Origin of the sequence: Blastomonas ursincola (assembly GCF_013607875.1) — a bacterium.
GTDB lineage: Bacteria > Pseudomonadota > Alphaproteobacteria > Sphingomonadales > Sphingomonadaceae > Blastomonas > Blastomonas ursincola.
In genome coordinates this window covers 1-111,780 of the sequence record NZ_VDES01000001.1, presented here as the reverse complement: position 1 = coordinate 111,780, position 111,780 = coordinate 1, and the positions used below count along the sequence as shown (strand labels likewise).

The window sequence follows — 111,780 nt, the reverse complement described above, 5'->3', positions numbered from 1 at the left end:
TGAAGATGAGGAGCGTGCTGACCAGCGAGTCCGGAAATAGGGCGAGATGGTGGTGGAATATGGTCAGCCAGCCGCTGCGATAGATGTCCAGGCTCTCGGCGATCTGCTCGGTGCCGGGCTTGCCGAAGCTTGCCAGCATCTCTTGCGAGGCCTTGACCAGTTCGGCATCCGCACCCGGTGCGGCTGCCCGCATCGCCTGCGCCCAGCCGCCGCCAGCCATCACCAAGCTCAGCAGAAAATAGAGCACGTAGAGGACGATGGCCCAGCGCAGCAGCTGCTTCACGTCCTTGTTGACGAAGAACAGCGCGAGCGTGCCGCAAATCGCATAGGGCACCAGGATGTCGCCCCACCAGAGCAGGATGAAATGCGCGGTGCCGATCACGAACAGCCAGGCCATGCGGTTGAGGTGGACGCTGCGTGGGTTCTGCCCTGCAGCCTCGGCGCGCTGCATCACCAGCAGCATGCTCGCGCCGAACAGGACGCTGAACAATCCGCGCATCTTGCCGTCGAACAGCACGAAATTGACCGCCCAGACCCCCGCATTGAGCGGATCGGTGCCACCCCAGGCTGCCGGGTTCACGTAGGCCGCGTCGGGCATCGAGAAGCCGACGATGTTGAGCAGCAGGATGCCCATCACCGCAAAACCGCGAATGGCATCGAGCGTTATGTGGCGATCGGATTGCGTCATGCTGTGCCCCCCTGGTGATGGACCCTGTCGGTGCCCCGGGTCCTGCTCTCGGGTGTATCATGCTGACAGCCCGCTGCAATGGCCGAACGGGTGGGGGCGGCTGGCTGCGACGTCGGGCCGATTGGCGGTGGCGTCCGAGAGAAACGGCCGGTGGACCAGCCGGTCCAATTGTGACGCTCTCCGGAGACCGTCCGGTCGGGCGGCAAACCGGACGGTCCAGCCCGACCTGCCGAAATGGACGTTTCAACGACCGATTCCGGTCTCGTGAAGGGGGTGTCGGGTGTCAGCAGAGCCCATTTTGGACCCGGAAAGCGGGCAAATGGACCATCCGGTCGATTGACAAAAGGTTAATGGACCAGGCGGACCAGAAAATCCGGTTTGCGACCCGCTGTCGCCGGCACGCTCGGTCCAGCCAAACGCGTCAAGGATCTGGAAACCTAGGTTAACAGATGGAATGGCTGGGTTTATCTTTTGTTAACTCTTCGGCAGCCTGAAAAATATGTATGCAAAAGCAGAGTCTTGCATCCAATCCATGAGATTTGTTCTAGATCAGTCATTGGAAGTGTCCCTGACTGCCCATTCCGGCGGTCATGGACCGGTCGCCCCATTATTCTGATTTTAACCTGGGCTTACCGGTTCGTAACCACAGGTCGCCAACAGATTATCGAAAGGTTAACGCGGCAGGAGCAAAGGTTAACGGAATATGCACGCGTTTCGGGAGGTTTTGGGTGCTCGAACCGGGCCTTTCGACTGCTAAATGAGCGCCAAAACGGCCTCCGCTTGACAGCGGACGGGTCGCCGCTAGACTGGTCGGTCTATGCTGGCCTTTCTGCTCGATCCCGCCGCCCTTTCCGGCCCTGCCGACGGGGCATCCGACATGCATCCCACCCGTCAGCGGCTGATCAGCGTCGCGACCCGTCTTTTCCAGCAGCGCGGCTATCATGCGATCGGTCTCGCGGAGATCCTGGCGCTGTCGGAAACGCCCAAGGGGTCGCTCTACCATCATTTCCCGGGCGGAAAGCCCGAATTGGCCGAGGCGTGCGTCACCCGGATAGCGGAATCCTCGCTTGCCGCGATCGACCGGCTGTCGGGCAGCGGCCTTGATATGATTGGTTTTTTGCGTCGGCTGGCCGAGGTAACGGCAGCCTGGCTGCAGCGGACCGACTGGCTCGATGGCTCGCTGCTCGCGGTGATCGGTCAGGAACAGGGCGGGGTCAATGGCCCGCTCAGCGAGGCGGTGCGCATCGCCTATCAGCGGATCGAGATGCGGCTGGCGCGCTGGTTGATGGCCGAAGGCGTCGCGGTGGCGCGGGCGCGCGACATGGCCGCGACGATCATCGCTGCGCAGGAAGGGGCGCTGGTGCTCGCGCGCAGCCGTCACGATGCGGCGCCCGTCACACTGGTCACGGATATGCTCTGCACCATGGTCGATCGCGGATAGCCCTGTTTTCCGGGCTTTTTCGTGGATGGACCGATCGGTCTGGGCGGGATTCCCCTCGGTCTAGCGGTGTCGGCCTACCTCCGTAACGCCGCGATGTTGGGGAACGAAACATGGCGTAAAGCCAGGCAGAAGGAGAGGCGATCATGACCATCGAGGCATTGCGTACCCCGGACGAGGCCTTCACCGCCGTGCCGGACTTCGACTATCCCGTGCATTATGCCGATGATCTGCCCGGCTATGAGGGGCTGCGCGCCGCTTGGATCGACGCCGGGCCTGCCGATGCCAACCGCGTTTTCCTCTGCCTGCATGGCGAACCGAGCTGGTCGTTCCTCTACCGCCGGATGATTCCGGTGTTTCTCGAAAGCGGGGCGAGGGTGGTCGCGCCCGATCTGTTCGGCTTCGGACGGTCGGACAAGCCGGTGAGGCAGCAGGATTACAGTTTCGACTTTCATCGTAACCATCTGCTGCGGCTGGTCGAACGGCTGGACCTGCGGAACATCACGCTGGTGGTGCAGGATTGGGGCGGGCTGCTGGGGTTGACGCTGCCGGCGGACGCCGGTTTTGCCGCGCGCCTTTCGCGGCTGATCGTGATGAACACGGGGATCGGCCAGGGGACAAGCCCCGGTCCGGGTTTCGATGCCTGGAAGAATTATGCGCTGTCCACGCCTGATCTTCCAGTGGGGCGGATCATCGCGCGCGGCACGCCGCATCTGACCGAGCAGGAAATCGCTGCCTATGACGCGCCCTATCCGGGGCCGCAATACAAGGCCGGGGCGCAGGTCTTTCCCGCGCTGGTACCCGTGTCGCCCGATATGCCCGGGGTCGAACATGGCAAAGCGGCGGCGCGCTTCTGGTCCGAGCGATGGTCGGGCGAGAGCTTCATGGCGGTCGGCGCCGCGGACCCGGTGCTGGGAGTGGAGCCGATGGCGCGGCTGCGCGCGATCATTCGCGGCTGCCCGGAACCGATGATCATTCCCGATGGCGGCCATTTCGTGCAGGAATGGGGGGAACAAATCGCCCGGGCCGCGCTTGCAGCTTTTGGCGACCTGCCGACCGCCTGATCAAGAGAGGATCATCGATGACCGAGACCATCACCCCCCGCCGGATGCGCGCCAGCGATTTCGACCCGCATATCCTCGAGATTTTCGACGGCTATGTGCACGGCAAGCTGAGCAAGCGCGAATTCATTCGCCAGGCCGGGCGCTATGCGGCAGCGGGCGTGACGGGTGCGATGATCCTGAGCCAGCTCAGCCCCGATTATGCACTGGCGCAGCAGGTATCGCCCGACGATCCGGCGATCCGCACCGAGCGTGTGGAGTACAAGAGCCCCGAAGGCCATGGCACGGTCAAGGGGCTGATGGCCTGGCCTGCGAAGGCCAAGGGTAAGCTGCCTGCGGTGCTCGTGGTGCACGAAAATCGTGGTCTCAACCCCTATATCGAGGATGTCGTGCGCCGCCTTGCCAAGGCGGGCTATCTGGCGCTTGGTCCCGACGGCTTGACGTCACTCGGCGGCTATCCCGGCACCGACGACCAGGGCCGCACGATGCAGGCCTCGCTCGATCCCGCCAAGCTGATGGAGGATTTCTTCGCCGGGTTCGAGTTCCTGCGCGATCACAAGCAGAGCACCGGCAAGGTCGGCGTCACCGGCTTCTGCTATGGCGGCGGCGTCTGCCATGCGCTGGCGGTCGCCTATCCCGATCTTGCCGCCGCCGCGCCGTTCTACGGACGCCAGGCCAAGCCCGAGGAGGTGCCCGCGATCAAGGCGCCGCTGCTTATCCATTTTGCCGAGAATGACGAGCGGGTGAATGCGACATGGCCCGCCTGCGAAGCGGCGCTCAAGGCCAACGGCAAGACCTATGAGGCGCATTTCTATCCCGGCACCAGCCATGGCTTCCACAACGACACTACCCCGCGTTACGACGAGGCGGCGGCGAAGCTTGCCTGGGAGCGGACGCTCGCGCATTTCAGCAAATATCTGAAAGCCTGAGCCGGCGCGCCGGCGCGCGCTTGGACAATCTGTCGCATTGTGGCATCCTGCCCCCTGTCATAGGCATGTGACAGGGACCGGCCAGTCTTTGGTCGGCTAGCCCCGCCACAGGTTCGGCGGCGGAGCGAGACGGGAGATCGCGCCGATGTTCGACGGTTTTGACGCGCTGTTGCTGGCGCGGATCCAGTTCGCCTTCACGGTGAGCTTTCACTTCATCTTTCCGGCCTTCTCGATCGGGCTGGCCAGCTATCTCGCGGTGCTCGAGGGGCTGTGGCTGAAGACGAACGACAGCACCTATCTCGACCTGTTCAAATACTGGCGCAAGATCTTCGCGATCGCCTTTGCCATGGGCGTCGTCTCGGGCATCGTCATGTCTTACCAGTTCGGCACCAACTGGTCGGTATTCTCGGACAAGACCGGCCCGGTCATCGGGCCGCTGATGGCCTATGAGGTGCTCACCGCCTTCTTCCTCGAGGCCGGGTTCCTCGGCGTCATGCTGTTCGGCATGGACAAGGTGGGCCGCAAGCTGCATTTTACCGCGACGCTGATGGTCGCGGTTGGCACCTTCATCTCCGCCTTCTGGATATTGAGCGTCAACAGCTGGATGCAGACCCCGACCGGCTACGAAATCGCGGCCAATGGCCAGTTCGTGCCGGGTGACAGCTGGCTGGCGATCATCTTCAACCCCAGCTTCCCCTATCGGCTCGTCCATACGGTGATGGCGGCGTACCTGACCACCGCGTTCGTCGTCGGCGCGGTCGGGGCCTATCACCTGCTCAAGAACAAGGCCGATCATCGCGCGCGGCGGATGTTCTCGATGGCGATGTGGATGGCCGCTTTGGTCGCCCCCTTGCAGATCTTCGCGGGCGACATGCACGGGCTCAACACGCTCGAGCATCAGCCGGCCAAGGTCATGGCAATGGAGGGCCATTATCAGAGCCATCCCGATGGCGCGCCGCTGATCCTGTTCGGCATCCCCAACAGTGCGGAAAAGCGCGTCGATTATGCTATCGAAATTCCCAAGGCCTCGTCGCTGATCCTCAAGCATGACCTGAATGCGCCGCTCAATGGGCTCGATACCGTGCCCGAAGCCGAGCGGCCCCCGGTCGGCATGGTCTTCTGGTCGTTTCGCGTGATGGTCGGCATCGGCTTTGCGATGCTCGGCATCGGATTGTTCAGCCTGCTCGCGCGGGTGCGCGGAAGGCTTTATGACTGGCCGTGGCTGCACCGCGCCGCGATCGTCATGGGACCATCGGGCTTCGTCGCGGTCATCGCAGGATGGATCACGACCGAAGTCGGCCGTCAGCCCTATACCGTGTACGGCCTGCTCACCACGGCAGACAGCGTCTCGCCGCTCGCGGCCCCGGCGGTCGGGGCCTCGCTGGTCGCGTTCATCCTGACCTATTTCGTCATGTTCGGCGCCGGGACCGCCTATATCCTGAAGCTCATGAGCAAGCCCGCCACCGGGCATGAGGAGGCGGCAGCATCGGGCCCGCTGCGCAGCGCAGGCATCACGCCTGCAGCGGCCGACAGCACACAGCGCGGCCGCAGCGGCACGATGATGGAGGAGGGGGCATGACCATCGACCTCACCATCATCTGGGCGTTCATCATCGCCTTTGCCGTATTCGCCTATGTGGTGATGGACGGGTTCGACCTCGGCATCGGCATCATCTTTCCGGCGCTCGGGCGCGGGGCGGAGCGCGACAAGGCGATGAATTCGGTCGCGCCCGTGTGGGACGGCAACGAAACATGGCTGGTGCTGGGTGGGGGAGGGCTGCTCGCCGCGTTCCCGCTCGCCTATGCGATCATCCTGCCCGCGATCTATCCGCCGATCATCGCGATGCTGCTCGGCCTGGTGCTGCGCGGCGTGGCGTTCGAGGGCCGCTGGCGCGACCCCAATCACCAGCCTTTCTGGGATTTCGCCTTTACCGCCGGTTCGTTCGTAGCCGCCTTTGCGCAAGGGGTGACGCTGGGCGCGCTGCTCCAGGGGGTCGAGGTCGATAGGCGCGCCTATGCGGGCGGCTGGCTCGACTGGCTGAGCGCCTATTCGGTGCTGACCGGCATCGGCACGGTAATCGGCTATGGCCTGCTTGGCTCGACCTGGCTGATCATGAAGACCGAGGGCCCGGTGCAGGACCATGCCTTTCGGATGAGCTGGAAGCTGTTCCCCGCGACCCTCATCGCACTCGGCGCGGTCAGCCTCTACACGCCGTTTCTCGAAGCCGAATATTTCGCGCGCTGGTTCACCTTCCCCAGCGTGCTGTTCTCGGCGCAGGTGCCCCTGCTCGTCGCGGTCATCGCTTTCCTGCTGTTCCGGTCGCTGCGGCTGCGGCACGACTACGCGCCGTTCCTGCTGACTTTGGGGCTGTTCCTGCTCGGCATGATCGGGCTGGGCATCAGCATGTTCCCCTATGTCGTGCCCGACGAGGTGACGATCTGGGATGCGGCGACGCATCCCAGCAGCCAGGCGTTCATGCTGGTGGGCACGCTGTTCATCGTGCCGCTGATCATCGGTTACACCGCCTGGGCCTATTGGGTGTTCCGCGGCAAGGTGGGGGACGAGGGCTATCATTGATGCTTGGCGACAGCGACGATCCCGATCGCGGCGATGCCCGCCCGCTCAGCCAGAAGCTTGGTTGGATGGCGGCGCTATGGCTGATCTCGGTGGGGGTGGTCGGGACGGTCGCCTATGCGATCCGCTGGTGGATTAACGCCTGACGCCTGGCCGCGCGCATGTTATGCTGCGGCATGACGGAACCGGCCGACCCTTCTGGCCCCGACGCTCCCAGCCCGCGCCTCGGCGACGATACGATGGCGGTGCGCGGCTTCCACCTGATCGAGCATCTGCTGCTGGTGCTGATCGCGCTGATGACCATGGCGGCGGCAGGGATCGAGGTCGGTGGCATCATCGCGGCCCGTACGATATCGCTCGCCGACATCCTTTTGATGTTCCTCTACACCGAGGTGATCGGCATGATCGCGGTCTTCTATACCGGGCGCGGATCGCCCTTCGTCTATCCGATCTTCATCGCCATCACCGCGCTCGCGCGGCTGATCGTTCTCCAGGGCAAGGACATGTCGCCCGACAAGATCCTGTTTGAGGCCGGAGCCATTCTGCTGCTGGCCATTTCCGCGGTGGTCATCACCCGCGCCGGCAGGGCTTGACCCGCGCCGATCGGCTGGCATGAAGGCGGGACGCATCTCGCGACCGGGGCCCGCATTCATGACCACCCAGAAACACTATATCAGCGCGAATTCCCTGCTCGAGGACAGCTATCGGCTGGCGATGCAGGTCATCGAGAGCGGTTATCAGCCCACGCATATCGTCGGTATCTGGCGCGGTGGAGCTCCGGTGGGCATAGCGGTGCAGGAGCTGCTCGAATATCATGGCGTCGATGCCGACCATATCGCGATCCGAACCGCGAGCTATTACGGCATCGACCAGCAGAGCAAGGACGTGCGCGTTTACGCGCTCGGCTATCTGGTCGACACGCTGAGCCCCGAGGACCGGCTGCTGGTGGTCGATGACGTGTTCGACAGCGGCAAGTCGATCCAGGCCTTCATCCACGAGCTCGCCGCCAAGTGCCGCTACAACATGCCGCACGACTGGCGGATCGCGACCGTCTATTACAAGCCCTCGCGCAACCAGACCGACATGACCCCCGATTATTACGTGCACGAGACCGAGCAGTGGCTGGTTTTTCCGCATGAGATCGTGGGGCTGAGCGTGGACGAGATCCGTGCGCACAAGCCGGGGGCGGGGATCATCCTGGGCGAATAGAACGGCACACATCCAATCGTCATTCCCGCGAACGCGGGAATCCCGCTTCCTTGCTGGTGAGAAAAGCGGGAACCCCGCGTGCGCGGGGGTGACGAAAAGCGGTGACGGGAATTGCGTCCTCCGGCCGCCCTTGGCATAACCTCATCCCATGACACCCGATCAGCGCGACGCCTATATCGCTGGCCTCCCCAAGGCCGAACTCCACCTGCATATCGAAGGCTCGCTCGAGCCCGAGATGCTGTTCGATCTGGCGCAGCGCAACGGCGTCGCTATTCCCTTCGCAAGCGTCGAGGAGATCCGACAGGCCTATAATTTCAGTAACTTGCAGGATTTTCTGGACATCTATTATCAAGGGATGGGCGTGCTGCTCAAGCAGCAGGATTTCTACGACCTGACCTGGGCCTATCTCGAGCGCGCGCATGCCGACCATGTCCGCCATGTCGAGATCTTCTTCGACCCGCAGGGCCACACCGAGCGCGGCGTGCCGTTCGCTGACGTTATCACCGGCATTTCTGACGCTCTGGCCGATGGAGAGAAGCAATGGGGGATTAGCTCGCGCCTCATCCTATGCTTCCTGCGCCATCTCGATGAGGCGGCGGCCGAAGCGACGCTGGACGAGGCGATCCCCTATCTCGACAAGATCGCCGGCGTCGGGCTCGATTCCTCCGAGGTCGGGCATCCGCCTTCGAAGTTCCGCAACGTTTTCGCGCGCGCCCGGTCGCTGGGGCTCAAGCTGGTCGCGCATGCTGGCGAGGAGGGACCGCCCGAATATGTCCACGAGGCGCTCGACATCCTGGGCGTCGACCGGATCGACCATGGCAACCGCGCGCTGGAGGACGCAGGCCTGGTCTCGCGGATCGCGGGCGAGGGCATCACGCTCACCGTCTGCCCGCTCTCCAACCTGAAGCTGTGCGTGATCGACGAGATCGGTCAGAGCCCGGTCGCCAGGATGCTCGATGCCGGCATCCGGGCCACGGTCAATTCGGACGATCCCGCCTATTTCGGCGGTTATGTGAACGCGAATTACCGCGCGATCGCCTCAGCGCTGGACCTCAGCCGCGCTCAGCTGAAAACGCTGGCGGCGAACAGCTTTACCGGTTCGTTCCTGCCCGAAGAGGCGGTCGCGCATCTGCTGGCCGAGATCGACCATCACGATGCGCATTTCGCCTGATCGCGCCGATCAGCGCTCGCTGAGATAATAGCGCTCGACCTCGGCCAGATTGTCGTCGAGCTGATAGACAATCGGCTGGCCGGTCGGGATTTCAAGACCCGTGATCGCATCATCGGCAATGCCCGACAGGTGCTTGACCAGCGCGCGCAGCGAATTGCCGTGCGCCGAGATGATCACGCGCTTGCCCGCCATGAGTTCGGGCGCGATGCGGCTTTCCCAATAGGGCAGCACGCGCGCGATGGTGTCCTTCAGGCTCTCGGTATTGGGGATGGCGATCCCGGCATAGCGGCGGTCCTTCGACAGGTCGAATTCCGATCCGGCGTCGAGCGGCGGCGGCGGAATGTCGAAGCTGCGGCGCCAGATATGCACCTGCTCGTCGCCATGCTTGGCCGCCGTCTCGGCCTTGTCGAGCCCGGTCAGGCCGCCATAATGGCGCTCGTTGAGCCGCCAGTCCTTCTCGACCGGCAGCCAAAGCCGCTGCATTTCTTCGAGCGCCAGGTTGAGCGTCTTGATCGCGCGGGTCTGCAGCGAGGTGAAGGCGATGTCGAAATCGAGCCCCTTGTCGCGCATCAGCCGTCCGGCCGCCCGCGCTTCCTCCGCGCCCTTTTCGGTCACGTCGACATCCCACCAGCCGGTGAAGCGGTTTTCCAGATTCCATTGCGACTGGCCGTGACGGATAAGGACAAGCTGCGGCATTTCGGGCGTCTCCTGTTGCGATTGCGTGCGCGTTTAGCGCAGGCGCTGCCCCGCGCAACCCCCGTTCTCTATCGTCATTCCCGCGAACGCGGGAATCCCGCTTTGGCAAAGCAGCCGTGCAGCAAGCGGGACCCCCGCCTTCGCGGGGGTGACGAGCAACTTTGTCTGCTGGGGCCGTCAGATCCGCTCGAAACGGACCTTAAGGCCATCGCGCGGCTGCGGGATCGGCCAGGCCTGCCATTCGGGAGCATAGCCGGGCTCGGTGACGATGCGGTGCTGGCTGAGCACGTGGTGCAGCAGCACCTTGATCTGCATATAGGCAAAGTGCAGCCCCAGGCACATATGCGCGCCGCCGCCGAACGGCACCCAGGCATATTTGTGCCGATTGCGCGTCGCTTCTGCCGTGAATCGCATCGGATCGAACCGGTGCGGTTCGGGCCAGTGCTCTTCCTGCTTGTGGGTAAAGGCCGCGCTGATGCTGACCGGGGTTCCGGCCGGGATGCGATAACCGCCGAATTCGAAATCGCGAAGCGCGCGGCGCGGGGTCGAGGGCACTGGCGGGATCATCCGCAGCGCTTCCTTGAACGCCATTTCGGTGAGCTCGAGATTGGGCAGCGAATCATAGGGCATCGGCGTGCCCGCAGGCGCGTGTTCGAGCAGCTCGGCACGGATGCGATCCTGCCATTCGGGGTGGCGCGCGAGCAACCAGATCAGCGAGCTGGCCGACGAGGTGATGGTGTCGTGCGCCGCCATCATCAGGAAGTTCATGTGATCGACCACCTCATCGGTGGTGAGCAGGCTGCCATCGTCGCGGGTGGCGCGGCAAAACTGGCTGAACATGTCCGGACCCTGCTGCTCGCGGCGCTTCTGCACCTCGGGGGTGAAATAATCGACCAGGAACTTCCGGCCCGCTACGCCGCGCCCCATCTTGGTGAAGGGCAGGGGACGGCGCACGACGCCGATCGACGCCTGGACCATATCGACAAAGGCCTTGTTGATCCGGTCCGCCTCGGGCCCCCAGGGAATGCCGAGGAAAGAGGTCGCCGCAAGATCGAGCGTCAACTTCTTGATTTCACTGTAGAACAGAATGTCGCGGTTTGCCCATTCAGCAACGCGCGCGGCAATGCCCTCGTTCAGCTTTTCCGAATAGTGCCGCATCGGGCCGGGCTTGAACGCGATCGACAATGCGCGGCGATCGGCGCGGTGATGGTCGAAATCCATCAGCATCAGTCCGCGCGGGAACAGCAGGTTCAGCACCGGTCCCCAGCCCTGTTCGGACGAGAACAGCTTATCGCGGTCGAACAGCACCAGCTCATTGGCATCGGCGCCGAACAGCGCCACCTGGCGGCGGCCAAACGCATTGGTGCGATAGACCGGACCATATTTCTCGCGCATTTCGTTGCCGAACTTCTCGGGGTCGGCCAGCATCTTGAAGGTGACACCGACGATCGGCAGGCCATCCTCGCCCGGAATATGATCGAGCGATCCGGGGCCCGGCATCCGCGTCCAGTGCGGATTGCCGCTGTCACGCTGGATGGTGTGGTCGGGAAACATCTCGCGCGGCGGAGCGATCACGGTGGCCATGGGGGAATCCTCTGCTCTGGTTTAATCGATCCATTAAATACCAACTGACACCTATGTTAGCAAGCGATCCGTCGCATCCGAAATGCCATTCATCGTTAATTCAACTGGCGGTTTGTATGAACGGAAAATCGGAGCCCCGCTCCGGCGGCCCGCCGCGCCTGGCTTGCGGCTTAGGGGATGATGCGTTGAACCCTGTTTCCTACTTGCAGAAAACCCGTGCCCGCGCGGCGCGGATGATTGCGCTGGCGCTCGGAGCGGCCTCGCTTTCGGGCTGTGTCTATGGGCTGGACGGCTATGATGGCTATGGCGGCGTCTCGGTGGGCGTCGGCAGCGGCTATGCTGGCGGCTTCAATCCCTATTGCGATGGCTTCTCCGCTTGGGACAGCTGGTATGGCTGCGACTATGGCTATGGCTTCGGCCAGATCGGCTTTGGCGGGGGATATTGGGACAATTTCTATTATCCCGGCTATGGCACCTGGATCTACGATCGCCCAGGCGGCCGCCGTTTCGCGATGCAGGACAGGCATCGCCGCTACTGGGGGCAGCAGCGCTGGCAATATTACCAGCAGCGCCGGGCCGATCGGCGCGAGTTCCGCGATGATCGGCGCGGTGACCGGTGGGATGACCGGCGCGATTGGCGCCGCGACCGCCGCGAGACGCTTGACGACCGCCGCGACTGGCGGCGCGAACAGCAGGCCGACAATCCCGAATTCCCCCGCACGCGGCGCGGCGAGCGCGAACGGATGGGCGGGCTGACCCCCGAAGACCGCCAGCGGCGCCTGGGGCGCTGGCAGCAGCGCCAGCAGGATCAGCTGGGGCAGCCCCAGGGAGCGGGGCGCGACTGGCGGGGGCGTGGTGACCGCCAGGGCAGGGGCAATTGGCAGGGCAGGGGCGAAGGTCGCGCGCGGCCCGAGATGCGCCAGCCGCAACCGGGCGCTCAGCCGGGCTTCACTCCGCCAGCGCGCGCCGAACGTCCGCCCCGGGCAGAGCGGCCGCAGCGTCAGGAACGCCCGCCCCAGATCATCGAACGCTCTCGCCCGCGGGGTCCCGGCGGAGTGTCCGATAGCGGCGGGGTTCGACCCCAGGACGTGCGCGAGGATTGATCGTTTTCGCAGGGGCGGGTGACAGCCGGGCTTGTGACCCGCCCGGAAAGCCTTATTCTTGAAGGCATGACGCTTTTCTCGCTTCTCGATCAGTCGGTGCGCTTTGCCAACGTCCCTGCCAGCGATGCCCTGGAGGCGACGCTCGAGGCGGCGCGGCTGGCCGACCGGCTGGGCTATCACCGCCTGTGGGTGTCCGAACATCATGCCAGCCGCTTTCTGTGCGGCAGCGCGCCCGAGATCCTGATCGCGGCGATGGGCGCGCATACCCGGCGCATCCGCTTGGGATCGGGCGGCGTCATGCTGCCGCATTACAGTGCCTATAAGGTCGCCGAACAGTTTGCGGTGCTGAGCAATCTCTATCCTGGCCGGATCGATCTCGGCGTCGGCCGCGCGCCGGGCGGCGAGATGCGCGTTGCCGCAGCCCTGTCCGCCCCGCACCCTCCATCCTTTCGCGAGTTTCCGAGCCAAGTCGCTGATCTAGTTAGCTATATGTACGGGAGCCTGACCGAACCAAGGTTGAGCCCCGAGCCGGCGGGCGATGTCCCGGTCTGGATTCTCGGCACCAGCCCGGACAGCGCGATGCTGGCGGGTGCCCTGGGCCTGCCCTATGCGCTGGCGCTGTTCATCAACCCGCAGGCCAGCCCTGAGCTTACCGATCTGTATCGGCGCAATTTCCGGCCCAGCGCGCAGTTGGCAGAGCCCTATGTGATGCTCGCGACCACCGCCTTTGCCTGCGACGATGCCGAGCGCGCCGAGTTGCTGCGCAAGAACTATTTTCTCAATATCGCGCGCCTTCTCGGCGGCGGGACGCAGCCGGCAGTATCGCCCGAGGAAAGCCGCGACATGGGCTTTACCGAGCGCGAGGCGATGATCATCGGTGCGCAGGCGCGGATCGCCGCATTCGGTACGCCTGATGCGGTGCGGAGCAAGGTGCTGGCGCTGGCCCAGGCCTTTGGCGCAGATGAGGTCATGATCTCGTGCAACGCCTACCACCAGCAAGACCGGCTGCGCGCGATCGAACTGTTCGCGCAGAGCATGGCGCTGGTCGAAGCGGCCTGAACCCATGCCGCCAGCCTTTCCCGATTTCTGTGCCCAAGCTACGTTGCCCTTCAGCGATGGCGAAGCGCTGGTGATCGACAAGCCCGCCGGCCTGCCGGTCAGTCGCCCGAGAAAGGGCGGGCGCAGCCTTGAGGATTTCCTTCCCGCGCTGCGGTTCGGGTTTCAGCGCGAACCGCAACCTGTGCACCGGCTCGACCAGGACACCTCGGGCTGTCTGTTGCTGGCGCGGCATGCCAAGGCGCTGAAGCGCTTTGGTGCCGCGTTCGAGAGCGGGCTGGTGAGCAAACTCTATTGGGGGGTGATCGCAGGGGCACTGACGCAGGAGCACGGAACGATCGAGCTTGCCCTGACCAAGACAAGCAGCGCTATGGATGGATGGCGGATCGTCCCTTCTCCCCAAGGCAAGCGCGCCGTGACGCACTGGCGGCAAGTGGCGGTGGTGGGTGGAAAGACCCTGGTCGAATTCCGGCCCGAGACAGGCCGTACCCATCAGATCCGTGTGCATGCACTGCATGGGCTGGGTCATGCGCTCGTCGGAGATCCGGTCTATGGTCGCGCCGATCCCGCCGGCTTGATGCTCCACGCGGCCCATCTGACGGTTCCGCGCGATGGCAAGCCGCCGATTGTCGCGCGCGCTCCCATGCCGGACCGTTTTCGCAAGCTGGGTTTTGCCGAACCGGCGAATGCTGATGGCTGATATCAATATTCCGGATCATGCCATTGTTTCGGAGCGATTTATCACTGCTTCCGGACCTGGTGGACAGAATGTCAACAAGGTGGCGACGGCGGTGCAGTTGCACGTCAACATCTTCGCGCTCAGGCTGCCGCCGCTGGTGTACAGCCGGTTGCGCGCGCTGGCGGGCAGCCGGATCAACCAGGATGGCGAACTCGTCATCCAGGCGCGCAGCCACAGGACGCAGGAAGCGAACCGCCGCGAGGCGCGCGAACGGCTTGCCGCCTTGCTCGCCGAAGCGCATGACCTCCCCGCCGTTCGCGCCAAGTCACGCCTCAACCGGGTCGGCAAGACCGAGCGGTTGGCAGGAAAGAAGAACCGCTCCACCATCAAGAAGAACCGGGGCAGGGTTTCCTTCGATTGAATCTCACAAACTGGACCTAAGAACATGTACGCATTCGATATTGATCCCAACGCTCCCAAGGCGCAGCTTTATGACGACCTGCATTCTGCCGCCATGGCACTGGTCGATGGCGAGCCCGACGGGGTGGCGAATATGGCCAATGTCGCGGCGCTGATCTGGCAATTCCTGCCCGATCTCAACTGGGCCGGGTTCTATCGCATGGTCGAAGGCGAGCTGGTGCTGGGCCCGTTCGTCGGCAAGCCTGCGTGCATCCGCATCGCTCTGGGCAGCGGGGTGTGCGGCACCGCCGCGGCCAGCGGCGCAACCCAGCTCGTCGAGGATGTGCACGCCTTTCCCGGGCATATCGCCTGCGACGCGGCGAGCCAGTCCGAGCTGGTCGTGCCCGTGATCCATGAGGGCAAGGTCACCCATGTCATCGATCTCGACAGCCCCCGAATTGGGCGGTTTGACGCCGACGATCAGGCCGGGATCGAGCGGCTGGCCCGCAGTCTGGCAGGGCGCATCTGATCCGCGCTTAACCCCGGCATCCCGGTCTGCCCCATATTGAAACAGCGGCCTGGCGGCGCGCCGGTTTTACATTCGCGCGATGGTACGCTCGCTGCGCAAATGCTAACAAAGGCTTAACAAATCCGGGCGGCCGCGCGACCAGGATCGCGCTGCTGCTGCGGACTGCCTGGTGTTTGCCCAAGGGGAGTTAACCATGAAGAGCCGCGCCTTTGCTTCGATGCGCCACGCCGTCCTTGCCGCCAGCCTGATGACCGCAACTGCGATGGCGAGTTCCACCCAAGCCGCCGAATCGCCCCTGAAAAAGGCTGGTGCAGGCCCGGTCGATCTCCACCTGTCGAGCGCGCTCAACGGTACCCCGGTGGTCCGTCCTGGCTATGGCGTGCGCTTTCCAGCAGGCGCGCCCGCCTATGTCCGTCCGTTCCGTGGCTTCATCCTTCCGCGCGTCTGGATCGCGCCGACCTATTATATCGCCAACTGGCAGGGCTACCGGCTGCCGCGTCCAGCCCAGGGTTTCGGCTGGTCGCGCTATTACGACGATGCGGTGCTGACCGATCGCAACGGCCGGGTCTATGACAGCGTGCAGGGCGTCAACTGGCAGGCGGGGCCGGGCGCTACCACCACCGTGGTTCAGCAGACCTATTCGCCCGATTACGACCCCTATAATTATGACAAGAGCCTGTTGCTGGGCAATGATGACGTCGTTCAGGGTACGCACTGGAGCCGCCAGGCCGATGATGATGCGGGAGTCGACTTCGATCCCGATCTGCCGCCGCCCCCGCCACCTGCCTATGCTCCGGTGGACGAGCGCGCGTTTCTGGAGGCATGCCGCCGTGACAATGGCCTGGGCGGGGCAGCGGCCGGGGCTGCCGTGGGCGGCCTGGCAGGCAACCGCATCGCCGGTCGAGGCAATCGCACGGGCGGCACGCTGATCGGCGCGGGCGTCGGCGCGATAGCCGGAATGGTAATTGACAAGGCGGAAGATCGCGAGCGCTGCAAGCGGCTTCTCGCGGCCGAACGCGCGGAAGGGTATGACACGCGCTATGCGCCGCCGCCGCCGGTGGCCGGCCCTGCTTACGCGCCGCCGCTGCCGGGCTCGGGCTATGCACAGCTTGATGATCGGACGTTCCTGGAAATCTGCAGGCGTGACAACGGACTCGGCGGTGCGGCGATCGGTGCCGGCATCGGCGGTCTGGCGGGCAACCGCATTGCTGGCCGCGGCAATCGTACCGGCGGTACGCTGATCGGTGCAGGCGTGGGCGCGCTGGCAGGCATGCTGATCGACAAGGCCGAGGATCGCGAGCGCTGCAAGCGGCTGCTGGCGCAGCAGCCGGTCGCACCCGGCCAGCCGGGTGGCTATCCGCCGCCGCCTCCGGGCTATTATTACTATTATCCGCCGCCGATCGTCACCACGATTACGATCACGCCAGGTAGCTGCAACTGCAACGAGACCGTCGTGGTGACCGAAGGCGCACCCGCGCACCATGCTCCGGTGGTGCATCACCGCAGCAAGAACGTGCGCGTTTATCGCAAGTGATGTTCAACCGCTGACCGGCGTGTCGACGTAGCCGGTCAGCCCCCAGGGATCATAGGGGCCGAGCACCAGCTGCTCGAACGTTCCCATGCCGCTCTCGCCGTCGCTGGTGGTGACGCGGCAGAGGATCTGCACGTGCAGATTGCCCATGTCGGGGGCGAGCGGATCGAGCGCGGCGAGATCGAAATCCTCGCGCTCGACCGCCAGCGTGCCATGGTGGAGGCCATGGCCCCAGCGCGGGCAGGTATAGCCAAGTCCGCGCATCTGGAAGCGCTGCACCGGCTCGAACGTCACCATGAGCGGCCCGCTATCGGTTTCGATGCTGAGCTCGCCGCCCGCCGGCCAGCGGGTGCCGGGATGATGACGGGTCGTCATGCGTGCGGCGGGGGTCTCGACAAAGCCGTCATGTCCCGCGCCATCGGGGGCGATCGCGGCACGAGTGTTCCATGGCGTGCCACTGCGATGCGCGTTCAAATGGAAGAACAGGCTGCGCCGCTCCAGATTGACCGGGGTCCATTGCCAGAAGAAGCACGGCTGGCGGCTGGCCGAATGCGGCTGCATGTCGGCGGCGCCTATTGGTCGCACCCCCCAGCTTCGATCGCGGGTACCGCTGCACCCCTGTGCGAGCGCGATCCGCTCGCCATCGACCTCGATCCAGCCGGCATAATGGCCATTCTGCGTCATCCGCGTATAGTCCATGAAGGTGCGCGGGCCGTTGCGAAAGGTGAAGCGCGGTTCCTCGATCGGGAAGGCGCGACCGGTAAAGGTCAGTTCCGCCCTGATGCCTTCGCCATCGATATGCACGCGCAGCACACGGAGCGGTTCGATCACCTCGATCCGGATCGGGCCGACCTCCAGGTCCATCCGCTCCATCCCAAGTTCTCGCGATGCATGAAGATTGTGCTGCACACCATTGCGAATGCAGGAAAAACTGGCGTCGGCTATGTCAAGGTGCGGGTAGACACCGAAGGCCAGCGCGAAAAAGCCGCTGCCATCGGGGTTATAGCCGTTGAAAAAATAGCGGTCGTAGAAGTTGCGGTCGGTTCCTGAATAGGCAATCGGCTCGGCCGTCTGGTGCAGAGGAAAGTCATCACCTTTGGTCAGCATGTGCTTGTCTCCGCTTGTTTCTCTGCATGGTCGAGCAACGCCTGAATGCTGCCATGGTCGAGCGCGAGGCTGCAGGCGCCTCGGGCCATCGACAGGAAATTGGCATCGCCGCGTTCGGTGCGCTCGACAAAGGCGGCGCTGAACACGGCGGTGGACAGGCCGGTCAGCGCGCCGATGCGATACTCGTTCCAGATGACGGCGCGGTGGCGCGGCACGCCCAGCCGGGTCATCTCGGCGCAGTACAGGTCGATCAGGTCCATTTCGTGCGTACGCCGCAGTTCGGTGCCGATCCCCGTCCCCAGGAAATAGCCGAGATCACTGGTCCCGCCGCCGGTTACGCACGTCTGCCAATCGACCACCGCCAGCGGCTCGGCACCCCCGCGGATGTCGAACAGCATGTTGTCGAGCCGGTAGTCGCCATGGGTGATGCAGCGCGTCGATGGGGTGAAATGGAACCACGCGGCGCAATGCGTGGCCAGCTGTTCGCAGATATCGAGATATTCGGGCTCGATCTGTCCGGCATAGCGCTCGCGAAAAATGGCCTGGGCCCCGGGATAGGCGGAGATGATCCAGTCGCGCGCCGCAAGGTCAGGCAACAGCCAGTCTTCGTCGAGCAACGGGAGGCCATCGGTGGACGCGTGGAGCAAGGCCGCCTCGCGCACCGCTGCCTCGGCCTCCGCCAGCGTGCACGAATGGAGCTGGTTGCCCACTCTGGCGGGGCCGAGATCCTCGAACATCAGGATGAAATCGCATCCCGCCTCGTCGATCAGCGCGGCATAGACCTTTGGCACCCGCATTGGGATGTGCGGGGCGACGCGCGCGTAGAAATTGACCTCGCGCAGATAGAGCCGGAAATGCGCTGCCGTTGCACGGCTGGTTGCGTCGCGCGAGGGCAGTTTCGCGGCAATGGATGTCGGCGCGTGCGGGGCAGGGCGATCATAGCCGAGAGTGATCCGCACGGTATCGCCGACCTGACCGGTGCCGATCGGCGCGATATCGAGCGAGGTGACCTGCGCGCCGTGCAGCGCGTCGCTGGCATCGAGCGTGGCCTGCAGCCACTCGCGGCTGATCTCTTCCGCTCGCGTGGGAAATCCCGGCATCGCTCTCCTTTCCACCGGATCGCGCCCGGTGACTGTTTAATCGTACGATTAAACAAGCGAGGGCGAATTGCAATCCGTCAAATACGGGGGAGCGTGCAGGGGTTTATCAGGCGAGTTCGCTCGCCAGCCGGGCCTGCATCTGGTGCACCATCGGGTGCATCGCCTGGATCTCTGCAAACCCGAGCCGATCGGCTTCGAGCGATCGTTCCAGTCGCACCAGGCGATCGAGAAGGTGCTGGGTCTCATAAACCAGCCGCTGCGCTTCGGCAGGCAGCCGGGCGACGACGAACGGGTCGCTGCTGCTGCATTTGCCCAGCGAGCGGCTGCGGCTGCGCAGCTGGTGCTCGGAAAGCTCTCCCGCAAAAAACGCCTTCTGGTTGAGCAGCCACGCGATCGAATGCATCAGCCGCGTGGTCACGCGCAGCGACTCGCACGACATGTCGATGCGGATTTCGTCCTGATCGGCGACGCCCTGCTGCTCGACGGTGAGCTCGAAATAGGAGCGGGCCTCGTCGGCGAGCACCATCGCTTCGACGTAGAGCGACTCGACCAGCTTGGCCGTGAAGGGGGATTGGATGCTTTCCATTTGGCTTGTCTGCCAAATCTGCGAGGACCTGCACAGATCAAAGACTTGGTTAACGCACGGTTACACGTCCGTGTGTCAACTCGGAACAGTCACTTCGCCGCGCGCGAACCGGTTCAGGCGATGATGTCGGGGATGAGATAGTCTTCGAGAATGGCGATCTGGTCGCGCAGCATCAGCTTGCGCTTCTTCAGCCGGGCAAGCTGCAGCATGTCGGGAGTGCCGCCGTTGCTGAGCGCAACGATGGCATGATCGAGATCGCGATGTTCAATGCGCAATGAGGCCAGCTTCTGCCGGACTTCTTCCTCTGTCACGCGCGCGCCCTTTCCCCACCACAGCCCGCCGCCGAAAACGGTGCGGAATCGCCATAGCGCAGGCGCGAGGCCTGCCGGTTATCGCGGTTATGGAATGTTTCGCCGCAATGCAAGCGCGCCTGTGCATAACCGCAAAGACAGGCCGGAAATTTTATGTTTAGATTGTGCCCCCACGATGAGAAGGCAACGAGTCGAAGGAGACATACATGCTGAACGACAGCCATACCGAAGCCCTCAAGGCCAAGCATGCTGGTATCGAACGGATGATCCACGACGAAGAGCGCAGGCCGGCACCCGACACTGCGCTGATCGCCAAACTCAAGAAGCAGAAACTGCGTATCAAGGAGGAAATCAGCCTGCATTGATCAGGCTGATCTGATCACCGCGGATGTCGGCCGGGGGGCCTGACGTCCGCAAAACCGCCCGGCGCGCCTGCAAGGCCTGATATAGGCCGGGGGCAGAGCGCGCGTCGGGCGACGGTGGCTCCCGCCAGCGGCGCTAGCGCAGCACGCTCAGCGGGTCGACCAGTCGGACATCGTGCATCTGGTCGAGATAGGCTTCGTAATAGCCCTTGTGGGACAATCCCACCACGGTGAGCATCCGGGTTCCCGGATAGCGGCCCAGCACATCGCGCATGTTCGCCACCATGCGCAGGTTGCGCGTTTCCCAATAGCCCAGATACTGACGGCCGAAGCCCTGCGGCGAGGGTTCGGCCAGCGCTGCCCCAAAATCCGACCGATAGACCAGCATCGGGCCGTCGGGAGCATTATAGGTGCGGTAGAGATTCAGCAGGCCGTCGGGCTGATCCAACCTGGCTTCGAGCGCGGCGCTCATGTCCTGGCGAGCCTTGGAAGCAGGATTGTCCCAGGCTGTGGTAATCGCCTGTTCGAAGGCCTTGTTTTCCGCCGGGTCGCTGGGACTTGGGGTATCGGCTGAATGGTCATCCACGCTCCACAGCCGCTCCAGTCCTAGCCTTGCCGCCAGCGCAGCAGCGATCTGGCAGGTTTCGTCTTTTCGCATAAGCCGGCCCTCGAGCCATTGCACCAGCGGCTCGGTCAGACCGTCGCCCGCCCTGCGTTCTTCGGGAGGCAGGCGCAGCCATTGGACGATCGCCGAACCCGGCTCTCCCGCCGCGAGAAAGACCGCCGCAAGATGGCGCCGCTGGCCCGGTGTTGGCGCGGCCGGCCAGTCCGCCAGCAGCCGCTCAGCCTCGGCATTGGCGGCTGGCACATCCAGCCCGGTCGCTGCGGCCGCTGCAGCCGGGTCGAAGCAATAGGTCTTCACCGTCTCGGCATAGCGCTGCGGATAGCGGCGCAGGCTGTCGCATTGCAGGCCTGACAGGTTTTCGGTCGCGATCGCCGTGGGGTGCCACGCTGCGAGCCGATCAAGCAAGGGAGTGAGCAACGCGTTGAGTGCCGCGGTTGTGTAGCGGTCGGGCAGGCCGGCAAGATGCGGCGTGCCGAGCACGAGAACCTCGTTAGGTGCGCCCTTTGGCGGCCCTTTCAGCGCGTCGGGACGGAAGTTCGGGCGATATTCCTGCGCTGCAAGCGGCGCCGCTGCCAGGCCCAGCGCGGCGACGATGGGCATGGCCCGTGTCAGGCCTGCAACGAATGACGATGGAAAAGGCACGATGACCCCCGGAATTGTTGTGTATTGCTGTGTTGCTACACTGCGTCAACAAGGCTGTCTATCGTCCAATCATCCCCCAAATCGGATGGAAGCCCGGATGGCGTGCCGTCTCGCTGCGTGCTAGACCCCCTTGCATGTCCGAAGCCCAGATCAACGCCACGCTCGCCGCCCGCAACATTCTCACCCGGCTTCACGATGTCATGGCCGCGCGCACCAACGCGCAGGCCAAGCTCAATCAGGTAGTCGACATCATCGGGGATTCGCTCAACAGCGAGGTGTGCTCGATCTATCTGCTGCGCGAGGGCGTGCTCGAGCTGTTCGCGACGCGCGGCCTCAATCAGGAAGCGGTGCACGTCACCAAGCTGGCGCTGGGCCAGGGCCTGACTGGCACGATTGCCAAGAATGTCGAGACGCTGAACCTCGCCGAGGCGACCGCGCACCCCGACTTCCAATATCGTCCCGAAACCGGCGAGGAAAAGTTCCACAGCTTTGCCGGCGTGCCGATCGTGCGGATGGAGCGCGCGGTGGGCGTGCTGTGCATCCAGCATGTCGAGCCGCGCCGCTATCTCGAGGTCGAGATCGAGGCGATGCAGACCGTGGCGATGGTCCTGTCCGAGCTGATCGCCAATGCCGGGCTGGTCGATGCACAGGCAGCGCTCGATGGTGGCGCCGAACGCACCCATTCGCAGCGTGAAATGGGTTTCCCGCTCGTCGCGGGGCTTGCCAGCGGCAAGGCGGTCTTCCACCAGCCGCGCATCACCATCGAGCATGTCGTCGCCGAGGATGTCGAGGCCGAGCGCCAGCGCGTCTATTCCGCCTTCATCAAGATGCGCGAGCAGATCGACAAGATGGCGAGCCAGGCCGAGTTCGGCAAAGGCGGCGAGCATGACGAGGTGCTCGAGACCTACAAGATGTTCGCCTATGACGAAGGCTGGTCGCGGCGGATCAACGAGGCGATCGACAGCGGCCTGACCGCCGAGGCCGCGATCGAGCGCGTTCAGCAGCGCACCCGGATGCGGATGCGGCAGATCGACGACCCGCTGCTTGCCGATCGGATGCACGATCTGGAGGACCTTTCGAACCGGCTGCTGCGGATCGTCTCGGGCCAGATCGGCACGGCGGCGCAGATGGGCCTGCGCCAGGACACCATCCTGATTGCGCGCAATCTGGGCCCGGCCGAACTGCTCGAATATGACCGGCGGCGGTTGAAGGGCGTGATCCTGGAAGAAGGATCGCTGACCGCGCATGTCACCATCGTCGCACGCGCGATGGGCATTCCGGTGATGGGCCGGATGCGCAACATCCTCCACCAGGTACGGCAGGACGACCATCTGCTGATCGACACCAACGAAAATTCGGTGCTGATCCGCCCCGCTCCGCAGGTGATCGAGGCGTTCGAGGCCAAGTTCCTGCGCAGCCGCGAGAAACAGGCCGCCTATGCCGCGCTGCGCGATGTCGAGCCGCGCACCACCGACGGAACGCGGATCGACGTGCTGATCAACGCAGGTCTGCGCGACGACATCGCGCATCTCGCGGTCACCGGGGCCGATGGCGTGGGGCTGTTCCGCACAGAGTTCCAGTTCCTCGTGTCCGCGACGCTGCCGCAGCGGGAGCGCCAGCTGCGGCTCTACCGCGACGTGCTCGATGCGGCGGGCGAAAAGCCGGTCGTGTTCCGCACCGTCGATATCGGCGGCGACAAGTCGCTGCCCTATCTGCGCGAAGACGGGCCGGGCGAGGAAAATCCTGCCATGGGCTGGCGCGCGGTGCGTGTGGCTCTGGAGCGCGACGGATTGCTCAAGGTCCAGGCACGCGCGTTGATCGAGGCGGCGGCGGGCAAGACGCTCAATGTCATGTTCCCCATGATCGCCGAACCCTGGGAGTTCGACGCGGCGCGCCAGGTGTTCGACGATCAGCTCGCCTTTCTCAAGGGGCGCAAGAAGCTGCTGCCTGATCGCATCCGCTTCGGGGCGATGCTGGAAGTGCCTGCGCTGGCCGAGACGCTCGACATATTGGGGCCAAAGATCGATTTCCTCTCGATCGGCACCAACGATCTTACGCAGTTCCTGCTCGCGGCGGACCGTGCGCATCCCAAGCTGGCGCAGCGCTATGACTGGATTTCGCCGGCCATCCTGCGCTTCATCCGCAGGGTCGTCAAAGCGGTCGAGCCCTATAATATCGACCTGACCGTCTGTGGTGAGATGGGCGGGCGGCAGCTTGAAGCGCTTGCGCTGCTCGCGGTCGGCATTCGCCGGCTGTCGATCACCCCGGCTGCTGTCGGTCCGATCAAGGCGATGGTGCGCTCGCTCGACCTGCAGACCGCCACGGCCAAGATGGATGAAATGCTGGCCTATCCGCCTGCCAACATGCGGGAGGTGCTGCAGGATTGGGCCATCGCACAGGGGATGGAACTCGGCTGAGGCAATCCTTTACGGTCAGCCATTTGCGACACAATCGTTACAACTGTTTTCAAGCCCGAATGGGTTAAGATTCCGCCAATTTCGTTGACTTCGGGATTGGTTCATGTTTCTCCCGAAATGGAGCCAACAGGATAACCGGGACGACCCGGATCGGGAGCGCAAACGTGTCTGACACGCCCTATAACGCAGGTGGTGCGTCATCCGAGGATGGCGCAACCACCGGGGATCTGTTTCCGCCCGCGCATGTCGGCGAGCGGCTGGCCTCTGCCCGTGTGGCGCGCAGCCTGACACTCAACGACATCGCCTCGCGCACCCGCATCCCCATGCGCCATCTCGAAGCGATGGAGGCGGGCAAGTTCGAGACGCTGCCCGGCCGCACCTATGCCATCGGCTTCGGCAAGGCCTATGCACGCGCGGTCGAACTTCCCGAAGAAGAGATTGCTCAGCAGATTCGCGAAGCGCTTGGTGGCGCGTCGCACGTGCCGACCCGCGAGGTCACCCAGTTCGATCTCGACGAGCCGAGCAAGGTCCCGTCGGCCAAGCTGGCGCTGCTTGCGGCGGTGACCGGCGCGGTCATCCTGCTGGCCGGGTTCGGTATCTGGCGCAGTTATCTGTTCCCCGCGGCCAATGTCGAGGAACTTGCCCAGGCCGCCGATGCGGCCTCCGCGAGCGATGCCACACCTCCCAAGCGCAAGGCTGGCGGCACGGCGCCGTCCGTGCCTGCAGTCGATCCCAAGGCAGAGGTCGTGTTCACCGCCACTGAGGACAATATCTGGATCAAGTTCTATGATGGCGAGGGCAAGCAGCTGATGCAGAAGCAGATGGCGCTTGGCGAACAATATACGGTGCCGGCCGAAGCGGTGAACCCTCAGGTCTGGACCGGTCGCCCCGATGCGTTCGAGATCACCGTGGGCGGGCGTACGGTCGCACCGCTCGGTACTTCCGAAGTTGCGGTCAAGGACGTGCCTGTGACGGCTGCCGCGCTGATGGCACGCCCGGCTGTCCCGGCAGCGACGGCCAGCCAGGAAAGCCGCAGCGCCAGTACCGAGGGCTGAGCTGCATCTGCGCTCCGGTCAACTGGCGTTCAGTGACGTCATGCCATCCAAATTCGTGCTCGCGCGGCTTTGACGAAAGCGGCGAGCGCCCTATAGACCTATTGTGCCTGACATCCGTTCGATCTGGAGCCTGACATGACCACCGCCCGCATATCACCCGTAATTCCGCGCCGGATCGGCCTTTCTGCCCGGATGCTCGCTGGCACGGTGATGGCGGCGCTGGTCGCCACGGCCAGTCCCGCAGCGGCGCAGGCCGCTCCGCTGGAACCGCGCGTCAAGAAGCTGGAATCGGAAATGCGCGCGGTGCAGCGCAAGGTCTTTCCGGGGGCCTCGGATCGATTCTTCGAGCCCGAAATCGCAGCGCCGACTGCCACGCCGACCCCCAGCGGTGTTTCGGCGAGCGCGCCGCTGACCGACCTGCTCCAGCGCGTGGACACGCTGGAAACCCAGATCACCCGGCTGACCGCTCAGACCGAGGAGAACGGCTTCAAGATCGGCCAGCTCGAAAAGCGGCTCCTGCAGCTTGAGGAGCAGGCCAAGGCCGCCGCTGCGGCCGCCTCCGCAGCACCCGCACCGACGGCTGCTCCCGTCGCTGCGGGAGCAGGTGCCGCAACGCCGCGTCCTGCAACGCCTGCGGCGGCGAGCGCTGCCGCTGCGGCCCCGAGCGCCGAACGCGTCGCCGCCGTCGCCAAGATCGAGAAGCCGCAAAGCGCCGATGCGGGCGAGGACGCCTATCTGTACGGCTATCGCCTCTGGGAGGCGAAGTTCTTCCCCGAGGCGCAGGCGCAGCTGCGTTTCGCGCTGGAAAAGCATCCCAAGCACAAGCGGTCGAGCTACACCCGCAACCTGCTCGGTCGGGCCTATCTCGACGATGGCAAGCCGAGCGCTGCGGCCAAGATGTTCGCCGAGAATTACGAAAAGGAACCCAAGGGTGATCGCGCGCCTGAAAGCCTCTATTTCCTGGGCGAATCGCTGATCAAGCTCAACGAAAAGCCCAAGGCCTGTGTCGCCTTTACCGAGCTGGCCGAAGTCTATCCCGAAGTGGCGGCAGGACGTCTGTCGGACCGGCTCGCTGCCGGGCGCCGCAATGCCGGATGCAAGTGACGCGGACCTGAATCGCGTCAGCGCGGCCCTCACCGCGCTGACGGGCGACAGCAAGGCGCATCTGCTGCTCGCCGTCTCTGGCGGGCCCGACAGCATGGCGCTGACCGATCTGGTCCGGCGCGGCTGGCCCGGACCGGTCAGCGCGGCGACCGTGGACCATGGCCTGCGCCCCGAAAGTGCCGACGAGGCGGAGATGGTGGCGCGGTTTTGCGCCTCGACTGGCATGACGCACGCGGTGCTCCGCCCCGACCAGCCGATAACGGGAAGCCTGCAATCGGCGGCGCGTGCGGCGCGCTATGCATTGCTCGCTGCGCATGCCGATGCGATCGGCGCGGCCTTCATCGTCACTGCGCACCATGCCGACGACCAGCTCGAAACCATGCTGATGCGGCTTGCGCGCGGCAGCGGGGTGGATGGCCTGGCCGGGGTGCGCGCGCGCAACGGCCGGATCGTGCGTCCGCTGCTCGGCTTTCGCAAGACCGAGCTGGTCGCGCATTGCGAGCGCAACGTCATTGGCTTTGTCGAAGATCCCAGCAACGCGAATGCCGATTTCGACCGGGTGAGGATGCGGCGCGCGCTGCAAGACTTCGAGGGCATCGACCCGCGAATGGCTGTGCGATCGGCACATGCGCTCGCACAGGCAGGCGAAGCGCTCGACTGGATCGCAGCGCGCGAAGCAGACGGCGTTCTGGTGGCCGACCGTCAGGGGGTCCGGCTGGTAGAGACCGGCTATCCGCCGGCATTGCTGCGGCGTCTGTTGCAGATCGCGCTGCGCCGGGTCCAGAGCGATATCGACATGCGCGGACCCGCGCTCGACCGGCTTCTCGATACGCTGGCAGGCGGAGGGCAGGGGATGATAGGCGACGTCCTGTGCGGGCCCGCGGCGGACGGCCGGGGCTGGCATTTGCGGCCCGCTCCGCCACGCGGCGCTTCGACCAAGGGTTCTGCGCCAGAATAATGTCGATCGCAGGCCAAAGCGCGGGCAGATTATATTGTCATTCAGGATTAGCTGCCTATCTTGATCATGGTTTATGGCTGCAAAGGCTTTGAGATGAACGACGATCAGGATCCCGGTTCGAACCAGAACGGCTGGATGAAGAACATGCTCATCTGGGCAGGGGTCATTATCGGCCTGCTCGTGGTCGTGTCGCTCATCGATACGCGCGGCTCGGCCGATCGCGGCAGTTCGATCAGCTATTCCACTTTCCGCGACCGCGTGGCCGATGGCCAGGTCAAGAATGTCGTGATCTCGTCCGATCGCGTGACCGGCACCTATGTCAATGACGAGGCCTTCTCTGCGGTTCGCGTCGAAAACGACCCGACGCTGATCCCGCTGCTCGAGGAAAAGGGCGTCGACTATAGCGGCAAGGCGATTGAACAGCCCAGCCTGCTGGTCGCGATCCTGTTCCAGTCGCTTCCCTTCATCCTGATCATCGCCATCGCGTTCTTCGTTCTGCGCCAGGTGCAGAAGGGCGGCGGGGCGAGCGGCGCGATGGGCTTTGGCAAGTCCAAGGCCAAGCTGCTCACGGAAAAGGCTGGCAAGGTCACCTTTGCCGATGTCGCCGGTATCGACGAAGCGCGCGAGGAGCTGCAGGAAATCGTCGAGTTCCTGCGCGATCCGAGCAAGTTCGCGCGGCTTGGCGGACAGATTCCAAAGGGTGCGCTGCTGGTCGGCTCGCCCGGTACCGGCAAGACGCTGCTCGCCCGCGCGATCGCGGGTGAGGCGGGCGTTCCCTTCTTCACCATTTCGGGCTCGGACTTTGTTGAAATGTTCGTCGGCGTCGGCGCGAGCCGCGTGCGCGACATGTTCGAACAGGCCAAGAAGAACGCGCCGTGCATCGTGTTCATCGACGAAATCGACGCCGTCGGCCGCCATCGCGGATCGGGCCTCGGCAATTCAAACGACGAGCGCGAACAGACGCTGAACCAGCTGCTGGTCGAGATGGACGGTTTCGAGGCCAATGAGGGCATCATCATCATCGCGGCGACCAACCGTCCCGATGTGCTTGACCCCGCGCTGCTGCGTCCGGGCCGTTTCGACCGCCAGGTCGTTGTGCCCGTGCCCGATATCGAGGGCCGCGAGAAGATCCTGCAGGTGCACATGAAGAAGGTGCCGCTGGCTCCCGATGTCAACGCGCGCGTCATCGCCCGTGGCACCCCCGGCTTCTCGGGCGCCGACCTCGCCAATTTGGTCAACGAGGCCGCTCTGCTCGCCGCGCGTCGGGGCAAGCGTCTGGTGGCGATGAGCGAGTTCGAGGCGGCCAAGGACAAGGTCATGATGGGCGCCGAGCGCAAGTCCATGGTGATGACCGAGGACGAGAAGCGCATGACCGCCTATCACGAGGCCGGCCACGCCATCGTCGCGGTGCACGAACCTGCGTCGGACCCGATCCACAAGGCGACGATCATTCCGCGCGGCCGCGCGCTGGGCATGGTGATGCGTCTGCCCGAGCGCGACGTGTACAGCTATCACCGCGACAAGATGTACGCCAACCTCGCCGTCTCCATGGGTGGCCGCGTCGCCGAGGAAGTGATTTTCGGCTATGACAAGGTTTCGTCCGGCGCGAGCGGTGACATCCAGTACGCGACCAAGCTGGCGCGCGACATGGTCACCAAATGGGGCATGTCGGACGAGCTTGGCCCGTTGCAGTACGAGGAACAGTCGGAAGGCTATCTCGGCTATGGCCAGAGCCAGCGTCTGATGATGTCCGACGAGACCGCGCGCAAGATCGATGCGGAAATCCGTAAGGTCGTCGATCAGGGCTATGATCGCGCCAAGCAGGTGCTGAGCGATCATGTCGACCAGCTCCACACGCTGGCGCAGGCGCTGCTTGAATACGAGACGCTGAGCGGCGACGAGATCAAGGAACTGCTCGACAGCGGCAAGCTCGACCGGCCCGATGGCAGCAAGGTCAAGCCCGATGTCGCTCCCGGCATCGGCGCAGTGATCCCGCGTGCCGGCAAGCGCAAGGGGCCGTTCCACGATCCCAAGCCGCAGGGCGCCTGATCGCTCCCTTGCGGGCCAGACAGGGCCGATAGTGTGCGTATCGGTATTATTTTGATGACGGCGCTGGCGCTTCAGGCACCGGCGCCGTTGTCGCAACCAACCCCCATGCCGATCGAGACCGTGCGTGAATTCCTTGTTGCTGCAAAGGCCCTGATGGCGAAAGGAGCAGGCGGGGTAGGGACTCCCGAAGCGGACGCGGTACGGCAGACCATACAGGATGCGGCCAAGGCCTATCGCGCCGCGCTGGCCGAAAGCGCCAGCCGGGGGGAAGCGGTGCCCAGCTGTCCCCCTCCGCCCGGCCAGGCACAGCTTACCATTCCCGATCTGATCGGAGACTTTCAGGCTTTCCCGGAAGCCAATCGCGACATGCCCGTCACCACCGCCTTTGCGCTGGTCATGACCTTGCGTTATCCTTGCGTTGCGGCGCAAAAATGAGGTCATTTGCCGTTCATCAGGCAATGATAGACAGGCTGCGAGATCATGGAGGGAGCATGGGCATGAAGCGGGGCGTTCAGGCGGGCATTCTTGCAGCGGTGGTGATGCTGTCGACCGGAGCGGCATCGGAAATGACCGTGGGCGAGTTTCTGGCGGGAATGAAAAAGGCTGAAAGCATGGGACCTGCTGCCTTGCTGTCGAGCGACGTGCGCGCCTTGCGGGCAGAGTCGGACCGGGTACGCGAGCTGTATGTGGCCGACATTACCCGGCAGAAAAAGGCGGGCGGCAAGATGCATAGCTGCCCACCGGCCAGCGACCGTCCCAAGATGACCGGCGAGGAACTGCGCCAATATCTCAGCAGCCTTCCTCCGTCGGCGCAGAAAAAGCCGTTCCGGGTCGCGGTCTACGACCTGATGAAGAAGAAATTTCCCTGCAAGTGACGCTGTGCGGCAGGCGCCCCCCGGCTTGGCGGCGCGGAGGGCGATGAAGCTCAGGCGGCGAGAAAGCTTTCGAGCCGCCCGCGAATGATCTGCTCTGCCTCGGTCATGATCCGGTCGATCAGCTCCTTGCAGGTGGGGATGTCGTGGATCAGGCCCGCCACCATGCCGCAGCTCCAGGCGCCGGCATCCATGTCGCCTTCCATCATGATCCGCGGGTAGACGCCCGCGACCTGCTCGATGATGTCAGTGAACTGAAGGTCCTTGCCCTTTTCCTTTTCGATCACCAGCAGCTTTTCCACCGCCTCGTTGGTCAGCACGCGCTCGGTATTTCGCAGCGGGCGCATCACCAGCCGTGTATCGAGCTCGGATGCGGCCACGATCGCCTGCTTCACATTCTCGTGCACCGGCGCTTCCTTGGTTGCGATGAAGCGGGTGCCCATGTTGATTCCATCGGCGCCCATGGCCAGCGAGGCCACCAGCGAACGCGCATCGGCCTGGCCACCCGAAGCGACGAAGGGAATGTCGAGCTCGTCGGCGGCGCGGGGCAGCAGGATCATGTTGGGCACGTCGTCCTCGCCCGGATGCCCGCCGCATTCGAAGCCGTCGACCGAGACCGCATCGCAGCCGATCGCCTGGGCCTTGAGCGCGTGGCGCACGCTGGTGCATTTGTGGATTACCTTGACGCCCGCGTCCTTGAGATAGGGCAGCACCGATTGCGGATTGTTGCCCGCAGTCTCCACCGCCTTGATGCCGTTTTCGATGATGACGCGGACATAGCCCGGATAATCGGGCGCGGTGAGCACGGGGAGAAAGGTCAGGTTCACGCCGAACGGCTTGTCGGTGAGCGCCTTGCACTTCTTGATTTCGGCATCGAGATCTTCGGGCGTCTTCTGCGTGAGGCCGGTGATGATGCCGAGGCCACCCGCATTCGAGACCGCCGCGGCCAGCTCGGCAAAGCCGACATAGTGCATGCCGCCCTGGATGATCGGGTGTTCGATGCCGAACAGCTCGGTAATGCGGGTCTTCATGAGGCTCTCTCCTGTATTTCTGTGATTGTATCGAATGCTCAGACGAACAGCGCGACCGACTGCATCGCGGTCATCACGGGTTCCAGCCGGCTGTTCCACACCGTCATGTACTGGCTCGCCGCGCCATGATGCGCGTGGTGCGTCACCGATTCGAGCAGCCACCAGCCGTTGTCGGTCTCGGGCGCGTCGGTGAGCAGGTTGACCTGCCAGTTCATGCTGCTGACCGGCCCCGCAACATCCATCAGCCCCATAGCCGAAGGCGGCAGGCCGTCGCCGATCGCCAGCAATTCGGTCATCGCATCGAGCCCCTCGCGCTCGGCAAAGCGGTGCCAGTTGGCGAGGCGCGGCGTGTTCATCCCCAGCTCGAGCCGCTTTTCCGGATATTCCATCTGCGAGGTGAAGAATTCGGGCGGTCCGCTGCGCGTCGTCCCCTCTGCCGGCGGCGGCGCGACATCGGGGCGGTGCACGCCCTCGAACTCGATCCGGCTCTCGCGCTTCGACATGAAGATGAAGGTGCCGATAAAGCCCAGGCCCTCGGCGCTGCGGATCTTCACTTCGACAAAGGCGGTGTTGCGGCCACGGCGCAAGAGGTCGGTCGAGATCATCAGTTCACCCGCCAGCGGGCCGACAAAGGCCACCTGGGCGGAGCGCAGCGGTGGCGCATCGGACACGGTCAATCGCGCGGCATGATGCGCCAGCGCGGAGGACAGGCCGCCATAGCAGGTGCGGCCCTGCATCCAGCATGGAGCGACGGAAACGGTCCAGCCATTGTCGGCGCGGACGAACGAAGCGAGGGTCTGAGCGAGATTCATCGCGCGATTAAGACCAGAGAATTCCGCCCGAATCCACCGGAAATTTGCCGCATTGCGGCTGCCGTTACGGATCGCTTGATATCAGGAGAGGGGAAGGCTGGTGGGCGTAGGAAGGATTGAACTTCCGACCCCTGCGATGTCAACACAGTGCTCTACCACTGAGCTATACGCCCACGCTTTAGCCTTGCTGCCGGTGCTGTGCGCCGCGGCAAGGGCGGTCCATTACAAAGAGCTTGGCGCTCGTGCAAGCGGTAAATGAAGCCGCGGTCCGATTATTGCGTCAAAGGCTCTGCGCGAAGGTACCGCGCGAGAAGACACGATCGACTTCGAGCACCAGATCCTTGAGGTGGAAGGGCTTGGACAGCACCCGCGCGCTCGGCGCGGCCTGCTCGGCCTTGAGCGTGACCGCCGCGAATCCGGTGATGAACATCACCTTGGTATTGGGCGAAATGCGGCCGCAATGCTGGGCCAGTTCGATCCCGTCCATTTCGGGCATAACGATATCGGTCAGCAGCAGATCGAAATGCTCGTCCTGCAGCAGCGGCAGCGCCGCCGTGCCGCGATCGACCGATACGACCTCGTAATCCGCCTTTTCCAGCGCGCGCTGCAGATAGGTCCGCATGGCTGCATCGTCTTCCGCCAGCAAAATCCGCAACATCCCCACTGTCCTCCATGGAAGCTTTCCGGGTCTTGTATGCCCCAGGCGGTTAAGATTTTCCAGCCAGCCGCCTACCTTGTTTGCGCGATGCCCCGAAGCAGGACAGCGACTGGAGAGGAAGTAAACGCAAGCCGGCTGGGGCAGTTGCATGGTCTCTGCCTTTGACTTGGCCGAAGCTTTGGCGCATGCCGTTGCGCCATGGACGACGCGCCCAGCCAAGCCGCGATGCCATCGCGCCATTTCAGCCTGGAAGGGGTGGAAGGGGCGCGGCTGCCGGTGCTGGTCGCGGTTCCGCATGCCGGGCGCGATTATCCCGACGAAATTCTGCAGAATTCGCGCGTCGCTCCCGAAATACTGGAGCGACTCGAAGATCGGCATGCCGATATGCTGCTGCCCGATCTTGTGAAGCTGGGATGTCCGACCCTGGTCGCGCATGCCGCGCGCGCCTGGATCGACCTCAACCGCGCGCCGAGCGAGATCGATCCGCAGATGGTCGCGGACGCACCGCGTACCGCCTTTGCCCAGCCCAGCGCCAAGGTGCGCGGCGGTCTGGGGCTGGTGCCGCGCCGTCTGGCTGACCATGGCGAGCTCTGGCGCCGGCCCTTTGCGCAATCGGCGATCGCCGGGCGGATCGCGCAGTTGCATGATCCTTATCACCGCACGCTCGGCCAGGCGCTGGCCAGCCTCAGGGCGCGATTCGGCTGTGCGCTGCTGATCGACCTGCACTCGATGCCGCCGCTGCGGCCGGAAGGCCCGGCCAGACCGCCGCAGATCGTGCTTGGTGACAGGTTTGGGCGGTCCGCCGACGGGGCTCTGTGCGATCTGGCGCTAAGGACCATGGCGCGGTCGGGATTCGAGGTGGCACTCAACCATCCCTATGCCGGCGGCTATGTGCTCGATCGGCACGGGCGCCCTGCAAGGGGGATCCATGCGCTGCAGGTCGAGATCGACCGCAGCCTCTATCTGGCAGCGGATCTCAAGCAGCCAGGGCCCGGTCTTGCGCGGGTGAGCGCCGCGCTGGCACATCTCGTCGGCACCCTGGCGCAAGACATGCTGCGCACCGATCGCGGTTCCGACCTCGCCATCGCCGCCGAATAACCTACTGAATTCAAGAAAAAACCGCCTCGTGACGGATCACGAGGCGGCCAAGGTTCAGGGAGGAGGTGCACTAGTGCACCTGTCGGAATGCGAAAGGGGGGGAAGCATCCCGACACCAATAATCTAGGACAATCGCTGGCCGACTTCAATGGCCGGAACCGTAAAATTTCTGTCCATGCGAATATTCTTGCTAATGCGAGCGAATCGCAATAACTTGGGCCAGTCGCTGCGATGAAGCGCGGCGACGGCAAAGCGAAGGAGTGGTCATGGGCTTTTGGTGGCAAGACATGCTGGATCGACCGGCCGAACTGGGATCTGCAACGCTGGTCGAGGCAAGGCTGGTCGTGGCGCTCAGAATTGCGGTGTTCGCGCACAAGTCCGGCACCGACCCCGCGCCGCATGTAGCGGCAAGGCTGGGCAGCACCGCGCTGTCCAACCAGCTGTCGCTGGTTGTCGAGGCGATGGGCCAGGCCTGGCCAGAACCGTTCTGCGTTTCTCGCCCGTGCTGCGCACGGCTCTCGCCCGACGAGACAATGTTTGTCGCGATGGTGCGCAGCGCCGCGCGCGGCAATCGCGCTGCCTTTGATCGACAGGCGCGCGAGATGCTCGGCGAGGATGCACGCAACCTCATCTATAACCTCATGTGGCAGATGGGCAGGATGGTCGCTGCGGACGCGTGAGCTGCCTGGTCAGCCGGTCTCGTTGACATAGCTGCGGATAAATTCGGCGATGGCATGGAAACCGTCGCTGAATGCCGCACCGGTGCGCCACAGGGCCGCGATCGAGCGACGTGCATTCCATCCGGCAATGTCGAGCGTTGCCACGACTTCCGCGGCCTGGGTTTCGGCGGCCATATAGCGTTCCGGCAGCAGTGCCAGGCCGATGCCCGAGCCCACCATCTGGCGGATGCTGTCGAGGCTCGTGCCTTCGTAGTCGTGGAGAATGTGTGCGCCGACCTGCTCGCAGATGTCGCGCGTCTGCCGGTGGAAATGGTGGCGCCGGTCAAGCGTCAGAAAGCCTTCGCCCTTGAGCGCGTCTGCCGGAATGTCCTTCTGCCCGGCCAGCCGGTGATCGGGTGGCGCGATGACGAACATGCGTTCGCTGAACAGCGGTTCGACCACGATTCCCGTCGCATCGACCGGCATCGGACACAGCATCATGTCGAGCTCGCCGCGCATCACCTGCCGGACCTGATCGTCGGGAATGCCTTCGCGAATGTGCAGGCGAAGATCGGGCTGTTCGCGGTGCAGCCCGGCCACGATTGCGGGCATCAGATAGGGGCCCAGTGTCGGGGTCACGCCGAAGCGCAAGGTGCCGCCGATGCCCTTGCCCGCGCGCCGCGCGAGGTCGGAAAGGTCGCGTACCTGGACAAGGATGCCGCGCGCGCGTGCCGCTATGTCGCGCCCTAATGGAGTCAGCTGGACGTCCTGGCCGCTCCGGTCGATCAGCGATGCACCGAGCCGCGCCTCCAGCGTGCGCAGCTGCTGGCTGAGCGTCGGCTGCGATACATGGACCGCAAAGGCCGCCCGTCCGAAATGGCGATGGTCGTCCAGCGCGACCAGATATTGCAATTGGCGAAGACTAGGCATGTGCGACCCCCTGCTCGATAGAGGATGTCTATCGAATCATCGTCGTCCTTTCAAATGGAAACAATGATACGTTGTGCCATATACCATGCATGACAAGCAGCGGAGCAAACCCCTCCCCGAACCGCTCCAACCCAACTGCTTGAAAGATGCCGCAGCTTGAACGGACACCCCAAAGCTGCGGATAGGGTGGTGCATCGGTCCGCCGAGGTCGCAGCTTAGCCTCCGATGCGCCACCCGCCTATCTCGCCGGTTCGAGCCGGCCCTCGGGGTGCTTGCCCTCCCTCCGCAATCTGTTAGCCTCGACCCACTCGCGCGATCGGTACAGCCGGCGTGCCATCCTTGGGAGGGGACGTCATGCGGCAATTGCAGGGCATGGACGCATCGTTCGTCGCGCTGGAGCAGCGCAACGCGCCTATGCATATCGGATCGATCCTGATCTACGATCCGTCGACAGCACCCGGTGGGTTCGTCCGGTTCAAGGATATTCTGGCCTTTTTTGAATCGCGCATGCACCTGTCGCAGACTATGCGGCAGCGGCTGGTCAAGGTCCCGCTCAATCTCGATTATCCCTATTGGATCGAGGACCCGGATTTCGATCTAGAATATCATGTGCGCCATGTCGCCTTGCCCAAGCCGGGCGACTGGCGGCAGCTGTGCATCCAGGCGGCGCGCATTTTTTCGCGCCCGCTCGATCTCACGCGCCCGCCTTGGGAGTTCTGCGTGGTCGAGGGGCTCGACAATATCGAGGGCGTGCCCAAGGGCAGCTTCGCGATGATCACCAAGGTGCACCATGCCGCGATCGACGGCATGTCGGGGATCGATCTGATGGATGCGCTGCACACGCTGCGCCCCGGCGATCCGCCGCCGCCGGCCTCCAGAGCGTGGCGCCCCGATCGCGTGCCCGATCCGCTGGGGCTGTTCCTCAAGGGCTATGCGCGGGCCTGGCTCAACCCCTGGCGGCAGACCGGGGTGATCGCCAAGGCCGCGCCCGGCCTGTACCGCGCCGCCAAGGGGCTGGTGACCAGCGAGTTCAGCCTCAATCCCGCCGTTTCCGCGCCGCGCACGCGCTTCAACGTGCCGGTCTCGCCCAATCGCGTGGTCGAGGGGCGCACCTTCTCCTTGGCCGACGTCAAGGCGCTGCGTTCGCTCTCGCCGGGGTGCAAGATCAACGACGTGTTTCTCGCAATCATCGGGGGCGGGCTGCACCGCTATCTTTCGGCGCATGGCGAGCTGCCCGAGGCGAGCCTGACCGCGATGGCGCCGATCTCGGTGCGCGCGGAGAAGGAAAAGAACACCATGGGCAACCAGGTGTCGGCGATGATCGTGCCACTGGGCAGCCATATCGCCGATCCTGTCGCGCGGCTCGCCTATGTCCACGACCAGACGATCCAGTCCAAGGCGATGACCGATGCGCTCGGCGCACGGCAGATGACCGAGATGAGCAAGGTCTCGCCTGCGCTGTTCATGGCTTTGGGGGCGCAGCTCTATACCCGGCTGGGCCTCGCCAATTACGTCAAGCCGCCGTTCAGCACGGTCGTCACCAACGTGCCCGGCCCACCGGTGCCGATCTATTCGACCGGCGCAAAGATGATCAGCATGCACGGGCTGCTTTGCCTGACCGACGGGCTCGCGCTCGGCCATGTGGTGCAGAGCTATGTCGACCAGGCGACGATCGGCTTTACCGCCTGCCGCAAGGCGATGCCCGATCCCGAATTCTACTCCGAATGCCTGCAGGCCTCGTTCGACGAGCTCATGGCGGCTTTGGCATCGGGTGGGTCCGAAGCGGCCGAAAAGCCTGCGGCGAAGCGCAAGGGGAAGAGCAAGGCAGCCGCATCAGTGTGATTGCGCTGGCAATTGCGGAGCGCAGCTCCATATTATGTGACAGATCGGAGACTCCATGACCGCTACCGCACCTGCCGCCAATCCGAGTGCCGCCAGGCCGCCACACCTCTTCTGGACCCTCAGCGAGGGGCGTGCCCTGGTCGAACTCGGCGCATTCTATGCCTTGCGCGGCCCGCTTGCGATGCTGCCGCGGGGCGATGGCCACAGCGTGCTGGTGCTTCCGGGCTTTCTCGCGAGCGACCGGTCGACCAAGCCGATGCGCGATCTGCTGAAGAGCCTTGGCTATGACGCGCATGGCTGGGACATGGGCCGCAATATCCGCATCGACAATGCGCGCGAGGCGCAGATGAACGAGCTGCTCGACCGCATCCATGCGAGCTCGGGCCGCAAGGTCTCGATCATCGGCTGGAGCCTGGGCGGCGTGTTCGCGCGCGAGATCGCCAAGAACGCGCCGGATAAGGTGCGCCAGGTGATCTCGCTCGGCAGCCCGATCTCGAACGATCGCGGCCATACCAACGCGCGCCGTCTGTTCGAGCGCCTGAACGGCCCCGAGCCCGAACCGCTCCAGGCGGGCCGTTTCCGCAATCTCGACGAAGCCCCGCCGGTGCCGACCACCTCGATCCTCAGCAAGACCGACGGCATCGTCGCCTGGCGCGGATCGGTGCAGAAGCCGGGCCCGCAGACCGACAATATCAAGGTGCTCGCCAGCCATTGCGGCCTCGGCGTCAACCCGATGGTTATGTACGCGATCGCCGATCGGCTGGCCCAGACCGAGGACGGCTGGCAACCCTTCGACCGCTCGGGCTGGCGCGGGCTGCTGTTCGGGTCGGTGAAGGCGGACTGAGGCTAGATACGCATCCCGATCAACTGTTCCGCCGCCAGCCGTCCGGTCTGCGCCGCGCCGTTCATATAGCCGGTGTGCGCATCGGAAAGATGCTCGCCTGCAAACAGGATCGGGCCGGAGGACAGAGGCGCGGTGACCTTTCCATCCTCTTCCTCCACCCAGAAATGCCTCGCGAAGCGGGTGAGCTGGCCGGGCAGGAAGCGCGAATAGGCACCTTGCGCGAAAGGATCCATCGCCCAGGCGGTGCGGCGTACGCTGCGTGCGGCGAGGCCGGGCACGGCGGGTGCGATCTCGCGTTCGCAAACACGCACCATGGCTTCGGGCGAAAGATCGGCCAAGCCCGAGGTCTGGTTGCCGCCGAAAAACCAGGTGAGCACGCCCGCAGGCACCGAATCCTGCCCCGCGCTCGCGCCCCAGAATTCGCTGAACAGTCCCGGATCGCCGCCGGTGCGCGCGGCCCAGGCGGCACCGCCCGCGCCGGTGACCGGTTCCCATGGGCGCGTGGCATAGCCGGCGTTGATCTTCTCGTTGCGCCCGCAGCTGAGCTCGCGCGTCAGCGCCAGCCAGGGGGCGGGGAGCGTGTCACCGAAATCGATGCTGCGGAGCACCTGCGCGGGGGCCGTGACGATGACGCGGTCGGCGACGACCATCGCGCCATTGGCAAAGCGTAGCTCCACCGCCTTGCCCTTGCGCCGCAGCCCCAGCAGCGCATGTCCGGTCCTGATCCGGTCCATCAGCGGCGCAGCCAGCGCGCGCGGGATGGTCGAGGAGCCGCCCGCGAGGCTGTAGCGCTCGTCGCTCCCCGAAATGAGGGCGACACGGTCGGTATCGATCGCGGGCAGGTTGAAGAACAGCTCGAGCGCCGAGACCTCGTCCGGCTCCGATCCAAATTCGGTGCGGATCGTCGCCTCGATCAGCGCCCGTGCGCGCGGGCTCGCGGCGGCCCCGGCGGCATCGAGATACTGCCGCACCGACATCGTGTCGAACCGCGCGCCATGGGTGTCGAAATCCTCGTCCACCAGCGCGGCATCCGCAGCGATGCGCGCGGCCAGTGGGCGGAATTCGGCGATCAGATCGGCTTCGGTCACCGCCTTGCCATCGACCACGAACACCTCGTGCGTCACCATCGCGCCGCGATCGATCAGACCGATGTCGAAGCGCTTGGCCAGCGCCAGGATATCGGCATGGTTGGTGTTCACCAGATGCGCGCCGTCCTCGACATAGAGGCCCGGTTCGGGCAGCGCGTTCGAGGTCAGGACCCGGCCCCCGACACGCCCGCGCGCTTCGTAGATCGTCGCATCGAAACCGGCGGCGACCAGCCGGTCGAGCGCGACCAATCCGGCGAGCCCCGCGCCGATGATCGCGATGCGGCTGCGCTGGCTGATCCTGGCTTCGGCAGGCTCGACCAGGGAAGGGGCCAGGCCCATCGCGGCAATACCAGCGAGCACCTGCCGTCTGTCCAGCCCGGGCCCTGATCCGTGGACGGTATCGGGCGCGGCCTTGGCCAGCAGTCCCCAGACAAAACCCGTTCCGCGCATATGCCGTGCCTCCCCCTGCAGACGCTACGGAAGGTGAGGGTGATCCCAACGCCGCGTAGCGTCAAGATTAATGGCAGATTGGGCAAATCGGGCTGGACATTGGCGCAGCGCACCCCAAATGACGCCCACCATTAGGGAGCGCGCATGTTTCACAGTCTCTGGGCTCAGCTGGCCCTTGCCATGTCGGCGCTCGCCGGCACCGCCGCCTTCGCCGACGCGCGGCGCATGCGCCGCACCAATTTCGACCGGGTCGGCTTCATGCCGTGGACCAGCATCTCGATGCTGGCAATTACCGGGGCAATCATCTCGGCGGCCTTCGCGCTGAAGGGCTTCTGATCAGAGACAGGCCTCGAGAAACGCCTGTTCGAAGCCGAACTGGCGGGCCTTTTCCAGCGTATAGGGGCGCAGGCCCGTCGAGCGATATTCGCCGATGATCTTGCCGTCGCTGCCTTCGTCCAGATATTCGAACTTGAACAGCTCCTGGGTGACGATGACCTCGCCCTCCATGCCGATCACCTCGGTCACGTTGGTCACGCGGCGCGAACCGTCGCGCAGGCGTTTGACCTGGACGATGATGTCGACCGATTCCGCGATCTGGCGGCTGATGGCTTCCTTGGGGATCTTGATGTCGCCCATCAGGATCATGTTTTCCATACGGCCCAGCGCCTCACGCGGGCTGTTGGCGTGGAGCGTACACATCGATCCATCGTGACCGGTGTTCATCGCGGCGAGCAGATCGAAGCACTCCGCGCCACGAATTTCGCCCAGAATGATGCGGTCGGGGCGCATACGCAGTGCGTTCTTGACGAGATCGCCAATGCTGATCGCGCCCTTGCCCTCGAGGTTCGGCGGACGCGTTTCCAGCGGCAGCCAGTGCGGCTGCTGCAGGCGGAGTTCTGCCGCGTCCTCGATGGTCAGCACGCGCTCGCCCGGATCGATCATCTTCGACAATGCGTTGAGCATCGTCGTCTTGCCCGAGCCGGTACCGCCCGAGATGACGATGTTGAAGCGGCAGGCGCCTGCGATCTTGAGCGCGGTCGCCATCTTTTCCGACATCGCGCCCCAATCCTTCAGATTGTCGAGCGTGATCGGTTTCTCGGAAAACTTACGAATCGAGATCGCAGTGCCGCGCAGCGAGAGCGGCGGGATGATGACGTTGACGCGGCTTCCGTCCTTGAGGCGGGCGTCGGCGAGCGGCGTCGTCTGGTCGATGCGGCGGCCGACCTGGTTGACGATCCGCTGGGCGATCTGCAGCAGATGCTCCTCGTCGCGGAACTGGATCGGCGCGATCTGCAGCTTGCCCTTCTTTTCGATATAGGTCTGCTCAGGGCCGTTGACCATGATATCGGTGATCTCGGGATCGTTGAGCAGTTCCTCGAGCGGGCCGAAGCCGAGCAATTCGTCGATCAGCACCTTTTCCAGCGCGAACTGCTCGCGCCGGTTGAGGGTGAGCTTGAGCTCGGCAAGAACCTCGAGGATGATCGGACGGAATTCCTCGGCCAGCTCGTCCTTGGTGAGCGTGGCAGCAGCTTCCGGATCGACTCGCTCGAGCAGGCGCGGCAGCACCTGTTCCTTGATCTTGTGGACCGACGCCTCGAACCCTTCGACCTTGGGCCCAGTATCCGCGATCGAGTTGGCGCGATCCGAAAGGCGCGTCATCGCGTCGTTCAGCGCCGCACTCTCCGGCGTCATGTCGATCATGTCGAGACCGGGCAGATCGACGGAATCGAGATCGGGGAACTGGTCGCCGCCCATATCGAGCGACAGGCCCAGCCGCGCTTCGGGCGGCGGGGTGGCCGCGCCACCCTTCATCGGGCGGGCGACGCCAAAGCTCGGCCGTGCGCCGGGCCCCATCTGTCCAATCCCATTCTTTCTGCCAAAAGCGCTCATGGTGACCGATTTTCCCGGATTGTGTCGGTGGCAGCCGGAAGCCGCCTGATATCTCATGGTGAATAGCCCGGAAACTTTGACAATGTCCTAACAGCAGGTTCTGCTAGGCCCTTGCCGCGCCGCACCTGCCCCGTTGGTGCTTGCATCCGTGCCAATATCGGGCATTAAGCCGGGCAAAAGTTAACAACTGACCAGCAGGCGCGACGACTTGGCCGAAAATACGACGAACGCCGGGGAGAGCGACGGCGCAGGCCGCCATCGCGGCGCAGGAATGCTGTTTGCGCTGCTCGGCTTTGCGCTGCTGTCCTGCGGGGACGGTCTGATCAAGTCGACCGCCGGTCAATGGCCGGGGATGGCGGTGGCCGCCCTGCGCTTCACGCTGGGGGCGATAGGCCTGGGGCTGGTGCTGCTGATCCGGGAGGGGCCGCAAGGTTTCCGTTTTCCGCGACCCAAGGTGCAACTGGCGCGGGGCTTCTTTCTTGCCGGGGCGACGGTAACCTTCTTCTCCAGCATCTTCCTGATGCCGCTCGCCACTGCCACTTCGATCCAGTTCATGGCACCGTTGCTTACAGCAGTGATCTCCTCGATCCTGTACAAGGAACGCCTGAGCCCGGGTAGGTGGGTGGCGACACTGATCGCCTTTGTCGGCGTGATGATCGTGCTGAGGCCCAGCTTTGCCGATCTGGGCCCTGCGGCGCTGCTGCCGCTTGCCGCTGCGTTCGGGATGAGCGGGCTGATGATGAGCAACGCGCGAGCCGCAGGATCGGGCAGCGTGCTGCTGATGCAGTTCCTGGTCGCCGCCGTCGCCGCGCCGCTGCTGATTCTCTATGCCGTGCTGGGCCACCTGTCGGGCATGCCTTCGCTGCACATCGGCTGGCCAAGCTGGTATGTCGTGATCGTCTGCGCCACCGTGGCCGTGTCGGCCAGCTTCAGCCACATGTTCGTTTATCTCGCCACCGCGCGCAGTTCGGCGGCGACCGTGGCGCCCATGGTCTATGTGCAGATCATCGTTGCCATCGCGATCGGCGTGGTCTTCTATCGCGACTATCCCGATCTCGTCGCACTGGCGGGTACCGGGGTGATCATCGCCAGCGGCATCTATCTGCTGCGCGACGGACGCAGATAGGGAAGGGCGATCATGGCGCTGACGGGTTTGATCATCGGGCTGGCAATGCAGATGGCAAGCCTGCCTGCTCCGCCGCCGCTGCCCTGCTGGATCGAGGGCCGCTGGGTTTCGGAAGAGGCGGACGGACGCTGGACCGAGGAGAACTGGACCGGCTGCCGCGCCGAGACGATGCTCGGCACCGGTCGCGGCGGCCGCGGCGACGAGGTCACCACCTATGAATTCATGCGCATCGCGCGCAACGAGAATGGCGATCTGATGTTCTACGGCGCGCCGTTCGGCAACCCGGCTGCGGCCTTCCGCGCGGTCAAGGGCGGTCCGGCGGAGATCGTGTTCGTCAATTCCAACCACGAATATCCGCAGCGCATCCGATACTGGATGGAAGGCGACATGCTGATGGCCGAGGCGAGCATGCGCGACGGCAGCAAACCCCAAGCTTGGCGGTACAAGCGGATCAAGTAGCGACGGGCAAGGACTTCGTCATTCCCGCGAAAGCGGGAGTCCCGCTTAGTCGTCGACGTCGCGTGCGAAGCGGGACCCCCGCCTTCGCGGGGGTGACGATAAAGCTTTAGGTTTGAACGCTTGAAATCAGCCCGAGACGCGCTCGGCCAGGATCGTCAGACCCTTTTCGTTGACCTCGGCAAAGCCGCCTTCAATCGCGATGGTTTCCGGCTGCGCGCCTTCGCTCTTGTAGATCGACACCAGGCCGTCGCGGACGGTTGACATCAGCGGCGCATGGCCTTCCAGCACGCCGAACTCGCCCTCAGCGCCGGGCACGACGACCATGTGGACCGCTTCGGAGCGGACCAGCTTTTCGGGGGTGACGAGTTCAAAATGCAGTGCCATTTCAGCTTCCTTTAAGCCCTCTCCTCTTGAGGGGAGAGGGTTGGGAGAGGGGATGTGCGCCAGCCCCTCTCAACTTCGGCTAGGCCGCTGCGCGACCAAGCCTCCGTATCTCTCCCCCTCGGGGGAGAGAGCAGTACTCGATTACGCCGCTTCCGCCAGCGTCTTGGCCTTTTCGATGGCCTCGTCGATGCCGCCGACCATATAGAAGGCTGCTTCGGGCAGATGGTCGTATTCGCCGTCGACCACCGCCTTGAAGCTCTTCACGGTGTCTTCCAGCGACACGAACTTGCCGGGGATGCCGGTGAACACTTCGGCCACGTGGAAGGGCTGCGACAGGAACTTCTGGATCTTGCGCGCGCGGGCAACAGTGAGCTTGTCCTCCTCCGAGAGCTCGTCCATGCCCAGAATGGCGATGATGTCCTGCAGCGACTTGTACTTCTGCAGCGTCGACTGGACCGCACGGGCGGTTTCGTAATGCTCGACGCCGACGACGCGGGGCTCGAGAACGCGGCTGGTCGAATCGAGCGGGTCCACCGCCGGATAGATGCCGAGTTCGGAAATCGCGCGGTTGAGCACCGTCGTCGCGTCAAGGTGCGCGAACGAGGTGGCAGGCGCAGGGTCGGTCAAGTCGTCCGCAGGCACGTAGATCGCCTGCACCGAGGTGATCGAACCCTTGTTGGTCGAGGTGATGCGCTCCTGCAGCGCGCCCATGTCGGTCGACAGGGTCGGCTGATAGCCCACGGCCGAAGGAATACGGCCGAGCAGCGCCGACACTTCCGAACCCGCCTGGGTGAAACGGAAGATGTTGTCGACGAAGAACAGCACGTCCTGGCCTTCCTGGTCGCGGAAATATTCGGCGATGGTCAGACCCGAGAGAGCGACGCGGGCGCGGGCACCCGGGGGCTCGTTCATCTGGCCATAGACCAGAGCCACCTTGGAACCTTCGCTGATCGCTTCGCCAGCTTCGTTCTTGGCGATAACGCCCGCGTCGAGGAATTCGTGATACAGGTCGTTGCCCTCGCGGGTACGCTCACCCACGCCGGCGAACACCGAGGTGCCACCATGGCCCTTGGCGATGTTGTTGATCAGTTCCTGGATGAGCACGGTCTTGCCCACGCCGGCACCGCCGAACAGGCCGATCTTGCCGCCCTTGGCATAAGGCGCGAGCAGGTCGATGACCTTGATGCCGGTGACCAGGATTTCCGATTCGGTCGACTGGTCGACGAATTCGGGAGCCTTGGCATGGATCGGCGCCGAGGCCTTGGCGTTGATCGGGCCGCGCTCGTCGATCGGCTCGCCGACGACGTTCATGATGCGGCCGAGCGTTTCGGGGCCCACGGGCATGCGGATCTGCGCGCCGGTATCGGTGACGTTCTGGCCGCGGACCAGGCCGTCGGTGCCGTCCATGGCAATGCAGCGCACGGTGTTCTCACCCAGGTGCTGGGCGACTTCGAGCACCAGACGCTGGCCGTTGTTCTCGGTTTCCAGCGCGTTCAGAATGGCGGGGATTTCGCCGTCAAAGGTCACGTCGACGACCGCGCCGATGACCTGGCTGATCTTGCCGATATTGTTGGTGGTTGCCATGAGCTGTTTCCTGCTTTCGGACGGTTAGAGGGCTTCGGCGCCCGAGATGATTTCAACGAGTTCGGTGGTGATCGCGGCCTGGCGGCTGCGGTTATATTCGATGGTGAGCCGGTTGATCAGATCGCCCGCGTTGCGCGTGGCGTTGTCCATGGCGGTCATCGAGGCACCCTGTTCGGACGCGGCATTCTCGAGCAGCGCACCGAAGATCTGCGTCGTGACGTTGCGCGGCAGCAACTCGGCGAGGATTTCCTCCTCATCGGGCTCGTACTCGACCGCAGCTTCGCTCGCGACCGCGCTGCCCGCCGGAATGGCAACGGGGATGATTTGACGGCCGATCGGCTCCTGCAGCAGCGCCGAACGGAACTTGCTGTAGAAGAGGTGGGCGACATCGAATTCGCCCTTTTCGTACATCGCGATCAGCTCGGCCGAGATGGCCTGCGCTTCGGCAAAGCCCTGGTTCTTCAGCGCCGTGGTGTCGAAATAGCGCACGATCTGCTTGGGATAGTCGCGGATGATCATGCCGCGGCCCTTGCGGCCGACGAGATAGAACAGCACGGTCTTGCCGGCGGCTTCCAGCTCGCGCGCCTTCAGCTTGGCCGCCTTGACGATGTTCGAGTTGAACGCACCGCACAGACCGCGATCCGACGAGGTCACGATCAACAGATGGACCTGATCCTTGCCGGTTCCGGCCAGCAGCTTCGGGCTCGAATCGCTGATCGAGATCTTCGACGCCAGCGAGGCCATCACGCGCTCAAGCCGCTCCGAGTACGGGCGCGCAGCTTCTGCCGCGGCCTGCGCCTTACGCAGCTTGGCGGATGCCACCATCTGCTTGGCCTTGGTGATCTTCTGGGTCGACTTGACCGAGGCGATCCGGCCCTTGAGTTCTTTCAGACTGGCCATGGTGTCCTAACTTCAAACCCTGTTCGGTCCCCCGCTCATGCGAGGGGCCAATTCCTGCTCATCGTCCCGCACCAGCGGCGGGGGATGGCCCCCTGCTTGCGCAAGGGGCCAGCAGTTTACGCAAACGTCTTCGCGAAGGCGTCCAGCGCAGCCTTGAGGCCGGCCTTGGCATCGTCGCCCAGATCCTTGGTTTCGCGGATCGTGGCTAGCAGGTCGGCATGGTCGGTGCGCAGGAAGCTCAGCATCGCGGCTTCATATTCGTTGACGCGGTTGACCGGCAGCGCATCGAGATAGCCGTTGGTGCCGGCGAAGATCGAGGCGGTCTGCTCTTCGAACGGCAGCGGGCTGAACTGCGGCTGCTTGAGCAGCTCGGTCAGGCGCTGGCCGCGATTGAGCAGCTTCTGGGTCGAAGCGTCGAGGTCCGAACCGAACTGCGCGAACGCTGCCATTTCGCGATACTGGGCCAGCTCGAGCTTGATCGAGCCCGACACCTTCTTCATCGCCTTGGTCTGTGCCGCCGATCCCACGCGCGACACCGACAGACCGACGTTGATGGCCGGACGGATGCCCTGGTAGAACAGGTTGGTTTCGAGGAAGATCTGGCCGTCGGTGATCGAGATCACGTTGGTCGGAATATAGGCCGACACGTCGCCCGCCTGGGTTTCGATGATCGGCAGCGCGGTCAGCGAGCCCGAACCGTTGGCCGAGTTCATCTTCGCAGCGCGCTCGAGCAGGCGCGAGTGGAGATAGAACACGTCGCCGGGATAGGCTTCGCGGCCCGGAGGACGACGCAGCAGCAGCGACATCTGACGATAGGCAACGGCCTGCTTCGACAGATCGTCATAGACGATCAGCGCGTGCATGCCGTTGTCGCGGAAATATTCGCCCATGGTGCAGCCGGTGTACGGCGCAAGGAACTGAAGCGGAGCCGGCTCCGAAGCGGTCGCGGCGACGACGATGGTATATTCCATCGCGCCCGATTCTTCGAGCTGACGCACGATCTGCGCGACGGTCGAGCGCTTCTGGCCGATGGCGACATAGATGCAGTAAAGCTTCTTGCCTTCATCGTCGCCGGCATTGGCGCCCTTCTGGTTGATGAAGGTGTCGATCGCGACGGCGGTCTTGCCGGTCTGACGGTCACCGATGATCAGCTCGCGCTGGCCACGGCCGACGGGCACCAGCGCGTCGATCGCCTTCAGGCCGGTCTGCACGGGTTCGTGCACCGAAGTACGCGGGATGATGCCCGGCGCCTTGGTCTCGACGCGCATGCGCTTGTCAGCGACGATCGGGCCCTTGCCGTCGATCGGGTTACCCAGACCATCGACCACGCGGCCGAGCAGGCCCTTGCCGACGGGCACGTCGACGATGGTGCCGGTGCGCTTGACGACATCGCCTTCCTTGATCTCGGCGTCCGAGCCGAAGATCACGACGCCGACATTGTCGGCTTCGAGGTTGAGCGCCATGCCCTGCACGCCGTTCGAGAACTCGACCATTTCACCGGCCTGAACGTTGTCGAGGCCGTGGATGCGCGCGATGCCGTCGCCGACGCTCAGCACGCTGCCCACTTCGGACACTTGCGCATCCGTGCCAAAATTGGCGATCTGATCCTTGATAACCTTGGAGATTTCTGCGGCACGAATGTCCATGAGAATGTTAGCCTTTCATCGCTTGGCTGAGCGTGTTGAGACGGGTCTTGATGCTGGAATCGATCATCTGGCTGCCCATGCGGACAATCAGGCCGCCCAAGATGGACGGATCGACCTTCGCGGTGATCTTGATGCTGCGACCGGCGCGGTCCTTCAGCTGCTTGCGGATTTCATCGAGCTGCGCTTCTGAGAGCGGGAAGGCCGATGTGACTTCGGCGGTGACTTCTCCGCGATGCGCGGCAACCAGCTGATCGAAGGCAGCGAGGATGGACGAAAGCTGACCCAGGCGACGGTTGGTCGCCAAAACGCCGAGCAGGTTGCCGGTCATCTTGTCGAGCTTGAGCGTTTCGGCCAGCGACGCGACGATCTTCTCGGCGGCGGCGCGGCTGATCGTCTGGCTCTTGGTCAGCGCAGCGAAATCTTCCGACTCGTTCAGCGCGGCGCGCAGCGTTGCGACGCTGGTTTCGACTTCGGCGAGCTGCTTTTCGTCGCGCGCGAGCGAAAAGAGCGCCGAGGCGTAACGCCCTGCCAGACTGGCCTGTATCCCGCCGGAAATGTCCACGCGAATGCTTTCCCTTGCCGTTATGATATTGCGTCAGGAGGTTGGCGGGAGACGCTGGCCTCCCTCACCTGTCGGCGCGGCGGTTAGCACTCATATTGCTGCATTGCAAGACGCCCGGCAAACATCGGGTCCAGCCGGTCTTCCCCCGCAAAAAATGGGGATTTTTTGCTTTAGCGTGAAGGCGGCGTTTACCAAATTTTCGCATCGGGCGGGCATGACGTCAGCATGGCATTTTGTCTTTGGCCAACCATGGAATCGCCTTGCCGATGCGGAAAATTCAAGATTTGCGGTCTGATCTGTCCAAGGGCTTTGCGAGCATGGGCGTGGAAGCCAAGGTTCGCTTCAGCCTGACGGCCATGCTCGCCATGCTCGCGCTGCTGGCCTTTGTGGCGATCGGTGTGGTTGGCGTTACCCAGTATACGACGCGCCATCTGGTAACAGCGCGCATCCAGCCGACGATGCAGATGCAATCCCTCGGCGATGGCTATCGCGAGACGATGCGACTGGCGACCAAGGTGCGCTGGGGCCTGATAACCGGTCAAGCTGCCCTGACCGAGCTGGACGCACGCGAACGTCGCATCGCCCGTGACTGGAAGCGGATAGAGGAGGGCGCCTTCGGTCACGAGTTTCCGAAAAGGATGGTCCAGCTGCGCCGCGCCAAGGCACCGGCTGACGGCGCGATCGCAGAGTTGCGCAGGCAGATCGTGGCTTTCAACCGTCAGGGCAGGCGTGTCGATCCACCGATAGCGCTGCACCGACAGGTCGATCCGCTATTGGCCCAAAGCCAGGCTGCAGTAGCCGAAATGCGAGGCCTCGCGCGGACCACCCTGGTGTGGCTGAACATCATCCAGATTGCCGCGCTGATTTTCTGTTCGCTGCTGATGCTGGGCGCCGGATTGTTCGTGCGCTGGTGCATCGGCTATGCCACGCGCGATCTGCTGGTGCCCCTGGTGGCGCTTGCCCAATATGCGCTGCCCGAGAAGCGCGACAGCGTGAGCGCGCATAATCTCGGCCTGCGCCGACGCGATGAGATCGGCGCCATCGCCCGCGCCATCCATCGTTCGCACGGAAAGGCCGAGCGGGCGCTCAAGGCCGAGCAGGAACGACGGCTGGCCGAGCTCAAGCTCCAGCGCGAACAGCTTCAGTGGCAGGAGGAACGCCATCGCCGCGCGGTGACGATCGATGCGCTGTTCGCGAGCTACGAGGCCAAGCTGTCCGAATTGTCCGAACAGCTCGCCAAGGCGGCGAACGGCATGCGCGAAGGCGCGCAGGACATGCAGCGCAACGCCGCGCAGCATCAGACCTTCAGCCAGAACTTCGCCGACCGGGCGAACCGCGCGGCCGAATCGATGAAGGTGATCGATCGCCATGGACGCCGCCTGCAGCAAACGGGTGGGGGCGTGCGCGAACTGGTCGCCGACAGTTCGCGCAACATCTACGATGCGCACCATGCGAGCCGCATGAGCCGCGAGACGGCAGACCATCTGCACGAGGTCGCTGGCGAAATTTCGGGCATCCTGGCCATGATCACGCATATCGCCAAGCAGACGAACCTGCTGGCGCTCAATGCGACGATCGAGGCGGCGCGTGCCGGCGAGGCCGGTCGGGGTTTTGCCGTCGTGGCGCAGGAGGTGAAGAATCTCGCCAGCCAGACCCAGGCGGCAGCAGCGCTGGTGGAACAACGCCTCGGCAGCGTTTCGGCGATGACCCAGCAAGTGTCGGATGCGGTCAATTCGGTGGACGGGCATGTCGACATGATCCGGCACAATGCGGATCGGATCGACGAGGCCGTGAGCGAGCAGCATGACGCCAGCCGGGATATTCTCGATGCGCTCCGCTCGCTGATGACCAATGGCGATGAGGTGATGGATCAGATTGCCGAGCTGACGGACAAGTCGGCTTATGCCAATATTTCGGCCGAGGCGCTGAGCCAGACAGCAGAAGCGGTCGCGCGCCAATCGCAGGAGCTGCGCGAACAGATGCGCCAATTGGCTCAGGCGGTTCGCGCTGCCTGATCGCCGCTTTGACCGCATGAAGCGGGACGCGCCGAAAATCCGCAATCGATAGAAACGCGGGCATCCCTTGCATTTGGAGATGTTCGATGACCTACCGCATAGCTGGCCTGCCGCCAGCCGACTTCCTGCCGCTGTTCGCGCTATCCGATGCCGAGCTAGCCTCGCACCGGGCCGTGCGCGTCACCGCAAGCCAGCATCCCGGTTATCCCTGCCGGGTAACGCTCCGCGATGCGCCGGTGGGCGAGCAGCTGATCCTGCTCCACCATGTCAGCCATGATGTCGCGACGCCCTATCGCAGCGCCTTTGCCATCTATGTCAGTCAGGCCGACATTGCGGCAGAGTATCGTGAGGCTCTTCCGCCGGTGATGCAGGGTCGGTCATTGGGGCTGCGCGGGTTCGATGCAGCGGGAATGCTTCGCGATGCCAGGCTCGTGCCCCCCGGCGAGGCCGATGCGGGCATCCGCGATCTGTTCGGCGATCCGGAGATCGCCTATATCCACGCCCACAACGCGGCACATGGCTGCTTTGTCGCAAGGGTGGACCGGGCATGAGCGGGCTGATCGATCTGGACGAGGATGCGGCCTGGGCTGCCGTTCTGCGCCGCGACCGCAGCCATGACGGGCGCTTCGTCACCGGCGTGCTGAGCACCGGCATCTATTGCCGCCCATCATGCGCTGCACGGCATCCTGCGCGCGCCAATGTCCGCTTCTTCGCCGATGGTGCTGCCGCCAGAGCCGTTGGCTTGCGCGCGTGCAAGCGCTGCCTGCCCGATGATGTCGCGCGCGACGAGACGGCGGTGCTCGCCGCGATCCGGGCGATCCGCGCGAGCGAGGAGCCGCTGGCCTTGGCGTCGCTGGCTGCGCAATGCGGTTATTCGCCCGCGCATTTTCAGCGGGTGTTCACCCGGCATACCGGCCTTTCGCCGAGCGCCTATGCCCGGGCACTGCGCACCGAGCGGGCGCGCGAGGCGCTGAGCGACAGCGAGCGCGTGGTCGATGCAATCTACGAAGCAGGGTTCAGCGCGCCGTCGCGCTTTTACGAGTCGATGAAGGGACGGATGGGGATGGAGCCGAGCGCCTGGAAGAATGGCGGGCAGGGCGTGCGGATTCACTGGACCCAGGCGCCTACTTCGCTTGGCCGCATGCTGGTCGCCTGGACCGACAAGGGCGTGTGTCGCCTGTCGTTCGAGGAAGAGGCAGAGGCGCTGGCCAAGCGGTTTCCTGCCGCCGAATTGAAGCCCGCGGGAGAGGAAGCGGCGCAGTTCGTCTCCGCGATCGTCGCCGAGGTCGAAAGTCCGCGCACCGGCGCCGACATACCGGTCGACGTACGCGGTACCGCGTTCCAGGAAGCCGTCTGGAAGGCGCTGTCCGACATTCCGCCCGGCGAGACGCGCAGCTATGCGCAGATCGCGGCCAGTATCGGCAAGCCGGCAGCGGTGCGCGCCGTGGGATCGGCCTGCGGGGCGAACCCGGTCGCGGTGCTGATCCCCTGCCACCGCGCGCTGCGCACCGATGGCACGCTGGGGGGCTATGCCTATGGCGTGGGCATCAAGACCGAACTGCTCAAGCGCGAAGGCGAGTGACCCGCCGCAAGCTCATTCCTTGGGCTTGGCGGCGGGCTTGAGCGTGCAGCTATAGGTCAGCACCTCGTTGGGCTGCGCCGGCAGCGCCTGGCGCAGCGCCTTCTGCATGTCCTCCAGTTCGGCCATGCGATCGGGCTCCGCGGTGCAGGTCTTGTCGGCATAGCGCGCGCGGATGTTGCGCGCATTGTTCATCGCGTCGAGGCCAAGCTGGAAATTCTCGGTGCGGAATTCGCGCGTGTCGGGGTTGAATTGGTTGATCGCGACCAGCTGGTCCTCGTTGCGTACGAACACCCGGGTCCAGCCGTCGACATCCTGCCCGTATTGCGTGCGATTGTTGACGCAGCCGCTTGCGGTCCAGGCTATTTCGACCGGGTCGGGGCTGGATGTGGTGATCTTGCTGCGCTCGGGCACGATACGGCACATATAGGTTCCGTCGCGACTGGCGGCGAGCTCGTCCTTGCCCCCCAGCTCCTTCTTCACCATCGCGAGGGCAATATCCTCGGCCTGGTTGAAGCCGGGGCGCAGTACGAAGATCAGGACTGCCGTCAGCGCGAGCGCGCCCGTGGCCGCGGCGGCGATCTTGCGCCGCTCCATCTCGCCGCGATCGTGCAGCACCCAGGTGGCGCCGCCGGCGAGCCCGGCGAGCACCAGCATCAGCGCGGAAAAAGCGATATGGTTCTCGCGTGCGCTGATCACCGCATGCTCCGCATCGCGCAGGGCGCGCTCTTCCAAGTCGCGGCGCTCGGCCTTTTCGGTCAGTGCCTTTTCGCGCGCCGCTTCGGCTGCCTCGGCCGACCGCTCGCGCTCCTCGGCGGAGAGCTCGGCGACCGAACGGCAGGGCGAATCGGCCAGCTGATAATCGACCTTCGCCGAGCGCAGGAAGCCGAGTACCTCGCGGTTGGAAACGGCAAAGCCATATTCGGCATCATTGCCGTCGGACAGCGAGCCGAAGCTGTTCACCCCGACGGCGCGACCGCACATGTCGACCAGCGGGCCGCCGCTATTGCCCTTGGCCAGCGCAGCGGTGTGCAGGATCGTGTCGAAATCCCGAGTGGTCCGGCCGCCAGAAACCACTCCTGGTGCCTTGACCGGGGCCATGGGGGCGATGGTTTCGCGCGCATCGAGCCCCTGCGCGCGGTCGACCGCAGCAGGGTAACCGATCGCCATTACCGAAGCGCCATCGTCGAGCGGCGTCTGCAGCAGGGCGAGGGCAGGCAGGCGACCGCGTTCCAGCTGGATCAGCGCGAGGTCGTTGCGCGGCGATAATGCCACGAGACGGCCACCATAGGTGGTGGTGCCCTCGGACGGGATGATGCCGATGCGGATGCTGGCATCCTCGCGCAGCGGGGCGACGAGATGGGCATTGGTGATGATCTTGTCCGGCGCGACGGCAAAGCCGCTGCCATGGCCGACATAGAAGGTTTCGCCATCCTCTTCCGCCACCAGCACCACGCGCACCACCGATCGGCTGGCGGCCTGGATATCGGCGGGATCGGCGGCGAGCGGCGCGGCGACGAGCGCCGCACATGCGGCGATCAGCAGGGCGATAAGGCGCATCGGGTTCATGAGGAGAAGCTCATAGCGCTGCCGTCAGACAAAGCTATAGGGATCGACATCGACCGCGACGCGAACGCCCGGTGCCCAGCGCATAGGCTGCAGCCATTCGCGGATGATGCGCTGCATCTCGACATTGCGCCGGGCGTGCACCAGCAATCGGAAGCGATGCCGACCGCGCAGCAGCGACAGGGGGGCAGGGGCGGGGCCATAGACGGCAAAGCCATCGAGCTCGGGCGCGACCGCGCCCGCCTGGCGCGCGGCCTCGTGCGCCTCGGCATGGTCCTCGGACGAGATGATGATCGCAGCCAGCCTGCCGAAGGGCGGCACGTTGGCGTCGCGCCGTGCCTGGGTTTCGGCGGCATAAAAGGCCTCGCGATCGCCCTGGACCAGCGCGTCGATCACCGGCGCCTCGGGGTGGCGCGTCTGAATGAACACCTCGCCCGGCTTGGCGGCACGGCCCGCGCGGCCGGCCACCTGCGCGATCTGCTGGAAGGTGCGCTCGCCCGCGCGCAGATCGCCGCCCTCCAGGCCGATGTCCGCATCGATCACCCCGACCAATGTCAGGTCGGGGAAGTGATAGCCCTTGGTGACCAGCTGGGTGCCGATGATGACGTCGATCGCTCTTGCCTCCACCTGCGCGACGAACTCTGCCGCTTTTTCGGGCGACCAGATGGTGTCCGAGGTGACGATCGCGCGGCGCGCCTCGGGCATCAGCGCGGCGACCTCGTCGGCGATCCGCTCGACGCCAGGGCCGCAAGCTACCAGGCAATCGGTCTCGCCGCATTCGGGACATGCGCTGGGCGAAGGCTCGGCATGGCCGCAATGATGGCAGGCCAGCCTTCCGGACAGCCGGTGGTCGACCATCCAGGCGCTGCAATTGGGGCATTTGAACCGGTGGCCGCAATGACGGCACAGCGTCAGCGGGGCATAGCCGCGCCGGTTGAGGAACAGCAGCGACTGTTCGCCACGCGCCAGCCGTTCCTGCATCGCTTCCAGCAGCGGCGGCGCGATCCACTGGTTGCGGGGCGGCGGGTTCTGCGTCAGGTCGATCAGGCCGATGCGCGGCAGCTGCGCGCCGCCATAGCGGTGCGTGAGCGTGAGCGGCTCATAGCGTCCCGCCTCGGCCATGACCCGGCTTTCGAGCGCGGGTGTCGCGCTCGATAGCACCACGGGGCAGCCCTCGAACCGCCCGCGCATCACCGCGACATCGCGCGCATTGTAGCGCACGCCATCCTCCTGCTTGAAGCTGGTCTCGTGCGCCTCGTCGACGATGATGACGCCAAGATTCGCATAGGGCAGGAACAGCGCGGAACGTGCGCCGACGACGATCTTCGCCTGGCCCGAAATGATCGCATTCCACGCGCGCCGCCGCTCGGTCTGCTTGAGGCCAGAATGCCAGGGCACCGGCGCGGCGCCGAAGCGCGCCTCGATGCGGGTGAGGAAGGGCTGGGTCAGCGCGATCTCGGGCAGCAGCAACAGCGTCTGCCTGCCCTTGCGCAGCGCCTCGGCCACCGCTTCGAAATAGACCTCGGTCTTGCCCGATCCGGTGACGCCATCGAGCAGGAACGGCATGGGTTCGGCAGCACGGACCGCCTCAGCCAGCCGGTCGGCAGCCTCCTGCTGCTCGTCGTTGAGCGCGGGGGTGATATGGGCGGGATCGGGGCGCGGCCAGGGCCGGTCGGTCGGCACCTCCATCGCCTCGAACGCGCCCGAGGTCACCAGCGAGCGGATCACTCCTTCGGACACCTCCGCCAGCGCCGCGAGTTCGCGCACCGTCGCCTGCTCTCCGGCCAGCCTGTCATAGACCTGCTGACGCTGCGGCGTCATGCGGGCAGGGGGCTCGCCGGTCAGCCGATATTCGGTGATCGATCGCCCTGGCCCGAGCAGCGATCCGCTGGGCAGCGCCATGCGCGCGACCGCGGCGGGGCTGGCGAGATAATAATCCGCAGTCCATTCGATCAGGCGGCGCAGCGCCTGCGACAATGGTGGCATGTCGTAACGCGCCAGCACCGGGCGCAAGCGGCTCGCCTCGATCTCCTCCGCGCCGAAAGCGCCCGCATCCCAGACGATTCCGTCGATCCGGCGTGGCCCCAGTGGCACCTGCACGACGCTGCCGACGGGCAGGTCCATGCCCTGCGGCACGCTATAGTCGAACGGGCCGACCGCCGAGTTGAACAGGAGAACGCGGACGCGAGTCATGATGCCATCCCAGATAGGGATTCGGGCGGCTAACGCATAGCTTTGGTTACTTCACCCAGCCCAGGCCGATGGTCTCGTAGATCTCGCGGTCCTCGTCCCAGCCTTCCTGCACCTTGACGTGCAGGTACAGATGGACGGGAACACCGAGCACGCGCGACAGCTCGGCGCGCGCCTTCTCGCCGATTTCCTTGATCCGGGCGCCGCCCTTGCCGAGCACGATGGCCCGCTGGGTGTCGCGCGCGACGAGGATCTGCTGGTGGATCTCGATCGAGCCGTCCTTGCGGGTGATATATTTTTCGGGGACCACCGCGCTGGCATAAGGCAGCTCGGCGTGGAGCTGGTTGAACAGCTGCTCGCGCGTAATCTCGGTGGCGAGCAGGCGCTCGCTCGCGTCGGAAACCTGATCCTCGGGGAAATGCCACTGGCCTTCGGGCATCGCGGCGGCGAGCCAGGCCTTGAGTTCCTCGACGCCGTCGCCGGTCAGCGCGCTGATGAAGAACACCTCGTCAAACCCGCCCGCCGCGTGCAGATGCTGCGCCTGGACGAGAAGCTTGTCCTTGGCGGCGATATCGACCTTGTTGAGCACCAGGATCTTGCGTTCGGGCCGCATCGCGACCTGTTCGACCAGCCGTTCGAGCCGGTCGGATCGCTTGGCCTTGGCATCGACGACCAGCGCAATGACATCCGCGCCGTCCGATCCCTCCCAGGCTGCATTGACCATCGCGCGATCGAAGCGGCGATCGGGATCGAAAATTCCGGGCGTATCGACCAGCATGATCTGCGCCGGGCCTGCCAGCGCGATGCCGAGCAGCCGGGTGCGCGTGGTCTGCGCCTTGGGGCTGGTGATCGCGACCTTCTGGCCGACCAGCTGATTGACCAGGGTGGACTTGCCGGCATTGGGTGCGCCGAGCACGGCGACCAGGCCGCAGCGGGTGGGGTTGGTATCTTCGTTCATCGTCCATGCTCCGCGAGAAACTGTTTTGCGGCCAGCGTCTCGGCCTCCTGCTTGCTGGTACCGGTTGCCTCAGCGATGCCCAGACCCTTGATCTCGACCTGCACGGTGAAGCGCAGATCATGGTCAGGCCCCGACTTGCGCAACAGCGTATAGACCGGGGTCTTGCGGTTGCGCGCGGCGGCCCATTCCTGGAGCTCCGACTTGGGGTGGCGGGGGGCTTCGCTGATCGCGCTCAGTCGGTCGGCCCAGTGTCGTTCGACAAAGCGGCGCGCCGTCTCCAGCCCCCCATCGATATAGAGCGCGCCGATCAGCGCCTCGACCACATCGCCCAGGATGTTGGTGCTGCCTGCGCCGCCATCGTCGCGCGCCTGCTTGCCCAGCCGGATCAGCGGGCCGAGGTTGCACGCGCGGGCAATCTGCGCGCAGCTCTCGCGCGAGACCAGCCGGTTGAGAAAGGCCGACATCTGTCCCTCCGCCGCCTTGGGGAAGCGCGTGTAGAGCAGTTCCGCGATCACCATTCCCAGGACACGATCGCCCAGAAACTCGAGCCGCTGATAATCGGGCGTTATCCCGGTACTGCCATGGGTCAGCGCCTGGACGAACAGGGCAGGCTGGCGCGGCTTGTAATCGAGGATGGGCAGCAGCGCCGCAAGGTCGGGCTCAGCGCTCAAAAGCCTTCCCCGATGCGGTCCCAGCGCGCGGCAGAGAACCAGGTCCAGGGCAGGAACCAACTGGCCGAACCGTCGGTCGAGAACACCGTGACCAGTGCGCGGCCGACGAGATATTTCTGCGGCACGATGCCGATGCCCTGGCCTTCGACGGCGGGAAAACGGCTGTCGAGGCTGTTGTCGCGATTGTCGCCCATCAGGAACATGTGCCCCTCGGGCACGATGATCGCCTCGGTGGTGTCGCGCGGCGCGTCGATCAGATCGAGCACATTGTAGGTCTTGCCGTTGGGAAGCGTTTCCTGGAAGCGCGGATAGCTGCACACCGCGCTGCCATCGGGCCGGGGCAGCTCGAAGCTGCGATCATAGCAGCGCGTGTTGGGCGAAACCGGGATGACGAAATCGGAAATACGCTTCTTCGGAATCGGCTTGCCGTTCAGCCACACCACGCCATCGCGCATCTGGATGGTATCGCCGGGCAGGCCGATCACGCGCTTGATATAATCCGCGCTGGCGCCCGGCGGGGCCTTGAAGACCACCACGTCGCCGCGCTCGGGCTGGCTGGCGAAGATGCGGCCAGGGATCAAGGGCAGGTTGAACGGCAGGCTGTAGCGCGAATAGCCGTAGGACCATTTCGACACCAGCAGATAGTCGCCGACCACCAGCCGCGGCTGCATCGATTCCGACGGAATATTGAACGGTGAGACGATGAAGCTGCGCAGAATGAAGAAGAAGATCGCGAGCTTGACCAGAAATTGCAGAAAGTCCGCCGTTTCCGACTTGGGCTTGGGCGATGTGGCGGCGGTTTCGGTCATTTTTCCCCTTTGATGACCGCGCAATGCGGCGTCAAGTCCCATCGCGAGCGGGCAAAGCCTCTCGCCAAGCCGGGATCGGCCCGCTAAACCCCGCCCCAGCGCCCCCAGCCTGAAAGGTACATGATGTCCGTCCAAGCCGATGCCATTTGGCAATCGATTGCAGAAATGCCGCGCCCGACCCTGGCCACGCTGTTTGCCGATGATGCCGCGCGGGTTTCACGCCTGTCGCACCGTATTCCGCTCGCGGGGACTGACATCCTGTTCGATTTTGCCAAGACGCATCTCGACGCCGCGCTGATCGCGAAGTTCGAGGAACTGTCCGCAGCGATGCATCTGGCCGGCATGCGCGACCAGCTGCTCGCCGGCGCCAAGATCAACACCAGCGAGGACCGTGCTGCTGAACATCCGGCCGAGCGCGGCATGGGGGCCGAGGATTCGGTCGAGAACGCCCAGCGGCTGCACGAGCGCATGGCGGCTTTGGTCGAAGCGATCGACCAGGGCGTGTTCGGCGAAATCAAGCACGTGCTGCATATCGGCATCGGCGGTTCGGCGCTGGGGCCCAAGCTGATCATCGATGCTTTGTGCCGCGACAGCGACCGTTATGATGTCGCCGTCGTTGCCAATGTCGATGGCGAGGCGCTGTCCGAGGCGGTGGACAAGTTCGATCCGACCAAGACTTTGGTCGCGATCGCATCCAAGACTTTCACCACCACCGAGACGTTGATGAATGCGGAGAGCGCGATCGACTGGTTGCGTGGCGGCGGCGTGGAAGACCCTTATGGCCAGCTCGTCGCACTGACCGCCGCGCCCGAAAAGGCGATGGAGTTCGGCATCGACGAAACGCGCATCCTGCCCTTTTCCGAAACGGTGGGCGGGCGCTATTCGGTCTGGTCGAGCATCGGCTTTCCCGTTGCGATGGCGCTGGGCAATCACGGCTTTGCCGAGTTCCGCGCTGGGGCACTGGCGATGGACCGGCATTTCGCCACCGCGCCGCTCGCCGCCAACATGCCCGTGCTTGCGGCTTTCGTTGATCTTTACTACGCGCAGGTCCGCACCTGCCAGACGCGCGCGGTCTTCGCCTATGACGAGCGGCTGCGGCTGCTGCCCGACTATCTCCAGCAGCTCGAGATGGAGAGCAACGGCAAGGGCGTGCGCCGCGACGGATCGCCGCTCGGGCGGGCGAGCGCGCCGATCACCTGGGGCGGGGTCGGCACCGATGCGCAGCACGCGGTGTTCCAGCTGCTGCACCAGGGCACGCATCTGGTGCCGGTCGAGTTCATCGCCTCGCGCCTCAGCGCACATGAATTCGACGAGGCGCATCACCGCGCGCTGCTGACCAACTGCTTCGCACAGGGCGCTGCGCTGATGCAGGGCAAGGCGAGCGACGACCCGCAGCGCAGCTATCCCGGCGACCGCCCGTCGATGACGATCCTGCTCGACAATGTCGATCCGCAGAGCCTGGGTGCGCTGATCGCGTTCTACGAGCACCGTACCTTTGCCAATGCGATGCTGCTGGGGATCAATCCTTTTGACCAGTTCGGTGTTGAACTGGGCAAGGAAATCGCCAAATCCATGGGCAACCGCCAGTCCGGCGATTTCGACCCTTCGACCGTTGCGCTGATCGAGGCGGCGGGTCTCTGAGGGGCCGATTGACCGAATTCCCAGGAGTTTTTCGATGAGTGATTATGATTACGACCTGTTCGTCATCGGAGCAGGCTCGGGCGGGGTGCGCGCCTCACGCATCGCTTCGTCCTACGGTGCCAAGGTCGCGGTGGCTGAGGAATATCGCGTCGGCGGCACCTGCGTCATCCGCGGCTGCGTGCCCAAGAAGCTGCTCGTCTTCGGATCGCATTTTGCCGAGGATCTGGAAGACGCGCAGAATTACGGCTGGGAGATCGAGGGGACGAAGTTCAGCTGGCAGGTCCTGCGCGACCGCGTGCTGGGCGATGTCGACCGGCTGAACGCCGCGTACAAGTCGACGCTGAACAACCACAATGTCACCATCATCGAGGAACGCGCGACGATCATCGCGCCGCACCGGGTGAAGCTCGCTAGCGGGCAGGAGATCAGCGCGAAATACATCCTGATCGCGGTCGGCGCGCGGCCCTATGTGCCCGAATTCCCCGGCTCGGAACATTGCCTGACCTCGAACGAGATGTTCCACCTGGAAGAGCTGCCGCGCCGTGCGGTGATCGCGGGCGGCGGCTATATCGCCAACGAATTCGCCGGCATCCTCAACGGGCTCGGCACCCGCGTCACCGTGGTCAATCGCGGCGACACGATCCTGCGTGGCTATGATGAATCGTTGCGCGACCGGCTGCTGCAGATCTCGATGACCAAGGGCATCGAGTTCAAGTTCAAGGCGCCGTTCGAGAAGATCGAGAAGCGCGAGGACGGCACGCTCGACGTGTTCCTCAAGGGGCAGGACCCTATCAACACCGATATCGTGATGATGGCGACGGGTCGCGTGCCCAATGTCGAGGGGCTGGGGCTCGAGCATGTCGGCATCACCACCGACGATCAGGGCGCGATCCCGGTCGACGAATACAGCAAGACCGCGTGCGACAGCATCTATGCGGTGGGCGATGTCACGAACCGGGTGCAGCTGACCCCGGTGGCGATCCGCGAGGGCCAGGCGTTTGCCGACACCGTGTTCGGCGGCACGCCGAAGACCGTCGATTACAATTGCATCCCCACCGCCGTCTTCTCGCAACCGCCGATCGCCTCGGTCGGGCTGACCGAAGGCGAGGCGCGCAATCGCTATGGCAATATCCGCGTCTATTCGGCCGATTTCCGCCCGATGCGCAACGTTTTTGCGCACCGCGCCGAGCGTGGCCTCTACAAGATGATTACCGAGGAACCTTCGGGCAAGATCCTGGGCCTGCACATGATCGGCCCGGATTCGCCGGAAATCCTTCAGGCTGCCGCGATCGCGGTCAAGGCCGGGCTCACCAAGCAGGCGTTCGACGATACCGTCGCCTTGCACCCCAGCATGGCCGAAGAACTGGTGCTGATGAAATAAGCGCGCTGATCGTCACCCGATCCGGTACGGCACCATGCCGCGCCGGTCGGGATCGATCACCAGCGGGCGATCGGTCGGCGGAAAGGCGCGCTGGTCGCAATTGTCGCGCGGGCAGGTGCGGCAGCTGATGCCGATCGGGGTCACCGCCCCGGCGGCAGCGGTATCGAGCCCGTCGGCATAGATGAAATGCCGCGCATGCTCGACCTCGCAGCCCAAAGCGACGGCATAGCGGCGCGGCTTGCGGCCATAGCTGCCCGAAGGCTTCACCAGACCCTTGGCCATCGAGACATAGCGTAGCCCATCGGGCGTCTCGGCCATCTGCACCAGGATGCGGTCGGGGATCGCCGCGGCCTCATGCACCACCCAGAGCGGACACGCGCCGCCGAAGCGTGCGAACTGCAGCCGGGTCGCGCTGTGCCGCTTGGTGATATTGCCCGCCATATCGACGCGGCAGAAAAAGACAGGTAGCCCGCGCGCGCCAGGGCGCTGGAGCGTCGAGAGCCGGTGGCAGGCCTGTTCGAAGCTCACTCCGAAGCGGTGCGTGAGCTGGTCGATATCGTGCCGGCACGCCATCGCCGCCTCGCGGAAGCGCGCATAGGGCATGACGAGGGCGCCGGCGGCATAATTGGCCAGTCCCACCGAGACCAGCTTCTGCGCCTGCTCGCTTTTCAGCTTGGCATTGGCGGCGAGGATGGCGATGGCAAAGCGCATCTCGTGCGCCATCAGCCGGTGCGCGAGCATGAAATAGCGCGATTCCGGCGCGATGCCTTCGGCCAGAAAGAGCGTCCGGCTCGCTGCATCATATTGGCTTAGCGGCGCATTGGGATCGGCGGCGCGCAAGGGCTTGACCGTAATGCCATGGTCGCGGTGCAGCCGCGCGATCAGGCCATCGGGATTGAGCTCGTCGCCCAGCTCCTCGGCAATATCCTCTGCATTGCGGTCGAGCTGATCGATATAATTGCCCGATTCATGAAACCAGTCTCGCACCTCTTCCCAGGGCAGGCGCGCATTGTGCTGGCCGGTCGCCGCCAGGCTGTCGTCGAGCATCGCCGAACGCTCTGCCGCCTGGCGATAGCCCTGGTAGAGATTGGTGATGATATGCGCGATTTCCGGATGGCTGTCGCGCAGGCGGGCGAAGCGCACCGGATCGACCTCGACCCCGGCAAGCACCGGATCGTCGAGCAGGCTCTGCCAGTTGAGCGAGGGCGCGCCCTCCGGCGCGTCCTCCAGCTCGAACGCGAAATGGCGCGACAGCTGGGTCAGCACCTGCGGCGTGATCGGTCGCTCGTCATTCTCGATCTGGCTGAGGTAACTGGTCGAAATGCCCAATGCCTCGGCCATCGCGGCCTGGTTGAGACCCGAATGGCGGCGGACGGCGCGGACGCGCTGGCCCGCATAAAGGCGTTTGCGGCGTGACATTATGCCGTTCGACTAGTTTGCAAACTGGCGGTTTGCAAGTTCGCTATTTAACATTTGCTTGTGCGGGCAAAGGCTGGAAAACAGGCCCCCCGATTTCAGCACAAGAGGATGCGATGCAGGCCATATTGGAAGAACTGGCAGCCCGGCGCGAGAAGGCGCATCTGGGCGGCGGCACCAAGCGGATCGAGGCACAGCATGCCAAGGGCAAGCTGACCGCGCGCGAGCGCATCGACGTGCTGCTCGATCCGGGCAGCTTCGAAGAATATGACATGTATGTCGAGCATAACTGCGTCGATTTCGGCATGCAGGACACCGTCATCCCCGGCGATGGCGTGGTTACCGGATCGGGCACGGTCAACGGTCGTCTGGTCTTCGTGTTCAGCCAGGATTTCACCGTATTCGGCGGCTCATTGTCCGAACGGCATGCGCAGAAAATCTGCAAGATCATGGACATGGCGATGAAGGTCGGCGCGCCGGTGATCGGCCTCAACGATTCCGGCGGCGCGCGCATCCAGGAGGGCGTGGCGTCCCTGGGCGGCTATGCCGAAGTGTTCCAGCGCAACGTGCTGGCATCGGGCGTGGTGCCGCAGCTTTCCGTCATCATGGGCCCTTGCGCGGGCGGTGCGGTCTATTCGCCTGCGATGACCGACTTTATCTTCATGGTGAAGGATTCGAGCTATATGTTCGTCACCGGCCCCGATGTGGTGAAGACGGTGACCAACGAGGTCGTGACGCAGGAAGAGCTGGGCGGTGCGGTCACGCATACGGCCAAGTCGGGCGTCGCCGATGTCGCGTTCGACAATGACATCGAAGCCTTGCTCGCCGCGCGCGACCTGATCGACTATCTGCCGCTCTCGAACCGCGAGGCACTGCCCGAGCGCCCGACCGCCGATCCTTGGGACCGGATCGAGAACAGCCTCGACACGTTGATCCCGGCCAATCCGAACATGCCCTATGACATGCACGAGCTGATCCGCAAGACGCTCGACGAGGGCGAGTTCTTCGAGATCCAGCCCACCCATGCGGGCAATATCATCACCGGCTTCGGCCGCATCGAGGGCCGCACCGTCGGCGTCGTCGCCAACCAGCCGATGGTGCTGGCCGGGTGCCTCGACATCAACTCGTCGAAGAAAGCCGCGCGCTTCGTGCGCTTTTGCGACTGTTTCGACATTCCGATCATCACCTTTGTCGACGTGCCCGGCTTCCTTCCCGGCGTGGCGCAGGAGCATAGCGGCATCATCAAGCACGGCGCGAAGCTGCTCTTCGCCTATGCCGAGGCGACCGTGCCCAAGATCACCGTCATCACCCGCAAGGCCTATGGCGGCGCATATGACGTGATGGCCTCAAAGCACCTGCGCGGCGACCTCAACTACGCCTGGCCCACCGCCGAAATCGCGGTGATGGGCGCCAAGGGCGCGGTCGAGATTATTTTCCGTGGGCGTACGCCCGAGGAAATCGCCGAGCGCACCAAGGAATATGAAGCGCGCTTCGCCAACCCGTTCGTGGCGGCCAGCAAGGGTTTTATCGACGAGGTCATCATGCCGCATTCGACCCGGCGGAGGATCGCGCTGGGGCTTCGCAAGCTGCGCAACAAGGCGCTGGAGAACCCCTGGAAGAAGCATGACAATATTCCGCTGTGAGGTGATTTGTGGCGTTAACTGATCCCGCTCGCGAACTGGTTTTCACACTCGAGCAGCTTGCTGACCTGCATAATCAAAAGTTGGATAGGAAAATAGCGCAAGTCGCCAAGGTCGAGGAGTGGTCGGCTGATTTCTTTAAGGTCATTTTCTATTTGATTGATAGATTTGATCTTTTGGCGAGAGAAATCGAAGAGCTGGATCTCGATGATGATATAAAAGATGATGCGCTTCGTAGCATTGCGACCATGAGGTCGGTGTTTTCGTCAAAAAGTATGCTCAGTCAGACAACCGAGCAGACCAATCCCCGCATAACCGGGGCAAACGCGACAGTATTGAAAATGCTATCGGCACAGGTAAGGAAGCGTGTTTTCTGGCATAAGCTGAGCAACGAAGAGCGCGATAGTGTCCTGCATGATGTGGACACGCTCGTGAGTTGGCTTTCTGATTTTCAAACTGAAGAAAAAGATTTTATCAGACAGGCTCTTATTGATGGGCTAAAGGAGTTTCGGTTTCGGCTAGAGCGACTTCATTGGTTTGGTTCGGGTTATCCCATTGAGTCTCTGCGTGAGGTGATCCACGCTTACCTTGCCTTGGAAGGAGCAAGAAGTCTTTCGGGAGAGGATGAAATATCCTCCGCGATTCTAAAGCGCACGAGCGGGTTTTTGAAGAAGATCTTCGACATTATTGATGTGGCTAAGGATAATACTGAGCGGGCAGATTGGATCTTGCGTGCTTATGGTGCCGTCTCCGCGCTATCTGACGGAACTGCTACAATTTCAGGCCTTCTTGGTTCGCCAACTGGGAATTGCTAAAATGAAACTAGGCCGTCTCAACCATATCGGCGTCGCGACGCCCTCGATCGCGGACAGCATCGTGTTCTACCGCGATGTCATGGGCGCGACCAAGATTCATCAACCGTTCGACCTGCCCGAACAGGGGGTGAAGGTGTGCTTTGTCGATACGCCGGGAGCCGACGGCGCGCTCAATGGCACGCAGATCGAGCTGATCGAGCCGCTGCCGGGCAATGCCTCGATTGCCTCGTTCCTCGAGAAGAACCCGAGCGGCGGGCAGCATCATGTCTGCTATGAGGTGCCCGACATTCATGTCGCCAAGGCCGAGTTCGAGGCGCTGGGCAAGCGCGTGCTGGGGGAACCGCGGATCGGCGCGCATGGGACGCTGATCTTCTTTGTGCACCCCAGGGACATGGGCGGGGTGCTGACCGAGATCATGGAGACGCCGAAGCCGGGCGAGGGGCATTGAGCACTAGAACCTTCTCCCTTGATGGGAGAAGGATACGGAGCCTTGCATCGCGTCAGCGAGGCTAGGCGCAGTTGGATGAGGGTGACAGGCGCGAACGTCAGCGCAGTTTCACCCTCTCCCAGCTTCAACTAGGCGCTTTCAGCGCCAAGTCTTCGCAACCCTCTCCCGTCAAGGGAGAGGGGGGAATAACAGGAGAGAGTTGCGACCATGACCTACGAAACCATAAAGCTCGAAATCGCCGACCAGATTGCCACGATCACGCTCAATGTGCCCGAGCGGCTGAATGCCTGCTCGCTGCAGATGGCGGACGATATCAACGATGCGCTCGACCGGCTGGGCGATGCGCGCGCGCTGGTGATTACCGGCGAGGGCAAGGGTTTCTGTTCGGGCGCGGATCTTTCCGGCGGGCGTGACAGCTCGATCTCGGGCGGGCAGGGCAGCTACAAGGCGCTGACCCAGCATTACAATCCGATGCTGCTCAAGCTGCACCGGCTGAACATCCCGACGATCAGCGCGGTCAACGGACCCGCCGCGGGCGTCGGCTGCTCGATCGGTCTGGCACCTGATTTCGTTATCGCCAGCGAAAAGGCCTATTTCCTGCAGGCGTTCGTCAATATCGGCCTGGTGCCCGATGGCGGCGCGAGCTGGATGCTGACCCGCCTGGCGGGCAAGGCGCGCGCGACCGAGCTGATGATGCTGGGCGAGAAGCTGCCCGCCGCAAAGGCGCTCGAATGGGGCATGATCTACAAGGTGGTCGAGCATGACAGCCTGATGGACGAAGCGCGCGCGCTCGCGGCCCGTCTGGCCGCTGCGCCCACCGTCGCGCTGGGCATCATGCGCAAGAACCTGGTCGAGGCGCTCGAATGCGATTTCGCTACCGCGCTCGCACGCGAGGCCGAAGGCCAGCGCATCGCCGGCGACAGCAACGACGCGCGCGAGGGGGCCATCGCCTTCCTGCAGAAGCGCAAGGCCAATTTCACCGGCAGCTGATTCAACCAAACGGGACCAATGGAATGACCGATACACCCGCATATGCAGACTGGCAGGCGCTTGCCGACAAGGAGGTCAAGGGCAAGGACCTGACCTGGCACACGCCCGAGGGCATTGCCGTCAAGCCGCTCTATACGGCGGACGATGTATCGGTCGATCCCGGCCTGCCGGGCTTTGCGCCGTTCACGCGCGGGGTGCGCGCCAGCATGTATGCGGGCCGCCCGTGGACGATCCGGCAATATGCCGGTTTCTCGACCGCCGAGGAATCGAACGCCTTCTATCGCCGCAACCTTGCCGCCGGGCAGAAGGGGCTTTCGGTCGCGTTCGACCTCGCCACGCATCGCGGCTATGACAGCGATCATCCGCGCGTCACCGGCGATGTCGGCAAGGCGGGCGTGGCGATCGACACGGTCGAGGACATGAAGATCCTGTTCGACGGCATTCCGCTCGACCAGATGTCGGTCAGCATGACCATGAACGGCGCGGTGATCCCGATCCTCGCCTTCTTCATCGTCGCGGGCGAGGAGCAGGGCGTGGAGCGCAGGCTGCTCGACGGGACCATCCAGAACGACATTCTCAAGGAGTTCATGGTCCGCAATACGTACATCTATCCACCCGAACCCTCGATGCGGATCATCTCGGACATTTTCGGCTATACCAGCCGCGAGATGCCCAAGTTCAACAGCATCTCGATCTCCGGCTATCACATGCAGGAGGCCGGGGCGACGCAGGTGCAGGAGCTCGCCTTCACCATCGCCGACGGCATGGAATATGTGAAATACGGCGTCGCCTCGGGCCTCGACATCGACAAGTTCGCCGGGCGGCTGTCGTTCTTCTTCGCCATCGGCATGAACTTCTTCATGGAAATCGCCAAGCTGCGCGCCGCGCGCGTGCTGTGGCACCGGGTGATGACCAGGCTCGGCGCGAAGGACGAGCGCTCGAAGATGCTGCGCACCCACTGCCAGACCAGCGGCGTGTCGCTGACCGAGCAGGACCCCTATAACAACGTCATCCGCACAACCATCGAGGCGATGGCCGCGATGCTGGGCGGCACCCAGTCGCTGCACACCAATGCGCTCGACGAGGCGATCGCATTGCCCACCGATTTCTCGGCGCGCATCGCCCGCAACACGCAGATCGTCATCCAGGAAGAAACCGGGATGACCAAGGTCGTCGATCCGCTGGGCGGCAGCTATTATATCGAGAGCCTCACGCAGGAATTGGTCGACAAGGCCTGGGAGATCATCGAACGCGTCGAGAGCGAAGGCGGCATGGCCAAGGCGGTCGCTGCGGGCTGGCCCAAGGCGATGATCGAGGAAGCCGCTGCGGGCCGTCAGGCGCGGGTTGACCGCGGCGATGACGTGATCGTCGGCGTCAACAAGTACCGGTTGGCTAATGAAGACCTGCTCGAAACGCTCGAGGTCGACAACGCCAAGGTGCGCGAAGGCCAGATTGCGCGGATCAACGCGGTCAAGGCCGCGCGCGACGAGGCTGCGTGCCAGGCCGCGCTCGATGCCCTGCGCGAAGGCGCCAAGGGCAAGGGCAATCTGCTCGAACTCGCGGTCGAGGCTGCACGCGCCCGCGCGACCTTGGGCGAGATCAGCCAGGCGATGGAGGACGTGTTCGGCCGCTATGCAACGCGCCCGACCCCGGTCAAGGGCGTCTACGCCGCGCCCTACGAGGACGACAGCCGCTGGGCGCAGGTGGTCGATGGCGTCAAGGCGGTCGAGCGCCGTCTGGGGCGCAAACCCAAGCTGCTCGTCGCCAAGATGGGCCAGGACGGGCATGATCGCGGCGCGAACGTGATCGCCTCGGCCTTTGGCGACATGGGCTTCGATGTCGTGTCCGGCCCGCTGTTCCAGACGCCGGAAGAGACGGTGGTGCTGGCGCTCGAGACCGGCGTCGATGTCGTCGGTGCATCCTCGCTTGCCGCCGGACACAAGACGCTGATCCCCGAACTGATCCGCGGCCTCAAGGAAGCCGGCCGCAACGACATCAAGGTGATCGCGGGCGGCGTCATCCCGCCGCAGGATTACGAGTATCTGCGCGATGCCGGGGTGCAGGGCATCTATGGCCCGGGATCGAATGTGGTCGAGTGTGCCGCCGATGTACTGCGGTTGCTCGGCCACAACATGCCGCCGCTGCAGGAAGCTGCGGAATGAGCGATGATTCGCCAACGGAAGGCGTCAGGCCGAGCGAGGGGGATCCCGAGCTGCTGCTCTACGATTTCCTCAAATATCTCGCGACGCTGGCGCTGCTCATCCTCGGCGCTGTCCTGTCGCTGTCCGGTTCCGACAGTAGCTTGTCCAGGCGCAACCTTGCGATCGTGATCTTCATCGTCGCAACGGCGGCCTTGATCGCCATTGTTGCCGCCGATCGGGTTGTCGTGCTGCGGATGAAGGGCAAGCCGGTCGACCGCACGGTGAGCTGGTCGCGTGGCGCCTGCATGTGGTTACTGACGCTCGGGACGGGAGCATTCCTGTCCAATTGGGTCAATGCGTTCGAATGAAATGGAAGAATTGATGATGACAGCCCGTACCGACTGGACCCGCGAGGAAATCACCGCGCTGTTCGATCTGCCCTTCAACGATCTGATGTTCGAGGCGCAGAGCGTGCACCGCGCGAATTTCCCGCGCAACGAGGTGCAGCTCTCCACCCTGTTGTCGATCAAGACCGGCGGTTGCCCCGAGGATTGCGGCTATTGCAGCCAGTCCAAGGATGCCGATAGCGGCGTCAAGGCGACCAAGCTGATGGACGTGCAGGCGGTGCTGCAGGCAGCCGCCCAAGCCAAGGATCACGGATCGGGCCGCTTCTGCATGGGCGCGGCCTGGCGCAACCCCAAGGACAAGGACATTCCCAAGCTCGCCGCGATGATCAAGGGCGTGCGCGAGATGGGCATGGAAACCTGCATGACGCTGGGCATGCTGACCCCGTCGCAGGCGCGCGCGCTCGCCGATGCGGGGCTCGATTATTACAACCACAATATCGACACCGCGCCCGAGAACTACGCCAATGTCATCACCACCCGGACCTTCGAGGACCGGATGGAGACGCTGGAGAATGTGCGCTCGGCAGGAATCAACGTGTGCTGTGGCGGGATTGTCGGCATGGGCGAGACCCGCGCCGACCGCATCGGCTTCATCCACGCGCTCGCCACCATGCCGCACCCGGAAAGCGTGCCGATCAACGCGCTGGTTCCGGTCAAGGGCACGGTACTGGGCGACATGCTCGCCGATACGCCACTCGCCAAGATCGACGAGATCGAGTTCGTCCGCACCGTCGCGGTGGCTCGCATCACCATGCCGTATTCGATGGTCCGCCTGAGCGCGGGCCGCGAGAGCATGTCGGAAAGCTGCCAGGCCCTGTGCTTCATGGCGGGGGCGAACAGCATCTTCACCGGCGACAAGCTGCTCACCGCGCCCAATGCCGGCGACGACAAGGATGCGGCGCTGCTCGGGAAGCTGGGCCTGAAGGCGATGGCCGCGCAGCCGCACGGGCATCTGGAGGCGGCGGAGTAACGGCCGCATGATCCGCCCGCTCGCCACCCTGATCGGTATCGCCCTGGCCTGCGCTGCGCCCGTCGCCGCGCAGCCGGTGCCGATCAGCATTGGCGAGACGCACACGATCGCGTCGAAGCCGCTGGGTCAGGATCGGGTGGTCAACGTCTATCTGCCAGCGGATTATGCGACATCGGGCAAGAGCTATCCGGTGCTGTATCTGATCGATGGCGGGCTGGATCAGGATTTCCTCCACGTCACCGGCACCACCGCGCTCGGCGCACTCTGGGCGCGGTCACAGCCGGTGATCGTTATCGGCATCGCGACGCAGGACCGCCGGCGCGAGCTGACCGGGCTGACCCAGGATCCCGAACTGCTCAAGCGCTATCCCACGGCAGGCCATTCCGCCGAATTTCGCGCCTTCATCCGCGACGAGGTCATGCCAATGGTGGCATCGCGCTATCGGACCAATGGCGAGAGCGGCGTGATCGGGGAATCGCTCGCCGGGCTGTTCATCGTCGAGACCTTCCTGGCCGAGCCCGATCTGTTCGATCATTATGCGGCGATCAGCCCCAGCCTGTGGTGGGACAGGGCCAGGCTCGTTCAGGCTGCGGCTGGGCTTCTCAAGACACCGATGCTCAAGCCGCATCGCCTGTATCTGACCATCGCCGACGAGGGCGGCGAGATGCAGGCAGCCACCGACAATCTGGTCAAGGCGCTGGCCGCCAACCCGCGCGAAGGCCGCACCTGGTGCTACGCACCGCACCAGCAGCTGACCCATGCCACGATCTACCACAGCGTCGCGCCCGAGGCGCTGCAGTATCTTTTCCCAACTCCGGTCGAGCAAGACCCGCAAAGTGGATTTGACATAGCATGCCAATCACCAAGATCCTGATCGCCAACCGGGGCGAGATCGCCTGCCGCGTTATCCGCACCGCCCGCAAGATGGGCATCAAGACGGTCGCCGTTTATTCGGATGCCGATGCGCGCTCACCCCATGTCGAAATGGCTGACGAGGCGGTCCATATCGGCCCGTCGCCCGCTGCGCAGTCGTACCTGCTGGCCGACAGGATCATCGAGGCGTGCAAGGCGACCGGCGCGGATGCGGTCCATCCCGGCTATGGCTTCCTGTCCGAACGGACCAGCTTTGCCGAGGCGCTGAAGGCCGCCGGCATCACCTTTATCGGCCCGCCGCCGAACGCGATTGCAGCCATGGGCGACAAGATCGAGTCCAAGAAGCTCGCCAAGCAGGCGGGCGTGAATGTCGTCCCCGGCTTTGTCGGCGAGATCGAGGATACCGAGCACGCGGTGCGCATTGCCAGCGAGATCGGCTATCCGGTGATGATGAAGGCTTCGGCCGGCGGCGGCGGCAAGGGCATGCGCCTGGCCTATAGCGAACAGGATGTCCGCGAAGGCTTCGAGGCGACCAAGCGCGAGGGGCTGAACAGCTTCGGCGATGACCGCGTGTTCATCGAGAAGTTCATCGAACAGCCGCGCCATATCGAGATCCAGGTGCTGGGCGACCAGCACGGCAATATCGTCTATCTGGGCGAGCGCGAATGTTCGATCCAGCGCCGCCACCAGAAGGTGGTGGAAGAAGCGCCATCGCCCTTCGTCAGCCCCGAGATGCGCAAGAAGATGGGCGAGCAGGCGGTCGCGCTGGCGCGCGCGGTGGGCTATTACAGCGCGGGCACGGTCGAGCTGATCGTCTCGGGCGCGGACACTACCGGCGACAGCTTCTACTTCCTTGAGATGAACACCCGGCTTCAGGTCGAGCATCCGGTCACCGAACTGGTTACGGGGGTCGATCTGGTCGAACAGATGATCCGCGTCGCCAATGGCGAGCCGCTCGCGTTCACGCAGGATGACATCAAGCTGACCGGCTGGGCGGTGGAAAACCGCGTCTATGCCGAAGACCCCTATCGCGGCTTCCTGCCGTCGATCGGCCGTCTGGTCCGCTACAACCCGCCCAAGCAGAAAAAGGGCGTGCGCGTCGACGATGGCGTGGAAGAGGGCGGCGAGGTCTCGATTCATTACGACCCGATGATCGCCAAGCTGATCACCTATGGTGAAACGCGGCTCGACGCGATCGACCGGCAGATCACCGCGATCGACCGGTTCGAGATCGAGGGGCCTGGGCACAATCTTGATTTCGTCTCGGCGCTGATGCAGCACGAGCGGTTCCGCTCGGGCAACATCACCACCGGCTTCATTGCCGAGGAATATCCCGACGGCTTCCATGGCGCGCCGGCCTCGCCCGAATTGCTGAGGCGTCTGGCGGCAATGGCGGCGTTCATCGCGACCGCAGAGGCCGATCGTGCGCTGCGCGTCTCGGACCAGCTCGGCAACCGCCTGACGCCTCCGTCCGAATGGCGCGTGCGAAAAGGCGATATCGCGATGGAAGTCTCGGTCAGTGAGGACGCGATCGTTGTCGATGGCGAGGTGGTCGATCTGTCGATGGGCTATACCCCCGGCGACAGGCTCGCGGTGGCCGATTTCGGCGACGAGGAAGAGAGCGACGAACTGGCGGTCAAGGTGCAGCGCACCCGCACCGGCTTTGCGCTCACCGCGCGCGGTGCGACGCACAGCTTCGAGGTGCTGCCGGCGCATGTCGCCGCGCACGCCCGGCACATGATCGAGAAGGTTCCGCCCGACCTGTCGCGCTTCCTGCTCTGCCCGATGCCCGGTCTGCTGGTGAAGCTGCATGTGGCCGAAGGCGACAAGGTCCAGCCCGGCCAGCCGCTCGCGATCGTCGAGGCGATGAAGATGGAGAACATCCTGCGCGCCGAGAAGGCGGCGACGGTCAAGACCATCAGCGCTGCGGAAGGCGACAGCCTGGCGGTCGATGCGGTGATCCTGGAGCTGGAATGATGATCCTGCTGAGTGCCCTGGCCATGGCGGCGACACCGACGCAACGCATCGAGATCATGCCCGAACTGATTGCCGATCTGCCGCGCCAGCAGATCAGCATCGTGGGGCATGATGACAGCGTCCAGCGCTGCGAGGGCGTGCCGTTGACCGGCGTGCTCGCCAAGGCGGGCCTGCCGGCGGTGTCCAAGCTGCACGGCAAGGATCTGCGCAAGGTTGTCGTCGCGCATGCGCGCGATGGCTATGCGGTGGCATTCTCGCTCGGCGAGCTCGACGAAATGCTGGGCAACGCCCGGGTGGTGCTGGTCGACAAGTGCAATTACGAGCCGCTTGGTCAGGAAGACGGGCCGTTCCGCCTGGCGCTTCCGGGCGATCAGCGCGGCGCGCGCATGGTTCGCCAGTTGATTGCGCTGGAAATCCTCTCCATAGACTGACGCCCTAGGGACTGGATGGGGAGAGTGCTGGATGGCCGCAACGGCTGCAGCAGACGGGCAGGATTTCGACGCTAGCCGCGATCGGCTGGTGATTGTCGCATCCTCGCTCGGCACGGTTTTCGAATGGTATGACTTTTTCGTCTACGGGATCCTGGCGACGCTGATCGGCCAGCTGTTCTTCCCGTCCGACAACCCCACCGCCGCCACGCTCGCCTCGCTGGCGATCTTTGGCGCGGGCTTTGGTGTGCGACCGCTGGGCGCGGTGCTGTTCGGTTATCTCGGCGACAAGGTGGGGCGCAAGTACACCTTCCTCGTCACCATCTCGCTGATGGGCGGTGCGACCGCCTCGATCGGGCTGCTGCCTACCTTTGCCACCGCAGGCGTCTGGGCCGCGGCGCTGCTGCTGGTGCTGCGTTGCCTGCAGGGCCTGGCGCTGGGCGGCGAATATGGCGGTGCTGCAATCTATGTCGCCGAGCACGCTCCGCCGGGCAAGCGCGGGCAATATACCAGCTGGATCCAGGCATCGGTGGCCGGGGGCTTCCTGCTCGCGGTGATCTGCGTGCTGGCGACGCGCAAGCTGATGAGCCCCGAGGATTTTAACGCCTGGGGCTGGCGCGTGCCGTTCCTGATCTCGATCCTGCTGCTCGCGATCTCGCTCTATATCCGCATGAAGCTGTCCGAAAGCCCGGTCTTCCAGGCAATGAAGGCTGCAGGCTCCACGTCGAAGAACCCGTTCATGGACAGCCTGCGCTATCCCGGCAACATCAAGCGGGTGATGGTGGCGCTGTTCGGCGTCGCCGCGGGCCTGACGGTGATCTACTACACCTCGCAGTTCGGCACGCTCTATTTCCTCACCGGCACCGCGCGCGTCGCCGAAGAGGATGCGCTGCTCTACATGGCCGCAGGGGCCACGCTGGCTGCGCCGCTCTACGTATTCTTCGGCTGGCTGTCCGACCGGGTCGGGCGCAAGCGCCTGCTGCTGATCGGCTATGGGCTGACCGTGGTGCTGCTTTTCCCGCTCTTCCACCTGATGGCGCAGGCGGCGAACCCCGCGCTCGAGCAGGCGACCAAGACCTCGCCGGTCACGCTCGCCATGCCCGAATGCGCGTTCAATGCGCTGCAGCGCACGCAGACCACCGAGTGCGGCAAGGCGCTCAATTTCCTCAGCAAGCGCGGCATCAGCTACACCAAGGTCGATGGTGATGCCGTGGCGCTGAGCGTCGGCGGCACGGTCGTGCGCGGCTATGACGAAAAGGCCTATGTCGCCGCGCTGGAAAAGGCGGGCTATCCCGACAAGTCCGATCCGGCCTCGCGCCAGCCCTTGCTGATCATCCTCTCGGTCGCGCTGATGGTGGCGCTGTCGGCGATGACCTATGGCCAGGTCGCGGCGATCATGGTCGAGCTGTTCCCCGCCAAGATCCGTTATACCTCGATGTCGATCCCCTATCATATCGGCACCGGCTATTTCGGCGGCTTCCTGCCCTATATCTCGCAATATATCGTGGCGCGCACCGGCGATGCCTATTCGGGGCTGTGGTACACGATCGCGGTCGTGGTGATGGCGTTCACCGTGTCGCTGATCTGGCTGCCGGAAACCTCGGGGCAGGACGATATTGGCTGAGGCCGCTCAACTGTCGGCGAACATGCGGCTGGTGCTCGATGGCGGGGCGCTGGTCGCCAATTGGCGCGCGCTCGACCGGCTGAGCGGCAAAGCGAGCGCTGGCGCGGCGGTCAAGGCCGACGGCTATGGCCTCGGCGCGTCCGAGGTCGTGCAGCGGCTGTCGAAAGCAGGGTGTGGCGACTTTTTCGTCGCGCACTGGGGTGAGGCACAGGCATTGGCCGGAAGGGTCGATCCGGCGCGACTCGCCGTTCTGCACGGCATCGCGCCGGGCGAGGAGGCCGCGGCGCGTGCCGGGTTTGCGGTGCCGGTGCTCAACAGCGCCGAGCAGATCACCCGCTGGCGCCAGGCGGGTGGCGGGCGCTGCCATGTGATGATCGATACCGGCATGAGCCGTCTGGGTCTCGACTGGCGCGAGAATATCGCGGGCCTGTGCGCCGGGCTCGATGTCGATCTGTGCATGAGCCATCTTGCCTCGGCAGACGAGGACAGCGCACAGAATGCCGCGCAGCTCCAGCGCTTCGAGACGGTGCGCCAGAGCGTGCAGGCCGCGCGCTACAGCTTCGCCAACAGCGCTGGAATCGCGCTGGGCAGAGACTATCAATTCGACTGCACCCGGCCTGGCCTGGCGCTCTATGGTGGCGTACCCTGCGACGCGCTGGCTAAGCACGTCAGCCCGGTCATGCGGCTGGAGACGCGCATCCTGCAGGTGCGGCACGTCCGCGCGGGCGACAGCATCGGCTATGGCGCGACCTATGTCGCCCGGCACGACATGCGCACCGCGACGCTGGCGCTGGGCTATGCCGACGGTTTCAAGCGGGCCTTGTCGTCGATCGGCGCGTTCCGGCACGGCGATGCACGCCTGCCGATCCTGGGCCGCGTATCGATGGACCTGACGTGCATCGATCTCGCCGCCGCGCCAGACCTCAGCGAAGGCGACTGGATCGCCGCCGATCTCGTGCTGCCCGAGGTTCAGGCGGCAACCGGCATCAGCCAGTATGAATGGCTCACCCAGATCGGCCGACGGTTCGACCGGATCTGGGTGGATTGAGCGCCTGGACGATATAGCTCGTCATTGCCGCGAACGCCGGAATCCCGCTTGCTTGCAGCGGTAACCCAACAGCGGCGTCACCCCCGCCTTCGCGGGGGTGACGGGCAGCTTAGCGCTCCACCGTCAGCGCGATGCCCATGCCGCCGCCAATGCACAACGTCGCCAGGCCCTTTTTCGCGTCGCGACGGCCCATCTCGTAAAGCAGCGTGGTCAGCACGCGCGCGCCGCTGGCGCCGATGGGGTGACCGATGGCGATCGCGCCGCCATTGACGTTCACCTTCTCGGGATCCCAGCCCATTTCCTGCGTCACCGACAGCGCCTGTGCCGCGAACGCCTCGTTCGATTCGATCAGGTCGAGGTCCTCGACCTTCCAGCCCGCTTTGGCGAGCGCGCGGCGGCTCGCCGAAACCGGGCCAATGCCCATGATCGACGGGTCGACGCCCATCGAGGCCCAGCTCGCGATGCGCGCCAGCGGGGTGAGGCCGCGCTTCGCCGCGTCTTCCTCGCGCATCAGAACCAGAGCCGCCGCGCCGTCGTTGAGACCCGAGGCATTGGCTGCGGTGACGGTGCCGTCCTTCTTGAACGCGGGCTTCAGGCCAGCGACGCTGTCATAGGTCGCACCGGCGCGGATATACTCGTCCTGATCGACGATCGTATCGCCCTTGCGGCCCTTGATCGTCACCGGTGCGATCTCGTCGGCAAAGCGGCCCTCGGCACGCGCGGCTTCGGCGAGATTCTGCGAACGGACGGCAAAGCGGTCCTGCGCCTCGCGGCTGATCTGGTATTTCTCGGCCAGGTTCTCGGCGGTGATGCCCATGTGATACTGGTTGAACACGTCGGTCAGCCCGTCATAGACCATCGTGTCGACAAGCTTCATGTCGCCCATCTTCTGGCCCGAACGCAGCATCTGCGCGTGCGGCGACATCGACATGTTCTCCTGTCCGCCCGCGATCACGACATCGGCATCGCCATTGGCGATCGACTGGAAGCCGAGCGCAACGGCGCGCAGGCCCGATCCGCAGACCTGGTTGACTCCATAGGCGGGGACTTCCTTGGGCACGCCCGCGTTGAGCGAGGCCTGGCGCGCCGGATTCTGGCCCTGCGCGGCAGTGAGCACCTGGCCCAGGATCACTTCGGACACCTCGTCAGGCGACAGGCCCGATTGCGCCAGCGCCGCCTCGATCGCTATGCGGCCGAGCTCGTGTGCAGGCGTTGCGGCATAGGCGCCGAGAAAACTGCCGACCGGCGTGCGCTTGGCGGCGGTAATGACGATGCTCGACATGATGGGCGTTCTCCAATGGCTGGGGAGGAAGGATCGTGTTCGTTATGTAGAAGCTTCGTGTGACAATATCCACCGCCTGAGCATCGGCCAGAGCGTGGTCGGCGCGCTGCCGCCGATGACCATGCCGACATGGCCCGATGCCAGCACCTCGCGGCCCGGCACGTCCGGCGAACAGGCGAGCGGCACGATGGCATCGCTGGCCGAGGCGAATTCCATGATCGGCCCGCGCACGGCATCGGGTCCGATGCGAATGCCGTCGACGATCCAATCGCCGCTGCCGCTGCGGTCGTCGCGATAGAGCTGCTCGAACAGCTGCGCGCCGAGCGCGAAGGGCAGGGGCTCGCCGCCATTGGCCCAGTCCTCCACCGCAACGAAACGCCGCGCGCTGGCGCTGTCTTCGGGCATCGCGCCGAACTTGAGATATTTCTCCATCAGCTTGGCCGGCGAGAGCGTCCAGAAGCCGTGCTGCATCACCTCCATCGGCACCAGCCCCATCGCCTCGCAGGCCGGGCGGTGATGCTGCCACATTACGGTCAGCTCCTCGCGCCGCCTGGCCGGATAGCCGCTGAAATGCCAGGGCGTCGCGATCAGCGTCAGGCTGCGCACCTCGATATGGCAGGCTGCCGCCATCGCGATCATGCCGCCCAGGCAATAGCCGACCAGATGCACCGGGCGGCCGATCGCCTGCAGCATCGGCAGCAGCAGCCGGGTGGCGAGATGATCGAGATCGTGATCGCGATGCGCGGGCGCGGTCGTGCCCCAGTCGACTAGCGCCGACGAGAGGCCCTCGCGGCCGAGCCATCCCATCAGCGAGCAATCGGCATCCATGTCGAGCACGTGCGGCGCGTTGATGGGCGAGGGTACGAACACGATCTGCGGGGATGCTGCGCTCTGTTCGAGCGTTAACCCTGCTGCACTGCGCAACATGGCCTTTCCGTGCTGCAGCAAGACTGTCCCAGGCTTGCGCAGAAAGCTGCGATCTGCGCGTCCGTAAAGGTCAAGCGCCTGCAAAAGCTGGATCAGGCGCGGGGGATCATCAGCGAGCTGCTGGCGGGCCAGTGCCAGGAAAAGTGGTAAAGGGCGGGGTGCATGTTGCAGTGCACTATGCTGCGGTGCTACAGTCCCATGGGATTGAACGGGAGATGCACGCATGGCCAAGTCTGGCACCTCGGATTCGGATGATGTCATCATCATCAAAAAATACGCCAACCGTCGTCTCTACAACACCCGGTCGTCGAGCTATATCACGCTGGACTACCTTGCCAAGCTGACCCGCGAAGGCAAGGATTTCCAGGTCGTCGATGCCAAGACCGGCGACGACATCACCCATAACATCCTGACCCAGATCATCATGGAAGAGGAATCGAGCGGCCAGCAGATGCTGCCCGTCGGCTTCCTGCGCGAGCTGATCTCGATGTACGGCAATTCGATGCAGTCGATGATCCCGCAATATCTCGAAGCCTCGATGGAGGCCTTTCGCAAGAACCAGGAGAAGTTCCAGAGCGCGATGGAAGGCAGCATCAAGAACAGCCCGTTCGCGCAGCTCGCGCGGCAGAATCTGGCGATGTTCGAAGCGGCATCCAGCGCATTCACGCCGCGCAAGGACAAGCCGGCCAGCCCGGCCCAGCCGACTGCCGCAGCCTCGTCCGATGACGAAATCGCCGCGCTCAAGGCCCAGCTTTCGGCCATGCAGCGCAAGATCGACGATCTTGTCGACAAGAAATAACCGATAGGCCGCCTGGAACGGAAACAGGCAATTGCCTGTTGGCTCGGCAGAGCCTAGGCACGCGGGCCTATCTTGATTGCAGGACTGAAATTCACGTGAGCCAGAAGAACGCACTGCCCGTCACCCGGCAGGAAGATTTTGCCGCCTGGTATCAGGCTGTCATCCAGGAAGCCGATCTCGCCGAGGAATCGGGGGTACGCGGCTGCATGATCATGCGCCCCTGGGGCTATGGCATCTGGGAACGCATCCAGATGCTGCTCGACCGCAAGATCAAGGAATCGGGCCACGAGAACTGCTATTTCCCGCTGTTCATCCCCTTGAGCTATTTCGCCAAGGAGGCCGAGCATGTCGAAGGCTTTGCCAAGGAAATGGCGGTCGTCACCCACCATCGGCTGAAGATGGAGGACGGCGCGCTGGTCGTCGATCCCGAGGCGAAGCTGGAAGAGCCGCTGGTCGTGCGCCCCACCTCGGAAACGGTGATCGGCACCGCCTTCTCGCGCTGGCTGCAGAGCTGGCGCGACCTGCCGATCATGGTCAACCAATGGGCCAATGTCGTGCGCTGGGAAATGCGCACCCGGATGTTCCTGCGCACCTCGGAATTCCTGTGGCAGGAAGGCCATACCGCGCACGAGAACGAAACGGATGCGATGGGCGAGACGCTGACCATTCTGCAGATGTACCGCGATTTCGCGCAAGGCCCGCTTGCCATGCCCGTGATCGCAGGCGAGAAGCCCGAGAACGAACGCTTTCCCGGTGCGGTCGCGACCTATTCGATCGAGGCGATGATGCAGGACGGCAAGGCGCTGCAGGCCGGCACCTCGCACTATCTCGGCCAGAATTTCGCGCATGCGCAGAACATCCGCTTCCAGGACCGCGAGGGCCAGTTCCAGTTCGCGCACACCACCAGTTGGGGTGTATCGACGCGTCTGGTCGGCGGGGTGATCATGACGCATGGTGACGACGATGGCCTGAAGGTTCCGCCGCAGATCGCGCCGCACCAGATCGTGATCGTTCCGATGCTGCGCGAGACGCCCGAGGACGAGGCACTGCTCGCCTATTGCACCAAGATTCGCAACGCGTTGATCGATGCCTCGGCGTTCGGCGAGCCGTTGCGCGTGCTGATCGACAAGAAGCCCGGCAAGGCCGGTCCCAAGCGCTGGGGCTGGGTCAAGAAGGGCGCGCCGATCATCCTCGAGATCGGCGGCCGCGATGCGGCGGGCGAGCAGGTGACGATGCTGCGCCGCGACTCGCTTTATGGCGAGGACGGCAAGCTCGCCAACCAGGCGATGCACTGGGAATCGTTCGTCGGCCAGGCCCCGGCGCTGCTCGACCAGATCCAGACGCTGATGTTCTGCTCGGCCAAGGCGCGGCTCGATGCCGAAATCCGCGAGGACGTGACCGATCTCGAAGGCCTGAAGGCGCATTTCGAGGGCAGCAAGCACCCCGGCTGGGTCGCGGTGGACTGGTGCCGCCCGACCGGCGAGGCGCTGGACAAGGTGGTCGAGCAGCTGAAGGCACTGAAGCTCACCATTCGCAACACGCCCGAGGGTTCGTCGCCAAAGGGCGCGAGCTGCTTCTTCACCGGCGGTCCCGCGGTCGAGCGCGTTCTGCTCGCCCGGGCCTATTGAGCCCGGGGTGGCAGGCGCTCGCTCAGGCAAGGGAAAGCCGGATCGCGCTGCGGCGGGGATGCCTAGTCGTGACGAGATCCTGAAATTCCTCGGCGAGAGCCAGGACGCGGCAGGCAAGCGCGAGATCGCCAAGCATTTCCGGCTGAAAGGCGCGGAAAAGATCGCGCTCAAGGCGCTGCTCAAGGACATGGCCGATGAAGGCCTGATCGACAGCGACAAGGGCAGGGCGTTCCACAAGATGGGCGGTCTGCCCAAGGTCACCGTGCTCAAGGTGATCGAGGCCGATGGCCGCGATCTGATCGCGATACCGGACAACTGGCAGGCCGAGGGCGTGCCGATGCCGCGCGTGCGCCTGTCCGAACGCGGGCGCTCGGCGCTCGCTGTCGGCGACCGGGTGCTCGCGCGCACCGAAGAGGCGGGCAGCGGCTATCGCGCCTTCGTGATGAAGAAGCTCCAGCGCGCGAACGAGCAGTTGCTCGGCGTAGTGGAGAAGGGCGAGGGACGCAAATTGTGGCTCAAGCCCGTTGACAAGCGCATCCGCCGCATGGTGCCCATATCCGATCCGGGCAACGCCGAGCCGGGCCAGCTGGTGCTCGCCGAGCAGCACGGCCAGCGCGACCGGATCAGCGCGAAGGTCACCGAAGTGCTGGGCGAGCCGTTTGCACCGCGCTCGTTCAGCTTAATCGCGATCCATAAATACGGCATTCCGCACGACTTTGCGTCCGATGCCATCGAAGAGGCCGAGCGCGCGGCGAAGCTGCCGCTGTCCGCCGACCATCGCGAGGACCTGCGCCATATCCCGATCGTCGCGATCGATCCGGTCGACGCGCGCGATCATGACGATGCGATCTGGGCGACCCCCGACGACGACCCGGCCAATGCGGGCGGCTATCGCGCGATCGTCGCGATTGCCGATGTCAGCTATTATGTCCGCCCCGGCGGCGCGATCGACCGCGCGGCGCGCAAGCGTGGCAACAGCGTCTATTTCCCCGACCGCGTCGTGCCGATGCTGCCCGAAATACTTTCGGCGGACATGTGCTCGCTGAAAGCCGGGCAGGACCGCGCGGCGATGGTGTGTCACCTCGTCATGGACGCATCGGGCAAGCTCAGGAACTGGCGCTTCACCCGCGCGCTGGTGCGGCTGGCGGCCAATATCGCCTATGAGGACGCGCAGGCGGCGATCGATGGGGCGAAGCCGCACGAACTGACCGACAGCGTCCTCAAGCCGCTCTGGGCGTGCTGGAAGCTGCTGTTCATGGCGCGCGAGGCGCGCGAGCCGCTCGATCTCGACCTGCCCGAGCGGCGGATCGTGCTCGACGAGGCCTGGCGCATCGTCAGCGTTGCGGTGCGCGAGCGCCTCGATGCGCACCGGCTAGTTGAGGATTTCATGATCGCCGCCAATGTCGCTGCGGCCAAGGCGCTCGAGGCGAAAAAGGCCCCTGTGGTCTACCGCGTCCACGAACCGCCCTCGCGCGAGAAACTGGTCGCGCTCAAGGATTATCTCGCGACGTTCGATATCAGCTTCGCGCTCGGTCAGGTCGTGCGGCCCGCCACCTTCAACGGCATCCTGGCCAAGGTTAGCGACGACACGGTCAAGCCGCTGGTGATGGAACAGGTGCTGCGCAGCCAGACCCAGGCCTATTACGGGCCGCGCAACATGGGGCATTTCGGGCTATCGCTCGCGTCCTACGGCCATTTCACCAGCCCGATCCGGCGCTATGCCGATCTGCTGCTGCACCGCGCGCTGGTCGACGCGCACGGCCTCGAGCAACCGCCCGCGCCGAGGCTCGACCTTCCGCCGACCACGGGCTTGGCCGAGCACGATGCTGCCTCGCTCGACCGGATCTGTGAGCTGATCAGCGGATTCGAGCGGCGCGCGATGGAGGCCGAGCGCGAGACGGTGGACCGCTATGTCGCCGCGTTTCTCGCCACCAAGGTTGGCGAGATTCACAAGGTCCGCATCACCGGCGTGCAGAGCTTCGGCTTTTTCGCGACGATCGAAGAATTCGGCGGCGACGGGCTGGTGCCCGTGTCGACCCTGGGCGCGGAGCGCTTCTGGTATGACGAGGCATCGCAGACATTGACCGGCGAAAGCAGCGGCGAGCGCTATGCGGTGGGGCAGCGGCTCGAACTGCGTCTGGCCGAGGCTGATCCGGTGACCGGGGCGATCAAGTTCGAACTGCCCGAGGGCGGCAATTACATGCCCGGCCCGCCGCCACGCAGCAAGGGCCCCGGCAACCGCCCTGGCGGTCGCCCGCCGATCAAGCGGCGCGGCCGTCCCGCCAATATTCGTCATCAGAGCCGCTGAGGCGGATCAGGACATCCGGTCGATTTCCTCGTCGGAAAGTCCGCCGGGCACGATGGTGACGGGGCAGGGAAGGGCACCGGCATCGGCTCCGGCGAAATGGGTAATCAAGGGCCCCGGCGCGCCGGTGGCGGCAGCGCCCAGCACCAGCATGGCAAGGTCCGGGCAACTGGCCATGTAATTGCGGATTTCCTTGGTGGCATCGCCCATCCGCACCGTGATCATCGGGCGCTGTCCCATGTCTTCGAACAGGGTGCCGGCGGCATCGGTGACCAGGGCCTCGGCGCGGCTGCGCGCCTCGTCCTCGATGGTCGCCTGCACGCCGCCCCAGGCAACGAAATCCTGCTTGGGCACGAGCGCCAGGATATGCACCTGACCGCCGGTATGCTGTGCGCGGCGGGAGGCAAAGCGTAGCGCCGTCAGCGCCTCGCTCGTCTCATCCATGATGACCAGATATACCCGCATTTTTTGCTGCCCCGTTTGCTGCGCGGCAGACTGCGTCAAAATGATAGGTGTGGCAAGGGTCTGCCCCCTTGACCCTACGGCTTGAAGCGTCGAGAACGGCGCCGGTCACTGAATCGGGGGAAAGACACCCAATGCCTATCAATCTGAAAATGCCCGCCCTCTCGCCGACGATGGAGGAAGGCACCCTCGCCAAATGGCTGGTCAAGGAAGGCGACACCGTTGCTTCCGGCGACCTGCTGGCCGAGATCGAGACCGACAAGGCAACCATGGAATTCGAAGCGGTGGACGAAGGCGTGGTCGCCAAGATCCTGATCCCCGCCGGAACTGACAATGTGAAGGTGGGCGAGGTGATCGCGATCATCGCTGCCGAGGGCGAGGATGTGGGCGATGCGCCCGCTGCCGCTGCTCCGGCGCCGGCGGCGGCACCCGAACCGGCTCCGGCTGCCGAGGCCAAGGCCGCTCCGGCGCCCGCTCCCGCTCCCGCTCCTGCCCCCGCTGCAGCATCGTCGAGCGACGACCGCATCAAGGCGAGCCCGCTTGCCAAGCGCATCGCCGCCGCCAAGGGCCTCGATCTTGCGACGATCAAGGGCACCGGCCCCGGCGGCCGTATCGTCAAGGCCGATGTCGAGGACGCCAAGCCCGGCCAGGCGAGCGCCGCAGCACCCCAGGCTGCGGCTGCGCCCGCTGCTGCCCCAACGCCAGCCCCCGCGGCAGCGGCTGCGCCGTTCACCACCGACATTCCGCACGAGGCGAGCAAGCTCTCGAACATGCGCAAGACGATTGCGCGCCGCCTGACCGAAGCGAAGCAGACGATCCCACACATCTATCTCACCGTCGATGTGCAGCTTGACAAGCTGCTCAAGCTCCGGAGCGAACTCAACAAGGCGCTCGAGGCGCAGGGCGTGAAGCTCTCGGTCAACGACCTGCTGATCAAGGCGCTCGCCAAGAGCCTGATCCAGGTTCCCAAGTGCAACGTCACCTTCGCGGGCGATCAGCTGATCAGCTACCAGCGCGCCGACATTTCGGTGGCGGTCAGCACGCCTGCCGGCCTGATCACCCCGATCATCGTCGGTGCCGAAACCAAGGCGGTGGGTGCGATCTCGACCGAGATGAAGGAATTGGCGAGCCGCGCCAAGGACGGCAAGCTGCAGCCGCACGAATATCAGGGCGGTACCGCCAGCCTGTCGAACATGGGCATGTTCGGCATCAAGCATTTCGAGGCAGTCATCAACCCGCCCCAGGGCATGATCATGGCGATCGGCGCGGGTGAAAAGCGTCCGTATATCGTCGATGACGCGCTCGGCATCGCCACGGTGATGAGCGCCACCGGCAGCTTCGACCACCGCGCCATCGACGGCGCCGACGGCGCGCAGCTGATGGCGGCGTTCAAGGACCTGTGCGAGAACCCGCTGGGCATGCTGGCTTGAGTTGAGCCGGGCCAGGGGCTGACCTTATAGCCCCTCTCCCATTACGGGAGAGGGGCATTGATGCGGGTGCTGCGATTCTATGACCATCCTCACCTTCCTCTTCCGCCGCTTGCTGCTGCCCACCTGCATCGCCACGCTGGCGAGCCGGTTCGTGTTCACGCTGTTCCAGGAGGGATCGGCGGACCTTAGCGATATGTTCGTCGGCACCGAGGACGCCTATTACACCTTCATCATGGTATTCGCCGTGCTGCTGTGCATGACCGGTGTCGCCTATGCGCTTGATCGCAGCCGCGCGCCGACCTGGCTGCGCCTGCCGCTGCTCATCGGCGTTGCTGCGGAGAGCGGGTTTCTGCTCGTGCTGTTCTTGACCGAGGTGGTCGCCTATGCCGAACTGGCTTACGCGCCGGCCGTCGCGGCGGGCATCGTCTGGATGCTGTGCAATCTCGACCTGATGAAGCGCAGCGCCAAATTGTCTTCCTCCCCCTCCGATGGCCCGCCTGCGGGCGTATCGACCCATTAAGACCGGAAAGAAAGAGACCGCTCATGGCTGAAAGTTTCGACCTCATCGTGCTGGGCTCGGGCCCTGGCGGATATGTTTCCGCGATCCGCGCGGCGCAGCTGGGTCTCAAGACCGCGATCGTCGAGCGCGAGCGGCTGGGCGGCATCTGCCTCAACTGGGGCTGCATTCCCACCAAGGCATTGCTGCGCACTTCCGAAATCTTCCATTACATGAGCCATGCCGGCAATTACGGGCTGACCGCCGAAAAGGTCGGCTTCGAGCTCGAGAAGATCGTCGCGCGCAGCCGCGCGGTCTCGGGACAGCTCAATGCGGGCGTCAAAGGCCTGATGAAGAAGAACAAGATCACCGTGGTCGAAGGCACCGGCAAGCTGACCGGCAAGGGCAAGATGACCGTCACCCAGGGCGACCAGGTGCGCGAGCTGGAGGCCAAGGAGATCATTGTCGCCACCGGCGCGCGCGCGCGTGACCTGCCGTTCGCCAAGGCGGATGGCAAGAAGATCTGGACCTATCGTCACGCGATGACCCCGACCGAAATGCCAGCTAAGCTGCTGGTGATCGGATCGGGCGCGATCGGCGTCGAGTTTGCCAGCTTCTACAGCGACATGGGCGCGGAAGTGACCATCGTCGAAATGCTCGACCGCATCCTGCCGGTCGAGGATGCCGATGTCAGCGCGTTCATGGAAAAGGCGCTGAAGAAGCAGGGCATGACGATCCTGACCGGCGCGGGCGTCGAGGCGCTGACCAGCGACGGAAAGGGCGTGAAGGCGAAGATCAAGACCAAGGACGGTAAGAGCGAGGAGCATAGCTTCAGCCACGCCATCGTCGCGATCGGCATCGTGCCCAATACCGAGGATATCGGCCTTGAAGCGCTGGGCGTGAAGACCGAACGCGGCCATATCGTCGTCGATGGATTCGGCCAGACCAACGTTCCGGGCATCCGCGCGATCGGCGATGTCACCGGCCCGCCCTGGCTGGCGCATAAGGCGAGCCATGAGGGCATCATCGCGGTCGAGCATATCGCGGGCAAGAACCCCCATCCGTTCGAGACCTGGAACATTCCGGGCTGCACCTATTCGCGCCCGCAGGTGGCCAGTGTCGGCCTCACCGAAGCCAAGGCCAAGGAGGCCGGGCACGAGGTCAAGGTCGGCAACTTCCCGTTCATCGGCAACGGCAAGGCGATCGCGCTGGGCGAGGCCGAGGGCTTCATCAAGACCGTGTTCGACGCCAAGACCGGCGAGCTGCTCGGCGCGCACATGATCGGCGCGGAAGTCACCGAGCTGATCCAGGGCTATGTGATCGCGCGCCAGCTCGAGACGACCGAGGAAGACCTGATCCACACCGTCTTCGCGCACCCGACGCTGAGCGAGATGATGCATGAGGGCGTACTGAGCGCCTATGGTCGCGCGCTGCATTTCTGATTGGGGACGGGGCGGCGCGAACCGCCCCGTTTCGCATCAGGCGGCGATTTCCTCGTACAATGCCGCTTCCTTGCCGATCAGGATGTCGGCGAGGAACCAATAGGCCTCGCCCCAGGCTGCCAGCACCTCGTCGGTCGCGCCTTCACCGATGACGTCGCGGATGGCGGGCAACAGCGCTTCGGCGACATAGGGGTAATGCTCGGCTTTCACGCCGCACTCGACATGCCGCGCGACCATGCGCTGGACGACGGGGGCCAGGTTCTGCAGCTTGTCGACATTCTCGGCATAGCCCGGGATCGCGGCGGATCACGGCATTTCGCGGAACAATGCGATGAAGGTCGTCAACCAACTGGCCCAGGCCGGGCTGCTGGCGACGGTGCGGGGCAGATCAGGCGGCTTCCGGCTCGGACGGTCGGCAGAGGACATGACCTTGGGCGAGGTCGTCCGGCTGACTGAACCATGCATCCAGCTCGCCGATTGTGACGGCTGCATCCTGCAGAGCCATTGCGGGCTGACGGGCATGCTGCACCAGGCCGCACAAGCGTTTCTCAGGACGCTTGACGGCCAGACGCTGGCGATGGCGGCGCGGACTTCGCGCTTGCCGCAGCGCGTTCTACCTGCTGAGTGAGCACCAGGGTGGAGGCGCACCCCGCTGGCGACCTATGCCATTATTCCGGATAAACTGCTGCGATAAAACGATAAAATGTGAAGCTGTGCGCCATTTGCTGCTGCGGATATCATTGGCGGGCGGCAAAATAAAAACCAAGAAAAACCATTTATAACATCGAGTGTCCATTTTTATGGACAACTGGTTATGCACAATGTTATAAACAGGCTGTCACGGGTTGTGGCTGGGAGGCTATCCGTCTCCCAATAGGACATCTGTGTCATGGGTACGGCTATTTTTACGGTGATCTTCGCCGGCGTGGTAATATTTGCAGTGCTCACGGTGTGGCAATCGGTTGCCCCTGCTACCGAGCGCATCGCGGCGCTGGCCAATTACGCCCGCCATAATGATGGCCATGATTGGGCCCATGTCTCCTACAGGCCTCGTCCGGTTTTCGTGCCCAACCCGGCACCGGAATTTACGCTCCCGTCAACCGCAAGCACGCCGGTCGCTCAGGTCTCGATCCCCAAATGGCAGTCGTGGTGCAGGACAGGCTATGTGGCGCCCGCTTCGGTCGCTGCAAAGTGGAAACCCAATCCTCTGCTGAAGACAGGTGCCCGATGCCAGAGCTCTTGGGCTCCGAGGCCTGAAGGTAAGCTGTGCGACATTTTCCCGGACAGCCATTCCAGGGTTGCGGAAACTTCCGATTATGCGTCCCTGGTGTCGCCTCCGCCGCATCTGTCGATCGGCTTTCTGGCGGCGCGATCGGCTGCCCCACGCGGGCTGGGGGCGGGGCAGCGGCTGCTGGCCTGAGCCTGGCCGATCGTCACGGGGACAACGACCCGGTGCCCGTGCTCCCTACCGAGCGCCACCGTCTCCCCGGCCTATGCCGTGTTGGCATGGACGGTGCGGAACATGACCACCTCATAGCCGGCGGACGGCGCGAACCTCCTGGCTGTCCCGCCGGGTGATAGCAGGTACATGATGATCCGGCGACTTCGGTCGCTGTAGTTCAGTCGTCTTGGTCGCCCGGCGGGAAAGTGCGCAGGAACCATGCGAATATCAGCCGGTTGCACACCATATCGTTGGCCCCAAGGCAGATGAATGTCGTGTCGATCGTCGCGTAATGATGAACCGCCACGTCCATGCCATAGGCAGTCCCGCCATGCCCCCAGCTCGCCTCCGACCCGGAATTCACGACGAAGCCCAGGCCATACCAGGGCGTGTCGCCCGCCATGGTTGCCAGCTTCAACAGTTCGGGCGGTAGAAGCTTGCCCGTGGGGAGAGTCTCGAAGAACAGTGCCATGTCGTTCGCGCTGGCAACCCCTCCACCCGCTGCCGATCCGCGCCAGGGGAGCGTATCGGTATTGGGCACTTTCGCGTCCTGCTCGCCAAAATAGCGGGTGAAGCCCAGCGGCACCTCATCCAGATGGTCGCGATCCGGAAAGCCGCTATGCGCCATCCCGGCGGGTGCAAAGATATGGGCTTGCACGTAATCCGCATATGCCATTCCCGATACGCGCTCGATCACCGCTCCCAGCAAGATGAAACCGTAATTGGAATATTCGGTCTTGCTCCCCGGCGGAAATTCGGGGGGACGCCCGCCATTGAGCTGAATCATCTCTGCCAAGGTGCGGACCCGCGCACGGTTTGCGCCCTCATCGCGGCCCAATATGCCGATATCTCCCGCGCCACCGCGATGATTGAGAAGCTGCCGGATCGTGACCTTTGCCATTTCGGCATTGGGATATTCGGTCAGATAGCGCCCGATGGGAGCATCCAGCTCGACCTTGCCCGCCGCCACAAGCTGCAGGATGCTGACCGCAGTGAACATCTTGCCGGATGAGGCCAGCAGCATGGGCGTGTCCAATGTGATGGCCCTGCCGCTCCCCGGCCGCACCTCGCCCCAACTGGCCGCGAACAGCCTTTTTCCTTCGCGCTCGACGATAATCGCGCCAGCAAATTCGCCGCGCTGGGCAAGCCGGTCCGCAACCAGCCGCGTTGCCTGGATTGCTCCATTATCGGGCAGGGGCATGGGCCGCAGATCAAGGGTCTTCAGCTTTGAATCGCCGGCATTCGCAACAGCCAGTTTCAGCCTTTGCAGTCCGGGCAGGCATTTCTGGCGGAGCAGCACCTCCATGCTGGTCGAGGTCTTGGCCTTGAAATGGTCGACTTCAAAGCCGCAGCTGTCTTCTGCCTGTTCGAGCGCGAAGAGCGGGTTCGGGTCATCGGCATGCTGACGATAGAATGCCTGGATTTCGGCGCGATTGCCGCTGTTGATGGCCGTGAGCCAGGCATGGAAGGCAGCGTCGAGAGATGTCGTGGGGTGGGCTGAGGCATGCAGTGGCAGGTCCTGCGCCGCTATCGGACAAGAGCTTGAGGCAAGCACAAGGGCCGCCAGCATGGGCGTGATCATCTTGAACAAGGCGAATTCCCCTTCAGGGACGGTTGGGCTGGGTTGCTGGCAAAGGGGCAGGATGGCGCGGTGTCACCCGACCGTAATACCCACTACGACCCACCTGCCATCCTCGCGATCCAGTGTCACCGTCTCCACCGCCTCGGCCTTGTTGGCATAGACCGTGCGGAACTTGACCACCTCATAGCCTGAGGGCGGGGCAGGGAGGTTGTCATGGGCAAGCAGGGTGCGCGACACCGCCTTGCCGTAGCGAGCATGGACCTGCTCGGACACCTCGGACCAGACCTGCAGCGTGTTGAGCTGGCGGAAGGCGCTTCCGGTGGCGGCATAGCTTTCCGCCCATTTCTTCTGCTCCACGAGCGCGAGGAACTGGCGCGCGGCATCGACCACCTGCTGGTCGGCCACAGGCCCAGCGGGCTCGGCGGTGGCGCTGGTGGCGGTGATCAGGGGAAGCGTGGCAAAGGCGATCAGTCCAAGGGCCAGGGTCATGGCAAACGCTCCTATCATCAGGCGGCGGCGCCTCAGTGGCGCACCGACGCCGGGCTGCGGCGCGGCACCATGATCGCCCGAAGTGCCTTGAAGCGCCTCCCCGATTACCATGTCCCCAAGCCTTTTGGGGGGCGCTGCGCCATCCTCGGCCTGGTGCAGCAAGCGCGCTGCCTCGCGGCTGCTCGAGACCGCCATCTTGCGCCGCGCTTCACGCAACCGTTCGTTGATCGTGTGCACCGAAAGGTTCAGTTCGCGCGCGATCGACTTGGCGTCATGGCCGCAGACGATCAGCCGCAATGTCTGCTTTTCCTTCTCGGTCAACGACCAGGGCAGATCGGGCAGGGGCGTATCCATGGCCACGATGCTAGGCCCCGCTCAAGGGCACGGCCACCCCAAAAAATTTGTGGAAGGGGCAAGGCCGAGGGTTTCGCTTGCCTGTCACTCAAGGCCTTGTAATCGTGTGAAACGAACAACGCCGCGAACGCGCGGCAAGGGGGTCTGACATGAAGAAATCCGTTCTCTCGATCGTCGCGGCACTGGCCGCGTCGGCTGTCACCGTATCGGCGCAGGAAGCACCGCAGCGTTCGGTGATTACGGCGGCGAAGATGGTCGACGTCGTCACCGGCAAGGTCACCGAATATCCCGCGATCTTCGTGGAAAACGGCCGCATTACCTCGATCGCCGATGCGCGCACGGTACGCTGGGGGTCGGACGTCGAGCATATCGACCTGTCGGGCAAGACGCTGCTGCCGGGGCTGATCGACATGCATGTGCATCTGGACAGCTCGCCCACCTATGGCGGCTATAACAACCTTCAGTTCACCGATCGTTTCTGGAGCTTCGTCGCTGCCGCCAATGCGCGCGCGATGCTCGAGGCAGGCTTTACGACCGTGCGCAATGTCGGGTCCGAGGGCTATAACGATGTCGCGCTCAAGCAGGCGATCGGCGAGGGCTGGGCGGTGGGGCCGCGCATCGTGCCGGCGGCGCATGCGCTCGGCGCGACCGGCGGGCATTGCGACCAGACCTATCTGCCGCCTTCGTTTGCGGCCAAATCGCCTGCGGTGGGCGACGGTCCGGTCGAGCTGCGCCAAAAGGTGCGCGAGCAGCGCAAATATGGCGCCGAGGTGATCAAGGTTTGCGCCACAGGCGGCGTGTTCTCGCGCAATACCGAACCGGGCCAGCAGCAGCTGTCCGAAGAGGAACTGCGCGCGATTGCCGACGAGGCGCATCAATGGGGCCTTCGCGTCGCGGCGCATGCACATGGTGCCGCGGGCATCAAGGCGGCGATCCGCGCCGGGATCGACACGATCGAGCATGCCAGCCTGGTCGATGACGAGGGGATCCGTCTCGCGGCCGAACGCAAGCAGCCGGTCTGGTTCTCGATGGATATCTTCAACACCGACTATACCCAGGCCGAGGGCGCGAAGAACGGTGTGCTCGAGGACAATCTGCGCAAAGACCGTGAAGTGGCTCAGATCCAGCGCGACAATTTCCGCAAGGCGCACCGCGCGGGCGTGAAGATGGTGTTCGGCAGCGATGCCGGCGTGATGCCGCACGCCACCGCCGGGGGGCAGTTCAAGGTCATGGTCGAATATGGCATGACGCCGCTCGAGGCCATCCGTGCAGCCACGCTCAATGCCGCCGAGGCGCTCGGTAAATCGCAGGATGTCGGCGCGATTGCCGTAGGCCGCTTCGCTGATATTGTTGCGGTCGATGGCGATCCGCTTGCCAATGTGCGCGAGCTGGAAAGCGTCGATGCGGTAGTCCAGGGCGGCGTTCGGATTCGCTGAATTTATGCGGTAAATTGCCGCAACATTGGCGCAAATCCGCTTTCGCGCGGGCAGGCGGAGTGCTAATTGCTGCGCACAATCTGCTTTCTGGGGAGAAGAGCATGAGTCTCACTGCGATGATCGCCATGGCAATGACCATGGCTGCTGCGGATCCGGTCGATACCGCCCGCAAGGAGTTCAACGACTGCCTGACCAAGTTCACCAACGAGAGCCTGGACGCGAAAAAGGCGCAGTCCGATTTCACCAAGGAATCGGCATCGGCCTGCTCTGCGGAAAAGACCAAGCTGATCGACCTGATGGTCAAGGCCGAGATGCAATATGGCGGCAAGAAGGCTGAGGCCGAAAGCTATGCCAATGAAGAGACGCAGATGATCATCGACAGCTATGTCGGCAGCTACGGCGATTATCTCGCGAGCAACACCCGGCACGGCAAGCAGTAAGGGCTCTGCGCCCGGTGCGAACGCTCTACCCGCCGATCGAGCCCTATGCCAGCGGCCTGCTGGATACAGGTGACGGCCACCAAGTCTATTGGGAGCGGGTCGGCACGCCAGGCGCCAAGCCTGCGGTGTTCCTCCACGGCGGTCCGGGCGGCGGTTGCTCGCCCGACCATCGGCGGCTGTTCGATCCAGCGCTTTACGATGTGCTGCTTTTCGACCAGCGCGGGTGCGGGCGTTCGACGCCCCATGCCGCGCTGCATGCCAATACCACCTGGCACCTCGTCGCCGATATCGAGCGGCTGCGCGAGATGGTGGGCGCTCCCGACTGGCTGGTGTTCGGCGGGTCTTGGGGATCGACGCTGGCACTCGCCTATGCGCAGACGCACTCCAGCCGCGTTTCGCAGCTCGTGCTGCGCGGAATCTATATGTGCACCAAGCCCGAGCTCGACTGGTTCTACCAGTTCGGTGTCTCGCAGATGTTCCCGGACAAGTGGGAGCGGTTCACGGCGCTGATTCCCGAGGACGAGCGTGACGATATGCTCGCAGCCTATCACCGCAGACTCACCGGTGACGATCCGGAGCTGCAGGTCGTGGCCGCCCGTGCCTGGAGCCTGTACGAGGGGGAGACGGTCACGCTGCTTCCCGATCCGAGGCTTACCGAGCAGCATGACGACGGGCATTATGCGCTCGCCTTCGCGCGGATCGAGACCCACTATTTCGTCAATGGCTGCTGGCTCGAGCCCGAGCAGCTGTTGCGCAATGCATCGAGGTTGAGCGGTATCCCGGGGACGATCGTGCATGGCCGCTACGACATGCCGTGCCCGGCCCATTATGCCTGGGCGCTGCACAAGGCATTGCCGCACATGGATTTCCACCTGATCGAAGGGGCCGGGCATGCCTATTCCGAGCCCGGCATCCTCGACCAGCTGATTGCAGCGACCGATCGTTACGCGGGCAAGGCCTGAGCGTTCGCCCGCGCCCGCTCAGTTGCCGTGCTTGCGCACCAGCTCGCGCATCGCATCGTCCAGCCCTTCGAGCGTCAGAGGATACATGCGGTCCTTCATCAGGTCCTTGATCATCCGCACCGATTGCGAATAGCCCCACTGGTTCTCGGGCACCGGGTTGAGCCATGCGGCGGCGGGATAGGTGTTGACCACGCGCTGCATCCACACCGCGCCGGCCTCGTCGTTGAAATGCTCGACCGATCCCCCCGGATGGCTGATCTCGTACGGGCTCATCGAGGCATCGCCGACAAAGATCACCTTATAGTCATGCCCGTATTTGTGCAGGATGTCCCAGGTGTTGGTCCGCTCGGTAAAGCGGCGGCGGTTGTCCTTCCACACGCCTTCATACAGGCAGTTGTGGAAATAGAAGAATTCGAGATTCTTGAATTCGGTCGTCGCGGCGGAGAACAGCTCCTCGCACAGCTTGATGAACGGGTCCATCGACCCGCCGACATCGAGAAACAGCAGCAGCTTGACCGCATTGTGCCGCTCGGGCCGCATGCGGATGTCGAGCCAGCCCTGGCGCGCGGTGCCGTCGATGGTGCCGTCGATATCGAGCTCGTCCGCCGATCCCTCGCGCGCGAAACGCCGCAGGCGGCGGAGCGCGACCTTGATGTTGCGGGTGCCCAGCTGACGGGTCGAATCGAGATTCTGGTACTCGCGCTTTTCCCAGACCTTGATCGCGCGCTTGTGCTTGCTTTCGCCGCCGATGCGCACGCCTTCGGGATTGTAGCCCGCATTGCCGAACGGGCTGGTGCCGCCGGTGCCGATCCACTTGTTGCCGCCCTGGTGGCGCTTTTCCTGCTCCTCGAGCCGCTTCTTCAGAGTCTCCATGATCTCTTCCCAGGACCCAAGCGACTTGATCTTCTCCATCTCCTCTTCGGAGAGGAACTTCTCGGCCACCGCCTTCAGCCAATCCTCGGGAATGGTGGCGCTGTCATTGCCCTGGAAGGTCATCTCCAGGCCCTTGAACACCTTGGCAAAGACCTGGTCGAACCGGTCGAGCAGGCCTTCGTCCTTCACCAGTGTCGCGCGGGAGAGATAATAGAATTCCTCCGGGCTCTGTTCGATGACCTGCGCATGGAGCGCTTCGAGCAGGATGAGATGTTCCTTGAGCGACACCGATATGCCGGCGCTGCGCAATTCGTCCATGAAAGAAAAGAACATCGCGGGTCCCTGCTGCTTTCCGTTTCCGTCAGCCTTGAACGATGCCCGCAGTCAGCTCGTCTGGCAAGCGCGAAGCGTCACGGCGCGCGTTTTACCCGGCCTTAACCATAAGCCGTTACGTCATGCCATCACGCCAGTGCAAAGGTCCCTGATGGAGCAGCATCGCATTATTCCGCCAGACAGCGATGCCGTCCAGCAAATGGCGGAAAGCTGCGGCGAATCGGTTATTGGTGCATCGCGGGTCGGCGGGATCGTCACGGCGGTTCGCGATCGCATGGCCCTGCTCGGCGAAAAGCGATCCTATCTCGAACAGATCGCGCGCAACCTGGCACAGGAGCAGGAGCAGGTGGTCGTCGCGACCACAAGCGCCCGCGAAATGAGCAAGGCGGCTTATCGCAACCTTGCCGAGGGTTCCGATACCATGCAGGTCTCGGCGCTCGAGCTGCACGATCTGATCTCGCTGATCCAGGGCCTCGGGGAAGACGTCAAGCGCTTTGCCCATGCGATGGACGACGTGATCCTGGCCAGCCGGACGATCGATGCGATCGCGCGCTCAACCAACATGCTCGCGCTCAACGCCGCGATCGAGGCCGAACGCGCTGGCGCCGCCGGCGCGACCTTCGCCGTCGTCGCTGCCGAGGTGAAGAAGCTGGCGCAGGACACGCGCCAGGTCACGGACCGGATCGCCGGGACGATGCATTCGCTCAGCACCGAGGCCGGGCATTTCATGGCGCAGGTCGAAAGGGGTGTCGAGCAGAGCCGCAGCGCGCAGCGGCACCTGGAAACGATCGACGTCACCATCCGCCAGGCAGGCAACATGATGCGCGAAGTCGCTGCAAAGGAGGATGCGATCGCCGATTCGAGCACCGGCGTTCGATCCGATACGGGCGAACTGTGCGACAATCTGTTCGTCTTCATGGAAGATGTCGCCGGGTGCAGCAACCAGCTCGACGATGCGCTCAGCCAGAGCAATGCGCTCGAAGGGCTGTCCAATGTCGTCTTCAACCAGCTGCTCCACACCGGGCTGTCGCACCGCGACAATCCCTTTGTCGAACTGGCGGTCTCGACCTGCGACGAGATCAGGGACCTTATCGAGGCAGCGATCGATGGAGGTCAGATCACCGAGGCGGATGTCTTCGACCGCGATTATCGCCCGCGCGGCGAACCTGGCCTGAACCGTTTCGACAACCGGTTCAACGACTTTGCCGACGCACGCATCCGCCCGATTCTCGACCGCTTCTGGGGCCAGGACAACCATGCCTATGGTGCGGTGATATCGAACGAGGACGGCTATCTGCCGACCCATATCAGCGAGCGTTCGCATCAGCCGACCGGCGATCACCAGCATGACGCCGCACATTGCCGCAACCGGATGATCGTTCTCGACCATACCACCATGGGCGCCATCGCGCACAAGCACGACCGCTATTACGCCGCGGTCTATCGCTTCGAGCCGACCGCCAGCGACGGCTGCATCCTGCGCAACATCTTCGTGCCGCTGTGGATCAAGGGCCGCTACTGGGGCAATTTCGAGCTGGCTTATATCCGCTGAACCATGAACTGCCGCCAGAGCGGTTTCATCTCGCCGCATTCTACGCGGCCGGACGCATGAGAACGCTCGTCAATCAACGTCGGGCGTGGCACCCTTCCGGGCATGATCAGACTTTTCGCGCTCGCCTTGCCCTTGCCATCTGCCGTCGCGGTGCCGCCACCGCCGATCGTGATTGCGCCGTCACCTGCTCCCGCTGCCGCATCGCTGCTATCGTGGACGCCAGGGGATGTGAACTGCGGAGGCACGGCTGCGAGTGTCGTTCGGATCGAGCGACCCTGGCTGCAGAGGGTCTACCCCAACAGCGCAAAGTACGCGCCTGTCAGTTTTACATTCGACATAGACGCCAATGGTAGGCCCCTGGCCATTCGCAAGGGGGATGCGGCGATCCCCTTTGGCATAGCGGATGATCTGGGACCGGCGCTGGCCGCCACCCGGTTCAGGCCGGGCCAGGCGAAAACGGGCTGCACGATCGTCTATTCGCCTCAACTGACGGCGATCGATGATGCGCCGCTATCGGCGCTGATGGCATATGCTGCCAATCCGGTCTCCGGTCCTCTACCTCCCGAGGCCTGGAAACGTATTTATGAAACCGGAACATGCAAGGGCGACTCGATGGCGGGCCTGCGCAACCGGGCATTTCCGAATTTTCGCGCGATCCCTGCGGAACCTGGCGTCCGGGACTGGTCGATGGTGGGCTATGACGTCGGACAGGATGGAGGCTCGATCAATGTCGAGACGCTTGCCAGTTCGGGCAATGCTGCGCTCGATGAGGCCAGCCGGGCAGCCACGACCGAGACACGATACTGGTCTGGCGCATTTACGGGGTGCCGCTTCGCCTATTGGCGATCTGCCGGCACGCTGTCTGCACCCGCGCTACCTGAAGAAGATGAATTTCGGCCTGCAAACTCGACCTGCCCCGAGCGTCGCGATTGGGCAACCCCGCCTGTTTTGCGCTTTCCCGAGCCCTATCGTCGCCGGGCTATCGAGGGATGGGCGGTGGTGACCTATGATGTCGCCCCCTGGGGTGAAATCAACAATGTACAGGTCAAGGCCAGCCAGCCGAGCGCAGATTTCGGGACCCAGGCGACGGTGGTGTTGCGGTCTGCGCGAGTGAAGGCAGGGACAGGCGCAGTCGGCTGCGTCGAACGGGTGCGGTTCGCGATGGAACCGGACAAGGCCGAAACCGCACCCTGACAAAGGTCCGAAGATCAGCTGTTGCGGCGCGCCATGAAGGCGAGGCGTTCGAACAGCATTACGTCCTGCTCGTTCTTGAGCAGCGCGCCGTGCAGCGGCGGGATCGCCTTGCTGGGGTCGCGCGACTGCAGCACTTCCAGCGGCATGTCCTCGTGCAGCAGCAGCTTCAGCCAGTCGAGCAGCTCGCTGGTCGAGGGCTTCTTCTTGAGACCGGGGACTTCGCGCACATCGTAGAAGATCTCGAGCGCCTTCTGCACCAGGATCTTCTGGATGCCGGGGAAGTGCACGTCGATGATCGCCTGCATCGTCTCGCGATCGGGGAACTTGATATAGTGGAAGAAGCAGCGGCGCAGGAACGCGTCGGGCAGTTCCTTCTCGTTGTTCGAGGTGATGACGACGATCGGACGCTCCTGCGCCTTCACCAGTTCCTTGGTCTCGTAGACGTAGAATTCCATCCGATCGAGTTCCTGCAGCAGGTCGTTGGGGAACTCGATATCGGCCTTGTCGATCTCATCGATCAGCAGCACCGGCAGCTGGGGCGAGGTGAAAGCCTCCCACAGCTTGCCCTTCTTGATATAGTTGGCGATGTCGTGGACGCGCTCGTCGCCCAGCTGGCCGTCGCGCAGGCGGGCGACCGCGTCATATTCGTACAGGCCCTGCTGCGCCTTGGTGGTCGACTTGATATTCCATTCGATCAGCGGGGCATTGGCAGCTGCCGCGATCTGGTGTGCCAGCACGGTCTTGCCGGTGCCGGGCTCGCCCTTGACCAGCAATGGGCGGCGCAGCGCAACCGCGGCATTGACCGCTACCTTGAGGTCGTCGGTTGCAACATAGTCGCTGGTGCCTTCAAAACGCATGAGCCTCGCCTTCCTGCCGCTATTAACTGTGCGTTTAAGCGATAAGGGGCTTGCGCGGGCTTGGCAAGCCGCGACAGCGATTTCGACTTTACGTTTACGTTTGCGTCAGTCTGGTACTGCCGAGCGCTGGCGCTTTGCGGATCAGAGCCCGTCCTGCTGACGGCGCGCTTCGGCGCGATCGGCCAGCATGTCCCAGAAGGTGCGGTGCTGTACCAGCATCTGCGATGCGCCGAAGCCCATCGCGCGACCGATGGAGCGGTCGCTGCCGATCATGGCCGCCAGGTCCAGAGTCTCCTCGCGCGAGGGCAGGGTGGAGGGGCGCGGCTCGAGACCGGTCCGCTGGGCGATAACGTCGAGCACGTCACGGATGATATGCCAATCGAGCACCAGGGCAAAGGCTGCACCCAGCGCGCAGCCCTGCCGGTCCGACTGGGACAGCGCATTGAGCGCGCCGCGCAGGTTGATGATCGCCGGCGTGCACTTGTCCTGTCCCGGCGTGCTCGTGATCGGCCCGGCGGCGACGGTGAGCTTGGTGAGCAGCGCGCGTTCGCCGACAAAGGCCTCGCACGCCCGCGCGAGCCATTTGCCGACCTGCGGATCGGCGCTGCGCGTCGCGGCATAATCGATCAGGCCAGGATAGCGGCCGTGAAGCAGGCACAGGAAATGGGCGGCATCGGCCAGGTCCATCGGCCGCGCCGGGGCGACTCGATCCGCCAGACGCGCGACAAACACATGGGTGTCGCTCATGCCCAGAGCGAGCGCGGCTTCCAGCGAGCGCGGCGGAGCCGCCTCGGGCTGGGCGCGATCAAAGGCTCCTGGCTGGATAAACGACACGCGTTCAAGGCTCCGCTGGCTCGAGGCAAAGGTGTGGCAGGCAGACGCGCGGTCTGCCCCCACGCCCGCCTTCTAGCGCATCGTCCTAAAGAGAAGGTTTACAAGGACGGCGCCGGTGCGGCCACGCGGTGCTGTTCGTCGAGGAATTGCGCCACGTCGTCTAGTTCGACATCATGCGCGACGAAGGTGCTGCCGATCCCGCGCAGCAGCAGGAAGGGCAGGGTGCCGCCCGACATCTTCTTGTCGTGGCGCATATGGTCGACCAGCGCATTGCCATCTGCGGTGACACCAGCATCGGCAAGCGTCACCGGCATGGCGCAGGCTGCCAGATGCGCTGCGACCCGGTCAGCATCGCGCGTTTCGCACAGACCGCGCCGCGCCGAATACCGCAGCGCCAGCACCATGCCGACTCCGACCGCCTCGCCATGCAGCAGCCGCTCGCCAAAGCCGGTATCAGCCTCGAGCGCATGGCCGAAGGTGTGGCCAAGGTTGAGCAGCGCACGCCGGTCCTTCGTTTCGCGCTCGTCCTCGCCGACGATCCGCGCCTTGGCGGCGACGGAGGTGACGATCGCATGCTCCAGCGAAGCGCAATCCTGCGCCAGTACGGCCCGTCCGTTCGCTTCGCACCAGTCGAAGAACGGCGCATCGTCGATCAGCCCGTATTTGACGACCTCGGCATAGCCAGCGCGCATCTCGCGCGAGGGCAGGGTGCCCAGCACCTGCGGATCGATCAGCACGAATTTTGGCTGGTGGAAGGTGCCCACCAGATTCTTGCCCGCTGTGGTGTTGATCGCGGTCTTTCCGCCGACCGAACTGTCGACCTGCGCCAACAGAGTCGTCGGTACCTGCACGAAATCGCAGCCGCGTTTCACGATCGAGGCGGCAAAACCGGTCAGGTCGCCGATCATGCCGCCGCCCAGTGCGAAGATGGTGTCGCTGCGCTCCACGCCCATCGCGAGCAGCCAGTCGATCAGGTGCGCCAGTTCTGACCAGCTCTTGCTCGCTTCGCCCGCCGGAACGATATGCAGATGCGCCTCGACGCCGGCGCTGGCGAGCTGCGCCTCGATGCGCGGCCAGTGATGTGCGGCGACGTGGGAATCGCTGATCCAGAGCGTCCGCCCGCGGCGCGTCCATGGTGCGATATGCCCAGCGATCTGGGCAAGCGCACCGGCCTCCACCAGAATGTCATAGCTGCGCTGGCCCAGCGCGATATTCAGCCGTGCCATCGGGCCAGTCCTTCCAATATTGCTGTAACGGTGCGGTGGTGCGGCCCATCCTTGCTGCGCACATGGATCTGTGCCTCCGCATAGATGGGATTGCGCTGTTCGGCCAGGCGGGTGAGCACCTCGGCCGGATTGCCGTTGCGCAGCAGCGGCCGGGTATTGCGCCGGCTGACTCGCTCGACCAGCGTGCGAATATCGGCATCGAGCCAGATCGCGATGGCACCCGACAGGATGAGCGCACGCGTCTCCTCGTTCATGAACGCGCCGCCGCCGGTGGCGATCACGCGCGGCTGTCCGTCGATCAGCCGTGAAATCACCCGGCGCTCGCCATCGCGGAAATAGGGCTCGCCAAAACGCTCGAAAATCTCTGCAATGGTCATGTGCGCGGCCTTCTCGATCTCCTCGTCGGCATCGACAAAGCCGATGCCAAGATCGTTTGCCAGCCGCTTGCCGACCGTCGACTTTCCCACGCCCATCAACCCCACCAGCACCAGCGGCCGGTCGAGCCATCGCATGATATCCCCGGCCAGCCGCGCAGGGTCTGATTTTCGGTTCTGCAGCATTGCCGCGCAGCCTATAAATAGGCTAGGCGGTGGCGCAAGTTATCTTGACTTGGACGGAGAATATCCTGGCTATGGCCATTATCGGACAGAATTATGGACGGCGCAGGCGGCCCAAGGGCCCGATCATTCTGGTGGTGATCGCAGTTGCCCTGATCGGTCTGCTGGCTCTGGCATGGTCGCGTGGTGGCGAGGTGCCGACCCAGCGCGTCGAAAAGTCGATCCCGCTGCCTGCTGCGGCCAAGAGCGGAGCCGCTGCCGGCTCCACCCAGTCCGAGGGCTGAATTCATGCGGCGGGGGATGGTGCTGGGCTGTGTCAGCCTGCTGGCGTTGGCGTTTGTTTCCGCGCCAGTGATCGGGCAGAACGAGGCGCCTGAATCGCTGCTTCCGCCAGGCTTCAACGATCCCGCGCCCGCGCCCTCGCAGTCCGAGCCGCCGCCTCCTGCCGAGCCGGGTCGTACAGTTGCGCCGGTCCCCGGCACGGCCGTGCCATTGCCGGCCGCGCCGCTGCCGACGCTCGCCGGCCAGGATGCGCCGACCGATGAGGAGCTGAGCGAGGAACTCGCCAAGCTGCAGGAAGAGCTTGAAGCACAGATTGCACTGACCCAGTCGCTGCCGCCGAGCGCCCGGCGCTCGCTGGATCTGATCGGGCCGCTGACTCAGGCCAATGGCGGGTTTGCGGCCTCCTCGCTGGGCAATATCGGTGGGCTTTATGCGCAGACGCTGGTGCGCAGGACCAGCGGCCGCATCGTGTCTCGCTGGGCCTCGCTCGGCCTGCAGAAGCTCCTCCTGAGCGAACTTGCGACCCCGCAGGGCCTCAATGGCGCCAACTGGGCCGCGGAACGCGCAGCGCTGCTGCTGCGCATCGGTTCGGCCGATGGCGCGGTGCGCATGGTGCAGGCGGTCGATCCGCCGGCCGCGACGCCGCGCCTGCTCAATGTCGCGCTCGACAGCTATGTCGCGTCGGCCGATCCGCTCGGCATGTGCCCGCTGCTGCCCTTTGCCGGAGAGAGCGCCAAGGGCAACCAGTGGCAGCTGATCCGCGCGATATGTTCGGGCTTTTCGGGTGAAGGCAGTGCAGCGCGCGAGCAGATCGACCGGGCGCGCCGCCAGGGTGCGATGGACCGCATCGATGTCGTGCTCGCCGAGAAGATCGTCGGCGCGAGCCTCAACGGCAGGCGCGCGGTCACGGTGCAATGGGATGATGTCGATCAACTCACCCGCTGGCGCTTCGGCCTGGCGCTGACCGCCGGGATCGAGCCGCCCGAGGCGCTCTATGCGCGCGCCGACCGCAATTTCCAGGCTTGGCGCGCACGCGCTCCGATGGCCCCGCTCGCCTCGCGCGTGCAGGCCGCCGATGTCGCGGCGGCCATGGGTATGCTGTCGAGCGCCGATATGGTCGATCTCTACGGCGCCACCTTCGACGATCCGGGCACCGACGAAGCGCTGCGCGACCGGATGGCGCTGCTGCGCACGGCCTATGTCGCGACCGATGCCGATGACCGGGTCCGCGCGATGCGTGCGCTCTGGGACCGGTCGGAAAACGCCTTTGTCCGCTATTCGGCGCATATCCTGACCGCACATGCAGCGGCGCGTGTCGTGCCGTCGGAGGATTTGGCGGATTATGCCGACGATCTGATCGTCTCCATGGTCTCGGCAGGCTTCGACACCAGCGCGGCGCGCTGGCGGTCGGTCGCGGAAGAAGGCAGCCTCGGCTGGGCGGTGCTCGCGGTCGCGGTTCCGGGACGCGCGCAGGTCGCCGCGTCCGAGGTCAGCAGCTTTTTCGACAATGACCAGAGCAGTGAGGCGCGCAAGAGCGCGTTTCTGGTCGCTGGTCTTGCCGGGCTGGGACGGCTGAGCAGTGCCGACCGCGATTCGCTCGCAGAGGACCTGGGCATCGGTTTCGGCGGCGAAACCCGCTGGACCCGCGCGATTGCCGCTGCTGCCGCTGAAGGCAATGACGGGCTGGTGACGCTGCTGGTCGGCATGGGCATGCAGGGCAATGACTGGTCGGCGATGACCCCGCGCCAGCTCTATCATGTCGTGGCGGCGCTGCGCACGGTGGGACGCCAGGCCGAAGCGCGGATGATTGCAGCCGAAGCCGTCAGCCGCGCCTGATCGGTGGGCAGCGAAGACGCCCGGCTGATCGACCGCTTCCTGGAAATGTTGGCGGCCGAGCGCGGCGCTTCCGCAAACACACTGGCAGCCTATCGTCGCGATCTCGAACAGGCGTCCGAAATTCTGGGCGGTCGGCTGGCGCAAGCCGACGAGACCGCGCGCGCGACGCTCGACCATCACTGGCGCTCACTCGCTGCCAGCAGCCTGGCACGCAAGAGCTCGTCGTTGCGCGGCTTCTTCGCCTTCCTGGAAGACGAGGGGCTGGGCGTCGATGCCCGGAAAGCGCAGGCCATGCTGGCGCGGCCCAAGGTGCAGCGCCCGCTTCCGAAGATCCTGAGTCATGACGAGATCGCGCAGCTGTTCGCGCTCGCCGAGGAGCGCGCTGCCGCCCCGGAGGCGCGCGCTGCCGACATCCGCCTGCTCGCCCTGCTGGAACTGCTTTACGGATCGGGGTTGCGCGCCAGCGAACTGGTCGGCCTGCCGCGCAGCGCGGCGCTCGCCGGACGGCCGCTGCTGGCGATCACCGGCAAGGGGGGCAAGCAGCGGCTGGTGCCCATATCGGGCCGCGCGCGCGAAGCGCTGCAGCGCTGGTTGGCGGTGCCTTCGTCCAATCCGCGCTGGCTGTTCCCTTCGCGCACCGGGCATATCAGCCGTATCCGGCTCTACCAGCTGATCAAGGAATTTGCCGCCAGCGCCGGAATCGATCCCGCGCGGGTCAGCCCGCATGTGCTGCGCCACGCCTTTGCCACGCATCTGCTCGAAGGCGGCGCGGATCTCAGGACCTTGCAGACCTTTCTGGGCCATGCCGATATCGCGACGACGCAGATCTATACCCATGTCGACAGCCGCCGCCTCGTCGAGCTGGTCAACCGCCGCCATCCGCTCGCGAAGATGAATCTTGCCGAGCGGCGGCGCCAGGGCTAGGCGATTGCGTCATGAGCATGACAAGCTATCTGGAATTCGAAAAGCCGATCGCCGCGCTCGATGCGCGCATCGCCGAGCTTCGTGAAACCGCCGATACCGGCGAGATCGATATCGAGAGCGAGATTGAACGGCTTGCCGCCAAGTCGCGCAAGCTGCTGGCCTCGACCTATGCGGGCCTGACCCCGTGGCAGAAGACTCAGGTCGCCCGCCATCCGGCGCGGCCGCATTTCAAGCATTATGTGGCGGGCATGTTCGACGATTTCCTGCCGCTGGCGGGCGACCGCGCCTTTGCCGACGACAAGGCGATCATGGGCGGCTTTGCCCGGATGGGCGAGCAGCGCGTCGTCGTGATCGGCCATGAAAAGGGCGACACCACCGAAAGCCGCATCCGGCACAATTTCGGCATGGGCAAGCCCGAGGGCTATCGCAAGGCCATCCGACTGATGGACCTGGCCGACCGGTTCGGCCTGCCGGTGGTGACCCTGGTCGATACATCGGGTGCCTTTCCCGGCGTGCAGGCCGAGGAGCGCGGCCAGGCCGAGGCGATCGCTCGCTCGACCGAACGCTGCCTGACGCTGGGTGTGCCGATGGTTGCGGCGATCGTCGGCGAGGGCGGCTCGGGCGGTGCGGTGGCGCTGGCCTCGGCCGAACGCGTGCTGATGTTCGAACACGCCGTCTATTCGGTGATCTCGCCCGAAGGCTGCGCCTCGATCCTGTGGCGCACCGCCGACAAGGCCGCGGATGCGGCCGAGGCGATGCAGGTGACCGCAGCTGACCTCAAGCGGCTCAATGTCATCGACCGGATCGTCAAGGAGCCGGTCGGCGGCGCGCATCGCGACCAGGCCCAGGCGATTGCAGAGCTGTGCAAGGCCATCCGCGAGGAGCTGGAAGGCCTCAAGAAGCTGAGCCCCGCCGAACTCAGGGCCGCGCGCGAAGCCCGCTTCCTGGCGATCGGCGCGCTCTGACGTTCACGTAAAATCGTCGCAACCGCTCGGCGATCGCATCGTTGTGCGGGCATCGCCATTTGATCCTGCGCGTGCCTGGCGGCATGATGCGCATCAACTGGCATGGCCGGAGACGATAAGGGAGAGCGATATGGCGGCACGGTTCAAGCATCTGGCAATCATGGCGGCGGCTGGTGCTGGCACCATCGCGCTCATCGGCCAGTCCGTCGCGCCCCGGGCGGAAGCGCTGGCGATGCAGGCCCAGGCGATCACCGCCCAGGAAAAGCGCCAGGGCGCGGAAGTGCACCCCAAGCTGCTCGAGGAATTCGGCGGGGCCTATCAGGTGCCGCAGACCAGCTATGTCGTGCAGGTGGGCAAGGGCATTGCGGTCCAGTCGGGTCTCGGCAATGCCCGCGACGATTTCACCGTCACCCTGCTGAACAGCCCGGTGAACAACGCCTTCGCGATTCCCGGGGGCTATGTCTATGTGACGCGCCAGCTGATGGCGCTGATGAACGACGAGGCCGAGCTGGCCGGGGTGCTGGGCCACGAGGTCGGCCATGTCGCCGCGCGCCATTCGGAAAAGCGCCAGAAGGCGGCGCAACGCAACAGCATCATCGGCCTGCTGGGGCAGATCGGCGCGGCGGTGCTGCTCGGTGACGGCGCGGCAGGCCAGATCGGCCAGCAGATTTTCGGCACCGGTTCGCAGCTTTTGACGCTCAAATATTCGCGCAAGCAGGAAGAAGAGGCCGACGATCTCGGCGTGCGCTATCTGAGCCAGGCCGGTTATGATCCGCAGGCATTGTCGTCGATGCTGGCTTCGCTCGCGGCGCAGCAGGCGATCGACGTGCGTTCGCAGGGCGGCGATGCCCGTTCGGTGCCCGAATGGGCAAGCACCCATCCCGATCCGGCGCGCCGCGTCAGCCGCGCAGCGACGGTGGCGCAGAGGTTCAGCGGCAGCACACGCAACCGCGACGTGTTTCTCAGCCGACTCGATGGGCTGCTCTATGGCGACGATCCGAAACAGGGCGTGGTTCAGGGGCGGCAGTTCCTCCATCCAGAGCTGGGCCTCAAATTCGCTGTGCCTCAGGGCTTCGCCATGCAGAACGGCACCAGCGCGGTGACGATCAACGGTCAGTCCGCTCAGGCGCAGTTCACGCTCGGCCAGTATTCGGGTGACCTGTCACGCTATGTCGACCAGGCCTTTGCGGGGCTTGGCAGCAGCAATCAGCGAATCAATTATGGGCAGATGCAGCGGACGACGGTCAACGGTATCCCCGCCGCCTATGCGACTGCGCGCGTCAACGCCAACCGGCAACTCGTCGATGTGACGGTGTTCGCCTATGCCTTTGCCAACAACCGGGCCTATCATTTCGTGGCGCTGACCCCGGCTGGCCGCGCCGATGCGTTTGCGCCGATGTTCCAGAGCGTACAGCGGCTGGCAGGCGCCGAGGCCGCGCAGATCAGGCCGCGGCGGGTGCGGGTGGTCACCGTGGCCCGCGGCGATACCGTGCAGCGGCTGGCCGCGCGCATGGCCTATGACGATCTGAAGGTCGAGCGTTTCCTGGCGCTCAACGGCCTGTCCGGTAACGCGGCGCTTGCGCCCGGGCAGAAGGTCAAGCTGGTAACGTACTGAGGGCACAAAAAAAGGGCGGCATTGCTGCCGCCCTTCCTTGTCGATTGAGCCAGGGCTCAGCCACCGGTGCTGGTGCTGCCGCCGCTGGTGCCGCCGCTGGTGCCGCCGGAGCTGCCACCAGCCGACTGAGTGGTCAGCTTCGAGCTGACGGTGTTGAAGGTGCTCGACAGGTTGGTACCCAGCGAGCTCATGGCGGTGATCGCGGCGACGGCGATCAGAGCGGCGATCAGGCCGTACTCGATGGCGGTTGCGCCCTTCTTGTCGGCGAAAAGATTGCGAATGGTCTTCATGTCAGGTCTCCTGTTCGAGGTCTTCACTTCCCCGTCCGATCTGGCGAATTGAGATTGGACGGTTTGGGGTTAGATCAAAAAGCTTTCCATTTTCCTAAGAGCGGCCGGGCTGTCTGAAATTCCGACACTTACTCTTCCTTCGGGACGATCTTCTCCTCGACAAAATCCCACATCCCGATGGTCTTGCTGGCCATCGAGCTCATCGAAACGATGATGGTAATGCCGATAAGGGCCACGATCAGGCCATATTCGATTGCGGTTGCGCCGCGCTTTGATCTGGCCAAGAGAGTCAGAAAGTGCAGCATGGTGCTTCCGTAAAATGGCCGGGGTCCCATCTGCCCCCCTCGCAATTTTGCAAATTCGACTTACCAAAAAGTTAAGGCGCGCCGATCCAATGGAAAATTATCCGACACTCTTCCCCGTTGTGGCGGGGCTCATGCTCGATACCCAGGGCCGCATCCTGGTGCAGCAGCGCCCCGAAGGAACCGCGATGGCGGGGCTGTGGGAGTTCCCCGGCGGCAAGATCGAACCAGGCGAGACGCCGGAACAGGCCCTGGCGCGCGAGCTCGCCGAGGAGCTTGGAATCGCGATTCTGCCGGAAGAGTGCGAGCCGATGACCTTTGCCAGCGCCTCGCTCGGCCAGCGCCACCTGATCCTCTTGCTGTTCCGGTGCCGCGTCTGGGCGGGCGAACCGCGCGCGCTCCACGCCACCGCCTTGCGCTGGGCGACGGTGGACGAATTGTACCAGCTGCCGATGCCGCCTGCAGACCTTCCCCTCCTGGCGATCATCGCGCAATCCCTGGATGGACAGCCGGTCGGTGCATGATTTTTCGAAATGGCAGAAAAAGGTGTTGCCAAGGCTATCTTCGCTGACTATTGGCAGCCCTCCAACGCGCCCGTAGCTCAGCTGGATAGAGCATCAGACTACGAATCTGAGGGTCGGACGTTCGAATCGTTCCGGGCGCGCCATTTTCCAAAATCGCTATACACAGTGATCCAGCCCGCCTTGCCGGACCCGCTTCGGCGCGCGTGTTCGCCGCAATCAGATGGTTTCATTTGACACCAGTTTGGGGTGTGGCTATCTTTTGGGCAGAACAGATATCCTGCAGGAGTGCGCGGCAATGGCTGACCTTTTCGAAAATCCCCTGGGCCTGGACGGGTTCGAGTTCGTCGAATTCTGCGCGCCCGAAAAGGGCCTGCTCGAGCCGGTGTTCACCGCGATGGGCTTCACCCGCATCGCGCAGCATCGTTCGAAGGACGTCCACCTCTGGCGGCAGGGCGATATCAACCTGATCGCCAATTACGAGCCCGCCAGCCCGGCAGCCTATTTCGCCGCCGAGCATGGTCCTTCGGCCTGCGGCATGGGCTTTCGCGTCAAGAATGCGCGCGACGCCTATAAGGAAGCGCTGGCGCGCGGCGCGGAGCCGGTGGAAACCAGGACCGGCCCGATGGAGCTGCGCCTTCCCGCGATCCGCGGCATCGGTGGCGCGATCATCTATCTGATCGACCGCTATGCCACGCTCGACAATCCCGATGCGCTGTCGATCTACGATATCGATTTCGAATATCTGCCGAACGTCGATCGCTTCCCCGTCGGCGCGGGCTTCAAGATGATCGATCACTTGACCCACAATGTCTATGGCGGCCGCATGGACCATTGGGCCAAGTTCTACGAGCGCGTGTTCAACTTCCGCGAGATCCGCTTCTTTGACATCAAGGGCGAATATACCGGCCTCACCAGCCGCGCGATGACCGCGCCCGACGGCCGCATCCGCATCCCCTTGAACGAGGAAGGCGCGAAGGGCGGCGGCCAGATCGACGAGTTCCTGCGTGCCTATAATGGTGAGGGCATCCAGCATATCGCCTTCATCTGCGACGACCTGATCGCGTGCCTCGACCGCATCAAGGCGCTGGGTGCGCCGCTGATGGCGCCGCCGCCGGCGACCTATTACGAGGCACTCGAAGAGCGTCTGCCCGGCCATGGCGAGCCGGTCGCGGAACTGCAGGCGCGCGGCATCCTGCTCGACGGATCGACCGAGAACAACGATCCGCGCCTGCTGCTGCAGATTTTCGGTCAGCCGCAGATCGGCCCGGTGTTCTTCGAGTTCATCCAGCGCAAGAAGGATGAGGGCTTCGGCAACGGCAATTTCACCGCCCTGTTCAAGTCGATCGAGGAAGACCAGCTGCGCCGCGGCGTGCTGAAGGTGCAGGAACCGGCGGAATGACCGCGCCCTTCGCGCTGTCGCGCATCCATCACGTCGCCTATCGCTGCAAGGACGCGAAACAGACCGTCGAATGGTACGAGAAGGTGCTGGGTATGACCTATACCAGTGCCTTTTCCGAAGACCATGTGCCATCGACCGGGGCCTATGACCCCTATATGCACGTGTTCCTCGATTGCGGCGGCGGCAATGTGCTGGCCTTTTTCGAACTGCCGCAGCAGCCCGAGATGGGCCGCGATGCCAACACCCCCGAATGGGTGCAGCATATCGCGTTCGAGGTGCGCGACATGGACGCCCTGCTTGCGGCGAAGGCGCATATTGAGGGGCTGGGCATCGATGTGCTGGGGCCAACCTTTCACGGCATCTTCCGCTCGATCTATTTCTTCGATCCCAATGGCCATCGCGTCGAGCTCGCCTGCAATATCGGCAAGCCCGAGCATTACGAGGAATTGAAGCGCGTCGCGCCGCTGATGCTCGACGAATGGAGCCGCACCAAAAAGGCGCCGCGCCATGCCGATTGGTTGCACAAGGATCCCGATGCGGCCTAAGGGTCGTTCATGACCTTTGAAGACCAGCTCGAACGCTATTTCGGCACCCGCGATACCGCCGCCATTGCCCCGCAGGCGGTGCCGGCGGCGGTTGAGCGGATGCAGGTCGATCTGGGCCTCGCCACCGTGCCCGGCGAACGCTTTGCCTTGTGGTGCATGCTGTTCCTCTTCGGCAAGGCCCCAGACATCGACGAGACCTTTGAGGACCGTTCCGAGCGCGATCTCGCGCGCGATTTCATCGAAATGTCCGAAAAGGCAGGGCAGGGGGGCTGAGCGTGGCCGAAATCATCAACCTGCGCCAGGCGCGCAAGGCCGCTAGGCGCAAGCACGACGAGGCGACCGCCGCGGCCAATCGCGCGAAATTCGGTCGCACCAAGGCGGAGCGTGTGGCCCAGGCGAGCGAGCAGGCGCGCGCGTTGCGATTGATCGACGGCGCGAAGCGGGAGCAGGACTGATGCGCTCGACATCCGATCAGGTCAGCGTCCGCCTCTACCATCTCGATGGCGAGGCCGAGGGCGGCGCGGCCTCGACCCTGTTCTACGGCCCACTGTCCGAAGCGCTGCGCCTCGCCGAACTCGAACCGGCGGAAGTGCAGGAAGGCCTGTTCATCGCCACCGACAATGATGTCGTGGCGTATCTGGATCTGATCGAGGGGTGAGGCTGGACTTTCGTTGGCATCTTAAGCCTTACCACCCGCATTCATCTTGAGCAGCGGGCGTCAGCCCGCGAAGTCGAAGGACCCGCGCCGACGCTGGCCATATAGCGGGGCCTTCGACAAGCTCTGGCTGAGCGGAGGTAGTGGACGTGTGAACCTTTAACGATAAGATAATTCGATCCGGAAACGACACCGTTGCCATCACTGGCTTTACCATCCAAAAGCTTTCAATGACGACTGCAACCTTAATTCGCTGGAGCCCCGTCGATCACGCTCCGGAACTGCCGCTCAGCGCTTTCAATCTTATCTGGAGCAGCAGCGGGTCTCTGATTCTTCAGGGTCTTTACCCCACTGAACTAAACCCCCCAACGAAGGGGATTGTTCTGTCGTTCAGCAACACTAATGCCTTCATGTCGTTTGACGAATTCTCGGACTATCTCAACGGCATGAAGGTCGAAGTTCCTGCCTTGGTCAAACCTGTCCCCTACGGAGGTTGTTGGCCCTTTTTGGAAGTTCTCGGCTCGCCCTGGTTGCGTGAAGTGGTGGAGCGTAACGGGACATTGGCAGTTACAGACTTTCGGCACTGGGTGATTGTAGCGCGTAACCATACTCTTCACGTCATGGAGCATTCTCGTAGCGCCCCGACGTTCGAGGGTTGGCTCCAATAAGAGCGCCTGAACGTCTGATCCCCACGCGACTTCAGCTATCCAATTTCAAACCTTTGTAGCGACCGCGCAGATCGGGTCGATCGATGTGCCAACCGAGCCTATCCCCGCGCTTGCCCCGCCACATCGAGAATGCACCGCACGAACCCCTGCGGATCGTCCTCCTGGATGAAGTGACTCCCGCTCAGCGTGCAGTGATTCTGCCCCCTGGTCCCCGGCACGCGGCCGACGAACAGCGCGTCGCCGCCGCGGGTGATGGGGTCGCGGTCGCTGAAGCAGCACAGGAACGGCTTCTCCCAGCGGTCGAGCACCTCCCAGGCTTTCAGCTGATCGGGCACCGCGACATTCGGCCCCAAAGGCACGAAGCTCGGGAAGATCCGCGCACCCGCCTTGTAGCGGCCATCGGGGAACGGGGCGTCATAAGCGGCGATCTCGGCGTCGGAGAGCGTGCGCTCTGTGCCCTTGGCGATGATCCTGCCGATCGGGAAGACCGGGCTGTATTTGGAAAAGGCCCGCCAGATGGCGAAGGCGCGCGGTGCATCCTGGCCCGCAGGCAGGCCTCCGTTCGAGAGTACCACGCCGTTGAACCGCTCGGGCATTTCCGCGACGAGCCTGAGGCCGATCAACGATCCCCAGTCCTGGCAGGCGAGCGTGATGTTCCTGAGGTCGAGCTTCTCGATCCAGCGGCGCATCCAGGCGACATGGCGCGCATAGCTATAGTCGCTCTTTTTCGCGAGCTTGTCCGACTTGCCGAATCCGATCAGGTCGGGCGCGAGAACGCGATAACCGGCGTCTGCCACGGGCCCGATCATGAAGCGATAGAGATAGCACCAGCTCGGCTCGCCATGCATCATCAGCACGACAGGAGCCTCACGCGGTCCTTCGTCGACATAATGCACACGAAGCCGGGTGCCGTCGGTCGGGTCGGCGATCTCGGCATAATGCGCTGCGAAGGGAAAATCGGGAATGGCGGCGAATCGCGCATCCGGCGTTCTCAAGACCTGCATGACATCTCCCAAAGCCAGGGTTGTTATGGCATAGCGAATGACATAATATCTGCGCGGATGCAAACGCGGCTTTAGCAACCGTTTCCCGCGGGGTGGGTTTACGGGAGCATCGGCCTCCAGCGCGGAGAGGGTGAGGCCTGACAGCCATGGCAGCGCGGCTCCGGTCCCACACCAGGGCCGGAAAAATTCCGCTGCCTGAAAAAAATCTGCAAAAAGGGTTTGACCCGACTCACATCACCCCATATAGGCCGCTCCACCGGCGGGGACGCACTGACGTTTCCTCGGTCGCCAACAGATACGGATGTCCAATCCCCCGGACGAAAGAACGGGGAGGGTTGGTTGTCCGCTGTTTTTGTCTTGGTGAGATCTTTGACATTGTAGGTTTAGATGAAGGGACATGTGGGCGACGGCGCCTGGTCCTGCGGAGTTCAAGGCCGCGGGTATCAGTTTAAAGTCAAGTCGTTCCAATGCATGTCCTTCACGTA

At 64.2% G+C, this 111,780-nt stretch carries 110 protein-coding genes, 2 tRNA genes and 1 pseudogene (1 of these 113 only partly in view); 73 read left to right on the top strand and 40 right to left on the bottom strand.

Annotated elements, in window-relative coordinates; translation table 11 throughout:
* Nucleotides 1-688 carry the 5' portion of a DUF418 domain-containing protein gene (locus tag FG486_RS00575; protein WP_181266048.1) on the bottom strand. It extends 551 nt beyond the left edge of the window, so the window shows 688 of its 1,239 coding nt (coding positions 1-688); it begins with the start codon at nt 686-688; its stop codon lies off the left edge, out of view.
* A gap of 817 nt (nt 689-1,505) precedes the next feature.
* Between FG486_RS00575 and FG486_RS00570 the strand changes: the two genes are divergently transcribed.
* From FG486_RS00570 to FG486_RS00530, 9 genes are all read left to right on the top strand, one after another.
* Nucleotides 1,506-2,129 carry a TetR/AcrR family transcriptional regulator gene (locus FG486_RS00570; RefSeq protein ID WP_181266047.1) on the top strand — a complete coding sequence of 208 codons (624 nt, stop codon included), beginning with the start codon at nt 1,506-1,508 and terminating at the stop codon, nt 2,127-2,129.
* Between the two features lie 143 nt (nt 2,130-2,272).
* On the top strand, nt 2,273-3,190 hold the full coding sequence (locus tag FG486_RS00565) for a haloalkane dehalogenase (protein ID WP_181266046.1): 918 nt from the start codon (nt 2,273-2,275) through the stop codon (nt 3,188-3,190).
* A 17-nt stretch (nt 3,191-3,207) separates the two neighbouring features.
* The gene (gene yghX / locus FG486_RS00560; protein ID WP_181266045.1) at nt 3,208-4,116 is read left to right on the top strand and encodes a YghX family hydrolase; all 909 of its coding nucleotides are present in this window, start codon (nt 3,208-3,210) and stop codon (nt 4,114-4,116) included.
* 145 nt (nt 4,117-4,261) lie between these two features.
* Nucleotides 4,262-5,695: a cytochrome ubiquinol oxidase subunit I gene (locus FG486_RS00555; protein WP_181266044.1), complete on the top strand. Its 1,434-nt coding sequence runs from the start codon at nt 4,262-4,264 to the stop codon at nt 5,693-5,695.
* Nucleotides 5,692-6,693 (top strand): cytochrome d ubiquinol oxidase subunit II, encoded by a 1,002-nt coding sequence (gene cydB, locus FG486_RS00550; RefSeq protein ID WP_181266043.1) that lies wholly within the window; start codon nt 5,692-5,694, stop codon nt 6,691-6,693. The genes FG486_RS00555 and cydB overlap by 4 nt, the downstream gene beginning before the upstream one ends.
* Complete coding sequence (locus FG486_RS00545; RefSeq protein ID WP_181266042.1) at nt 6,693-6,836, top strand: DUF2474 domain-containing protein; 144 nt, start codon at nt 6,693-6,695, stop codon at nt 6,834-6,836. The genes cydB and FG486_RS00545 overlap by 1 nt, the downstream gene beginning before the upstream one ends.
* Before the next feature lie 30 nt (nt 6,837-6,866).
* Nucleotides 6,867-7,283 carry a phosphate-starvation-inducible protein PsiE gene (locus FG486_RS00540; protein ID WP_206678348.1) on the top strand — a complete coding sequence of 139 codons (417 nt, stop codon included), beginning with the start codon at nt 6,867-6,869 and terminating at the stop codon, nt 7,281-7,283.
* A gap of 58 nt (nt 7,284-7,341) precedes the next feature.
* Nucleotides 7,342-7,899 (top strand): phosphoribosyltransferase, encoded by a 558-nt coding sequence (locus FG486_RS00535; protein ID WP_181266041.1) that lies wholly within the window; start codon nt 7,342-7,344, stop codon nt 7,897-7,899.
* A gap of 148 nt (nt 7,900-8,047) precedes the next feature.
* Nucleotides 8,048-9,070, top strand: coding sequence for an adenosine deaminase (locus tag FG486_RS00530; RefSeq protein ID WP_181266040.1), 1,023 nt, complete (start codon nt 8,048-8,050; stop codon nt 9,068-9,070).
* A gap of 9 nt (nt 9,071-9,079) precedes the next feature.
* On the opposite strand, the gene gpmA is transcribed toward FG486_RS00530, so the two are convergent.
* Nucleotides 9,080-9,766 (bottom strand): 2,3-diphosphoglycerate-dependent phosphoglycerate mutase, encoded by a 687-nt coding sequence (gene gpmA / locus FG486_RS00525; protein ID WP_181266039.1) that lies wholly within the window; start codon nt 9,764-9,766, stop codon nt 9,080-9,082.
* A gap of 177 nt (nt 9,767-9,943) precedes the next feature.
* Entirely contained in the window at nt 9,944-11,350 is a 1,407-nt protein-coding gene (locus FG486_RS00520; RefSeq protein ID WP_181266038.1) for a cytochrome P450, read from the bottom strand.
* A gap of 203 nt (nt 11,351-11,553) precedes the next feature.
* Between FG486_RS00520 and FG486_RS00515 the strand changes: the two genes are divergently transcribed.
* The 6 genes from FG486_RS00515 (at nt 11,554) to FG486_RS18080 (ending at nt 16,650) form a co-directional block, all read left to right on the top strand.
* Nucleotides 11,554-12,453, top strand: coding sequence for a hypothetical protein (locus FG486_RS00515; RefSeq protein WP_181266037.1), 900 nt, complete (start codon nt 11,554-11,556; stop codon nt 12,451-12,453).
* A gap of 66 nt (nt 12,454-12,519) precedes the next feature.
* A complete protein-coding gene (locus FG486_RS00510; protein WP_181266036.1) occupies nt 12,520-13,512 on the top strand; it encodes an LLM class flavin-dependent oxidoreductase in 993 nt (330 codons plus the stop codon).
* Between the two features lie 4 nt (nt 13,513-13,516).
* Nucleotides 13,517-14,209, top strand: coding sequence for an RluA family pseudouridine synthase (locus FG486_RS00505; RefSeq protein WP_181266035.1), 693 nt, complete (start codon nt 13,517-13,519; stop codon nt 14,207-14,209).
* Nucleotides 14,202-14,609: an alternative ribosome rescue aminoacyl-tRNA hydrolase ArfB gene (gene arfB / locus FG486_RS00500; protein WP_181266034.1), complete on the top strand. Its 408-nt coding sequence runs from the start codon at nt 14,202-14,204 to the stop codon at nt 14,607-14,609. The genes FG486_RS00505 and arfB overlap by 8 nt, the downstream gene beginning before the upstream one ends.
* A gap of 24 nt (nt 14,610-14,633) precedes the next feature.
* A complete protein-coding gene (locus tag FG486_RS00495; protein ID WP_181266033.1) occupies nt 14,634-15,116 on the top strand; it encodes a GAF domain-containing protein in 483 nt (160 codons plus the stop codon).
* Nucleotides 15,117-15,309: 193 nt separating this feature from the next.
* A complete protein-coding gene (locus tag FG486_RS18080) occupies nt 15,310-16,650 on the top strand; it encodes an RcnB family protein (RefSeq protein ID WP_241695539.1) in 1,341 nt (446 codons plus the stop codon).
* A 3-nt stretch (nt 16,651-16,653) separates the two neighbouring features.
* Here FG486_RS18080 and FG486_RS00475 read toward each other — a convergent pair whose 3' ends face one another.
* The 4 genes from FG486_RS00475 to FG486_RS00460 all read right to left on the bottom strand — a co-directional run bounded on the left by FG486_RS00475 (nt 16,654) and on the right by FG486_RS00460 (nt 19,751).
* Nucleotides 16,654-17,754, bottom strand: coding sequence for an Rv3169 family protein (locus FG486_RS00475; RefSeq protein WP_181266032.1), 1,101 nt, complete (start codon nt 17,752-17,754; stop codon nt 16,654-16,656).
* Nucleotides 17,748-18,854, bottom strand: coding sequence for a phosphotransferase family protein (locus tag FG486_RS00470; RefSeq protein WP_181266031.1), 1,107 nt, complete (start codon nt 18,852-18,854; stop codon nt 17,748-17,750). The genes FG486_RS00475 and FG486_RS00470 overlap by 7 nt, the downstream gene beginning before the upstream one ends.
* Nucleotides 18,855-18,960: 106 nt before the next feature.
* On the bottom strand, nt 18,961-19,440 hold the full coding sequence (locus FG486_RS00465) for a DUF1465 family protein (protein WP_066284409.1): 480 nt from the start codon (nt 19,438-19,440) through the stop codon (nt 18,961-18,963).
* A gap of 113 nt (nt 19,441-19,553) precedes the next feature.
* The gene (locus FG486_RS00460; RefSeq protein WP_066284411.1) at nt 19,554-19,751 is read right to left on the bottom strand and encodes a YdcH family protein; all 198 of its coding nucleotides are present in this window, start codon (nt 19,749-19,751) and stop codon (nt 19,554-19,556) included.
* A gap of 206 nt (nt 19,752-19,957) precedes the next feature.
* Between FG486_RS00460 and FG486_RS00455 the strand changes: the two genes are divergently transcribed.
* On the top strand, nt 19,958-20,116 hold the full coding sequence (locus FG486_RS00455; RefSeq protein ID WP_023838338.1) for a YdcH family protein: 159 nt from the start codon (nt 19,958-19,960) through the stop codon (nt 20,114-20,116).
* A 133-nt stretch (nt 20,117-20,249) separates the two neighbouring features.
* Here the strand turns inward: FG486_RS00455 and FG486_RS00450 are convergent, their stop codons facing one another.
* Nucleotides 20,250-21,338: a DUF5694 domain-containing protein gene (locus tag FG486_RS00450; protein ID WP_181266030.1), complete on the bottom strand. Its 1,089-nt coding sequence runs from the start codon at nt 21,336-21,338 to the stop codon at nt 20,250-20,252.
* A 176-nt stretch (nt 21,339-21,514) separates the two neighbouring features.
* Between FG486_RS00450 and ptsP the strand changes: the two genes are divergently transcribed.
* The 7 genes from ptsP to FG486_RS00415 all read left to right on the top strand — a co-directional run bounded on the left by ptsP (nt 21,515) and on the right by FG486_RS00415 (nt 29,838).
* Nucleotides 21,515-23,797 carry a phosphoenolpyruvate--protein phosphotransferase gene (gene ptsP, locus FG486_RS00445; RefSeq protein ID WP_066284414.1) on the top strand — a complete coding sequence of 761 codons (2,283 nt, stop codon included), beginning with the start codon at nt 21,515-21,517 and terminating at the stop codon, nt 23,795-23,797.
* A gap of 164 nt (nt 23,798-23,961) precedes the next feature.
* Complete coding sequence (locus FG486_RS00440; RefSeq protein ID WP_181266029.1) at nt 23,962-24,852, top strand: RodZ domain-containing protein; 891 nt, start codon at nt 23,962-23,964, stop codon at nt 24,850-24,852.
* 135 nt (nt 24,853-24,987) lie between these two features.
* Nucleotides 24,988-25,956, top strand: a complete 969-nt coding sequence (locus FG486_RS00435; RefSeq protein WP_241695538.1) for a tetratricopeptide repeat protein — start codon at nt 24,988-24,990, stop codon at nt 25,954-25,956.
* Nucleotides 25,940-26,914 carry a tRNA lysidine(34) synthetase TilS gene (tilS, locus tag FG486_RS00430; RefSeq protein ID WP_181266028.1) on the top strand — a complete coding sequence of 325 codons (975 nt, stop codon included), beginning with the start codon at nt 25,940-25,942 and terminating at the stop codon, nt 26,912-26,914. Before FG486_RS00435 ends, tilS begins: the two co-directional genes overlap by 17 nt.
* 93 nt (nt 26,915-27,007) lie before the next feature.
* Nucleotides 27,008-28,963, top strand: a complete 1,956-nt coding sequence (gene ftsH / locus FG486_RS00425) for an ATP-dependent zinc metalloprotease FtsH (RefSeq protein ID WP_066284436.1) — start codon at nt 27,008-27,010, stop codon at nt 28,961-28,963.
* A gap of 33 nt (nt 28,964-28,996) precedes the next feature.
* Complete coding sequence (locus tag FG486_RS00420; protein ID WP_181266027.1) at nt 28,997-29,398, top strand: hypothetical protein; 402 nt, start codon at nt 28,997-28,999, stop codon at nt 29,396-29,398.
* A 62-nt stretch (nt 29,399-29,460) separates the two neighbouring features.
* Nucleotides 29,461-29,838 (top strand): hypothetical protein, encoded by a 378-nt coding sequence (locus FG486_RS00415; RefSeq protein WP_066284423.1) that lies wholly within the window; start codon nt 29,461-29,463, stop codon nt 29,836-29,838.
* A gap of 50 nt (nt 29,839-29,888) precedes the next feature.
* On the opposite strand, the gene FG486_RS00410 is transcribed toward FG486_RS00415, so the two are convergent.
* The 4 genes from FG486_RS00410 to cpdR form a co-directional block, all read right to left on the bottom strand.
* A complete protein-coding gene (locus FG486_RS00410) occupies nt 29,889-30,866 on the bottom strand; it encodes an NAD(P)H-dependent flavin oxidoreductase (protein ID WP_181266026.1) in 978 nt (325 codons plus the stop codon).
* A gap of 38 nt (nt 30,867-30,904) precedes the next feature.
* A complete protein-coding gene (locus tag FG486_RS00405; protein WP_181266025.1) occupies nt 30,905-31,678 on the bottom strand; it encodes a thioesterase family protein in 774 nt (257 codons plus the stop codon).
* 98 nt (nt 31,679-31,776) lie between these two features.
* Nucleotides 31,777-31,851: transfer RNA gene (locus tag FG486_RS00400), tRNA-Val, on the bottom strand.
* 107 nt (nt 31,852-31,958) lie between these two features.
* Nucleotides 31,959-32,336 (bottom strand): cell cycle two-component system response regulator CpdR, encoded by a 378-nt coding sequence (gene cpdR / locus FG486_RS00395; RefSeq protein ID WP_060978870.1) that lies wholly within the window; start codon nt 32,334-32,336, stop codon nt 31,959-31,961.
* A 198-nt stretch (nt 32,337-32,534) separates the two neighbouring features.
* Between cpdR and FG486_RS00390 the strand changes: the two genes are divergently transcribed.
* Both FG486_RS00390 and FG486_RS00385 read left to right on the top strand, forming a co-directional pair.
* Nucleotides 32,535-33,434 carry an N-formylglutamate amidohydrolase gene (locus FG486_RS00390; RefSeq protein ID WP_181266024.1) on the top strand — a complete coding sequence of 300 codons (900 nt, stop codon included), beginning with the start codon at nt 32,535-32,537 and terminating at the stop codon, nt 33,432-33,434.
* 287 nt (nt 33,435-33,721) lie between these two features.
* The gene (locus FG486_RS00385) at nt 33,722-34,114 is read left to right on the top strand and encodes an addiction module antidote protein (RefSeq protein WP_181266023.1); all 393 of its coding nucleotides are present in this window, start codon (nt 33,722-33,724) and stop codon (nt 34,112-34,114) included.
* A gap of 9 nt (nt 34,115-34,123) precedes the next feature.
* On the opposite strand, the gene FG486_RS00380 is transcribed toward FG486_RS00385, so the two are convergent.
* Nucleotides 34,124-35,023 (bottom strand): hydrogen peroxide-inducible genes activator, encoded by a 900-nt coding sequence (locus FG486_RS00380; RefSeq protein ID WP_066282332.1) that lies wholly within the window; start codon nt 35,021-35,023, stop codon nt 34,124-34,126.
* 354 nt (nt 35,024-35,377) lie between these two features.
* On the opposite strand from FG486_RS00380, the gene FG486_RS00375 reads away from it, so the two are divergent.
* Together FG486_RS00375 and FG486_RS00370 are read left to right on the top strand one after the other, a co-directional pair.
* A complete protein-coding gene (locus FG486_RS00375; RefSeq protein WP_241695537.1) occupies nt 35,378-36,865 on the top strand; it encodes a WS/DGAT/MGAT family O-acyltransferase in 1,488 nt (495 codons plus the stop codon).
* Nucleotides 36,866-36,920: 55 nt separating this feature from the next.
* Nucleotides 36,921-37,709 (top strand): lipase family alpha/beta hydrolase, encoded by a 789-nt coding sequence (locus tag FG486_RS00370; RefSeq protein ID WP_181266022.1) that lies wholly within the window; start codon nt 36,921-36,923, stop codon nt 37,707-37,709.
* 2 nt (nt 37,710-37,711) lie between these two features.
* On the opposite strand, the gene FG486_RS00365 is transcribed toward FG486_RS00370, so the two are convergent.
* Entirely contained in the window at nt 37,712-39,247 is a 1,536-nt protein-coding gene (locus FG486_RS00365) for a flavin monoamine oxidase family protein (RefSeq protein ID WP_181266021.1), read from the bottom strand.
* Nucleotides 39,248-39,391: 144 nt separating this feature from the next.
* On the opposite strand from FG486_RS00365, the gene FG486_RS00360 reads away from it, so the two are divergent.
* A complete protein-coding gene (locus tag FG486_RS00360) occupies nt 39,392-39,583 on the top strand; it encodes a hypothetical protein (protein ID WP_137775503.1) in 192 nt (63 codons plus the stop codon).
* On the opposite strand, the gene FG486_RS00355 is transcribed toward FG486_RS00360, so the two are convergent.
* Entirely contained in the window at nt 39,584-41,137 is a 1,554-nt protein-coding gene (locus FG486_RS00355) for a TadA family conjugal transfer-associated ATPase (protein WP_181266020.1), read from the bottom strand.
* Nucleotides 41,138-41,345: 208 nt separating this feature from the next.
* Between FG486_RS00355 and FG486_RS00350 the strand changes: the two genes are divergently transcribed.
* Both FG486_RS00350 and FG486_RS00345 read left to right on the top strand, forming a co-directional pair.
* Nucleotides 41,346-42,263 (top strand): DMT family transporter, encoded by a 918-nt coding sequence (locus FG486_RS00350; protein WP_241695536.1) that lies wholly within the window; start codon nt 41,346-41,348, stop codon nt 42,261-42,263.
* Nucleotides 42,264-42,275: 12 nt separating this feature from the next.
* Nucleotides 42,276-42,722, top strand: a complete 447-nt coding sequence (locus tag FG486_RS00345; protein ID WP_181266019.1) for a DUF6265 family protein — start codon at nt 42,276-42,278, stop codon at nt 42,720-42,722.
* A 126-nt stretch (nt 42,723-42,848) separates the two neighbouring features.
* On the opposite strand, the gene FG486_RS00340 is transcribed toward FG486_RS00345, so the two are convergent.
* From FG486_RS00340 to FG486_RS00320, 5 genes are all read right to left on the bottom strand, one after another.
* Nucleotides 42,849-43,106, bottom strand: a complete 258-nt coding sequence (locus tag FG486_RS00340; protein WP_023838318.1) for an ATP synthase F1 subunit epsilon — start codon at nt 43,104-43,106, stop codon at nt 42,849-42,851.
* 141 nt (nt 43,107-43,247) lie between these two features.
* Nucleotides 43,248-44,690: a F0F1 ATP synthase subunit beta gene (gene atpD, locus FG486_RS00335; protein WP_023838971.1), complete on the bottom strand. Its 1,443-nt coding sequence runs from the start codon at nt 44,688-44,690 to the stop codon at nt 43,248-43,250.
* Nucleotides 44,691-44,714: 24 nt separating this feature from the next.
* A complete protein-coding gene (locus FG486_RS00330; RefSeq protein ID WP_181266018.1) occupies nt 44,715-45,590 on the bottom strand; it encodes a F0F1 ATP synthase subunit gamma in 876 nt (291 codons plus the stop codon).
* Between the two features lie 116 nt (nt 45,591-45,706).
* Nucleotides 45,707-47,236 (bottom strand): F0F1 ATP synthase subunit alpha, encoded by a 1,530-nt coding sequence (gene atpA / locus FG486_RS00325; RefSeq protein ID WP_066282755.1) that lies wholly within the window; start codon nt 47,234-47,236, stop codon nt 45,707-45,709.
* A gap of 7 nt (nt 47,237-47,243) precedes the next feature.
* Complete coding sequence (locus FG486_RS00320; protein WP_066282753.1) at nt 47,244-47,798, bottom strand: F0F1 ATP synthase subunit delta; 555 nt, start codon at nt 47,796-47,798, stop codon at nt 47,244-47,246.
* A gap of 266 nt (nt 47,799-48,064) precedes the next feature.
* Between FG486_RS00320 and FG486_RS00315 the strand changes: the two genes are divergently transcribed.
* The 3 genes from FG486_RS00315 to ada all read left to right on the top strand — a co-directional run bounded on the left by FG486_RS00315 (nt 48,065) and on the right by ada (nt 51,395).
* Nucleotides 48,065-49,813, top strand: a complete 1,749-nt coding sequence (locus FG486_RS00315; protein ID WP_181266017.1) for a methyl-accepting chemotaxis protein — start codon at nt 48,065-48,067, stop codon at nt 49,811-49,813.
* 86 nt (nt 49,814-49,899) lie between these two features.
* Nucleotides 49,900-50,364, top strand: a complete 465-nt coding sequence (locus FG486_RS00310; RefSeq protein WP_181266016.1) for a DUF1203 domain-containing protein — start codon at nt 49,900-49,902, stop codon at nt 50,362-50,364.
* On the top strand, nt 50,361-51,395 hold the full coding sequence (ada, locus tag FG486_RS00305) for a bifunctional DNA-binding transcriptional regulator/O6-methylguanine-DNA methyltransferase Ada (protein ID WP_181266015.1): 1,035 nt from the start codon (nt 50,361-50,363) through the stop codon (nt 51,393-51,395). The genes FG486_RS00310 and ada overlap by 4 nt, the downstream gene beginning before the upstream one ends.
* A 12-nt stretch (nt 51,396-51,407) precedes the next feature.
* Here the strand turns inward: ada and FG486_RS00300 are convergent, their stop codons facing one another.
* The 5 genes from FG486_RS00300 to lepB are packed head-to-tail and all read right to left on the bottom strand — an operon-like array spanning nt 51,408 to nt 57,586.
* Nucleotides 51,408-52,961 (bottom strand): S1C family serine protease, encoded by a 1,554-nt coding sequence (locus FG486_RS00300; protein WP_181266014.1) that lies wholly within the window; start codon nt 52,959-52,961, stop codon nt 51,408-51,410.
* 24 nt (nt 52,962-52,985) lie between these two features.
* Nucleotides 52,986-55,151 (bottom strand): primosomal protein N', encoded by a 2,166-nt coding sequence (locus tag FG486_RS00295; protein WP_181266013.1) that lies wholly within the window; start codon nt 55,149-55,151, stop codon nt 52,986-52,988.
* A gap of 46 nt (nt 55,152-55,197) precedes the next feature.
* Nucleotides 55,198-56,106: a GTPase Era gene (era, locus tag FG486_RS00290; protein WP_181266012.1), complete on the bottom strand. Its 909-nt coding sequence runs from the start codon at nt 56,104-56,106 to the stop codon at nt 55,198-55,200.
* Nucleotides 56,103-56,777 (bottom strand): ribonuclease III, encoded by a 675-nt coding sequence (gene rnc / locus FG486_RS00285; RefSeq protein WP_137775507.1) that lies wholly within the window; start codon nt 56,775-56,777, stop codon nt 56,103-56,105. Before rnc ends, era begins: the two co-directional genes overlap by 4 nt.
* Nucleotides 56,774-57,586 (bottom strand): signal peptidase I, encoded by an 813-nt coding sequence (lepB, locus tag FG486_RS00280; RefSeq protein WP_181266011.1) that lies wholly within the window; start codon nt 57,584-57,586, stop codon nt 56,774-56,776. Before lepB ends, rnc begins: the two co-directional genes overlap by 4 nt.
* A 123-nt stretch (nt 57,587-57,709) precedes the next feature.
* On the opposite strand from lepB, the gene pgi reads away from it, so the two are divergent.
* On the top strand, nt 57,710-59,227 hold the full coding sequence (pgi, locus tag FG486_RS00275; RefSeq protein ID WP_181266801.1) for a glucose-6-phosphate isomerase: 1,518 nt from the start codon (nt 57,710-57,712) through the stop codon (nt 59,225-59,227).
* Between the two features lie 34 nt (nt 59,228-59,261).
* Nucleotides 59,262-60,608 (top strand): glutathione-disulfide reductase, encoded by a 1,347-nt coding sequence (gor, locus tag FG486_RS00270; RefSeq protein WP_181266010.1) that lies wholly within the window; start codon nt 59,262-59,264, stop codon nt 60,606-60,608.
* 12 nt (nt 60,609-60,620) lie between these two features.
* Here the strand turns inward: gor and FG486_RS00265 are convergent, their stop codons facing one another.
* Nucleotides 60,621-62,027 (bottom strand): helix-turn-helix domain-containing protein, encoded by a 1,407-nt coding sequence (locus FG486_RS00265; RefSeq protein ID WP_181266009.1) that lies wholly within the window; start codon nt 62,025-62,027, stop codon nt 60,621-60,623.
* Nucleotides 62,028-62,140: 113 nt separating this feature from the next.
* Between FG486_RS00265 and FG486_RS00260 the strand changes: the two genes are divergently transcribed.
* The 12 genes from FG486_RS00260 to alr all read left to right on the top strand — a co-directional run bounded on the left by FG486_RS00260 (nt 62,141) and on the right by alr (nt 75,385).
* A complete protein-coding gene (locus FG486_RS00260; RefSeq protein ID WP_181266008.1) occupies nt 62,141-63,667 on the top strand; it encodes an acyl-CoA carboxylase subunit beta in 1,527 nt (508 codons plus the stop codon).
* Nucleotides 63,668-63,675: 8 nt separating this feature from the next.
* Nucleotides 63,676-64,479, top strand: a complete 804-nt coding sequence (locus FG486_RS00255) for a hypothetical protein (protein ID WP_181266007.1) — start codon at nt 63,676-63,678, stop codon at nt 64,477-64,479.
* A 1-nt stretch (nt 64,480) separates the two neighbouring features.
* Nucleotides 64,481-64,927 carry a methylmalonyl-CoA epimerase gene (gene mce, locus FG486_RS00250; RefSeq protein WP_181266006.1) on the top strand — a complete coding sequence of 149 codons (447 nt, stop codon included), beginning with the start codon at nt 64,481-64,483 and terminating at the stop codon, nt 64,925-64,927.
* Between the two features lie 207 nt (nt 64,928-65,134).
* Entirely contained in the window at nt 65,135-65,917 is a 783-nt protein-coding gene (locus FG486_RS00245; RefSeq protein ID WP_181266005.1) for an enoyl-CoA hydratase-related protein, read from the top strand.
* A gap of 23 nt (nt 65,918-65,940) precedes the next feature.
* Entirely contained in the window at nt 65,941-68,079 is a 2,139-nt protein-coding gene (scpA, locus tag FG486_RS00240) for a methylmalonyl-CoA mutase (RefSeq protein WP_181266004.1), read from the top strand.
* Nucleotides 68,076-68,426, top strand: a complete 351-nt coding sequence (locus FG486_RS00235; protein WP_066280582.1) for a hypothetical protein — start codon at nt 68,076-68,078, stop codon at nt 68,424-68,426. The genes scpA and FG486_RS00235 overlap by 4 nt, the downstream gene beginning before the upstream one ends.
* Nucleotides 68,427-68,439: 13 nt before the next feature.
* Nucleotides 68,440-69,435, top strand: coding sequence for a biotin synthase BioB (gene bioB, locus FG486_RS00230; RefSeq protein ID WP_241695535.1), 996 nt, complete (start codon nt 68,440-68,442; stop codon nt 69,433-69,435).
* Nucleotides 69,436-69,442: 7 nt separating this feature from the next.
* The gene (locus FG486_RS00225) at nt 69,443-70,309 is read left to right on the top strand and encodes an alpha/beta hydrolase (protein ID WP_181266002.1); all 867 of its coding nucleotides are present in this window, start codon (nt 69,443-69,445) and stop codon (nt 70,307-70,309) included.
* Nucleotides 70,288-72,285 (top strand): acetyl-CoA carboxylase biotin carboxylase subunit, encoded by a 1,998-nt coding sequence (locus FG486_RS00220; RefSeq protein WP_181266001.1) that lies wholly within the window; start codon nt 70,288-70,290, stop codon nt 72,283-72,285. Before FG486_RS00225 ends, FG486_RS00220 begins: the two co-directional genes overlap by 22 nt.
* Entirely contained in the window at nt 72,282-72,716 is a 435-nt protein-coding gene (locus FG486_RS00215; protein ID WP_181266000.1) for a hypothetical protein, read from the top strand. The genes FG486_RS00220 and FG486_RS00215 overlap by 4 nt, the downstream gene beginning before the upstream one ends.
* 31 nt (nt 72,717-72,747) lie before the next feature.
* The gene (locus FG486_RS00210) at nt 72,748-74,337 is read left to right on the top strand and encodes an MFS transporter (protein ID WP_181265999.1); all 1,590 of its coding nucleotides are present in this window, start codon (nt 72,748-72,750) and stop codon (nt 74,335-74,337) included.
* A gap of 22 nt (nt 74,338-74,359) precedes the next feature.
* On the top strand, nt 74,360-75,385 hold the full coding sequence (gene alr / locus FG486_RS00205) for an alanine racemase (RefSeq protein WP_181266800.1): 1,026 nt from the start codon (nt 74,360-74,362) through the stop codon (nt 75,383-75,385).
* Between the two features lie 109 nt (nt 75,386-75,494).
* Here the strand turns inward: alr and FG486_RS00200 are convergent, their stop codons facing one another.
* Both FG486_RS00200 and FG486_RS00195 read right to left on the bottom strand, forming a co-directional pair.
* Complete coding sequence (locus tag FG486_RS00200; protein WP_181265998.1) at nt 75,495-76,667, bottom strand: acetyl-CoA C-acetyltransferase; 1,173 nt, start codon at nt 76,665-76,667, stop codon at nt 75,495-75,497.
* Between the two features lie 42 nt (nt 76,668-76,709).
* On the bottom strand, nt 76,710-77,594 hold the full coding sequence (locus FG486_RS00195; RefSeq protein WP_181265997.1) for an alpha/beta fold hydrolase: 885 nt from the start codon (nt 77,592-77,594) through the stop codon (nt 76,710-76,712).
* Between the two features lie 223 nt (nt 77,595-77,817).
* Here FG486_RS00195 and phaR point away from each other — a divergent pair, with 223 nt between their 5' ends.
* The 3 genes from phaR (at nt 77,818) to rnr (ending at nt 82,329) form a co-directional block, all read left to right on the top strand.
* Nucleotides 77,818-78,393 (top strand): polyhydroxyalkanoate synthesis repressor PhaR, encoded by a 576-nt coding sequence (gene phaR / locus FG486_RS00190; RefSeq protein ID WP_181265996.1) that lies wholly within the window; start codon nt 77,818-77,820, stop codon nt 78,391-78,393.
* A 95-nt stretch (nt 78,394-78,488) separates the two neighbouring features.
* Complete coding sequence (proS, locus tag FG486_RS00185; protein WP_181265995.1) at nt 78,489-80,021, top strand: proline--tRNA ligase; 1,533 nt, start codon at nt 78,489-78,491, stop codon at nt 80,019-80,021.
* Nucleotides 80,022-80,079: 58 nt separating this feature from the next.
* A complete protein-coding gene (rnr, locus tag FG486_RS00180; protein WP_181265994.1) occupies nt 80,080-82,329 on the top strand; it encodes a ribonuclease R in 2,250 nt (749 codons plus the stop codon).
* Nucleotides 82,330-82,335: 6 nt separating this feature from the next.
* Here the strand turns inward: rnr and FG486_RS00175 are convergent, their stop codons facing one another.
* Nucleotides 82,336-82,791: a universal stress protein gene (locus tag FG486_RS00175; protein ID WP_023838999.1), complete on the bottom strand. Its 456-nt coding sequence runs from the start codon at nt 82,789-82,791 to the stop codon at nt 82,336-82,338.
* Between the two features lie 131 nt (nt 82,792-82,922).
* On the opposite strand from FG486_RS00175, the gene FG486_RS00170 reads away from it, so the two are divergent.
* The 3 genes from FG486_RS00170 (at nt 82,923) to lpdA (ending at nt 86,156) form a co-directional block, all read left to right on the top strand.
* A complete protein-coding gene (locus tag FG486_RS00170) occupies nt 82,923-84,218 on the top strand; it encodes a pyruvate dehydrogenase complex dihydrolipoamide acetyltransferase (protein ID WP_181265993.1) in 1,296 nt (431 codons plus the stop codon).
* 79 nt (nt 84,219-84,297) lie between these two features.
* A complete protein-coding gene (locus FG486_RS00165; protein ID WP_066280555.1) occupies nt 84,298-84,738 on the top strand; it encodes a hypothetical protein in 441 nt (146 codons plus the stop codon).
* A gap of 23 nt (nt 84,739-84,761) precedes the next feature.
* Nucleotides 84,762-86,156, top strand: a complete 1,395-nt coding sequence (lpdA, locus tag FG486_RS00160; protein ID WP_181265992.1) for a dihydrolipoyl dehydrogenase — start codon at nt 84,762-84,764, stop codon at nt 86,154-86,156.
* A gap of 36 nt (nt 86,157-86,192) precedes the next feature.
* On the opposite strand, the pseudogene FG486_RS00155 reads toward lpdA, so the two are convergent.
* A pseudogene (locus FG486_RS00155) lies at nt 86,193-86,462 on the bottom strand (globin domain-containing protein); the annotation flags it as partial.
* Between the two features lie 25 nt (nt 86,463-86,487).
* On the opposite strand from FG486_RS00155, the gene FG486_RS00150 reads away from it, so the two are divergent.
* Both FG486_RS00150 and FG486_RS00145 read left to right on the top strand, forming a co-directional pair.
* A complete protein-coding gene (locus tag FG486_RS00150) occupies nt 86,488-86,784 on the top strand; it encodes an Rrf2 family transcriptional regulator (RefSeq protein WP_181265991.1) in 297 nt (98 codons plus the stop codon).
* A 261-nt stretch (nt 86,785-87,045) separates the two neighbouring features.
* The gene (locus FG486_RS00145) at nt 87,046-87,576 is read left to right on the top strand and encodes a hypothetical protein (protein WP_181265990.1); all 531 of its coding nucleotides are present in this window, start codon (nt 87,046-87,048) and stop codon (nt 87,574-87,576) included.
* A 199-nt stretch (nt 87,577-87,775) separates the two neighbouring features.
* On the opposite strand, the gene FG486_RS00140 is transcribed toward FG486_RS00145, so the two are convergent.
* On the bottom strand, nt 87,776-89,179 hold the full coding sequence (locus FG486_RS00140) for a serine hydrolase domain-containing protein (RefSeq protein WP_241695591.1): 1,404 nt from the start codon (nt 89,177-89,179) through the stop codon (nt 87,776-87,778).
* Nucleotides 89,180-89,251: 72 nt separating this feature from the next.
* On the bottom strand, nt 89,252-90,022 hold the full coding sequence (locus FG486_RS00135; RefSeq protein WP_181265988.1) for a helix-turn-helix domain-containing protein: 771 nt from the start codon (nt 90,020-90,022) through the stop codon (nt 89,252-89,254).
* 149 nt (nt 90,023-90,171) lie between these two features.
* Between FG486_RS00135 and FG486_RS00130 the strand changes: the two genes are divergently transcribed.
* The 3 genes from FG486_RS00130 (at nt 90,172) to pip (ending at nt 92,860) form a co-directional block, all read left to right on the top strand.
* Nucleotides 90,172-91,458, top strand: a complete 1,287-nt coding sequence (locus FG486_RS00130; protein WP_181265987.1) for a Xaa-Pro dipeptidase — start codon at nt 90,172-90,174, stop codon at nt 91,456-91,458.
* A gap of 101 nt (nt 91,459-91,559) precedes the next feature.
* The gene (locus FG486_RS00125; RefSeq protein WP_137775513.1) at nt 91,560-91,898 is read left to right on the top strand and encodes a hypothetical protein; all 339 of its coding nucleotides are present in this window, start codon (nt 91,560-91,562) and stop codon (nt 91,896-91,898) included.
* A 14-nt stretch (nt 91,899-91,912) separates the two neighbouring features.
* On the top strand, nt 91,913-92,860 hold the full coding sequence (gene pip / locus FG486_RS00120) for a prolyl aminopeptidase (protein WP_338401560.1): 948 nt from the start codon (nt 91,913-91,915) through the stop codon (nt 92,858-92,860).
* A gap of 18 nt (nt 92,861-92,878) precedes the next feature.
* Here the strand turns inward: pip and FG486_RS00115 are convergent, their stop codons facing one another.
* Nucleotides 92,879-94,066: a vWA domain-containing protein gene (locus FG486_RS00115; protein ID WP_110300159.1), complete on the bottom strand. Its 1,188-nt coding sequence runs from the start codon at nt 94,064-94,066 to the stop codon at nt 92,879-92,881.
* 151 nt (nt 94,067-94,217) lie between these two features.
* Between FG486_RS00115 and FG486_RS00110 the strand changes: the two genes are divergently transcribed.
* Nucleotides 94,218-95,618: a methyl-accepting chemotaxis protein gene (locus tag FG486_RS00110; RefSeq protein WP_181265986.1), complete on the top strand. Its 1,401-nt coding sequence runs from the start codon at nt 94,218-94,220 to the stop codon at nt 95,616-95,618.
* Nucleotides 95,619-95,768: 150 nt separating this feature from the next.
* Nucleotides 95,769-96,812: a TonB family protein gene (locus tag FG486_RS18325; RefSeq protein ID WP_181265985.1), complete on the top strand. Its 1,044-nt coding sequence runs from the start codon at nt 95,769-95,771 to the stop codon at nt 96,810-96,812.
* A 14-nt stretch (nt 96,813-96,826) separates the two neighbouring features.
* Here FG486_RS18325 and FG486_RS00100 read toward each other — a convergent pair whose 3' ends face one another.
* From FG486_RS00100 to FG486_RS00085, 4 genes are all read right to left on the bottom strand, one after another.
* Entirely contained in the window at nt 96,827-97,669 is an 843-nt protein-coding gene (locus FG486_RS00100; RefSeq protein WP_060977003.1) for an AAA family ATPase, read from the bottom strand.
* A gap of 141 nt (nt 97,670-97,810) precedes the next feature.
* The gene (locus FG486_RS00095) at nt 97,811-98,566 is read right to left on the bottom strand and encodes a DUF6975 family protein (RefSeq protein ID WP_181265984.1); all 756 of its coding nucleotides are present in this window, start codon (nt 98,564-98,566) and stop codon (nt 97,811-97,813) included.
* A gap of 35 nt (nt 98,567-98,601) precedes the next feature.
* Nucleotides 98,602-99,729 carry a 3-dehydroquinate synthase gene (gene aroB, locus FG486_RS00090; RefSeq protein WP_181265983.1) on the bottom strand — a complete coding sequence of 376 codons (1,128 nt, stop codon included), beginning with the start codon at nt 99,727-99,729 and terminating at the stop codon, nt 98,602-98,604.
* Nucleotides 99,717-100,241, bottom strand: a complete 525-nt coding sequence (locus tag FG486_RS00085) for a shikimate kinase (protein ID WP_060977017.1) — start codon at nt 100,239-100,241, stop codon at nt 99,717-99,719. The genes aroB and FG486_RS00085 overlap by 13 nt, the downstream gene beginning before the upstream one ends.
* Before the next feature lie 119 nt (nt 100,242-100,360).
* Here FG486_RS00085 and FG486_RS00080 point away from each other — a divergent pair, with 119 nt between their 5' ends.
* The 5 genes from FG486_RS00080 (at nt 100,361) to FG486_RS00060 (ending at nt 105,908) form a co-directional block, all read left to right on the top strand.
* Nucleotides 100,361-100,570, top strand: coding sequence for a hypothetical protein (locus tag FG486_RS00080; RefSeq protein WP_181265982.1), 210 nt, complete (start codon nt 100,361-100,363; stop codon nt 100,568-100,570).
* A 4-nt stretch (nt 100,571-100,574) separates the two neighbouring features.
* Complete coding sequence (locus FG486_RS00075; RefSeq protein WP_181265981.1) at nt 100,575-102,404, top strand: hypothetical protein; 1,830 nt, start codon at nt 100,575-100,577, stop codon at nt 102,402-102,404.
* 3 nt (nt 102,405-102,407) lie between these two features.
* Entirely contained in the window at nt 102,408-103,328 is a 921-nt protein-coding gene (locus tag FG486_RS00070; RefSeq protein WP_181265980.1) for a tyrosine recombinase, read from the top strand.
* 17 nt (nt 103,329-103,345) lie between these two features.
* Nucleotides 103,346-104,293, top strand: a complete 948-nt coding sequence (locus tag FG486_RS00065) for an acetyl-CoA carboxylase carboxyltransferase subunit alpha (RefSeq protein WP_181266798.1) — start codon at nt 103,346-103,348, stop codon at nt 104,291-104,293.
* 130 nt (nt 104,294-104,423) lie between these two features.
* Complete coding sequence (locus FG486_RS00060; RefSeq protein WP_181265979.1) at nt 104,424-105,908, top strand: M48 family metalloprotease; 1,485 nt, start codon at nt 104,424-104,426, stop codon at nt 105,906-105,908.
* A 56-nt stretch (nt 105,909-105,964) separates the two neighbouring features.
* Here FG486_RS00060 and FG486_RS00055 read toward each other — a convergent pair whose 3' ends face one another.
* Nucleotides 105,965-106,198, bottom strand: a complete 234-nt coding sequence (locus FG486_RS00055; RefSeq protein WP_181265978.1) for a Flp family type IVb pilin — start codon at nt 106,196-106,198, stop codon at nt 105,965-105,967.
* Nucleotides 106,199-106,326: 128 nt separating this feature from the next.
* Nucleotides 106,327-106,503, bottom strand: coding sequence for a Flp family type IVb pilin (locus FG486_RS00050; protein ID WP_082751067.1), 177 nt, complete (start codon nt 106,501-106,503; stop codon nt 106,327-106,329).
* Between the two features lie 89 nt (nt 106,504-106,592).
* Here FG486_RS00050 and FG486_RS00045 point away from each other — a divergent pair, with 89 nt between their 5' ends.
* The 8 genes from FG486_RS00045 to FG486_RS00010 all read left to right on the top strand — a co-directional run bounded on the left by FG486_RS00045 (nt 106,593) and on the right by FG486_RS00010 (nt 110,291).
* The gene (locus FG486_RS00045; RefSeq protein ID WP_181265977.1) at nt 106,593-107,024 is read left to right on the top strand and encodes a (deoxy)nucleoside triphosphate pyrophosphohydrolase; all 432 of its coding nucleotides are present in this window, start codon (nt 106,593-106,595) and stop codon (nt 107,022-107,024) included.
* Nucleotides 107,025-107,090: 66 nt separating this feature from the next.
* Nucleotides 107,091-107,167, top strand: a tRNA-Arg gene (locus FG486_RS00040).
* A gap of 152 nt (nt 107,168-107,319) precedes the next feature.
* Complete coding sequence (hppD, locus tag FG486_RS00035; protein WP_181265976.1) at nt 107,320-108,423, top strand: 4-hydroxyphenylpyruvate dioxygenase; 1,104 nt, start codon at nt 107,320-107,322, stop codon at nt 108,421-108,423.
* Nucleotides 108,420-108,968, top strand: coding sequence for a VOC family protein (locus tag FG486_RS00030; RefSeq protein ID WP_181265975.1), 549 nt, complete (start codon nt 108,420-108,422; stop codon nt 108,966-108,968). Before hppD ends, FG486_RS00030 begins: the two co-directional genes overlap by 4 nt.
* Before the next feature lie 9 nt (nt 108,969-108,977).
* The gene (locus FG486_RS00025) at nt 108,978-109,241 is read left to right on the top strand and encodes a hypothetical protein (protein ID WP_181265974.1); all 264 of its coding nucleotides are present in this window, start codon (nt 108,978-108,980) and stop codon (nt 109,239-109,241) included.
* Between the two features lie 2 nt (nt 109,242-109,243).
* Nucleotides 109,244-109,423: a DUF4169 family protein gene (locus FG486_RS00020; protein ID WP_181265973.1), complete on the top strand. Its 180-nt coding sequence runs from the start codon at nt 109,244-109,246 to the stop codon at nt 109,421-109,423.
* The gene (locus FG486_RS00015; protein ID WP_066280494.1) at nt 109,423-109,626 is read left to right on the top strand and encodes a hypothetical protein; all 204 of its coding nucleotides are present in this window, start codon (nt 109,423-109,425) and stop codon (nt 109,624-109,626) included. The genes FG486_RS00020 and FG486_RS00015 overlap by 1 nt, the downstream gene beginning before the upstream one ends.
* Nucleotides 109,627-109,853: 227 nt before the next feature.
* The gene (locus FG486_RS00010; protein ID WP_181265972.1) at nt 109,854-110,291 is read left to right on the top strand and encodes a hypothetical protein; all 438 of its coding nucleotides are present in this window, start codon (nt 109,854-109,856) and stop codon (nt 110,289-110,291) included.
* A 98-nt stretch (nt 110,292-110,389) separates the two neighbouring features.
* Here FG486_RS00010 and FG486_RS00005 read toward each other — a convergent pair whose 3' ends face one another.
* Nucleotides 110,390-111,295 (bottom strand): haloalkane dehalogenase, encoded by a 906-nt coding sequence (locus tag FG486_RS00005; protein WP_181265971.1) that lies wholly within the window; start codon nt 111,293-111,295, stop codon nt 110,390-110,392.
* Between the last annotated feature and the right edge of the window lie 485 nt (nt 111,296-111,780).

What these genes read in the sequence shown, in the direction of transcription:
- FG486_RS00055 (WP_181265978.1), bottom strand. Translation starts at nt 106,198, where the DNA reads ATGAAGACCATTCGCAATCTTTTCGCCGACAAGAAGGGCGCAACCGCC.
- FG486_RS00510 (WP_181266036.1), top strand. Translation starts at nt 12,520, where the DNA reads ATGACGCTTTTCTCGCTTCTCGATCAGTCGGTGCGCTTTGCCAACGTC.
- FG486_RS00360 (WP_137775503.1), top strand. Translation starts at nt 39,392, where the DNA reads ATGTTTCACAGTCTCTGGGCTCAGCTGGCCCTTGCCATGTCGGCGCTC.
- FG486_RS00390 (WP_181266024.1), top strand. Translation starts at nt 32,535, where the DNA reads ATGGACGACGCGCCCAGCCAAGCCGCGATGCCATCGCGCCATTTCAGC.
- FG486_RS00165 (WP_066280555.1), top strand. Translation starts at nt 84,298, where the DNA reads ATGACCATCCTCACCTTCCTCTTCCGCCGCTTGCTGCTGCCCACCTGC.
- FG486_RS00365 (WP_181266021.1), bottom strand. Translation starts at nt 39,247, where the DNA reads ATGCGCGGAACGGGTTTTGTCTGGGGACTGCTGGCCAAGGCCGCGCCC.
- FG486_RS00475 (WP_181266032.1), bottom strand. Translation starts at nt 17,754, where the DNA reads ATGCTGACCAAAGGTGATGACTTTCCTCTGCACCAGACGGCCGAGCCG.
- FG486_RS00470 (WP_181266031.1), bottom strand. Translation starts at nt 18,854, where the DNA reads ATGCCGGGATTTCCCACGCGAGCGGAAGAGATCAGCCGCGAGTGGCTG.
- FG486_RS00220 (WP_181266001.1), top strand. Translation starts at nt 70,288, where the DNA reads ATGCCAATCACCAAGATCCTGATCGCCAACCGGGGCGAGATCGCCTGC.
- bioB (WP_241695535.1), top strand. Translation starts at nt 68,440, where the DNA reads ATGATGACAGCCCGTACCGACTGGACCCGCGAGGAAATCACCGCGCTG.
- aroB (WP_181265983.1), bottom strand. Translation starts at nt 99,729, where the DNA reads ATGGCACGGCTGAATATCGCGCTGGGCCAGCGCAGCTATGACATTCTG.
- FG486_RS00565 (WP_181266046.1), top strand. Translation starts at nt 2,273, where the DNA reads ATGACCATCGAGGCATTGCGTACCCCGGACGAGGCCTTCACCGCCGTG.
- FG486_RS00015 (WP_066280494.1), top strand. Translation starts at nt 109,423, where the DNA reads ATGCGCTCGACATCCGATCAGGTCAGCGTCCGCCTCTACCATCTCGAT.
- FG486_RS00100 (WP_060977003.1), bottom strand. Translation starts at nt 97,669, where the DNA reads ATGCGTTTTGAAGGCACCAGCGACTATGTTGCAACCGACGACCTCAAG.
- era (WP_181266012.1), bottom strand. Translation starts at nt 56,106, where the DNA reads ATGAACGAAGATACCAACCCCACCCGCTGCGGCCTGGTCGCCGTGCTC.
- FG486_RS00455 (WP_023838338.1), top strand. Translation starts at nt 19,958, where the DNA reads ATGCTGAACGACAGCCATACCGAAGCCCTCAAGGCCAAGCATGCTGGT.
- arfB (WP_181266034.1), top strand. Translation starts at nt 14,202, where the DNA reads ATGGCTGATATCAATATTCCGGATCATGCCATTGTTTCGGAGCGATTT.
- FG486_RS00145 (WP_181265990.1), top strand. Translation starts at nt 87,046, where the DNA reads ATGGGTACGGCTATTTTTACGGTGATCTTCGCCGGCGTGGTAATATTT.
- atpD (WP_023838971.1), bottom strand. Translation starts at nt 44,690, where the DNA reads ATGGCAACCACCAACAATATCGGCAAGATCAGCCAGGTCATCGGCGCG.
- FG486_RS00065 (WP_181266798.1), top strand. Translation starts at nt 103,346, where the DNA reads ATGACAAGCTATCTGGAATTCGAAAAGCCGATCGCCGCGCTCGATGCG.
- lepB (WP_181266011.1), bottom strand. Translation starts at nt 57,586, where the DNA reads ATGACCGAAACCGCCGCCACATCGCCCAAGCCCAAGTCGGAAACGGCG.
- FG486_RS00080 (WP_181265982.1), top strand. Translation starts at nt 100,361, where the DNA reads ATGGCCATTATCGGACAGAATTATGGACGGCGCAGGCGGCCCAAGGGC.
- ptsP (WP_066284414.1), top strand. Translation starts at nt 21,515, where the DNA reads ATGTCCGAAGCCCAGATCAACGCCACGCTCGCCGCCCGCAACATTCTC.
- FG486_RS00380 (WP_066282332.1), bottom strand. Translation starts at nt 35,023, where the DNA reads ATGCCTAGTCTTCGCCAATTGCAATATCTGGTCGCGCTGGACGACCAT.
- FG486_RS00025 (WP_181265974.1), top strand. Translation starts at nt 108,978, where the DNA reads ATGACCTTTGAAGACCAGCTCGAACGCTATTTCGGCACCCGCGATACC.
- FG486_RS00135 (WP_181265988.1), bottom strand. Translation starts at nt 90,022, where the DNA reads ATGGATACGCCCCTGCCCGATCTGCCCTGGTCGTTGACCGAGAAGGAA.
- FG486_RS00140 (WP_241695591.1), bottom strand. Translation starts at nt 89,179, where the DNA reads ATGATCACGCCCATGCTGGCGGCCCTTGTGCTTGCCTCAAGCTCTTGT.
- FG486_RS00210 (WP_181265999.1), top strand. Translation starts at nt 72,748, where the DNA reads ATGGCCGCAACGGCTGCAGCAGACGGGCAGGATTTCGACGCTAGCCGC.
- FG486_RS00310 (WP_181266016.1), top strand. Translation starts at nt 49,900, where the DNA reads ATGACCTACCGCATAGCTGGCCTGCCGCCAGCCGACTTCCTGCCGCTG.
- FG486_RS00245 (WP_181266005.1), top strand. Translation starts at nt 65,135, where the DNA reads ATGACCTACGAAACCATAAAGCTCGAAATCGCCGACCAGATTGCCACG.
- FG486_RS00345 (WP_181266019.1), top strand. Translation starts at nt 42,276, where the DNA reads ATGGCGCTGACGGGTTTGATCATCGGGCTGGCAATGCAGATGGCAAGC.
- FG486_RS00050 (WP_082751067.1), bottom strand. Translation starts at nt 106,503, where the DNA reads ATGCTGCACTTTCTGACTCTCTTGGCCAGATCAAAGCGCGGCGCAACC.
- FG486_RS00175 (WP_023838999.1), bottom strand. Translation starts at nt 82,791, where the DNA reads ATGCGGGTATATCTGGTCATCATGGATGAGACGAGCGAGGCGCTGACG.
- tilS (WP_181266028.1), top strand. Translation starts at nt 25,940, where the DNA reads ATGCCGGATGCAAGTGACGCGGACCTGAATCGCGTCAGCGCGGCCCTC.
- FG486_RS00260 (WP_181266008.1), top strand. Translation starts at nt 62,141, where the DNA reads ATGCAGGCCATATTGGAAGAACTGGCAGCCCGGCGCGAGAAGGCGCAT.
- FG486_RS00495 (WP_181266033.1), top strand. Translation starts at nt 14,634, where the DNA reads ATGTACGCATTCGATATTGATCCCAACGCTCCCAAGGCGCAGCTTTAT.
- alr (WP_181266800.1), top strand. Translation starts at nt 74,360, where the DNA reads ATGCGGCTGGTGCTCGATGGCGGGGCGCTGGTCGCCAATTGGCGCGCG.
- FG486_RS00005 (WP_181265971.1), bottom strand. Translation starts at nt 111,295, where the DNA reads ATGCAGGTCTTGAGAACGCCGGATGCGCGATTCGCCGCCATTCCCGAT.
- phaR (WP_181265996.1), top strand. Translation starts at nt 77,818, where the DNA reads ATGGCCAAGTCTGGCACCTCGGATTCGGATGATGTCATCATCATCAAA.
- FG486_RS00570 (WP_181266047.1), top strand. Translation starts at nt 1,506, where the DNA reads ATGCTGGCCTTTCTGCTCGATCCCGCCGCCCTTTCCGGCCCTGCCGAC.
- FG486_RS00170 (WP_181265993.1), top strand. Translation starts at nt 82,923, where the DNA reads ATGCCTATCAATCTGAAAATGCCCGCCCTCTCGCCGACGATGGAGGAA.
- FG486_RS00115 (WP_110300159.1), bottom strand. Translation starts at nt 94,066, where the DNA reads ATGTTCTTTTCTTTCATGGACGAATTGCGCAGCGCCGGCATATCGGTG.
- FG486_RS00085 (WP_060977017.1), bottom strand. Translation starts at nt 100,241, where the DNA reads ATGCGATGGCTCGACCGGCCGCTGGTGCTGGTGGGGTTGATGGGCGTG.
- FG486_RS00410 (WP_181266026.1), bottom strand. Translation starts at nt 30,866, where the DNA reads ATGAAGACCCGCATTACCGAGCTGTTCGGCATCGAACACCCGATCATC.
- FG486_RS00125 (WP_137775513.1), top strand. Translation starts at nt 91,560, where the DNA reads ATGAGTCTCACTGCGATGATCGCCATGGCAATGACCATGGCTGCTGCG.
- mce (WP_181266006.1), top strand. Translation starts at nt 64,481, where the DNA reads ATGAAACTAGGCCGTCTCAACCATATCGGCGTCGCGACGCCCTCGATC.
- FG486_RS00315 (WP_181266017.1), top strand. Translation starts at nt 48,065, where the DNA reads ATGCGGAAAATTCAAGATTTGCGGTCTGATCTGTCCAAGGGCTTTGCG.
- FG486_RS00465 (WP_066284409.1), bottom strand. Translation starts at nt 19,440, where the DNA reads ATGGAAAGCATCCAATCCCCCTTCACGGCCAAGCTGGTCGAGTCGCTC.
- FG486_RS00505 (WP_181266035.1), top strand. Translation starts at nt 13,517, where the DNA reads ATGCCGCCAGCCTTTCCCGATTTCTGTGCCCAAGCTACGTTGCCCTTC.
- FG486_RS00300 (WP_181266014.1), bottom strand. Translation starts at nt 52,961, where the DNA reads ATGAACCCGATGCGCCTTATCGCCCTGCTGATCGCCGCATGTGCGGCG.
- pgi (WP_181266801.1), top strand. Translation starts at nt 57,710, where the DNA reads ATGTCCGTCCAAGCCGATGCCATTTGGCAATCGATTGCAGAAATGCCG.
- FG486_RS00060 (WP_181265979.1), top strand. Translation starts at nt 104,424, where the DNA reads ATGGCGGCACGGTTCAAGCATCTGGCAATCATGGCGGCGGCTGGTGCT.
- cpdR (WP_060978870.1), bottom strand. Translation starts at nt 32,336, where the DNA reads ATGTTGCGGATTTTGCTGGCGGAAGACGATGCAGCCATGCGGACCTAT.
- FG486_RS00295 (WP_181266013.1), bottom strand. Translation starts at nt 55,151, where the DNA reads ATGACTCGCGTCCGCGTTCTCCTGTTCAACTCGGCGGTCGGCCCGTTC.
- yghX (WP_181266045.1), top strand. Translation starts at nt 3,208, where the DNA reads ATGACCGAGACCATCACCCCCCGCCGGATGCGCGCCAGCGATTTCGAC.
- hppD (WP_181265976.1), top strand. Translation starts at nt 107,320, where the DNA reads ATGGCTGACCTTTTCGAAAATCCCCTGGGCCTGGACGGGTTCGAGTTC.
- FG486_RS00530 (WP_181266040.1), top strand. Translation starts at nt 8,048, where the DNA reads ATGACACCCGATCAGCGCGACGCCTATATCGCTGGCCTCCCCAAGGCC.
- scpA (WP_181266004.1), top strand. Translation starts at nt 65,941, where the DNA reads ATGACCGATACACCCGCATATGCAGACTGGCAGGCGCTTGCCGACAAG.
- FG486_RS00435 (WP_241695538.1), top strand. Translation starts at nt 24,988, where the DNA reads ATGACCACCGCCCGCATATCACCCGTAATTCCGCGCCGGATCGGCCTT.
- FG486_RS00375 (WP_241695537.1), top strand. Translation starts at nt 35,378, where the DNA reads ATGCGGCAATTGCAGGGCATGGACGCATCGTTCGTCGCGCTGGAGCAG.
- rnr (WP_181265994.1), top strand. Translation starts at nt 80,080, where the DNA reads ATGCCTAGTCGTGACGAGATCCTGAAATTCCTCGGCGAGAGCCAGGAC.
- FG486_RS00235 (WP_066280582.1), top strand. Translation starts at nt 68,076, where the DNA reads ATGAGCGATGATTCGCCAACGGAAGGCGTCAGGCCGAGCGAGGGGGAT.
- FG486_RS00010 (WP_181265972.1), top strand. Translation starts at nt 109,854, where the DNA reads ATGACGACTGCAACCTTAATTCGCTGGAGCCCCGTCGATCACGCTCCG.
- FG486_RS00385 (WP_181266023.1), top strand. Translation starts at nt 33,722, where the DNA reads ATGCTGGATCGACCGGCCGAACTGGGATCTGCAACGCTGGTCGAGGCA.
- FG486_RS00535 (WP_181266041.1), top strand. Translation starts at nt 7,342, where the DNA reads ATGACCACCCAGAAACACTATATCAGCGCGAATTCCCTGCTCGAGGAC.
- cydB (WP_181266043.1), top strand. Translation starts at nt 5,692, where the DNA reads ATGACCATCGACCTCACCATCATCTGGGCGTTCATCATCGCCTTTGCC.
- FG486_RS00225 (WP_181266002.1), top strand. Translation starts at nt 69,443, where the DNA reads ATGATCCGCCCGCTCGCCACCCTGATCGGTATCGCCCTGGCCTGCGCT.
- FG486_RS00215 (WP_181266000.1), top strand. Translation starts at nt 72,282, where the DNA reads ATGATGATCCTGCTGAGTGCCCTGGCCATGGCGGCGACACCGACGCAA.
- FG486_RS00520 (WP_181266038.1), bottom strand. Translation starts at nt 11,350, where the DNA reads ATGGCCACCGTGATCGCTCCGCCGCGCGAGATGTTTCCCGACCACACC.
- ftsH (WP_066284436.1), top strand. Translation starts at nt 27,008, where the DNA reads ATGAACGACGATCAGGATCCCGGTTCGAACCAGAACGGCTGGATGAAG.
- FG486_RS00340 (WP_023838318.1), bottom strand. Translation starts at nt 43,106, where the DNA reads ATGGCACTGCATTTTGAACTCGTCACCCCCGAAAAGCTGGTCCGCTCC.
- FG486_RS00150 (WP_181265991.1), top strand. Translation starts at nt 86,488, where the DNA reads ATGAAGGTCGTCAACCAACTGGCCCAGGCCGGGCTGCTGGCGACGGTG.
- ada (WP_181266015.1), top strand. Translation starts at nt 50,361, where the DNA reads ATGAGCGGGCTGATCGATCTGGACGAGGATGCGGCCTGGGCTGCCGTT.
- FG486_RS00370 (WP_181266022.1), top strand. Translation starts at nt 36,921, where the DNA reads ATGACCGCTACCGCACCTGCCGCCAATCCGAGTGCCGCCAGGCCGCCA.
- gpmA (WP_181266039.1), bottom strand. Translation starts at nt 9,766, where the DNA reads ATGCCGCAGCTTGTCCTTATCCGTCACGGCCAGTCGCAATGGAATCTG.
- FG486_RS00555 (WP_181266044.1), top strand. Translation starts at nt 4,262, where the DNA reads ATGTTCGACGGTTTTGACGCGCTGTTGCTGGCGCGGATCCAGTTCGCC.
- gor (WP_181266010.1), top strand. Translation starts at nt 59,262, where the DNA reads ATGAGTGATTATGATTACGACCTGTTCGTCATCGGAGCAGGCTCGGGC.
- FG486_RS00130 (WP_181265987.1), top strand. Translation starts at nt 90,172, where the DNA reads ATGAAGAAATCCGTTCTCTCGATCGTCGCGGCACTGGCCGCGTCGGCT.
- FG486_RS00330 (WP_181266018.1), bottom strand. Translation starts at nt 45,590, where the DNA reads ATGGCCAGTCTGAAAGAACTCAAGGGCCGGATCGCCTCGGTCAAGTCG.
- FG486_RS00540 (WP_206678348.1), top strand. Translation starts at nt 6,867, where the DNA reads ATGACGGAACCGGCCGACCCTTCTGGCCCCGACGCTCCCAGCCCGCGC.
- lpdA (WP_181265992.1), top strand. Translation starts at nt 84,762, where the DNA reads ATGGCTGAAAGTTTCGACCTCATCGTGCTGGGCTCGGGCCCTGGCGGA.
- FG486_RS18080 (WP_241695539.1), top strand. Translation starts at nt 15,310, where the DNA reads ATGAAGAGCCGCGCCTTTGCTTCGATGCGCCACGCCGTCCTTGCCGCC.
- FG486_RS00415 (WP_066284423.1), top strand. Translation starts at nt 29,461, where the DNA reads ATGAAGCGGGGCGTTCAGGCGGGCATTCTTGCAGCGGTGGTGATGCTG.
- FG486_RS00355 (WP_181266020.1), bottom strand. Translation starts at nt 41,137, where the DNA reads ATGAGCGCTTTTGGCAGAAAGAATGGGATTGGACAGATGGGGCCCGGC.
- atpA (WP_066282755.1), bottom strand. Translation starts at nt 47,236, where the DNA reads ATGGACATTCGTGCCGCAGAAATCTCCAAGGTTATCAAGGATCAGATC.
- FG486_RS00265 (WP_181266009.1), bottom strand. Translation starts at nt 62,027, where the DNA reads ATGTCACGCCGCAAACGCCTTTATGCGGGCCAGCGCGTCCGCGCCGTC.
- FG486_RS00110 (WP_181265986.1), top strand. Translation starts at nt 94,218, where the DNA reads ATGGAGCAGCATCGCATTATTCCGCCAGACAGCGATGCCGTCCAGCAA.
- FG486_RS00450 (WP_181266030.1), bottom strand. Translation starts at nt 21,338, where the DNA reads ATGCCCATCGTCGCCGCGCTGGGCCTGGCAGCGGCGCCGCTTGCAGCG.
- FG486_RS00030 (WP_181265975.1), top strand. Translation starts at nt 108,420, where the DNA reads ATGACCGCGCCCTTCGCGCTGTCGCGCATCCATCACGTCGCCTATCGC.
- FG486_RS00200 (WP_181265998.1), bottom strand. Translation starts at nt 76,667, where the DNA reads ATGTCGAGCATCGTCATTACCGCCGCCAAGCGCACGCCGGTCGGCAGT.
- FG486_RS00195 (WP_181265997.1), bottom strand. Translation starts at nt 77,594, where the DNA reads ATGTTGCGCAGTGCAGCAGGGTTAACGCTCGAACAGAGCGCAGCATCC.
- FG486_RS00545 (WP_181266042.1), top strand. Translation starts at nt 6,693, where the DNA reads ATGCTTGGCGACAGCGACGATCCCGATCGCGGCGATGCCCGCCCGCTC.
- FG486_RS00405 (WP_181266025.1), bottom strand. Translation starts at nt 31,678, where the DNA reads ATGAATCTCGCTCAGACCCTCGCTTCGTTCGTCCGCGCCGACAATGGC.
- FG486_RS00075 (WP_181265981.1), top strand. Translation starts at nt 100,575, where the DNA reads ATGCGGCGGGGGATGGTGCTGGGCTGTGTCAGCCTGCTGGCGTTGGCG.
- FG486_RS00045 (WP_181265977.1), top strand. Translation starts at nt 106,593, where the DNA reads ATGGAAAATTATCCGACACTCTTCCCCGTTGTGGCGGGGCTCATGCTC.